We start from the raw sequence: 92,241 nt of genomic DNA on the forward strand, positions 1-92,241 counted from the left end.
TGAATATTGCGGATCGTGATAAGACTCTCTTGGTCAGTCATATACGTTCAGATGGCCTGTTTTGTAGGTTGGGATGAGGCACGAATCCCAACATCTAATCCCACATCGAATGGCACAAGGAGGTGACCATGTATTACCCACGGGCTGTGCAACCTGGTGGTTGTTATTTCATTACGGTGATCTTGATGATCGTGATAAAACTCTGTTGATCAGATATATACGTTCAGATGGCCTGTTTTGTAGGTTGGGATGAGGCACGAATCCCAACATCTAATTCCCACATCGAATGGCACAAGGAGGTGACCATGTATTACCGACGGGCTTTGCAGCCAGGTGGTTGTTATTTCTTTACGGTGAATATTGCGGATCGTGATAAGACTCTCTTGGTCAGTCATATTGGCTGCTCCGTGAAGTTGTTAGACAAGTTAAACTCCGTCATCCCTTTCAAATAGATGCGATGGTGGTGTTACCCGAACATCTGCATGCCATCTGGACTCTACCCGAAGGAGACACCAATTTTTCTAAACGCTGGGGGTTAATTAAAGCAAATTTTTCCAGGGGTTTGGCGAAGAATGAGTCGATTTCTAAGAGCCGTATGTTGAAGGGGGAGAGGGGAGTCTGGCAGCGAAGATATTGGGAGCACCTTATTCGCGATGAAGAGGATTATCGCCGGCATGTGGATTACATCCATTTTAATCCGGTTAAGCATGGTTTGGCCCAACGGTGTGCAGATTGGCCATATTCCAGCTTTCATCGTTATGTTACCCGAGGCGTATTACCGATTGATTGGGGGGAGAGGGTAATGGATTTTTCGGAGGATGGGTTTGGTGAGTAGTTTTTTTAAGAGTTGTTGGGGTTCGTGCCTCACCCCAACCTACGTTCTTTTTCTAGCAATTTACCTAATAGTCGTCCAATCAAAGGCATAAATTTGAGACTCTCCAATATTGATAAGGAAGAGTGAGAAGAGATACCTTGCAGTTAGAACTTCTGGTCAGACTATTTGCTATTACCCTTGCTATTGTCTGTTTCTGTGGTTAAATAACGGCTATTCAGGTTTATTTCAGAGTATGTCTATAATATTTCAGCCGATAGTCGGCTGATTACCTGTGTATTTTAAACAAGGTTGCAGATGCAAGCAGTAGTGAAACGGATTGTATTAGTATTGTGCATGCTGGCGGTGGTAACCGCACAGCTGTTCAATGCTGCCTCCGCTATGCAGATGAATCACAACGGTTCAGTGTCTGATCAATTAGACTTTCCCCATGCCGCTCATGGGGGTGTTAAAGCTCCAGAACTTAAACATTCCCCAGATCACCTTTCGCACTCTGTTGACCAGAGTCTGCAATACATTTCAGAATATCTTGGCTCAGATGCAAACAGCAACTGTTGTGATCAGGTGCTGACTGAGAGCATGCAGCACTGTACTGATATGGAAATGAATAGTGACGGCTGCGATAATCATGCAGGTTGTGCTCAATCCCATTGTGTTAGTTCTGTCGGTTGTGGGCTGTCTCAGTATATTTTGGATGTAGACCCTTTAACCAGTATGTCATCTATCGTTAATACCCTGCTTCTATCTCAGAGCAGCGTCTCTCTTTATCGTCCTCCCATATTCCGTTGAAAAACTAAGCCGATAATTCGGTCTTTTTTCAGCGGGAGAACAGTATAGATCTCCCAGATTTTTAGAATGTTTCAGACATCATCTTTGATGATTTTGATCCTAGTGGGTGTATCTATGTCACCAGTACTTTTATCTTCAATACTTCTCTTTAAGAGATCTACTTTCCGCTTGGTTGTTATTCTGCTGATTAACGGTGGAGTCTCTTCATTCGCGTTAGCCGCAGGGGTTATGAGTAACCCTTTAACGCTTGAAAAAGCGGTAACTCTGGCGCTACAAAATGATCCCTGGCTGTCGGGTAGCCGATATCAGCAACAAGCAACTGCAGCGATGGCGGAGTCGGCTTTCCAATTACCTGATCCTAATTTTTCTTTGAAGATGGCAAATCTGCCCACCGACACATTAGATTTTAATCAGGAAGGGATGACGCAGCTGGTTGCCGGGGTATCACAGATGTATCCCCGGGGTGATAGTCGGCGTCTTATGCGAGAGCAACTGCACTTGCAAAGCGGCCGTCAGCCATTCATGCGCCTGGAACGACAGGAGAAGCTTAGACTGACGATAACCCAGCTATGGTTAGATGCTTACCAAGCTAAGCAGAGTGTGCAGCTGATCGAGGCTGACCGGAAACTGTTTGACCAGCTGGTAGATATATCGCTGGCCAGCTATTCCTCCGGACTGAGAGGTTCAGGGCAGCAAGATCTGATTAAGGCGCAGCTGGAACAGTCGCGTATTGAAGATCGGTTAACGATGTTACGGCAAAAACAGGATGTGGCTGAGCAAAAACTGCTTGAGTGGTTGCTGCCTTCGGTTAGTGATTTTACTGAGGGTATGAATGGCTTTTCGGGTTATACCTCTGAGCTTCCAGTGCTTAGCTCCCTTTATACGGATCGTTTTCAAGGCGAGGGGTTAAGTAATAGAGAGCTTTCTAGTTATCTGGTTCGTCACCCCTCAATTCAGATTGTGGATCAGAGTATTGCCGCAGCGGGTACCGCGGTGCAGTTAGCGAAACAACAATACCAGCCGCAGTGGGGCGTGAATGCGAGTTATGGCTATCGTGGTGAAGACCCAACGGGCCGTGACCGAGCTGACCTCTTTAGTGTAGGTGTAACCCTCTCAATGCCACTGTTTTCTTCGACCGGTCAGGATAAAGAGGTTGAAGCCGCTATCTCCCGTCAGGAGAAGATACGTACTGAAAGATCTTTGATACTCAGGCAGATGATCGCTTCGTTTCACTCAGCCCGGACTCAATTAGATCGTCTCGAACAGCGCCGCGAGATTTTTGACAACAAGCTCTTGCCTCAGGTTAAGCAACAGGCAGACGCAGCTTTAAATGCGTATGAGTCGGATAACGGCAGCTTTATTGAGGTCGTGCGTGCACGTATCGCTGAACTCAACACGCGTATCGAATATTTGGGGATCAAAATCGCACGACTGAAACAGATCGCGCAGACCAATTACCTGCTGACTACGACAGAATCATCGGCGGAAAACATCACTCTTAGTCAGGAAGGAGTTACTCCATGAGCAATACCGTTAAGAATTTAGGGTTAGTTGTACTGGGTATTGCACTGGGAGCGGCCGGTCTGGGAACCGTGATGACTGGAACCGGTTATTTGGATAATGCTGCAACTGATACCGGAGTCACATCAGTAGCTGAAGCCGCTTCACCAGCGGATGACCAACCTCTCTACTGGGTTGCGCCAATGGACCCAAACTATCAACGGGATAAACCGGGTAAGTCACCCATGGGTATGGATCTTGTCCCCGTATACAAAGAGGAGAGTTCCGGTGCGGATGCCGGCCCCGGGACGATAAAAGTGTCGCCGGAGGTGGTTAATAACCTTGGGGTTAGAACCGCAGTGTCCTCGATGACCAAGATGCACTTTGAGGTGCGTACGGTTGGTTATGTTGATTATAACCAGGATGAAATCGTTCATGTGCATCCCCGTGTGGAGGGCTGGATCGAAAAAATATATGTCAAAGCTGAGGGGGAACCGGTTGAACTAGGAGAACCGCTCTATGAACTCTATTCACCAGCATTGGTAAATGCTCAGGAGGAATATCTGTTTGCGTTGGCACGGGGCAACCGCGATCTTATACGGGGTTCTGAAACTCGATTACGTGCCTTACAGGTGCCTCAGAAAGCGTTGGACAAGCTTAGAAAGACAGGTAAAGCGAGTCAGGCGATAACTTTCTATGCACCCCACAGTGGCGTGGTAGATAACTTCAATTTGCGTGATGGGATGTTTGTTAAGCCAGGAATGACGCTAATGTCGATCGGTGCGCTGGATGAGGTATGGGTTGAAGCGGAAGTGTTTGAACGACAGGCCGGCATGATCAACGCAGGATTACCGGTTTCTATCCAATTAGACTTTCTACCCGGAGAGAGTCGTGAAGGCGTTGTTGATTATGTCTATCCGGTGCTCGATCCGGTAACCCGGACGTTGAAGGTAAGGATGCGTTTTGATAATCGGGATCGAAAGTTAAAACCGAATATGTTTGCTGAAGTGGTGATTCATAAACATGAAACTGAAGCCGCTCTTACTGTGCCCCAAGAAGCTGTTATCCGGGGTGCTGGAGAAAATCGAGTCGTGCTGGCGTTGGGTGATGGTCGGTTTAAATCCATTTCAGTTAAGACCGGCCGTAGTGACGGAAAGCTGATTGAAATTTTACAAGGAGTGAATGCTGGAGAAGAGGTGGTTACTTCAGCCCAGTTCTTGTTGGATTCAGAGTCTAGTAAAACGTCTGATTTCAAACGTATGAATGTTGAGCCGCAAATGAGCGCTGACGATATGAGTATGGATGGCATGGGCATGGAAAGCTTAGATATGGAAAGTATGGACATGGATAGCATGAGTCTGGACGGAACGGATAGTGATATGAATCACGAGGAGATGGATTCTGAATCGACAAAAAAAGAAGGGACAAACCCGGAGGCGATGAATCAGAGCGGAATTGATTCGCGCTCTAATGTTTACATGGCAATGAATGCTCAGTTACAGCCAGTGTTGACGAAGGTGGTTCTATGATTGAGTCCATTATTCGATGGTCCGTTGGCAATCGATTCTTTGTCTTGTTGGCCACGGTCATTTTAGTCGGGGGCGGGCTGTTCTCCCTGAAAAACACCCCGGTGGATGCGATCCCGGACCTGTCTGATGTGCAGGTGATTATTAAAACCAGTTATCCGGGGCAGGCACCTCAGGTGGTAGAAGATCAAGTCACTTATCCACTAACCACCGCGATGTTATCGGTACCGGGTGCTGAAACAGTGCGGGGCTACTCGTTTTTTGGTGACTCCTATGTCTATGTCATCTTCAATGAAGATACGGATATGTACTGGGCTCGCAGTAGGGTACTCGAATACCTGAGTCAGGTGGCACCATCGTTACCGGCCAATGCCCGGCCCCAGTTGGGGCCTGATGCAACGGGGGTTGGTTGGGTTTATCTCTATGCTTTGATTGATAAAACCGGGCAGCATGATATTAGCCAGCTGCGTAGCTTGCAGGATTGGTTTCTCAAATATGAGTTGCAGACTGTCCCAGGAGTGTCTGAGGTGGCGCCGATTGGCGGCATGGTTAAACAGTACCAAGTACGGGTGAATCCAGAAAAATTACGGGCATTTAATATGCCGTTATCGCATATTCAGACGGCTATTCAACGGGGTAATCAGGAGGTGGGAGCCTCAGTCGTGGAAATGGCCGAAGCCGAGTATATGGTTCGGGCTACTGGCTATATTCAGGGCGAAGAGGATTTGAAAAATATTCCTTTGGGTATCAATAAGAATGGTACGCCGGTGTTGTTACAAGATGTGGCTGACATCGGAACCGGACCGCAGATGCGTCGAGGAGTAGCAGAACTTAACGGTGAAGGTGAAGTAGTTGGCGGCGTAGTTGTTATGCGTTTCGGAGAAAACGCTCAGAAAACAATTGATGGTGTAAAAGCAAAGCTTGAAACCCTGAAGCAGGGCTTACCCGAAGGGGTGGAAGTCGTGACGGTGTATGACCGTTCTGGACTGATTGATAGTGCCGTAGAAAACCTATGGCACAAGCTTCTGGAAGAGTTCATTGTCGTAGCGCTGGTCTGTGTTGTCTTTCTGTTTCACGTGCGCTCTTCTTTGGTTGCAATTATCAGCCTTCCGGTCGGTATTCTCACCGCATTTATAGTGATGAATGCACAAGGTATTAACGCGAATATTATGTCGTTGGGCGGTATAGCGATAGCGATAGGGGCGATGATCGATGGCGCAATCGTCATGATTGAAAATATGCATAAGCATATGGAGCGTACACCGTTAACCAAAGAGAATCGTTGGCAGATTGTTGCTGAATCAGCCAGTGAGGTAGGGCCTGCACTATTTTTCAGTTTGCTGATCATTACCGTTAGCTTTGTGCCGGTCTTTACCCTGGAAGCGCAGGAAGGTCGAATGTTTGCGCCTTTAGCGTTTACTAAAACCTACGCGATGGCAGCCTCTGCGGCTCTGGCCATTACGCTAGTGCCGGTGCTGATGGGCTACTTCATCCGTGGCAAGATAATGCCCGAACACAAAAACCCAATAAACCGAGTGCTGACCGCTGTTTACATGCCGACGTTGCGTAAAGTACTGGCCTTTCCAAAGCTGACGCTGTTGTTCGCGTTGTTAATATTACTGGTGGGCTTATGGCCATTAGATAAGTTGGGCAGTGAGTTTATGCCGCCCTTGGATGAAGGTGACTTGATGTATATGCCGACTACTTATCCCGGTATTTCAATTGGCCAGGCTCGTCAGTTGTTACAGCAGACTGACAAACTGATCAAAACAGTGCCTGAAGTAGAAACGGTATTCGGCAAAGTGGGGCGGGCGGATAGTGCTACTGACCCTGCACCACTGACCATGATCGAAACCTTTATACAGCTTAAACCTAAAGATCAGTGGCGTGCTGGGTTGACGACCGACGATCTGAGAAAAGAACTGGATAATCTGGTTAAAGTGCCGGGGGTGACCAATGCCTGGGTGATGCCGATCAAGACCCGTATCGATATGTTGGCCACGGGTATAAAAACGCCGGTTGGGATAAAGATTGCAGGCCCTGAACTAGAACAAATTCAGCAGATCGGTCAGCAGTTGGAAACTATTTTGAAGGATGTTCCTGGTACCGCCTCGGTGTACTCCGAGCGGGTTGCTGGTGGACGGTATATCAAAGTGGATATTCAACGTCAGAGTGCTGCGCGATATGGCCTGAACATCGCAGATATCCAGCAGGTTGTGGCGACCGCTATTGGCGGTATGAACGTGTCACAGACGATCGAAGGGCTGGAGCGTTACCCTATCAATGTCCGTTATCCACAGGACTACCGTGATTCTCCAGAGCAATTAGCTTTGCTGCCGATCGTAACCCCCATGGGGCAACGGATACCGCTAGGTGATGTGGCTAATGTTTACGTTGAGGATGGCCCACCGGGTATCAAGAGTGAAAATGCTCGTCTCAACGGCTGGACCTTTATTGATATAGAAGGCATGGATATCGGTAGTTATGTAGAGAACGCGCAGCAGGTTGTGTCCGAGCAACTTCAACTACCGCCAGGTTACTCAGTAAGCTGGGCTGGTCAGTATGAATATATGCAGCGGGCGAAAGAGAAGCTGACTTATGTTGTACCACTGACCTTAGCGATTATTGTGATTTTGCTGTTCCTTAACTTCCGCAACTTTGTCGAAGTTAGCATCATCATGGGTACGCTGCCTCTGGCGATGGTAGGCAGTGTCTGGCTGATGTATTTGCAAGGGTTTAATTTTTCAGTGGCCGTGGGTGTCGGCTTTATTGCCCTGGCCGGTGTCGCGGTGGAGATCGGTGTGATTATGTTGGTCTATCTGAATCAGGCATACCAACAAATGCTGGAGCGCTGTGAAAAGCAAGGCCTGATCCCCCGGGAGGAGACTCTGCGTCATGCGGTGTTGCACGGCGCGGGTTTACGTGTCCGGCCGGTGATGATGACCGCTGCCGCGATTATTGTAGGCTTACTGCCCATTCTGTATGGCACCGGAACCGGCTCAGAAGTGATGAGCCGAATCGCTGCACCGATGGTTGGCGGTATGGTTAGCGCGGTTATTCTGACGTTGCTGGTATTGCCGGCGGTGTATTTCCTTTGGCGTAAACGCTGTATTGCTCGGTTGGAAACTGAACAGTAATTGGCAACGAGGGCTGGGTGATGGTGATATCCGCTCGGTCTGAACTATTAAATATAAGGAGGCGGTTTATGTACAGCGCTAAAAGGATCATAAAACCCGTTATTAAACTGACTGGCGGCGGGCTTGTCTTGTTACTGGCCGGGTGTGGCATGGGGATGGATGACGCTACAGATTATGGAGCTCGTGATTTTTCAAGTAATGGTGAGAAAATTTACTTTACCGGAAGAAATCAGGCAGGCTCTGCTATCACTTACCGAGGCGGTACGATGCATGCGCAGATGCACAACACGACATGTGCGAGTTGTCACGGAGAAGATAGGCAGGGGCAACGACTGTATCCGAAGTTCTGGGTTGTTGCCCCACCATTAACCAAACATTCACTTACCGAAGAGCATGATGATGGTCATGGCGACCACGAGCGCTATGACAAAAATAGTTTAAAGTTAGCTATTAGTCAGGGCCTGGATCCTGCCGGCAGTGCATTGAATGGAGCGATGCCCCGATGGGATATTAGCGATAACGATATGGAGGATCTGATTAGTTTCTTATTAACCGATAGCCACTGATCACAAACAGTGCAGCTAATAGTGAAAGTAATTTATGTGGGCGCGTTATCGTTAGGTATAAGCGCCGTCAAAGAAAAGTTAATCATCAAACGATTTAACGAAAAGACGAATGGAGAAATTATAATGAAAGTTAATAAGATTCTGATTGCCGGTGCCTTGAGCGCGTTTGTTTTAAGTGGAGCTGTCGTTGCGGGTGAAGGTAGCCATGGTCATGGCCATGATGATGAGTCCAAGCCAGCACAAGCGATGTCACAGGAGGCGATGTCAAAAGGGTCTACGGCGCAAGAATCGATGTCCCACGGTGCTATGGGCAGTGATATGTCGCAGAATAAAATGTTTCTGGAAAAGAAAGACATTGATGGCTATACGGTTAGCTTTCATGTAATGAAAGCCGATGAAGGGATGGGACATGGTGGTTCACATAATATAATGATAAAGGTAGAAAAGCAGGGAGAGATGGTTAATAACCTGAAGATCAACTCCAAAGTGATCTATCCGGATGGTACCGAAGAAAGCAAACCGCTGATGATGATGGGTGACTGGCAGATGGCAGGCTACGACCTGAAAGACAGTGGTAAACATCAACTGATGGTGTTGTTCAAAACAGCTGATGGTAAAAAGCACTTCGGTGGCTTGCATTACGGCCAGTAAATGTTCTAAGTGAATACCTGATTAGGGGGAGGTATCCTCCTCCTATGTTGTGTAGGTTAGTACAATTAATTTTATGATTGCTACCTATAAAAGGTGTAATAAGAGCTAATGAAGTCAGGCCAGGCGTATGTTCGTTATTTTCTTATTATTGCTGCGGTAATTACTTTTATCATCTGGAGCTGGGCAGATCATTTTAGTGTGCAGCTCCAATTTGACTGGAGCGATGTTGCAGGTGTGGTTAAATTTCTCCGGAGCAATGGGGTGATAGGCCCGCTGGTAATTATCTTTGGGATGGCTGTTGCGATAGTATTTAGTCCCTTACCCAGTGCCCCTATTGCTATGGCAGCAGGTGCAACTTATGGGCACTTTGAGGGAACGCTCTATATTTTTATAGGTTCACTATTCGGAGCGTCGCTTGCTTTCGGTATCTCAAGAGTTATGGGGTTCGAGGCAGCTCGTATCTGGGTTGAAACACGATTCCCTAGCTGGAAGTTGGGTGATCATCAACGATTAATGTGGCTGATTATGTTATCTCGATTAATGCCGTTTATTTCATTTGATTTAATGAGTTATGCCGCGGGCGTTACTACTTTAAGTTATTGGCGGTTTTTGTTGGCGACTGCCATAGGCATACTTCCAGCGAGTTTTTTGTTGGCTCATTTCGGAGAAGCGTTCACAGAACAAACCTTTACTGTAAATGCAATAATTGTAGTGTTATTTATTGTTATGGCTGGAGTTTGGCGACTTAAAACTAGCACTAGCAAAAGCCGTCCACCATCGGTTTGAAAATAGATAAGGCTAACTAAGTATTTAATTTTGAGAAGATATTCCACCGTCGGCAGCGTGCTGCTGGATTTGATACCAAACCCATTACAGCGCAATAACGTATCTTAGGAGAATTAGTTTTAATGGCTGTTGATACGCGTCTTAGATGAATAGCTCCAGAAAATCAGGATAAGACCGCCTAGTATCATCGGAGTCGACAGAAATTGCCCCATGGTTATTGAGTTGGCGAAGATAAAACCGATATGGGCATCAGGTTGCCTGAATTGCTCGACAAAGAGTCGAAAGGTGCCGTAACCAGTAAGAAATAAGCCAGAGATTGCCATTGGTGGCTTAGGTTTAGATGAAAACCACCAGAGGATGGTAAATAAAAGTATTCCCTCAAGAGCGAACTGATAGAGCTGTGAGGGGTGTCTTGGTAAAGGACCTGCTTCAGGGAACACCATCGCCCAGGGCTTATCAGAAACTCGCCCCCACAGTTCTCCTCCGATAAAGTTACCAATACGACCGGCAGCTAAACCTAAAGGCACTAACGGTGCTGTGAAATCTGCAACTTCAAAGAAGCGTTTGTTTATTCGGAGACTAAAGTAATAGAGTGCAGTAATAACACCTAACAGCCCTCCGTGGAATGACATTCCTCCTTCCCAAATTTTAAGAAGCCAGAATGGATTGCTGAGAAACTGATCGAAATTATAGAACAGTACATATCCGAATCGTCCGCCTATAATCACACCGACAGCAGACCAAAATATCAGATCTGAAACTTGATCCTTGGTCCAGTTCGAGTTTGGTTTTCCTGCACGATGACAAGCTAGTAACCAAGCGGCACCAAAGCCAACGAGATACATTAATCCATACCAGTGAATTTTTAATGGGCCTATAGATACTGCTATTGGATCTATGTTTGGATAAATTAACACTCTGAGCTCTCTTTTATAGCTATATAAAAATGATGACTATTAAATTTACTCTTTCTTAAATCAGGAACAGAATAGTCAGGAACTGCCTAATGAAATCTAGTCAGTTCAAATTAGCGATATAAAAAAGCCTCTGCTTACAAAGGCTTTATCAATGTCTTTACTTAGAACCAGCCTTTTATTCCCATTACTAATTGCGTATCGTTAGTAACCTCTCCATCATCTCTTGCATATGAAGCAGTCTGTCCTAATTTCCTTTCCCAATTGATGCCGATATAAGGTGAAAACTCTCGACGAATTTCATAGCGGAGCCTCAATCCCAGCTCTATATCAGAGACTCCCGACCCTATACCGCGTTCTCTATCGTTTTTACCGAATAGGTTGATTTCTGCTTCAGGTGATAGTACTAACTTCTGGGTCAGCATAACTTCGTACTCTGTTGCTAAACGAATATTCGTTTGCCCTGACTCGCCAACAAATAGATTCACATCGGTTTCAAAAAAATAGGGTGCTAAACCTTGTATGCCGATAGCGGCCCAGTTTTGTGAAGGTTTTGGGTTAAAGTCATGCCGTATGCCTGCTTGTAAGTCCCAGTAAGGTGCGATTGCTTTACTGTACAATAGCTGTAGTTCGGCGCTTTCCGTTTCGTCGTTAACGCGCTCTCCTTTGGTTTTGAATGTGAGCTTATTAAGGTCATATCCCGCCCATCCCTGTATTTCCCAAACTAAGGGGTAGCCTGAGCTGGTGTCTCGTTTCTCTAGCTGATCAACTTGTACCATTGTCAGCAAAGGGTCATCCCCCCCTCCTGCGATAGCTGGTGTACCCATTATCATGGAGGAAAGAATAAGAATATTAATTGTTAGGTTCTTCATTTTTATCTCCAAGTTAGCTGACGTGAACTTCACGGAACATGCCGGCCATATGGTAAATTAGGTGGCAGTGGTAAGCCCATTTTCCTTTTGCGTCGGCTGTAACCCGATAGCTGATTTTAGCACCTGGTTGTACTACTACTGTGTGCTTACGGGGAATGTACTTATCGTCACCTGTTTCCAAATCACTCCACATACCGTGTAAGTGCATTGGGTGATTCATCATCGTATCGTTCACGAAATTAATACGAACTCGCTCTCCGTATTTAAACTGTAGCGGTACTGCATCACTGTATTTGACACCATTGATAGACCACATGTATCGGCTCATGTTTCCTGTTAAATGGAGGTCTATTTCTCGACTTGGCTCTCTTTCATCGGGTGTTTTATTGAGGTTTTTCAGGTCAGCATAAGTTAAAACGCGACGCCCATTATTTCTCAACCCTACACCTGGATCATCTAATCGATATTGGGGGTTGCTTGCTCGTGCATCAACATGTGGTCCGTACTCAGTCGATGCGTGCATGGTAGACGAGTCTCGATTCATCGGCATTTTGGAGAGATCCATGCCCGCCATTTTACCCATCGGCATTTTGGAGTGATCCATACCCGCCATTTTACCCATCGGCATTTTGGCGTGATCCATACCCGCCATTTTACCCATCGGCATTTTGGCGTGATCCATACCAGCCATACCAGCTATACCAGCCATACCGTCCATACTGCCCATTCCCATATCCTGATGAGTTAAAATAGGAACTGGATCCAATGTTGGAACGGCCGCACTCATGCTTAAGTCGGGAGTTAATGTACCTCTGGCATACCCTGAACGATCGATTGCCTGCGCAAATACAGAGTAGGCGGTATCACTATTGGGTTCGACGATAACATCGTAGGTTTCAGCCACGCCGATACGGAATTCGTCAACAGATACTGGCTGTACATATTGACCATCAGCTGCCACTACTGTCATTTTTAAACCAGGAATACGGACATCAAAAAACGTCATAGCCGCACCATTAATAAAACGTAAGCGAATTTTCTCACCGCGTTTGAAAAGACCTTTCCAGCCTTCAGAAGGAGTCTCACCATTCATTAAGAATGTATAAGTATATCCAGTGACATCTGAAATATCGGTTTCACTCATCCGCATTTGGTTCCACATCTCCCTTGCGTTCAATGTGTCCTTTACGCCATTACCTTTAACCTCTTTCCATAAATCAGAAGCAGTTCTTTCGTTGAAGTTATAGTAATGGCTGAGCTTTTTTAGCTTGGCATAAATATTGGTAGGGTTCTCATCACTCCAATCAGACAGCATCACGACATATTCTCTGTCGTAGGTAAATGGTTCAGGTTCAATCGGATCGATGATAATGGCACCATAGAGACCGGTTTGCTCCTGATAGCCTGAATGGCTATGGTACCAATAGGTGCCGGATTGCTTAGCATCAAATTGATAAGTAAAGTGTTCGCCTGGTTTTATACCGTCATAGCTTAACCCCGGGACGCCATCCATATTGCTTGGCAAAATGAGACCGTGCCAGTGTATTGAGCTAGTTTCACTTAGATTATTTGCAACATTTAGCGTGATCTTATCGCCTTCTTTGAAACGTAAAATCGGAGCAGGTAAGGAATTATTCACCGTGGTAGCTATTCTCGGCTTACCTGTAAAGTTAACGGCTTGTTCACCAATGGTGAGATTTAATAAGTTGCCTCTTAATACTTCTTGCTGTCGGGACAAGCTAGGTGCGGCAAATAGGCGGCCTGAACTCATGCCGAATCCTGCCATAACCCCGCCGAGGGTAAGCCCTGTAACAAATTGGCGTCGATTAATATTTATTCGTTTCATGAGTGCCTCTTATCCTTTTGTGACAGTGATTTTTAATTTCATACCCGAGTCGTAATAACCAGGAATACTGTAGGAAGCCTCTAATACGGCTGTATTTGTAAATGACCAAGTAAGCTCTTTTGTATCGCCCGTTTTTAAAGAAAGAGTTTTACCTTGCTCATGTTGCATATTTGTCATTGTATTCATCATGCTGCTAGGCCCTTCCATCATATGAGTGTCATTAGCCAAAAAAGCAGAATTACTGACAAGAACAGCTACGGCACTTAATAGAACTGCTTTTTTTATCCTATAAGTCCCATGTTATTTATATCGATAATTAATCGGCGTACGTCGATGTTAATAAATGTAAATGGCTACAAGCTGACGCGAACATTATAAATTTGTAATCTTCGACTTCTGGTGGGCAATAACTATTGCCAGAGGAGTATATGAAGATATTGGGTGGGCTGGCTTTACCGAGAAGTAAGTGAAAAGGTACTTATTTCTCGCATTCAGAAGTGTGAACGTCATTTCTTACCTGGCGGAATTTTATGACAACTCAAAGGCTCATGGACGGTATTATCTTTTACATTCTGGTCAACGAATTTATAGTAGCCTTCTTTAAAGTGCGTCCACAAATCATGAGCGACATCAGCACCATGATGTCTGATAATTTTCTCTATACTTTCTAAATTGCAACGTGATGCATCATAAGCAATATTTAAAACTTCTGAATTATCATCAAATAACACATTGTCGACGCCATAAATCGCATCAATCTCTGTCAGTATGAGGTCCTTATTAGTTTCAGTGATGTTTTCTAACCGTAAATGTCTGACGACTAAGTTGACCTCGCTGACGCCGAGTCTATGTTTAGAGTCATTCATGATTCTTCTCCTTGATTATCTGTTTCACTCATAGATGACTTCGGTATGTGAAGTAGTGGAAACCAGCTAGGTGTAATATTCATATATTTTCTATATTCATCCCCAAATTCTAATATTGCGACTTGTTCTTCACGCTTTGCTAAACGGATATATACGAAGACTAGAATAGGGAACATCATCAGAGTTACTACGGTGGGCCATTGCAGTAAAAAGCCAAGCATTATCATAATAAAAGCAATATATTGTGGATGACGGCATCGTGCGTAAAGGCCCGTTGACGCAAGTGCTTTATCTTTTTGTGCTTGATGCAACACACTCCATGCTGAAGACAGCGTAAAAAAGCCAATTATGATGAAAATATTACTCGCCATATGTAGAGGGTCCCAATGCGGATTCCCTTCAAACCCTAATAGGGTGTGTAATAGGTGCCCATTGTCATGTGCAAAGAAATCGATAGCTGGATAGTTATCGGTTAACCAACCGGAAAACAGATAAATGGTTAATGGGAAACCATACATTTCTGTAAACAAAGCCACTACGAAGGCTGAGAAGGCACCAAGACTTCGCCAATCGGTTTTGGTTTTGGGTTTAATAAAACTAAAAGCAAAAAAGATAAATATTGCTGAATTTGCAATCACTAGCCACCAAAGGCCATATGAACCTTCTTCTGACATTAAGATTTACCTTCCTTGTTGTTGATAAGTGACTGACGTTTCCCTTCTTCAATACCTTTCTGGTATATATTTTTATTCTCTTCGTGTTCTTCATGCTTACTGTGACCATGACCATGACCATGACCATGACCATGACCATGACCATGACCATGCTTGCCATGCATAAACAGGTGCATTAATGGGCAGGCTAGAAAAATTAAAAAGGGCAAAAATGTAAAAAAATGTTGCTGATGTTCTACCACTAAAAAGTACGTTACTGCGCCAATTAAACCTAGTGCAGCAAGTCCTGAAGGTGTTTTCCAAAAACTAAACATTCGATCATTCCTTTTTTAGACTTAATCACATCGCGATACATTTGCAGCGGGCAATGAGATGGACATTTACCCGCGGCTAGGGATAGGGTAATGACGGTCTCTTTATTGAGTGAAGTCACCGTGCTCATTTCTAAACCGTGTTAATGGAATCATCACTCCTAGCTTTATTGGCTCTATAGCAACACTTAAACTTGTTACGTCCTTCATGGGTATAGTTTGCACTGATTGCCAGTAAGGGTTTATCGTTGTAGGAGCCTTGAAATCTATAATAAACGTATGTCCTTTCAATGGGCTGACATGAGGATTACATTTCTGTAATTTTCATTTAAAGGTGGTTTTGTGTTTTATAATCACTAAAAATTTATAGGTGTATTATGAAAATACTGATAGTTGAAGATGAAGATAAGACAGGTGAATTTCTTCAACAGGGGCTTAATGAAGCAGGATTTAATACGGATCTTGCGTGTAATGGGGTAGACGGTCTTCATTTAGCGCTTACACAGGTTGATTCTTATGATCTTATTATTCTTGATGTCATGTTGCCCGGTCTCGATGGTTGGAAAGTACTAGAGACATTACGTCTGAGCGGCAAAGATATGCCTGTATTGTTTTTAACAGCTCGCGATCAGGTTGAAGATCGTGTGAAGGGGTTTGAATTAGGTGCCGATGACTATTTGGTAAAGCCCTTTGCGTTTTCAGAGCTTTTGGCGCGAATACGATCTTTACTAAGACGTACTCGTAGCAAGTCAGAAGCGACAGTGTTGAGTATTGCAGACTTAGAACTTGACCTATTACGCCGGCGGGTTACCAGAGCAGGTCTACGGATTGATCTGACGGCAAAAGAGTTTTCGCTGTTGGAATTATTTATGAGGCGACAAGGTGAAGTGTTATCTCGGTCTTTAATTGCGTCGCAAGTATGGGATATGAACTTTGATAGCGATACCAATGTGATAGAGGTCGCTATTAGGCGGCTTCGTAGTAAAGTAGATGAACCTTTCTCCCCAAAACTCATACACACGCTTAGAGGGATGGGATATGTCTTAGAGGATTCTGACGAGATATGAATCGGGAATTACCTTTAATTTGGCGGCTGACAGGCTTATATACATTGGTGTCTGGTCTTGTTCTGCTTGGACTTAGTGTCGTGATTGTTCTCTCTATAGAACAGCATTTTATGGGTCAGGATAAAGAGATATTACAAGGAAAAATACAGCTAGTTAGCAAACTTGCTTCTGAGGGGGAGGGGGTTAATACACTAGAAGAATTTACAGACAAGTTGACATCAGGGTTGATTGGACATAAAGATCTATTGGTTTTAGTTATGCGTGAGAACGGAGAGTCTCTATATAGCTCTAGGGGAGTAGAGTTCCCAGTTAACAATATAAGAGAAAAGTCCCACTTGATTTCCCCTCATACAATTACCTGGAATGCCGAGGGGCAATTTTATCGAGGGCTTGTAGTTACAAAAGATATAAGTACCCAGCCAGAACAGCGAATTATCATATTAACTGCGTTGAATATTAATCATCATGATATCTTTATGTCACGCTTTCAAGGTGCGTTATTGTTGTATGTTGTTATCGCTGCATTAATCAGTGGTTTTTTGGGTTGGTTGGCGGCAAAACGAGGTTTGTTGCCCCTATATCAAATGAAAAATAGTGCATCAGTAGTTACGGCAAATCAATTGAACAAGCGTATGTCTGTTGAAAGTGTACCGGTAGAAATTGCAGAATTAGCCAGTGCTCTCAATCAGATGTTAGAGAGGTTAGAAGGTGCATTTCGGCGTCTTTCTGAGTTTTCCTCAGATATAGCTCATGAGCTTAGAACCCCTGTTAGTAATCTTATGACGCAAACACAGGTAGTGCTGAGTCTCCCTAGAGATGTGCGAACTTATCAAGCTACTCTTGCTTCTAATGCCGAAGAGTATGAAAGACTATCGCGTATGATCTCTGACATGCTTTTCCTTGCCAAGGCAGACCATGGATTAACATTACCCTCAAAAGAAATTATAGAACTCGATAAAGAAGTGGCTGACCTATTCGAGTTTTATGATGCGTTAGCAGAAGATCATGAAATATCACTAAGACTAAAAGGGGAAGGTAGAATTAAAGGTGACCGCCTAATGATTCGTCGTGTTATCAATAATTTATTATCTAACGCCATGCGGCACACGTCAGCTAATAGTGCAATTGAAGTGCGGATTGAATTGAGTGATGAGTCAGTTATACTCATCGTAAATAATGTTGGTGTCCCTATACCTGAAGAACATATTCCTCACCTTTTTGAGCGTTTTTATCAGGCTGATAAGAACCGTGTGAAAGGTGACTCGGAAGGCGCTGGTTTAGGTTTGGCAATAACTCGTGCAATCGTCGTCGCTCATAACGGCGAAATATCAGTCACTTCAACGGTTGAAGGTACTAGCTTTCGTGTTGTGTTTCCAAAAACAGATTATTTGAATAGGGAAACAGGATAATTTTTCTAAAGAGGTAGTGAGATAATCCATAGAAAATCAGGAACTAATATCATTTTTTCCTCAAGGTTAAAGTACTTTACAGTTTGTGCTTGGATGGTATTAGCTCTATAGCTTCTTGGGTTATCAATCTATCAATAAAAACGCTCAGTGCATTGTAGTTGTGCCAAGCTTAATGGACTAATGATAATCTTGTATAGTTAAAAGGAGTAGTGTTTGGACCTGCTAGGAACCCATACCAGTTATGAGTTTTCTCAAGTAAATAGGCCATAGAAACTTATATGGTTTGAGCTTGTTACATCATGTCAGTATGCCACTCCAATTTGTCTGGATTGGCGTTGGGATGTTGAAATACGGTTGAATTAATTAGGGTACTGGTTCTAATTTCTAAAGGGGTAGAAGTACTACGATTAAGTTGGATACAACAGGTCACCGATTTATACCCGGTGGCCTGTTTCAACCTATCATTTTCTATTCAAGAGGTAAAAAGCGATAGCATCCAAATCCTGCTTCTGTAGATAAGCAGTGCCATCACGAACTACTTCACCCATACTGCCGCCAAAGACATCACCATCGACTTTAACGCCCGACTTTAAAGCGTAGGAAAGGTCGCTTTGAGACCATTCAGCGCTCTTTAACGCATCGGGCGTGATTGACGGGATGGAGCCTTCTCCTTCTAACATAGACTCAGTTCCGGTAAAGCTTTTATCCTTATCAAGCGCACCGAACAGGTTACGAGGAGAGTGGCATGCTGCGCAGTGTGCAGCACTTTCTACCAGATACTTGCCCCGGTTGAATTCTTCATCTTTCGTTTCATCAGGTGTGAATCGACCCTCTTTAAAAAATAGGTTTTGCCAAAGGTTTAGGCTCTCACGAACACTGAACGGGAAACTCAATTCATGGGGCGTACTGATTTGGTTAACAGGTGGTACCGTTTGGAAGGCAGCCCATAGATCTGCAATGTCCTGATCACTTAACTTGGTATAGAAATCATAGGGAAAGGCAGGGTAATAGGGCTTTCCTTCCGGAGACGTTCCGTGTCGTAATGCTGTGGCGAAGTTCTCTAAGTTCCAGTTACCAATGCCAAACTCCTTATCCGGAGTGAGGTTGGGCGCATAGAAAGTGCCAAAAGGTGTTTTAAGGGGCGGGCCTCCAGCGAGTACAGGACCTCCTAATTCAAAATTTGTATGGCAGGCAATGCAGCCAGAAGCCCTCGCAAGATAGGCCCCACGATTAACATTACCATCGTTGGCATTTATCTTTGCTCTATTAATATTTCCGAACAGAGGTAAACTAGCCCAGGCAGTTGCAGCCACTACCATCAGAGTGAACGAATAGAACGCTATTCTTTTCATGTTCTCACCTCACTTACATGTCGTTTTCTTTTTCTTTTCGATATCGAGTATGGCAAGAAGAGCAATTTTCAGTCAGCAATTTAAACACCATATTAGAAGGCATTGTGCCAAGGTGTTCTGGATCGGTCATATTTTGCTGTGTCTGCTTATTATTGCTCATCATCGATCCGGAACCCATCATGCTTTGTCCCATCATCGCCCCGGATTCCATCATATTGCCTTGAGGGGTTGCATCTTGATTATCTGCCGAGTTATATAAGCCTTGAGCAATTTTTTCTTGATCGTCTGCTAATTGCTTAAAACGGTCCCATTCCTGCCAGATTATAGGCTTTGCTTCAGAGTGACCCTTTAGACTTCCATGCGGGAATAGTTTGGTCATCGCAGCAGCAGAGTGATCTTGTATTACTAAGGCAGATTGTTTGACTGTTTCGGGATTATATTTCACGTCACCTTTGAAAATTGCTTTTAACTGTTTCACGGCATCCTTCATGTTATCCATAAGATCCATTCTTTCTTTGACTACTCCGGTGGCGCCACCATGTGCCATAACCAGCTGTGAAGAAATAGATGTTATAAATACCAAAACAATAGCAGTAATGATTTTAATCATTGTCTTTACACTCCATACAAAATACGAGCCTGAGGTGAAGCTCAGTCTCTTCATAAACGTAAAAAAATTAAGAAATAGATTAAGAGTGTCTGGGAGGGCGAGGATCTAATGCAATATGAATAGACAGTAGTCCGCTTGTGAACTGCACTGTAGCGGTTTGTTGAGGGGGGCTCATATCCGGAGAAAAAGGCTGAGGAGGTGATAAGGTATGAGTAGGGTGGCAATCTGACAGATGTTTATCCGAGTCTGAATTGGAGTCTATTTGCTCGTGCGAATGACTTAGCGTACCGGCAACATGCCCAGCTTGCTCAGCATTTAACATAAGTGCATGCGCATGCACAGGTTGAAACTGAATGAACAGCATCATTAGCAAGATAGCAGTCTGTTTTATGCGCTCAATCATATTAAAGATTTAATAAACCCACATTTAGTTTCATGATTTATTACAGTGCCACTACTATGGAATAAATTTTTATATAACGTGTATAGAGTAGACGCGTTTATTGAAGACTACCCAAAGGTATAACTTCCAGCGAAGCAAAGGTCAAGTTGAAACTTGAACTTACCCTATGTAGCTCTACAGAATTAGCTTCGCTAGGATATAGTTTCTTTATCTTGACCTTCCTGCATATGGAAGATTTATTCCGTATGAAAGTGCTCGTAGTAATGGTTTCACTGGAGTCTTCTTACTTGTTTGTTTTATGGTTATTAACGAGTTACGACTTAATTTCTATTTACTTATTGCCTATAAAAAGTTCTGAGCTATAGCTGCTGCCTGGTAGATTGGGGGTATCAATAATCACCATCTCTGCAGAATTAATGTGAGATGTATGTTGTAAATCGATACCTCCCAGCTGTCCCACCTCAAAGTTAGATGATGCTGAAGCTGCGCCAGCAGCTAAAGCAGAAGTCAGAGCAATTGTTGTGATTAGTGCTTTCATGGCGAATTCCTTAAAATGTTAAACTTAAAAGGTTTTAAAAAAATACGTTTTACTCGTTAGTTACTGCCGACAAAAAGTTCGGAACCGTAGCTGTTAGCTGGTAAGTTTGCGCTATCAACAGTTACCAGCTCTTTATTGTTATATTGGGAGCCGATTTGAATAGTAGTACCACCTCCCAGTTGACCCACCTCAAAGTTAGTTGATGCTGAAGTTGCGCCAGCAGCTAGTGCAGAAGTCAGAGCGATTGTTGTGATTAGTGCTTTCATGAGGTATTCCTTAAAATGTTTAACTAAAAAGGTTTTGAAAAAAAACGTTTTACTCGTTAGTTACTGCCGACAAAAAGTTCAGAACCGTAGCTGTTAGTTGGTAAGTTTGCGCTATCAACAGTTACCAGCTCTTTGTTGCTATAGTGAGAGCCTGTCTGAATGGTGGTACCACCACCTAGCTGACCTACCTCAAAGTTAGTTGATGCTGATGCTGATGCTGAAGCTGCGCCAGCAGTTAGTGCAGAAGTTAGAGCGATTGTGGTGATTAGCAATTTCATTGTCATTTCCTTTGTTCTATGGAATAGATTTTTTCTAGATGTAATGTTTTAGCATTTCTTAAATTTGTTTAGTTCTTGGAACCTATAATAAGGACATGCCCTTTCAGCGAGCTGACATGAAAATTACATTTCTGTAATTTTCATGTGAAGGTGGATGTGTGCCTTTATAGATATGAAAATACTAGTGAGAGAGAATGAGAATAAAACAGGGAGGGGCTAAGGAAGCAGTGTTAGATTGGTTTACTCTGATTCTATGGGGAACAAGTTAAGAACAGTGGACTTATTGATAGACCTATACTGAATTAGCTTCGCCAACATATGCTTTTAGCTTGACCTTCCTGTATATGGAAGCTTTATTCTATATGTAAGCTTCTGTAGTTGATTGATGTTGGGAGAAGCGAATGAACAGTTTTATTTTTACCAATCGCTTAAATTGATTGTGTTTTTCGAGTTTGCTTAAGTATCCTATCTACCGGTAAATTCAGTATGAAACGGATAGCCTTACATTTTGTTATGCTGCTCGCCCTGCTTTCGGGTGCTGTATCCGCTGACGCGTCACTGGCGTCAGGGAACTGTCAGATGGCGTCAGGGTTCATGACGGACGTAATCCATATTACTGAAGCTTCCAAGTGTAGTGATGACCATCAACTCTGTGAACAAATATGTGTTTCAGAAGTACGGGTTATTCAAGCGCATTTCACAACTGCGTATTGGAACGTTGAAATAGTAAGCGTTCCATTGGAAATACGCTCTGAGAGTATTCGATTAGGTTTCCCCTCCACAATTTATCATCCCCCCTGGGTTTAATTTACTCCATAGAATCAAACTTCTTTGAGGTGCTGGCTATAAGGCTGGTCATTGAATATTTGGCATTGATTTTTTCAGGTTGTAACACTGAAGTTTTGCTGGGAGATATATGATGAAATTAAGGGTTTTCCAGGCATTTGGAATTATTCTGTTGTTGCTAGTAGGCGGTTGGCTAAAAGCAGGAGAATATCAAACTTTAACGACCAGTGAGATTGATGAGAGACTTTCTCAGAAGTGGCAGGAGTATATGCAAAGCGAAGCATTTGAACTCCGTGTTGAAGAAGTGATTATTCAGTTTATTGAAAAACAGGATCAGGCTCGGATTAATCAACAACAGGCGCAAGAGGCTCGTTTGAAGAATGTGTCTGCTGTCGATTCAAAAACAGACTTCATTCGAGGTGAGTCTTCTGCAGAATTTAGTTTGATTGAGTATTCTGATTTTGAGTGTCCCTTCTGCAAGCGATTTCACGGTACTGCTATGCAGTTTATTGAGAAAAATCCCGAAGTTAATTGGGTATATAGGCACTTCCCTTTGAGTTTCCATAATCCAGGTGCACAGAAGGAAGCCGAGGCATCAGAGTGCGCGGGTGAGTTCGGAGGTAATGATGCTTTTTGGCAATACACAGATCTTATCTACCAACGTACTCGCTCCAATGGCCAAGGCTTTCCGCTCGAAAAGCTTGGGCCTTTAGCTACCGAGCTAGGGCTTGATCGAAAACAGTTTGATAATTGTCTTAATAGTGAAAGGTTTAAGCAAAAAGTGTTACTGCAGATGGCTAACGGACAGGCTGGAGGTATAACGGGGACTCCAGGGAATTTTATTCGCCATAACCCTAGCGGATCAACTATTGCTATTCATGGAGCTCAGCCGCTTTCGGCGTTGCAGCAAGCTCTGAATATTCTGAAACAGCGGTTATAACGGAAAATTTAAAACATGCTAAGACGATTATTGTGCTTACTTACATTGATTTTTCCTCTTCAGGTACTGGCTGCTGTTGGTAGCTGGCAAGAGGATGGCCCAGTAACGGTTCGTTTAATTACGCCTGTGAATAGCCTGGCTGGTAAGTCGGATGTACTACTAGGGGTGCATATTAAGTTGCAACCCGGTTGGAAGACTTACTGGCGAACGCCTGGTGCTGCAGGGGCACCCCCCTCATTGACGCTGGTTCATGCCGCATTAATGCCAGAACCTGAATGGTTTTGGCCAGCACCAAAACGCTTTAACCTGCTTGGCCTACAATCTTATGGTTATAGTGATGAAGTGATTATTCCTGTGCGATATAAACTTAATTCGTCTAGAAAGTTAATTCAATTACGGGGACAGTTACAAGTTTATGTCTGCAATGAAATTTGTTTACCGTTGCAAGTCCCTGTCAGTTTAAACCTTACAGGTGAGCAGGAGAGAGACTGGCTTAGCCAGCGTTTGATTAATGAGTTTATGGCTCAGGTGCCAACCTCCTTGGAGAAAGTGCAGAGCAGTCATCATATGCTGGCTGACGAAGCAGGCCTTTATCTTAGTTTGAGTCTGCCTAGTGTCTCAGATAATGTGGATCTGTTTATTGAAAATTACGATCTTCATGAATGGCCGGATCCCGTTATCAAAGTTCAGGATACAAAAGTCCAAGTATGGTGGAATGTCCCTGAGGGCTCCGTTGCAGGCTTTCCTGATCAGCCGCTCAAAATAACCTATGTTGATGGCATACAGGCCTATGAAGGTACCATCCAGGTTGAAAATATTACTCGGCCCGAGCAAGGGAATGCATCAGGTAGCCTCAAGTGGATCAGTATTTTATTAATGGCATTGGCTGGCGGTTTGATTCTTAATGTGATGCCCTGCGTATTACCGATTTTATCTATTAAACTGATGCACCTGTCAGAAGCGAGTATGACACCAAAGAAAGAGGCCCGAATTCAACTGTTGCTAACGGCGTTAGGAGTGCTGAGTTTTTTCTGGATTCTTGCTTTGAGCCTGAGTGGTTTAAAACTGGCAGGTTATTACGTGGGTTGGGGAATTCAATTTCAGAATCCTTTTTTCCTGATATTTATGTTGCTCATAATGTTGTTGTTCGCAGCCAATATGCTTGGTTGGTTTGAATTTACTTTGCCAGCTAGATGGCAGACTGCCATGGTTTCCGCAGGTAGTGAGTCGCACCATTCAGCTCGCATCGCATCATTTATTCAAGGGATGGGAGCTACCCTACTTGCAACACCATGTTCTGCACCATTTCTTGGAACCGCTGTTGCTTTTGCTTTGAGTCAGGGTGTATTTGAGATTTTCTGGGTCTTTTCAGCACTGGGTGTTGGCTTAGCAGCACCCTATATAGTGTTAAGTATATGGCCTGGTCTAATCGCACGGTTACCTAAACCTGGACGGTGGATGAAAGGGATACGCCGTATTTTGGCGCTGGGGTTATTGCTTGCTGCTGCTTGGTTGGTTTGGCTGTTAAGTAACCACTTGAATAATTTGATGCTGTTCAGCGTAACTTTATTAGGTGTTGTTTGGTTGATGTTGTGGGGGCCAGAGTTGACTCGCTGGAGACCTGTAACTTTGTGGCTGGCCCTAGTATTGCTAATGATGCCTTTTTTTGGATCAGAGGCTACATCTCTGAAACCTTACCCCCAGACCTCTTTTCAGCCTGAACGTATTAGTGAGATGGTGAACGAGGGTAAAGTGATTTTAGTCGATATTACCGCGGATTGGTGTATTACCTGTAAATACAATAAGGCGGCAGTGTTAGATGCAAAAAAGGGTCTGGAGTTACTTGATAAGTACGATGTGACTTTTATGCAAGGGGACTGGAGCTTGCCGAGTGAAAGCATCGAGACTTTTCTGAATAAACATGGGCGATCAGGCATACCTTTTAACGTAATTTATGGCCCTAATGCACCTGAAGGACTCCTGCTACCGGAGCTTCTGACTATTGAAGGCCTACGCATTGCTGTTAGGTCAGCTGCGGGCAATTATTTTTCTAATTAAAGGAATTATGATAATGATTAAGTACAAATCAGGATTCGGAATACTTGTTATGGGTTTGGTATTGAGCAGCCCCGTCGTATTGGCAGATCATTTTAACGGTCATGTAAATGTTAAAATTGATGCCTTATCAATACCTGCAAAGCAAGGACAGAAGGCTTTCAGCAATAGCTGTGCTAGCTGTCATGGTAATAATGGTGAAGGTACTCTTCAAGGTCCACCATTAATTCACGATATTTATAACCCGGGGCATCATTCAAATAACGCTTTTTACTCTGCTGTGCGTAAAGGTGTGAAACAGCATCACTGGCCTTATGGTGATATGCCCGCTCAAAAAGGCGTAGGTTTTTCTGATATGACAGCCATTGTGACATTTATTCGCGAAGTACAGCAGCAAAACGGCATCGTTACCCGTAAACACCAAATGTAATAGGAAATAATGATGCCTTTAAATCGTCGAGAATTTCTGAGGCTTGCTGCAACAGGCTTATGCGCTTTACCGCTGGGTATTCAGGCAAGAATTGTCTATGCAGGAGACAGAATTGAACTTGTCTTGCAGGCGGAACAGAGTAATTGGCTTGGTGATCAGTATCACCCCATTGATTTGTGGGGAATGGATCAGAAAGTACTGAGGCTGAAACAGAATCAGGCGGTAGAGATTGTTGTTAAAAACGAGCTTCCGGAAGCAACTAGTTTACATTGGCATGGCCTGCGTATAGAAAATGCCATGGATGGTGTCAGTGGCCTAACCCAACGAGCTATTAATCCTGGTGAGGAGTTCGTATATCGTTTTACGCCTCAAGATGCGGGTACATTCTGGGCGCATACCCATCATAATACTTATCAACAGCTTGCTCGGGGTCTCTATATACCAATGATTGTAGAGGAGAGCTCTCCCGTTTCTGTAGATCAGGATCATCTTTTGGTGCTAGATGATTGGCGGCTCAATAAAGGAGGGCAACTGGATCTTGAATCTTTAGGCAATATGCACGAGTGGTCGCACGGCGGTCGAATGGGAAATGTATTAACAATTAACCGTCAGTTCCAGCCCAGAATCCAGGTCAGTGCAGGAACTAGAGTACGCTTACGAATATTGAATGCGGCAAATTCCAGAGTTATGGCTGTTGAACTGCCTGAAACCAGCGCATGGATCTTAGCTAAAGATGGTCAACCCCTGAAAGTACCTGTAGTGCTACAAGGTTCACTTATTCTAGCGCCAGCGGAACGTTATGATCTCATCGTTGATATTCCTGCTGAATGGAAGGGAGAAGTACCTATCTATGAGGTAAGCACCGAACAGCGTTTTGCTGGGGCGTACTGGTACGTGTCCGCAAGTAATGCCCTGATTGGGCGCAGCCCACCGACTCGGTTGCCAAGCAATCCAATGCCTCAGCTTTCTAAGAAAAAACCATCGCAATCGATACAGCTGAAGATGGAGGGCGGAGCGATGGGAGGTTTACGCAAAGCGGTTTATCAGACTCAAAGCATGGAAGTAAGAGAGCTCATTCAACATAAACAAATTTGGGCCCTAAATGGTGTCGCGAATCTTCCTGATAAGCCTTTGCTCAGTGCCAAAACGGGAGATTTAATTGAGATTGAAATAATCAATAACACTCGGTGGCCCCATGGAATGCATTTGCACGGACATCACTTTCAAGCAGATTCAGCCCGTTACATCGAAGGATTATGGCATGACACATTATTGATGGAGCAAGGTGAGAAAACAGTGATTAGCTTTCAGGCAGAGGAACCAGGAAAGTGGTTATTACATTGCCATATGATTGAGCATCAGGCTGCTGGAATGGTTACGTGGTTTGAAGTGACAACATGATAGTGGGTAAAGGTTTAGTCGTTGAACTAAGGCAGATATCTGTGTGGATATAAAGGTTTCCTATGGCACATGCTTGGTGGAGGTAGATAGTTTTTAGCTAGTAAGCTTGGCTAAATAGTTTGTGTTTTATGTCATTTTCAATGTTTTCCATAATTGCGGGTAAAACAACAAGACTGACATAGAACAAAGTCTGTCGATAAATTTGTAAAGCCTGCCTATTGGCTAAAGATTTACTGACATCTATTTATAAGGGTGTGCTGCCGATCTTGTAAGCCCGAATTCCATGCTAAACCACAAGGTGACTATAGCAACTCATGAGAGATTTAATGCCCAAATTCAGTGTGTAACTACAGACCTGTTTCGACTGTACTAACAATAATATTGGATTCATGCTTGACCTGTGTGTTGCTCATAGGTTCTACACTGGGGTTAGTTAAGTTAATAGATACAAAGAGTGAAAAGTATGATGAAAGTTAGCGAGCTTGCCAAACAGGCCGAGGTTACGGCGGATACGGTACGTCACTATTCACGAGTCGGGCTTCTCAAGCCAGTGCGTAATCCTGACAATGGCTATCAACTCTATGATGCAACCGCTCTCAAGCACCTGCGCTTTATTCTTAAAGCGCGGTTACTGGGTTTTAGCCTGCAGGACATTGAAATAATAGTACACCACGAGCACCGTGAAACATCCCCTTGCTCAACGGTTCGAAGTTTGATGGCAAGTCACCTGCCGAAGGTTCGTGGTCAGATTGCCGAGCTGCAGCAACAATTGACACGAATGGAGCAAGCTATGCTGGCTTGGGAGGAGATGCCCGATGGGGAGCCCGACGATGATGCGATCTGCCCGCTGATTGAACATTGGAATAACCAGGAGGAACGAAATCATGGCTGAAGTAAAATGTCCCCATCTAATTACGTTGTCTCTGGAAGGGGTGAGTTGCAACGGGTGCGTTAACAAGATCCGAAAATTACTGCAGGCGTCTGATCCTGAAGCTGAGATTAGCGTTGATCTGGATAGCAAAATCGCTCAGATTAATTCGTTGTTGAGCACCGAACAGATCATATCGTGCATTGAGGAGCTGGAATACCAGGCCTATCCAGTGTTGCCAACCGTACAGCAGTTTCAAGTTGAGGGAATCAAATGCAATGGTTGCCTAAATAAGATCCGTAAAGCCCTTGGTGAACTAGATCAAGAGGTTGAAGTTGAAGCCGATTTCGAGGCTAAGACCTTAGTCGTTACCAGCCTATTGAGTTTGCCGCAACTGATCGATGAGGTCTCGGCGCTGGGTTATGGTATCGAGCCCTTTCTTCAGTCAAAAAATGCACAGTCAGTGAATGGCTTGCCAGAGACTGCCTCATCTTCGGTCAATGGTCAGGTTGAAAACAAGCTACAACCAACAGCACCGCCCATTCAGTCTGAAGCGTCAGTCAGTGCTTCTGCATCCGCTCAGAAGCTGGAAACAGGCGAGCAACAGATTCATCTATCTTTAGAGGGAATGACCTGCGCCAGTTGTGTTAAGAGTGTTGAAAATGCTCTCAATTCAGTAGCGGGTGTCGCCCGGGTGGATGTTAACTTTGGTAGTCGTAGTGCCCTGGTTGCTGGCGATGTGAGTGCGCAAGCCCTTATACAGGCTGCTGAAAGTGCAGGTTATGGAGCCAGCGAAGTGCTCGATCCTGAACAGGCCGAACAGCAGAAAGAAGCCAATGAGGCCGCCGAGTATAAGAGCAAAATCATCAATACGGTGATCGGGTTAGGTTTAGGCGTACCACTCATGATCACCAGTCTGGTGCATGACATGAGCGTCTCCTCAAGCGGGGAGCGTGCCATCTGGGGTTTGGTGGGTCTGCTGACACTGGCGGTGCTGCTGACCGCTGGCCGTCATTTCTATATAGGCGCCTGGAAATCCTTCACCCACCATAACGCCAATATGGATACGCTGATCGCCACCGGTACTGGCGCAGCCTGGCTTTACTCCATGGTGGTGGTGATCGCTCCTGAGATACTGCCGGAAACGGCTCGCGGTCTCTACTTTGAAGCGGCGGCGATGATTATTGGTCTGATTAACCTTGGTCAGGCGATGGAACTCAAAGCCCGAGGACGTACCAGCCAGGCAATCAAACGGTTATTGGACTTACGTACTAAGACTGCTCACGTCTTTAGAAACGGCGAATTCGTGCAGCTACCCATTGATCAAGTGCAGCAGGATGATCTGATACAGGTCCGTCCCGGCGAACAAATTCCAGTTGATGGGGAAGTGACAGAAGGCCGCAGTACATTGGATGAATCGATGCTGACGGGCGAGCCAATGCCAGTGAAGAAAACGGTGGGGGATGAAGTATCCGCCGGAACTCTGAATCGCAGCGGCGCATTGACCTTTAAGGCCACCCGCATAGGTAAAGCGACTGTATTGGCGCAGATTATCGAAATGGTCCGCAAGGCCCAAAATAGTAAACCGCCGATTAGCCGGTTAGCTGATCAGATTTCATCAATCTTCGTGCCGGTGGTGTTGTTGATCGCGGTCTCTACCGCACTAATTTGGTACAATTTCGGTCCCGAGCCGCAGATAGTTTATATGCTGGTGACCGCCACTACGGTACTCATCATCGCATGTCCCTGTGCGTTGGGGCTGGCAACGCCGATCTCCACTATGATCGGTGTAGGCAAGGCGGCTGAACATGGCATCTTGATTCGTAACGGCGAGGCGCTGCAAAAAGCCAGTCGCCTGACCTATGTAGTAGTGGATAAGACGGGTACCCTTACAGCCGGGCAGCCAGAGGTTACCGATGCACAGTACTACGGAAACCTCGGCGAGCAGCGCACGCTGGCGCTGGTCCATACACTGGAAAATCGTTCGGAGCATCCCCTTGGTGAAGCTCTGGTTGCCTACGCTAAGTCGGAAGCCACTGACTTGAATCTAAGCAACTTCCAAGCGCTGTCTGGTATGGGGCTGAAGGCAGTGATTGAGGGTCAGGACATTTTGATCGGTAATCCTCGCTTTATGGCGCAGGAGAGTATTGATATTGAGTCATCGAAAGACTTGGCAACAGGCTGGGAACAACAGGCACGCACCGTAGTTTATATGGCTATCGACGGGCAGTTGAGTGCGCTGTTTGGAATTGCTGATCCGCTCAAATCTGATGCACTGGCTGCCATCCAGCGATTGCAACACGACGGCGTCAAAGTACTTATGTTGACTGGTGATAACCGGGCAACAGCTGCGGCTGTGGCTCAGGCGACTGGTATTGACGATTTTAAAGCGGAATTGATGCCCGAAGATAAACTTGCTGAGATACGAAGATTACAGGCACAGGGTGAAATCGTCGGGATGGCCGGCGACGGTATCAATGATGCCCCAGCTTTGTCTCAAGCTGATGTGGGGTTTGCAATAGGGTCCGGGACAGACGTGGCGATCGAGAGTTCCGATATCACCTTGATGCGCGGATCTTTGCATGGCATCGCTGACGCTATCGAACTGAGCCGAGCCACTCTGAAAAATATCAAGCAGAATCTGTGGGGCGCGTTTGCTTATAACTCGTTGGGGATTCCGATAGCGGCTGGCTTGCTCTTTCCTGTCACTGGACTGCTGCTTAATCCGGTCATTGCCGGTATAGCGATGTCACTCTCTTCCGTGACAGTAGTCAGCAACGCCAACCGGTTGCGTTTTTTTCAATCCAGTCGTAATGAGAGTGTAGAAATGAAGAGGGAGGTGCAATCATGATCACGCTGATAGTCAACGTTTCAGGTGTGCTACTTATGGCTGCAATCGTTTGGTGGTTCTGGCTTTATCGGCCGGGCCTTGCAGCCCAGCCCGATGCCGTAGGCATTGTACAAATCACAGTAGCAAACGGGGTTTATAGCCCAGATCATATCAGCGTGCCTGTTAACCACCCAACGACATTGCGTTTTTTGCGTAAAGATTCATCTGCTTGCGCTTCCACGGTTATCTTTGAAGAGCTAGGTATAAGTGCCGAATTGCCATTAGGTGAGGCTAAGGAGGTTGTCATTACACCCGTGGCTCCTGGTCATTACAGCTTCAGTTGCCCGATGAAGATGTATCGCGGCAGTCTGGAGGTCAAGGATGAATAAAAAAATGAGCCATAGCAGGGTTTAATCAGTTTTTAATTAATTCTGGTCAAGCAGTAAAGGATTGATGCCTTAAGCTTGACCGGCTTTTTAGTTGTTTCCTGCTGATGGAACATCACTAGTATCTAGGGAACCTGCGATTAAGTCAGTTATCCATTCTGAATATGCGATTCTCTGCTTAAAACAGCAAAAAATACTCTTGTTCGTTGCTGCTTTTGCATACTTACATACCAATTCCTTGGCATGCAGGCGCACTAGCCCTATGTTCTTATCATCTGACTTACTCTGACGATATTGGCTAGCGCAAAAAGCGTTGCCAGCCTACCGTCATTCTTCCTTTATCCCCGATATCTCATTTTGGTAAATCCAAACTGGACTTTTTAATTCTGAAGGGGTGTTCGACCTTGGCTCGAATACTGGTTTTGATGGGTAACCCCCTGCTGAAGAAACTCCTGTTTTATCTTCATCTTCCACAACCGGTCTTTTCATAACACACCTATGTTTTGAGTGAATATAAAACATATAAGCAGTATTAAATGAAAATAACAAAAATGTAATCCCCATGTAAGCTCGATAAAAGGTGCGGTGTATACAATGATTCAATAAATTAAAAAAAAGTTTATTACATCAGCTTGGAACTCAGCAATGAAAGTCAAAAATATTATTATCGGCGCGGATTACCAGCCTGCCAAAAAAAAAAGCGCTCTGATTCAAAAGTTTTTTTAATATAGGAATCTACCATGAAGACTACAAGAACTAAGCAAACCTCCTTTATGCTGATCGGCCTTTTCAGCAGTTTTTACTCTCTATCCTCTATTTCTGCCCCAACAGTATATATCCCATTAGGATCAGGAAACGGAATAGCAGCAGTAGATGCTGCGACAGATAAGGTCATCGAACACTTTACTGGTGTTAAAAATCCTCATGGTTTGGTAGCAACACAGGATGGAGAGTACCTGTTGGCTGGAAGTATTAATGAGGATGCCGAGAAAACCAAGGCCGGTGAAGAAAATAACAGTAGCCTATTTCTCGTACACCCAGCTCATGGTCATGTGATGCAGACAATTCCTGTAGCGGGTTGGTCTCACCATCAGGCCATTACACCGGATGGGCGCTATGTGCTTTCAACACACCCAACACGTAACCACGTCAGTGTGGTGGATGTACAGCGTGGTTCACAGATAAAGCTTATACCAACAAACAATGGTCCCTACTATATATTGGTGACCCGTGATGGTAAAAGGGCTTACGTGAGTAATAGCGGAGCCAGCACCGTTCAGGAAATTAATACCGAAAACTGGACTGTAACTCGAACAATCAATGCAGGCCCGTCACCTGAACACATGGTGTTATCAAAAGACGAAAATGTGCTTTATGTTAACAATTCTCGCAAGGGCACCCTTTCTCTCATTCCACTAAATGCACCTGAAGACCGGCAGGAGGTCAGTATTGCAGAGAGCTTGCATGGATTAGATATCAGCGATGATGGAAAACACCTGTTTATCAGCAGCAAATCTGAAGGAAAGTTGATTGTCTTCACACCTGAGACAGGTGATAAAGTGACTGTACCGCTATCCCCTAATCCCTATCACCTGAATACAATACCAGGCACCGGCAAAGTGTATGTTTCCAGTCGCTCTGAACCTACTGTATGGGTAATAGATCAGTCTTCTTTTAAATTGATTAACAGCTTTCAGCTTCCAGCTGGTGAGGGACACCAGATGAGTATTATCAACCAGTAACCTTATAAAACGCTGGCGCAGATTAGCCATGTTCCAGCTTCCATCGTTATGTTTCCCGAGGTGTATTGCCGATTGATTGGGGCAGAGGGTAATGGGTTTTTCGGAGGATGGGTTTGGTGAGTAGAACTTTCTAGAGTTGTTGGGGTTCGTGCCTCACCCCAACCTACGTTCTAACGAGATACTAGAGAGGGTGCGTCGTGAATAGACTGAAAAGCCCGGCTGTGATGCGGGGCTTTCTTTTATCTACTTATCAATAAAGTGCAACGCTATTAATTATTGTCAGGCTCTCGTTTTTCCAGTGCCAGATAGTTTTCAATTCCTTTGATCTGGTCTTCCGGGTGATGGTTTACATACAACACCGAGGTTTCACTCCCAGCGCAGATTTTTTCAATCAGGGCCAGTACCAGCTGTCGGTTCATATCATCCAGACCCAGGCAAGGCTCATCCAGAATCAGCAGAGGAGGGTGCTTTACCATCGCTCGGGCGATCAGTAGCAGGCGCTGATCTCCATAAGATAACTTGTTGAACGGGGTATCGGCCCGATCGGACATGCCCAGCAGTGCCAGCCATTCATCGGCGATCTTCTTTTGTCGGTCGGTCGCTTTGGTGTACAGGCCGATGCTGTCGTAGAAACCGGAAATAATGACATTACGCAGGCCGGTGCCGACTTTGTATTCCCACTGCAGGGCGGTAGAAACGTAGCCGATAAATTGTTTTATCTGCCAGATGCTCTCGCCGCTACCGCGCTGAAATCCGAACACAAAAATGTCGTTAACGTAGCACTGTGGATGGTCACCGGTGATCAGCGATAGCAGGCCGGTTTTGCCGCTACCGTTGGGGCCGCTCAGCTGCCAGTGTTGGTTGCGCTCGATGGTCCAGTCAAGTGAGTCGATGATCCGGTGGCCATCGTAGGTGATGTTGATGCTGTTCAATTTTACCAGTGGCTGAGTCGGGTCAAGCTTAGGAATCGCCGTTTCCGGATCTGCTGCCGGTACCGCAAGGTCGGTAGTTTTCAGATGCAGTAGCTGATAAAGCTCGTTGTATGCTTTGGTGTCATTTCGGTCGATCCGGTGCTGCAGGCGACCATTATCCACATAGGCGATATGGGTGATAAAGTCGGGGAACTCGTCGAAGCGGTTCAACACCATCACCATAGGTACCGTCTCGACTAGCGTTGCCAGGTACGCTTGTAACATCTCCAGCGTGTGGGCATCCAGTCCGTCAAAGGGTTCGTCCAGTACCAGCAGGTCAGGCTCGCTGGCCAGCGCACGGATTAACATTACCTTGCGTGATTCGCCGGTGGACAGTTTACGAAACGCCCGGTTGACCAGTGCTTGCAGCTGAAACTTCTCAACCAGTTCATCGATCAGTTGCTGGTTGCTATCACCGGGATTTAGGATCTCATGTACCGGGGTACCTTCGGCGATAACATCCATGATATCGGCGTCATCTTTTTTCAGTTCGGCCTCGATCAGTTCCGCCTGAGCTTCAAAAGAGACCAGACCGACTTTCGCTGGTATTCCGTCGATGTTGCCGGACAGGTTTTCGCCGGCGCTGGCTAATACTGCCGCCAGTGCGGATTTACCCGAACCGTTGGCGCCGGTGACGACCCAGTGCTGGCTGTCATCCAGCTGCCAGTTGACCTCTTCTAATTGAAAGCGGTCGTCAAAGTTAACGGTCAGATTGTCGAGGCGAATGTTCATAAGTATTAAGCTCAATTGTTAGCTATCTGATGGCAGCTTGAAGTAGGAGATGTCAAAACACTGATAAAAGAATTGATGAATAAAAATATATTCGAGCGGTTATCAGTTCTTTTATAAATGCTTCTTAAAATAAGCTTAAAAAAAAGGCCAGGCGATTAAGCCCGGCCTCTTTTTAAGAAGGACGTATCAAAATCAAACGATCTTCTTCATGTCAGCCATGTGGCCACGCAGGGTAGTACCGATCGCTTCAACCGGGTGAGCGCGCAGTGCAGCGTTCACTTCGATCAGGCGAGCGTTGTCTACGCCAGTGTCTTCCAGGTCCAGACCTTTACCGATAACGTCGGTCTTGATGTCCTTCATGAAGTCAGCCAGTAGCGGCAGGCACGCATGGTTGTACAGGTAGCAACCGTATTCAGCAGTATCGGAGATAGTCGCGTTCATCTCGTACAGCTTCTTACGTGCGATAGTGTTAGCGATCAGTGGCGTTTCATGCAGAGATTCGTAGTATGCAGAATCAGCGATGATGCCAGCAGCAGTCATAGTTTCGAATGCCAGCTCAACACCCGCTTTAACCATAGCGACCATCAGGATGCCGTTATCGAAGTATTCCTGCTCGGAGATTTCAACATCGCCAGCTGGAGTCTTTTCAAAGGCTGTTTCAGCCGTTTCTGCACGCCAGCCCAGTAGGTTAACGTCATCGTTAGCCCAGTCAGCCATCATAGTGCGGGAGAAAGTACCATTGATGATGTCGTCCTGGTGCTTGTTGTACAGCGGACGCATGATCAGTTTCAGCTCTTCAGACAGATCAAATGCCTTGATCTTAGCTGGGTTAGACAGACGGTCCAGCATGTTGGTTACGCCGCCATATTTAAGCGCTTCAGTAACAGTTTCCCAACCGAACTGGATCAGCTTAGATGCGTAACCTGCGTCGATACCTTCTTCAACCATCTTGTCGAAGCACAACAGAGAACCGGTTTGCAGCATACCGCATAGGATAGTCTGCTCGCCCATCAGGTCAGATTTAACTTCAGCGATGAAAGAGGACATCAGAACGCCCGCTTTATGACCGCCGGTACCAACAGCATACGCCTTAGCCAGTGCCAGACCTTCGCCCTTAGGATCGTTGTCTTCGTGAACAGCGATCAGGGTAGGAACACCAAAACCACGCACGTATTCGTTACGTACTTCAGAACCTGGGCACTTAGGTGCAACCATGATAACGGTCAGGTCTTCACGGATCTTCATACCTTCTTCAACGATGTTGAAACCGTGAGAGTATGACAGACAAGCGCCTTGCTTCATCAACGGCATAACAGCGGTAACAACAGGGGTGTGCTGCTTATCAGGCGTCAGGTTCAGTACTACGTCAGCAGTAGGGATCAGTTCTTCATAAGTACCAACAACGAAACCGTTTTCGGTAGCACTCTTCCAGGACTGACGCTTTTCAGCAATTGCCGCTGCACGCAGGGTGTAAGAAACATCACAACCACTGTCACGCAGGTTCATACCTTGTGCCAGGCCCTGTGCGCCACAACCGATAACAACAATCTTCTTACCTTTCAGCGCTTCAACGCCGTCTGGAAACTCAGAAATGTCCATGAAGCGGCATTTAGCCAGTTGCTCAAGCTGCTCGCGCAGCGGCAGGGTGTTGAAGTAATTATTTGGCATATCTGATAGTTCCGTTTAATTGAGTTCTCGCCCTGTTGGCGGAAACTGAAAAATTCTATTTTTACCTTACCGATGTAACGCTGTCTGCAAGGCTCAAATTCAGCAGGCCAATATTATATAGAGAGCTATAAAGATAGCTATACAGATCGGGCTACTGAAATTTAATAGCAGTACTCTATAGATTTTATGTTCTTGCGTATATTGATATATATTCACTGCTGTATTGCATATTTTGCAACGCTAGGCGAAATTCCGTTTTGAATAGCTTTCTGCCGTAATTAGGCAATTTCAATGCGCGGCCTGTTATCCATTTATCAATTATCCCGCTATCATAGTTACCCTTTCCCCCTTTAATACACCTGGAATATGAGGTTAACAATGTCGGCACTGATTCTTGACGGTAAAACTCTGGCGAAACAACGTGAGCAGATGTTGAAGCAGCGTGTGGATAAGCTAGAGCTAAAGCCTGTGCTGGCAACTATTCTGGTGGGAGATGACCCTGCTTCAGCGACCTATGTGCAGATGAAAGTGAATGCCTGTGGTCGGGTGGGTATGGGGTCCCGTAGCGTAACGCTTCCAGAAACGACCAGCACCGAAGAGCTGCTAGCGACAATTTCTGAGCTGAATAACGATCCACAGGTCTGCGGTATTTTGTTACAGCACCCCGTGCCTGCGCAGATTGATGAGCGGGCTTGCTTCGATGCGATCTCAATCAAAAAAGATGTTGATGGGGTAACGACTCAGGGGTTCGGGCGCATGGCGATGGGGGAACAGGCGTTTGGTTCGGCGACGCCAGCAGGGATTATGACACTGATGGATCACTATGGTATCGAACTGGCAGGTAAGCATGCGGTGGTGGTTGGCCGTAGTCCAATCTTAGGTAAGCCGATGGCAGCGATGCTACTCAACGCTAATTGCACAGTGACCGTTTGTCACTCTCGCACTGTGGATCTGGCTGAGCAAGTTAATCGGGCAGATATAGTGGTCGGTGCTGTGGGTAAGCCCGAGCTGATTCAGGCTGACTGGATTAAAGATGATGCCGTGGTGGTGGATGCCGGATACCATCCGGGCGGTCTGGGGGATATTGAAAAAGACAGTCTGGAATCCCGGGTAGCCGCTTTAACCCCGGTACCGGGTGGCGTGGGGCCGATGACTATTAATGCCCTGATCAGCCAGACTCTGGAAGCCGCAGAATTGTTCGCGTAACGAAAGTAGCGACCGCGTCCGGTGAGCTTAACTATGCAACGCGATCTATCATTATATGGTTAGGGCTTCGATGCTTGGAGTGTGATCGGTAACCACGCAGTTCTTACCTTTCTGTTTTGCCCTGTAGAGGGCTTTATCAGCCTGCAGGATAAGATCCGCATCGGGGGTTTCGTGACTATATTCCGCAATTCCAAAGCTGGCAGATAGTAGCTGATTGTTGATACTGATTAATTTGAGTTCAGTAATCCGCTGACGGATGCGTTCAGCCAGTACCGCAGCCTCCCACATATCGGTAGCAGTTAGGATCAAGACAAATTCTTCTCCGCCATAGCGACCACAATAGTCAGCTTCTCTCATACAGGCCTTGAGAATTTCAGCGATATTAATAATCACGCCGTCACCGGCTAGGTGGCCGAAGCGGTCATTTACCTGTTTGAAATCATCTATGTCCAACATGATGACTGACAATGGCTGGATATATCGAACAGCAATATGCAGCTGCTGTTCGAGCAGCTCGATCGTGGCATTGTGTGTTAACAGACCAGTCATGCTGTCTTGAAGGTTGAGCTGCTTTAAACGGATATTATTTTCTTCCAACTCATGTGTGCGGGCCTGAACTAACTGTTCAAGTTCTAAATTTTTCTGTACTAGTGACTCGCCTTTTAGTTCACGGATTTTTACTTTTTGGGCCTGTTGAAGTATTGCTCGATCAACCAGTGCGTAGCCAAGCAGTATGACTTCGATAACCGAACCTATCTGAATTGAATACAATGTCAGAAATGATTGTGGAGCCAGGCCAAAGTAGAGTAATCCCGCAACAAAAATACCGCATAGAAAGATGATCCAGGCCATCAGAAAATAGCGAGCAGGGCGATAACCACTGCGCCAGGATGATATTGCTGAAAACAACACAACCGGGGGTAAGCTAAGCCCCGCCAGTGTTGATAACTTAACGCCCAGGGAATAATTTCCAAACAGACTCATCCCAATGCCCAGGCTATCCAGGCAGATCATGAAGATGATGATAGTGATCAGCTGAACGCTGTGTCGTTGCCAGATCTGCAGGAATCCCGCGGCAAACAGATAGCCCCCGATACCCACAAAACCAACAGATGCGGCTGTCAGGCGGCCTGAATATTCTGGTGCTTCAGGCCAGAGGTATTGGTAGCTCAGGCCGTTCAGACTTAGCTGAAAGATAATGTAAGTCAGCAGGTATAGTGCATAAGTAAGAAACAGCGTGTCTCTGAGTTTGAGATAGAAAGCGGCTGCGACCATCATCAGCAGAATCATTACCCCATAGTAACTGCCCAGCAGCAGGTTGCTGCTATCCAGGTAGTCTATAAATGCGCTGTAGCTCCAGAGGCTGAGAGATATCTGAACGCTGCCTTCGGAGTCTATGCGCAGATAGTAAGTCTGGGTTTCTCCCTGGTGCTGGGGGAGTTCAAACAGGAAGTTCCGGAATTGATATTCGCGTTCAATAAAGGGAGCGGATTCGCCGGCGCTTGTCCGAATGTAACTGCCATCGGGCTGGGGCAGGTATAGCTCAATATTATCAATACGGGGGTTTTCAAATTCTAGTAGGAGGGGAGGAGTCCCTTCTGACTGATGAAGTGTGAATTTTATCCAATACGGAGTTGAGGTAAAGCCTATATTGCTGCCTGTTTCTGAAATTGGTAAGAAAGGGACTTTTGAATCGGAAGTAATAACATCGGCGATCAGAATATTCCGATTAGCATCCGCGGCTAGCTCCAATGCGGAGGTAATTGAAAGCTTTTCATGGGGTTGGTCGTAGACAATTGTATTCGCAATAGTTGCCGGACTAATGACGATTAGCAGCAATATCATCAGCTTCAAAAAAACAAACTGTAGTGTTTTAAAAACATTGTTAACAATACACATAATCAATGCCTTACTACTGATACAAAGTTCTTATGTCCTTGAACACTGAATCTCCTATTACCGCTGACGATAATAGCAAAAGTAAAGAGTGGAGGAATTGACCGATCTCATTTAAAACTTGGTATTTCTATTAGTTTCGAGCGAATTAATAGCTAGAAAAGCTGTTTGAATTTTGTATGGTTTAAAGTGAACTGTTGTCCTATTCCCGGTTGTATCTCCTTCGTTCTGTCGTTTAATTTTCACCATGATAGCCGTTTTAAGCTTCTTTTAAGAACTTCTCATTAAGATAGAGGTTATAGGAGATCGGTCATCGAGTTGAGCGATAGAGGAGAGAGAAGATGCCGAATTTAGATTCACCCCAGGTAATAAAAGTATGGGACCCCTTTGTCAGGATATTCCACTGGTCACTGGCACTGTTTTTTACAGTTGCTTATCTGACTGAAGATGATTTCGAAACGGTGCATTTTTATATGGGCTATGCCATCAGCGCCCTGATCGGGTTTCGCCTACTTTGGGGGATAGTCGGACCAAAATACGCACGTTTTAGTAACTTCATTACCGGGCGTGACAAAGTTGTTAGCTATTTGAAGTTGCTGTTAACCGGCAAGGCTGAACATTATGTTGGCCACAATCCGGCAGGCGGCATGATGGTGGTAGCGCTGTTGTTGCTGTTGGCAATGACCTGCTTCTTTGGCATGACGTTACTTGCAATGGATGGTGGTGGGCCGTTGGCAGGTACCTTCGTTACGGTACTCAACGAAGACCTGGTCGAAGAGGTACATGAACTCTGCGCTAACGCCACCCTATTACTAGTGTTTGTGCATATTGCCGGTGTAATTGTCAGTAGCTTTCTACATCGGGAAAATCTTATTAGGGCGATGGTGACTGGCGTTAAAAAAGTCGTAACTGAAAAAGGTAAAGGAGAGGTCCATGCGGATAAATAAACGACTATTACTAACCGGCGTGTTAACCAGCTTTGTTTTGTCGGCTAATGCAGGGGTTATGACAGATACTACTGATAATAAACTGGACCAGTATCGTGGGCAGGGGGCTGAGAACTTTAGTCCTGAAGCAGGGCTGGAGCTATGGCGATCGGATAACAATGGACGCAGCTGCACCCAGTGTCACGGTGCCAACCCAACTGACGTGGGTAAACATGCGAAAACCGGGAAAGTAATCAAACCGATGGCGCCCTCGGTTAATCCTAAACGTTTAACCGACAGCAAAAAAATCGATAAGTGGTTTTTGCGAAACTGTAAGTGGACCTTGAAAAGAGAGTGTACTTCGCAGGAAAAAGGCGACTTCTTAGTTTGGCTCAGGGAGCAATAAAATGGTGAAGTTAGGCATGAAAAAAGTAGTGGGATATCTTCGCTGGGGTGTGGCAGGTGGTTTTCTGCTTGCGGCCTGGGGACTCGGTCTTACCGGGGTTAGTATTGCCTCGGGTAGTTATGGCGGGCGCTCCGATAATTCTGCCGAAGCGGTGCTTTATCGTGAGGAGTGTGGAGCCTGCCATCTGGCCTACCCCGCAAAAATGTTACCCGTCGATAGCTGGACTGAGATTATGGCCACACTGGAAGACCATTTTGAGGAGAATGCGGAAGTCTCTGATGAAACTGCTACGATGATCAGTGCTTATCTCACTGATAATGCGGGCAAATCGGGCCGTGGAATGTTAAAAAGAGTGAAGCACGATGCGCCCCTGCGTATCACTGAGCTGGCATACTTTGTTCATGAGCACGATGATGTGCCCGAGCGGCTGGTCAGTGGTAATGAAGAGGTGGGTAGTTTCAGTAACTGTAATGCGTGCCATCAGCGCGCCGAAAGCGGAGACTTTGATGAGGATTCGGTTCGTATTCCTGGCTATGGTCGTTGGGATGATTAACCTGGCTCATGCCGGGTCTGATATTAGCGATAAACAGGTGAGGGCCTGGGTGACTGAAGGCAGAATTCTGCCTTTCGAAGAGATCTACGCCCGCAATAAAGATCGTCTGTCCGGTCATCTGCTCGATCTGGAGATCGAGGAGGAGCATGGGCGTATTGTCTATGAAGCCGAGCTGCTGGATGCTAATGGAGATGTTTGGGAACTGTATATCGATGCGGTTACCGGCGAGGTAGTTAAAGAGGAACATGACGATTGAGAATCTTACTGGTCGAAGATGATCTGGATCAGGCCGAGAGCTTAAAGCGTAGCTTGCAAAAGGCGGGCTACGTTGTCGAGATGGCGCATAATGGTACCGATGGTCAGTTTCTAGGGGATGAAGAGATCTTTGATGCGATTATTTTGGATCTTGGGTTGCCTGAGATCGCAGGTCTCGATGTGTTAAAACACTGGCGGGAGAGGGGTAATACTGTCCCGGTTCTGATTTTAACGGCCAGAGATGCATGGCATGAACGGGTAGACGGGCTGAACGCGGGTGCGGATGATTATCTGGGTAAGCCCTTTCACGGGGATGAAGTGATTGCACGGCTGCAGGCAATTGTCCGACGTACAGTGGGTAAAGCTGATAATGTGCTTGAATGGAATGGCGTGCAGCTATTGCTGTCTGAACAGCAGGCGATTGACCAAAATGGCCAGCTTATCGCTTTAACGGCAATTGATTTCAGATTGTTGCGCCAGTTTATGATGTACCCCGATAAAGTCCATTCTAAAAACCAGTTGAGCGAGCAGGTTTATGAAGAGGACAGGATAAAAGACAGTAATGTCATTGAGGTCTATGTGAACCGGTTGCGTAACTACTTTGGTAAAGAGTTTATCAAAACCCAGTGGGGCAAAGGTTATCGCATCGGCCCTGTTGATAAATAGCTTTGTTAACTGACAAATTATGATGACAACATCTATCCGTAACCAGCTAAGTCGAAGTCTGATTATCGCCCTATGTGTCACGATGGGGGCTTTGTTAGTGGTGATTAACTGGGGTGTAGGGCAGATATCCCAGGAATATATTCTTTCCCGTTTGAAGCATGATGCCGAGTCAATTGTGGCCGCGTTAGAACAAGACCCTCTCAGCCAGTCCTGGCAGCTTAGCTCGCGTGGGGCAAGTAACGTTTATCAGCGAGCCTTGTCGGGGCATTACTACCTACTCTCGGGCCCCGATATCGAGATCAGAAGCCGTTCCCTGTGGGATTATCCGGTTAGTTTTGACAGGCTGACAAAGGGCCAGGAAAACAGTTTTCAGATGCCGGGGGCTAACGATCAGCATTGGTTGGTGTGGCAGCAGGCATTTAGTAAAAACGATACCTTATTTACCCTGACGATTATTGAAGATAGTGCGCCACTGGATGCCCTAAAGTGGCGCTATACCCTCTGGGCTGTTCTGGTTGTAGTCCTTGGCGCGATCGCTCTGTTCTTTATGCAGCAGTGGAGTCTGACGCGAAACTTCCGTTATCTGGATTCCGTCAGAAAGAAGATTCAAGCCTTCCGTTATTCAGAAGAAAAACCCGATCTGAGTGGTATGCCCTCTGAACTGGCGCCGCTGGCAGATGACATTGATAAGTTACTGCAGCAGCTCAAGCAACGTGTGAGCCATTCACGTAACGCTTTAGGTAATCTGGCTCATGAGATTAAGCGACCCTTACAAAGGCTGCAACAGCTGCAGGATGAATCAGAAATGGAGTTTGGGGCGGACATCAAAGGCCTGTTAAATGATATTCAGTGGTTGATTCAGCGAGAGATGAAACGGGCCCGAATTGTTGGGGTTTCTTCACCGGGCCGGCAAACGGATCTGTTAGTAGATCTGCCCCCGGTGATTAATATTCTGGGTAAGCTGTATCCGGCCGTCAGGATCGAAACTGACTTCTCTTCTGAGCATATTTTGCCCCAGGACCGGGATGATATGCTCGAATTGATCGGAAACCTTTTGGATAACGCCTGTAAATACGCGATGAGTGAAGTTAATCTCAGCACCGCGGTGGTAGATAGCCAGCTTATGATTCGTATTCGGGATGATGGTAAGGGACTGCCGCAGGAAAGTATTGAACGGTTGATGCTACGCGGGCAGCGCCTGGATGAACGGGAAGAGGGCGCAGGCCTGGGGCTGTCCATCTGTAGTGATATTGTTGAAAGTTATCGGGGCCGATTAACCCTGGAAAACCGAGAACCCCATGGCATTGAAGTGACTATTGGATTGCCGTTGCGATAATTCACCTTTGTGAGGATTTAATCCTTCAGTTTGCCTCATTTAAATCAGTGAATATCAGGAGCTTTTATCAAAAACATTATTGATCAAGCGCATATCGACCAGGCACTGACAGCGCTGGCCAAACTGGACGCTGATATTGCTCGTGCGCTACCGCAGGTTGGTACGCCACCACCCCGTCAGCGTCCTTTCGGATTTTCTGCTCTGTTGGCTATCATTATCGGCCAGCAGGTCTCAACTGAAGCGGCTGCTGCTATCCGAGGGCGGGTTGAGACGGTTGTTCTGGAAGAGAGCCGGGAAGACGGGCCAGTAGGAGAGCTAACCGCTGATCGATTGCTGAAGGTTGAAGATCAGTTACTGCGAGATGCAGGGATGTCCTGGCGAAAGATTGAGTATGCGAATGGGCTGGCTGAGGCTGTTTTGTCGGGGCAATTAGATCTGAATGCGTTGCCTGAGATGACAGATGATGAGGCTATCAATGCTTTATCATCTCTGCGCGGTTTTGGCCGTTGGAGTGCAGAGATTTATCTGATGTTTTCATTACAGCGACAAGATATATTCCCTGCCGATGATCTCGCGCTGCTGGTAGCTTTGGGGCGGCTTAAACGGCTGGAACACAAGCCGACGCCCAAGCAGGCCCGCCAGCTAATCGAACACTGGTCACCCTATCGCAGTGCGGGTTCATTATTTCTTTGGCACTACTACCGTGGTGCACCAGCCTGATTGAGTCTCTCCTCACTTTGAGCATATTGTCTTAATAAAATTAATCATATAAACCATACTGACGTTATTGGGTTTTGCTGCCACGTAAACCTCAATTATGCGTAAAGGAAGGTGGAATCTCTGCTAAAACAATAAAAAAGGATTTTGATATGCAATTCATTCGTGATCAGAAAATTGGAGTTAAGATCTTTGGTTGCGTAGTGATACTGCTATGTATGGAACTTGTAGCGGTTGTTTACGGGCTGGCTAAAATTAGTAAAGTTGGAACTCAGTTGCAGGATATATCTGATGAGGATCTACCCTTGATTGAGTTGACTACACAGTTAACTATTCATCAGTTGGAATCAGCTCTGCTGGTTGAGAAGGCCGTTGCGTATGGTGGACCAAGGCTGTCTGCTATGGCTCTTCCGAATGCCAGCCTGCCGAGTCTTCTTGAGCAGAATGATAAAAAAATTATAGAGGAGCTGATTCAGGCTAAAGCTATTATTGAAACCACGATTCAGCATGCCCCAACACCCGGCATGGAAGAGTTGGAACAGCAGCTACTGGAGCGGGTAGTCCGGCTTGAACAAGATCATTATCAATATGAAGAGGCGCGGGATGAGCTACTTAGGTCTATCGATCAGGGTAGGATTGAGTCGTTTCAGTTGCAGTTTGAGTCGTTTCAGCAGCTACAAGATAAGATAAACCTTGATCTGGAGAACTTCCTCTTTGATGTCGAACGTCTTACCGATATGGCGCTTGAGGTGGTTGTTTCAGAAGAAGTAAGTACATATCAGGAGATCCTGGGAAGTTCAGCTCTGGTGCTATTAATAGGGCTGGGGCTGGGAGTCGCTCTTACCTTAAGTGTAACCCGCCCTCTCAAGGTAGCCGTTGACGTTGCCAACCGAATGGGCGAAGGAGATTTTAGTGATCAGATCCAGGCCACGAGTAAAGACGAAGCGGGTCAGCTGTTACAAGCGATGGCACTGATGTCGGGGCGCCTTAAAACAATGCTCAACGAAGTGAATCAATCTTCTGTTCAAATTAATAAATCTGCCCAGGATCTTTCTGATATATCCAGATTGAGTCATCAGACAATCAGCAGTCAGAACAGTAATACTGAGTTAGTGGCTGTCGCTATCAAGGAGATGGTAACTGCTCATCAGGAGATGGCAGGCAATACAAATAGTGCCAGTCATGCTGCCAGACAAGCGAGTGAGGACGCCAATCAAAGTGTTGGGGTAGTTGAGGAAAATCGCAGATCGATGCAGCTTCTGGTGGATAAAGTATCAGTAGCTGCGGAAAAACTGTTAGAACTTAAGGGCGCGAGTCAGGATATTGGAGGGATCCTGGGTGTGATTCGAGGGATTGCAGATCAGACTAATTTATTGGCTCTGAACGCTGCGATTGAAGCTGCCCGCGCTGGAGAGCACGGCAGGGGATTTGCTGTTGTGGCTGATGAGGTTAGATCGCTTGCCCAGTTGACACAGAGCTCAATTGAAGAGATTCAGAAACTAATAGGTCGAGTGCAAAATAGTACCGCCGTAGCAGTATCTGCAATGGATGAAAGTCGGGAGTACGTACAAAGTAACGCGATTCATGCCGATCAGCTTAGTGTTGCGTTGGGTAATATTACCGAAGCGATTACGACAATCAGTGATCTTAATAACCTCATAGCTACAGCGAGTGATCAGCAGCTGTTTACCGCTGAAGAGGTAAACCAGAATGTAGCTCAGATTAGTGATTCTGCAGGTAGTATTCAGCAGAACTCGGATAATAGTTCTCGCTCCAGTCAACAATTGAGGCAGCTATCGCATGCTTTGCAGGTTCAGGTAGGGCAATTTAAGCTGGAGAGTTAGAGGTATCTCCTGCATGAAAGTGTTGGCTGAGTTTGCACGGTGGGGCTCCTGCATAGCCAGAGTCTATACTTATTTCTGAATCTATTGTGCTTTGCGCGGTCGACTAATGAGTGCAGTGCTTATAGTACTACTATCAGCACTAGCGTCGCGCAGCAGAATTATATCTATTTGAGGAATGTTTATGACCGATAGCCCGAAGGCTCACAGTATGAAGTTCTGGCTCTCAATGGGGGCATTTCAGGTTGTCTTTGGTTTAGCTGTTTTTGGCCTGACCCGTGAGTACTATCTTTCTGATACTCCTATGGCCAGTGCCCCAGCTAAGCCTGGTCTGAATTGGCCCACCGCCGGACAAACGCTGTCCAGTGATCTGTTAACCGGTCAGGATGTTCCTTCTCAAAAAATGGGGCAGGGTATCGCCAACACTGTGGGTGCAACCTCTGATCTAAATGTGCTGCAAGACCCGGTAGAGATCTCCCGTCGGGCGAATGAGATGTTTGCCCAGCAGGATTATGCAAGCGCGGCTCAGCTCTATGCGAAGCTACTGGAATTCGATCCTGAAAATGCCAGTACCTATAATAACTTGGGCTTGACGCTACACTATATCGGCCGCTCTGATGAAGCGCTTAAAATGTTGGAGGAGGGTTCCATCATTGATCCTTTCGATCAACGACTTTTGTTAACCCTGGGGTTCGTTAGTACCCAATTAGGTGATACAGAAAAAGCGCGTAGTGCACTTAAGTCGGCTGTGGCTCTGGGCGCAGATACGCAGGTAGGGCAATCCGCAACGAAGATGCTGGATGAGCTGCCCTGATCCTGAGTGATAAATTGGGTTTAGAAACCTGAGTCCGGGCTGGCTAGAAATATCTCTTCTTCAGCTGTGCTTGTCCGGCCGAGTATCTTGTTTCTGTGTGGATAACGTCCGAACCTTTCAATAATGACTTTGTGTTTCTGTTCAAACTCGGCTGAGGAGGGATCACTCAGTTTTGAATAAAGTCGCTCTGCCTCCGAATGAATCACCAGAGACTCACTATGCATAAGAGGGAGATAAAAAAATGGACGTTTCTCTTCGCTGAGTTCTGTATCAAAGCCTTTTTCAATAGCGGATTGTGCTAGTGCTAAGGCCAGTGTGTCATAGGCAAATGACCGGGGAGTATCCCGAAACATGTTTCTTGAGAACTGATCCAGCACAATAACTTCAGCAAGGCTTCCATATGCTGTTTTTCTCCAGTGAAATAACTCGCAGTTTGCCGCTTGATTATGTATCTCTGAGAACCGCTCAATAATCAATCGATCAAACTCGGTGTCTTTGATGAACCACTGTGAGCTATCTATTTCGTTGAACCAAAACTCAATAATTTCCTGATGCATAGTTACCCCTGAAATATACCGTCATATTCTTATCCCTAGCCTGATCGGGTCAGGTTTCAGATAGGTTTATAATAGCTTATTGGCAGTATCAGCAACTATTCATCTGAAAAACAGTCTTTGTTCAAAAAATGTACAGTTTTGGCTCGACTTTAGAGCCTTAACTCTTTACAGTTCGCGCTTCTCTAAAGACTCTGTATTGCTCTGCTTACCGATACTTTATTTACTGCTCTCTTTTAGGACTTATCCCTTTGATCTCCTCTGCGAACATCACTATGCAGTTTGGCGCTGAGCCTCTGTTTGAAAACATCTCCGCTAAATTCGGCAATGGTAACCGTTATGGTCTGATCGGTGCGAACGGCTGTGGTAAATCTACCTTCATGAAGATCCTGAGTGGAGAACTGACGCCGACTTCTGGCAACATCTCTATTACGCCGGGCGAGAAGCTGGGTATTCTTAGCCAGGATCAGTTTGCTTTTGAAGAGTACAGCGTTATTGATGCCGTTATTATGGGCGATGCTGAACTGTGGAAAGTGAAGCAGGAGCGCGATCGTATCTACTCTCTGCCTGAGATGTCGGAAGAAGATGGCATGAAGGTTGCCCATCTGGAAACCGAGTTTGCTGAGCTGGATGGATACAGTGCGGAAAGCCGTGCTGGGGATATTCTGCTGGAAGCGGGTATTGCCGAGAAATATCACTTTGGCCTGATGGGACAAGTTGCACCGGGCTGGAAACTGCGGGTGTTGCTGGCGCAGGCACTGTTTGCAAATCCTGATATTTTGCTGCTGGATGAGCCAACCAACAACCTGGATATCCACACTATCAGCTGGTTAGAAAATGTTCTGAATCAGCGTAAGTGCACCATGATCATTATCTCCCACGACCGTCACTTCCTGAACGCGGTCTGTACCCATATGGCGGATATCGATTACGGCGAGCTGCGTGTCTATCCGGGTAACTATGAATACTTTATGGAAGCGTCTTCGCTGATCCGTGACCAGCTGTTAACCGAGAATGCTAAAAAGAGCTCGGAAATGGACGAGTTACAAGCATTTGTAAACCGTTTCTCTGCCAACGCCTCTAAAGCTAAGCAGGCGAGTTCGCGCGCGAAGAAATTGGATAAAATTGAGCTGGACGAGGTAAAGACTTCTAGTCGCCAGGTGCCCTCAATTACCTATAAGCAGGACAAGCGTTTGCACCGTCAGGCGCTGATTCTGGAAGACATGGGCCATGGCTTTGATGGTGGCACACTGTTCTCTGACGGTAACCTTATACTGGAAGCGGGCGCTAAGTTGGCGGTTATCGGTGAAAACGGCGCGGGTAAAACAACTTTCATGCGTTGTTTGATGAAAGAATTAGAAGCCAACGAAGGCACGGTTAAGTGGTCTGAAAATGCCACCATCGGTTACTGCCCTCAGGATAGTTCTGCTGACTTCGATACTGATCTGACATTGTTTGAGTGGATGTCACAGTGGCGTACGCCGAAACATGATGATCTAAAAGTACGGGCGATGCTGGGACGTTTGCTGTTTACCGCCGATGACTTTAATAAGAAAGCCCGGGTCTGTTCCGGTGGTGAAAAGAACCGCCTCCTGTTCGGTAAGCTGATGATGATGGATATCAACGTGCTGATCATGGACGAGCCGACCAACCACATGGATATGGAAGCGATTGAAGCGTTGAACGCCGCGCTTGAAGGCTTTGATGGTACGCTGATCTTTGTTAGCCATGACCGTGCTTTCGTTTCCTCTCTTGCGACCTGTGTAATAGAGATTAAGGATAAGGAAGTAATTTACTTCCCAGGTACTTTTGACGAGTATTTGTCGGATCAGACTAAAGCGTCCAGAGTTGCCTGATATCTTGTCTAGATGAGCGGTTTCTGACAGATATAAAAAAGCCCCCAGGTTCTTAAACAGAAGCTGGGGGCTTTTTTTATGCTCTGGGTTTGATCAGAGCATTTTACGAACGTTATCGGTTGGAATATAAGGTACTTCCAGCTCTTCCAGTTCTTTGTATTCAAACTGAGCGTTGATTGCGGTAACCCAGTCTTTAGCGCGCGGCAGAAGTTGGCGGTCATCGGACTGCATTCGTCCCCGGGCTATCAGAATTCCCATGTCGGCACCCAGGTAACTGTAATCACCTTTGCCATAAACACGTAGATAGAAAGCGTCATTATTGTCACTGACGTTACCCCAGTCGATGCTTTGACGCACATAGTTGATGGTGCCATCGTCTTCCATACGCCAGATGCCAGTCTGTGGCGCTTTAGTGATTTGGCGCACTCTATCTTCGGTATGCTTAAGAACTAGCTGGGTCCAGGTATCAAAGTCAGCCCAGCGTTTCTGGATTTCTTCAATATCGATGTCGAAATCAACATCCATGAATTCCAGCAGGTGAAACAGCATCAGTGGAATGCCGCCATATTTAGATGTTACTAAGTTGGTTAGCGGGCTGGCGCCACTGATTCGTGGGTTGATTTCGCCCAGATAGACTTCGCCATCGTCTGTATCCACCAGGTAATCGAAGCAGAAGGTGCCGCGGTAGCCGTTTTCATATAGCTTATCGCCCATCGCTTTAACCATCGCGATGATCTTATCGCGCTGCTCACCCTGAAGTATTTCTGGGAAGATATCGTTACCACACCAGCCGCCCTGATAAGGTGTTAGCTCTGAATAGCCGGTAATGTCGGTCTGCAACGGACCAACTAAAGTGCCACAGCGGGTGGCAACTGCTTCCAGCGTACCCGGGATGTGGTTGATGTATTTCATGATCTTCAGTGTCTCGCCAACGATTTTGTCGGCGTTTTTATCCCAGTCAGCTTCACTGCTGATGAAGTAGGTGGTTTTACCTGAATCACCATAAGGGGTTTGTACTACCAGCTTATTCCCCAGTTTCTTCTCATCCGCTAACGCTTGTAGCTCTGCGTAGCTGGAGGCTTCAACATCGACGATGTTGGGTGCACTAGGAACACCGGCTTCGTTGGCCAGTTGGGTGGTTACAATTTTGGAATCCAGACGAGTTCGCAAACTGGCCGGTGGCAGGGCTATCTCCATGCCTAAGCTTTTAGCAATCTCTTCTGTTTTCTCGTCAAACATGACGGTTAAAATTTTACCTTTTCCGCCGGACTTTTCGAAAAGCTCTACCGACTCTTTGTGGCTCAACAGGTAGTTGGCCATATCTTCCATTGACTGGAATTCTCGCTCGGTATTCTGTGTCGGATTGGTTACCCGAAAGTGGCCGCCGTCGAAAGAGTCGAAGTGAGAGATATATTTAAAGCCTTGAATCCACTGTCCCAAACCGAGAATGTTATATGCAGTAGGTGAGACGAAGTAGATTGGGGTCGTATTGTTTCGAAAAAAACGATAGATGTCAGATAGGCTTCGAAGAGTATCGGGTGTGCTCATAGTAACGTCCTTTATATTATTATCGTTAGATAAGGTTGAGTCTTCTGGGTTTATCTCACTAACACTCTTCGGTGCTTGCGGGAAAATGATGCTGTGAATCCTGCATAGGATTGAGGTGAGTTTGCTTGTCAGGGTAGTCATGCGTTTTTTAATACACCTCGTTCTATGGTTGCTTGGTTATACGTATCTTGGTTATGCATAGTGAATATCAAGGGTCTGTTCGGGGAACAGGTCGAAGCTAAGGTTGAGGCTTTGATGCGGCCAGATATAACTGACCTGTCCCTCTGCAGGTAGATATACGGCGGTATACAGCGTGCCCGACGAATGCGCGTCGTGTACTCGATACAGTGGGGGGTAGAGAAATGGAGCGACAGTTTCCTGCAACGTCGTTTCCTGCTGGGCGGCAATCCTGTTGAGTGCATCCAGCCGGGTAGTCGAGTCCTCAAGAAATACAGGCTTTCCTGGTTCTATCGGCCCTTGGTGATTGGTTGAGGTGGTTGCATTGCTGACGCAGATATCTCTATCCGGCGCGATGAAAATGGTTGAGTGATTGCCGGTCTTATCAACCAGTGCAATGTTGTAATCCAGATGTACGGGGACTCGTTTAAAAACCTCGATGGCTTCTTCAACGTTGCTGCAGGTTTCCAGTACATAGCGCACCACGATGGTGATGCCAAACCCTTTGCCTTCTACCAGACGGCCGCCATAGTTAATGGAGATGCTAAGGCCTGCATCGTTTATGCCGTCGAGAGCCCCCCAGACACAATCCGCTGTGGCGATGACTTTTTTATCCAGCCATTGGCTCTGCATAATGGTGCCTTCACAGAGAAATGCAGGGAAGTCATAGTTGCGGATCAGGGCAGTTTGCTCTTTCTTATAGATCAGTTGTGAGCAGCCTGAGTAGAATGTTGGAGGACAGTACAAGCTGAGAAAACGAGCCTGTAGATCGTCGCAATCCAACAACGTTGTCAGCTCTTTATACAAAGGCATCAGCTCAGGCATGTACAGCTTCAGTGCGTTTATACACTCAAGGTAGCTAGGGCGAGCTTCCTCTCCCTCATCCAGATACCAGGCTCGGTAGGCAGGCCATGTTTTGGTAAATAGGTCTCTGAACTTCTCACCTGGAGTTAATTCGCTGATGACGTCGAACTGGAGGCTCTTCACTTAGTAACCGTCCCACGAAGTTGTGACAGACGAGCGCGGGCGCGTTTCATCTGATTGATGATGCCCTTGCCCTCATCTTCATTAAATTCATCCGGGTCGGTGTCTGCTTTGGGTTCGGCAGCAGAGTCTTTCGGTGAGTTATCCCAGCCGATTACTTTTTCTAACTGCTCGGCAATATTCAAAACTGTTGCATCTGTCCCGCGGGGGCCCTGAATCTGAATTGAGAGAGGTAAGCCCTCATCACCCAGACCCATGGGTATAGCGCAGGCAGGCATACCTGTCAGGTTGGCATCGTACATAAAGCTAGCCCAGTCTAGCCATGGATAGCTAATGCGGGTGGACCCTACATATTTAGGGTGGCGCAGGCTGTGCTTAAATGCCTCAACGCCCAGGGTAGGGGTAATGAATGTTGTACAGTTATTACGCTCAAACATTGCCTGGTAAGCCCCGTGAATCGCTTCACGATGGTCTTCAGCAGCATTAAACTCATCTTCGGTAATACTGGCACCAAAGGTCATAGAATCCAGTGTGCCTTGTTCTAGTCCGGCGAGGGGAGCATCCTTCTCTTTTTGGAAGCTCCAGGTGTCGTACATGGCCGAAGTCGCCCAGGCGATAACGGAAGAGGGCAGGTGAGGATGGTCATAAATGACTTCTGCGCCAGCCTCTTTCAGTTGAGCGATAATTCTGCGGAAGGTCATGCGTACATCATCGTCAATCGGAGCAAGACCTAGGTCTTCAGAAATAATGACTTTCTGGCCGGCTAGCGAAATTGGTTGAAGCGCATGGGCGTTCAGAGAATCCACATAAGCATGTTCATCATTATTCGCCGCGATTACCGAATACATCAAGCGGGCATCGGCCACTGTCCGAGCCATCGGTCCGTATGAAACGATGGTGCTCCATGAAGGGTTACAAGGCTCTCTTGGCACCGCTTGATAGGAAGGTTTGAAACCAACGATGCCGCAAAAAGCTGCTGGAATTCGGATTGAGCCGCCGCCATCGCCTCCCAGAGACAGGGTGCCAGCACCGGTTGCCACGGCAACGCCTGCGCCGCCGGAAGAACCACCGCAGGTGCGTTCTCTGTTCCAGGGGTTAGTGGTTGTGCCGAAGAGTTCTGATGAAGTTGTGCCTGTCAGACAGTATTCTGGACAGGTGGTTTTTGCAAAGATAACTGCCCCGGCTTCTTCCAAACGCTGTATCGCTGCGCTGGTCTCCTGAGGAATAACGTCTTTTTCAGTACGGGAACCGCTGGTCAATGGAACACCGGCGAGCCATTGTGATTCTTTGATGGTGATCGGTAAACCGCACAGAGGTCCACCCAGACCCTGGGCTAATAACTCATCGGCTTTAGCGGCCGCCTCGCGTGCACGGTCGTACAGTTTTACAGAAAAAGGATTGTAGGTTTCAGCGACATACTCTGCACGTTGGATCGTTTGCTCAAGCAGTTCGGTGGCAGTCATACGGCGAGCGCGAAGATCTTCGAGTAGTTCAATCGCAGTTTTATTACCTGAATCCATCTGACTTCCTTCATTATTTTAGGTGTGTAAGGTGCTATGAATCGACTGTCTTGAGAGCTGTTCTATGTCAATGTTGTCGCATCTAAATTGTTGTAGAACCTTACATCATGACCCATAATGTATGTCCGTATTTTTCAAAAAGCAACACTATGGTCCATGATGTTTACTAATGAGAGTTTAGAAGTCTATCTGGAAATCGCCGGAAGCGTGACACAGGCGGAGCTCCCAATCTGCCGTGAACAGGGGCGTCTGGGCGATTATGCTGTGGCTTATCGTATCTTCAGAAACAAGCAGGGCGGGGGGTTTGGCGACCCTGATAAACATCCTTATTCCTGGGCTGCTTTGGTCTATGTGGATGGATTACCGTTACGATTAGACAGTGCGAGGGGCGATTGCCGTGAGTGGTCAACGCTGGATCGTATCGGTCAGTGGATGGTGGATAACGGCTTCAGATACTGGTGGACTCGCAATGATCTTGAGTATGTCGAGCATCCTTTACCGGCGAATGCTTTTGAACCAGTCCCTACGGTTGATGCGGTGATTGAGACTGCAGTGGAAAGCGGCTTGCCTGCTGAGACTGAGTTACCGGCGGATAGCGGATCAGATCCATTGGCAGTTTAAGATATATTTAGTTGCCTGATGGAGTGCTGCTGCACTCCATCAGATAGCCTCTACAGCTTTTTCTCTAATAACTTTCAGCGCGTACAGGCTCATCCTGTCGTTGGGGTAAAAGCTGGTCTGACAGTTGAGTCGAGAGTTGGGCTGACAGTTGGACAACAGGAAACACCCGGTCATATCCCAGATTGAATAGTAGCGTGTAGAGCATCACCGCGAACACCATAACCAAATCTAGCATGAGCGCTTGTAAAAGCGTCACATCAAGCCACCAGATAATCAATGGCAGCGAGGTGGCCGTCAGCGTCAACTCGAATCCGATCGCATGAAGTATCCGTCCTGCTAATTTACGTTCCGTCGGAATGTTTCCCCGTTTAACGTCATAACGGTCAAATACATAGTTGAAAATCGGATTGATCAGCATCGCTTTCAGACTAAGCACCACCGCTAGCATTCCCACATCAACAATATCCCGATTCAGCATCAGCGACATCATCGGAGCCAATAACGTGAGTAGTAGCGCCTCAAACATAACAGCGTGGCGCAGGCGGTCCAGCGGTGTGCGGGTGATAATTGGCTGATTCATGATGGATCCTTGCGGTGGATAGATAAATGACTGATTCATAGGTGAGGCTATTCTAAGCTTTAAATAGATAGATAAAAGTTAGATACTATCTATTAATTAGATAGGTTGGGGCTGCATTTATGGCTGTTATGGATCAATTAGAAGCTTTTGTTATAGCGGCGGAGACAGGGTCGTTTTCTGCGGCTGCCCGCAGGCTGGGTAAAGCCCAGTCGGCTGTGAGTACGGCGATTAGTAACCTGGAGCTGGATAGCAACGTTACCTTGTTTGATCGGAGCAGCCGTAACCCGGTATTAACTGAAAGTGGTCGGGCGTTGCTAGAATACGCGCGAACGGTATTGCACAGTCAGCATGAGTTTCGGGTACACGCGCAGGCGTTAGGTCAGAGCGATGAAGTTGAATTATGTCTGGCGGTTGAGCAGAGTATTTCCAACCGGCAGCTACTGGATATTCTTCACCGGTTTGAGCAGCGTTTCTCTCATATTCAGCTTGAGCTGCTCGACCCAGGTGGCAGTGATGTTGCCGAGTTGATTCGCACTAACCGGGCTGATATAGGTTTGATGCTTGAACGGGAAACCTATCCCCAGGGGTTTGGCTTCAGGGGCATTGGTTATTCAGAGTCGGTGGCTGTTTGTCGGCACGACCACCCGATTGTTGCTATGCAGCCGGTCAGTCATTCGAATCTACGTGCATATCGTCAGCTAGTTTTACGCAGTCTGGATCTGAGTGATCGAAGTCATGAGCGGTTGATGTTGAGTCCGAGTGTCTGGTTTTCTGAAAGTCCGTACCTGATTCTGGATCTGCTTTGCAGCGGCCTGGGCTGGGCATCTCTGCACCGTAATGTCGTCGAAGAAAAGCTAGCCAGCGGCGAACTGCATATTCTGCAGCGCGATTATCAAAAGGTGGCCTCGTTACAAGGAATTGATGTCGTATGGACTGAGAATCGCTCTCTGGGTACGGCCGGTAGCTGGTTGTTAGAAGAGCTATCGCAGTTGGATCTGACAGCGTAGGAAGAGTGTTAACTGACTTCGTACTCTTTCTGTTTTAGGTTAATTTCAATGACGGCGCCTTCGCGTAATAGTTGGGTCATTTTGTCAACGGGCAGCGGGTGGCTGTACATAAACCCCTGGAATTCATCGCATCCGTTATTGCGTAGAAAACTGGCTTGTTCCTGAGTCTCAATTCCTTCGGCAATAACGCTCATTCCCAGTCGTTTTCCGATGGACAGAATCGTGAGGGTTATCTCAGTAGAGCCGTCACTGGTGCCTATCTCCTGAGTAAAGGATTTATCAATTTTCAGCCGATCAAGAGGGAAGTGACGTAGGTTACTTAACGAAGAATAACCGGTACCAAAGTCATCGATGGCTAAGATTATTCCCTGCTGTTTGATCTGTTTCATCATTTTAATGGCCGTCTCCATATCCCACATCAGAGAGCCCTCAGTTATTTCAAGTTCAAGGTCTTCCGGTTTGATGCCTACCTGTTGAACAATCTTTTCAACAATGTTGCCCAGTTCCGGATCAATAAATTGCAGTGGAGATACGTTAACGGCCAGGCGTAACGAGGGTAGGCCTTCATCTTGCCATGCTTTGAGTTGCTTGCAGGCATTGCTCAGAACCCACTCCCCAATCGGGCGTATTAAACCGACATGCTCTGCCACAGGGATAAACTCTTCGGGGGAAACAGCGCCCAGTTGTGGGTTATTCCAACGTAATAGCGCTTCAGTACCAATAATTCGGCCGCTATCCGCCATTATTTGTGGTTGGTAGTAGATCTCAAATTCGTCTCGTTCAAGCGCGTGTATCAGTGCTTGTTCAAGTTGTGAACGAATTCTCAGTTGCTGACCAATATCGGCGGAGTAAATGCAGAGGTGCTCGCTATCATCGATACGGGATTTAAACATCGCTGTATACGCGTTGCGTAATAGCTGGTTATCTTCGCTTTCTTCGCCAGACCAGACACTCACCCCTATCTGGGGGGACAGTAATAGAGATTCACCGTTTATCTCTAACGGTTGTTGTAGCTGTTTGAGCAGGGCCGCCGCGATGTTCTGAATGCTTTGATGATCTTTTGTTTGACTTAACAGCACCGCAAAATCATCACCATTCAGGTGAGCGATAAAATCATTTTTGGACACTTCAGACCTTAGGCTCTCACCAATAGCTTTCAATAGTTGGTCGCCTATCGGTCTTCCCAGGGTTGTACTGGCTGACCCCGGCCATTCAAAATGGATAATCATCAGGCCGATAACCGGAGCGGGACTTTTACCCAGTGTCAGCTGGTTTAGTCTGTCTTCCAGCATGCCACTGTTGGGCATACCTGTTGCCCGATGGTGCTGTGCCTGATGCTGCAGCTGCTTGAGAAGTTTATTACGGAGTCTGGTATCTACATTCAGTTGCCATATGGTCCAGATTGGCCAGATAGCGGCGATGGTGATCAGTGTTGAAACCGGTGTCAGCCACCGCTGATACTGGCTGAGCAGGATAAAAGTGAAAACCAGTGCGACGCCTATCATCGCGGCTGAAGACAACAGGCTAAAACGCAGAGGCAGCAGAAGAATCGCAACACCGCTTAACAATATCAGCGCTGAACTGAGTAAAAAGTGCTGCAGACTGGTTAGTGGATAGATCGCTTTACCTTGTATCAGGGCGTTTAGAATCTGAGCATTGACCTCAACACCGGGCATCCGCTCATGGGCTTTGGCTGCAGGTGTTGCCAAAACATCACCCAGCCCTGTTGCTGTTGCCCCAACCAATACATATTTATTGCGAATTAACTGACTCGGTACTGCTCCATTAATCAGGTCTGCCCAGGAGATGATTGTTGGTTTTTGATCTCTAGCCGCGAAGGGGATCAACATACTTTGTTGTCTTACCCAGCTTTCTGATTGGCTGATCTCTGATCGATTACTTGTTTGAAAAGCTGTTGGTATGCTGAGAGTTGGGGCTTTTCCTGCGGCTTGAAGCATTGCCAGCGTCAGAGCCGGCCAATGGGCATCATTGACCCCGCCATAAAGAAATACCCGGCGACAAAGACCGTCTTTATCGAGTTCAGTATCGACATGTCCAATACCTGCAGCGTTGATTGCAAGTTCTGGCAGGGGGAGTAGCTCGGTTATCATCCCGTTCTGTTGAATGCCAGGTGCTGCAGCTAAAACAACTCGGTTACTTTTTTGAAGCGCACGGGCGAACGCCTGATCGGCCCCGGGGTCATCTCTCTGTGGTTCGGTAAAGAGAATATCAATGCCTATCACCGCAGCATCCATTTCGGTGAGTTGATCTACTAACCGGGCATGTTCCCGACGTGACCAGGGCCAGCGACCAAGCTGCTCTATGCTGTTGTTATCCACAGCAATAATCACAACCTCGTCGCTCATCTTGCCGGCATGAAACGGGTACATCAGATCGTAAGTCATGAGGTCCAGCCGTTCAAAGACCCGGCTGTTATTCAGACCTGTGTTTATCAGCATCAGGAGTAATACCAGTAGGCTGGCATACAGCTGAGGACGGTGTGATTCAATAAACAACTTCATATGTTTACAGCAAAATAAGCATAAGGAAAGAACCCCAGATGGCCAGAGGCGTGTAATCGATCACGGGCACTACTTTCTGGGTTGTTCCCCAGGGGCCGATATAACCATCGGTGTCGATAGTGCGTACCCTGAGGTAACGTGCCGTGTTTTTAACCGGCAGAAAACTCATTTCTGGCTCTGTCAGTATCGAATCGTTTTGCAGATCTTCAAAGCCTTTGTCGTAGGCCAGTTGAGCCTGGTAAGTCTGCCCGGCACCTCCAGATGGCCAGCTAGCGACCAGCATTCCATCTTCAGAAGAGCTCATTTGTGCATCAACTTTAGCGGGAATCGGTTTGATCTCCCATTCACGAATAAGGCCTATAGGTCCGAATTCATTATCTGCCGTGATACTAGTCAGACGCCAGAAATAGGAGCCCGGAACAGGTAGCGCTGAGCTGTCGTATCGGTTACCTCGAATATTGTCATCATCCACAATCAGGTTGCTGAATGCGGCGTCAGTGGCTATCTCCAGATGATAACGAACGGCGTCTTCTGACGCGGTCCATTGCAGCTCGGGTGACTGTCCCCGAAAGAGTTTTTTGTCTGCGGGTGATAGCTGAACCGGTGGTTGTGGCCTGGCATCCAGACTGAATGCGAGAACGTTGCTTTGCCCTTCTAGTCCAAGTTGATCGATCCCGCGGACACGAACAAAGTAATTTCCATCGGGTATGTCGGGCAAAGGAGCACGGGAATACTGGCTGACCTGTTGCCACAGCAGGGTATTAAAACTGGCGTCTTCTGATACTTCTATCCGGTATCCGCGTGCGTCTTCGTTGGTATTCCAATTGATGGTCCAGTTGATACTGCGGATGGCCCCGTCTGGTTTTTTAAACTGTGGCGGTGGTAGTAATTTTTTGGGCGGGATAGGTGCTGTGCCAGCAGCAACCTGGGTACCGTAGCCTGCTTTAATGAGTCTTTTCTTGTCGGCACCGCGAACAACTACCTTGCCGTGAAGTACTTCGATATTAGATAGCTTGCCTTCATCGGCCACGGTTGCCCGGTATTCTGTCCCCCGAACAGCGCTAATGGCGGAAGGGGTTTCTATTTCAAATCGAGAGCCCGGCCCTGATGCGGGTGTGACGCGGGTATCCATTCGACCTTTCAGCAGGTGTAATCTGGAATCAACCATGCCGGTTGTGCCGTGGGCGCTGAGGTGATCAAAACGAATTAGGCTATTGCTGTAGAGTGTCAGTACCGTGTCATCGGCAAAGCGGATGGCCAGTGTGGTATCTGCGCCGGAGCGAACACGATCACCCAACTGGATCTGACTACCCTCTTTAAGCGGTTGAACACTGTTATCAGCGGCTCGAAGGAGTTCTCCCTTGCCTCGTATTTCGGATATCTCCGCCGGTACCGGATTACTGCGTATCCACTTTAAAGGTACACGCAAACGTGTGCCGGGCTGCATCTGCCGTGGATTTTCAATATTGTTGAGTTTCTGGAGCTGCTTAAATCGGGTGGCCCGATCCAAGTGCTGTTCGCTCAGATTCCAAAGATTGTCGCCAGCGACAGTGGTGTATACCCACTCTTGTGCCTGGGCTGAGGGTGCAACGATAGAAGTAGAAACAAAAATAGCTGAATAAAAAGAGACGCAAAGGGCTAATCGACTGACAGTCATCTTGCTGAGTTCCTTTCGTGACGGCTAGTCCTTGCGTTCGAAACCGACTCATCAGCTTTATGCCTTCAAAGCTTATGTTGGGTTTTGTAAGTAACGCAGACCAACTTAATTCAATGAATTATCAGAGCCTGTGAACCGCAGCTAACAATACAATAAATTACAAAAGGTTAACTTCATTCAGGCTATCTATACTTTAGATCAGTTAGCCGGGATAGGGTAGCCTATTTTTGTGACAGTCCCTTAAAGTGATGATGAACTTATCCCCGCTGACTTGAGCCCGGTTTTCTATGCCCAACTGCTCATAGTCCAGCTTTTTTAAAACCCAGTTGGGTGGAGATAGATAAAGCTGCTTCAATTAGCTCGTTTACCCACTCCAGATTTCTCCGTTCGATTGGTGCTGAAATTGATAAACCCGCCACCGGTAGTTGTGTTTGATCATAGATGAGCACACCGATACAGCCGACGCCGATCTCAGCTTCTTCATTATCCAGGGCATAGCCCCGTGATGCAGACTGCAGGCACTCTTCTGTCAGTGTTGGCAGGGATGAGAAAGTGTTTTGAGTATAGGAGGGCAGGTTGGTTCGTTCGGCATAGCGAATGATCTCATGCTCACCGCTGATGCCTAGCATCAGTTTCCCCACCCCGGTGACATGCAGCGGCGCCCGGCTACCGACCAGCTGATGAACATGCATCATACGGTTGGGGATAGCTCGTTCAAAATAGATTACGACATCGCCTTCACGGATAGTCAGGTTGATACTCTCGCCTAGCTTATCTCGTAACTGTTCCATATAAGGTAGGGCAACGGCCCGCAGATCGACGTCAGTATGGCGCTTGTTGGTGAGTTGCAGTAGCCGGTTGCCCAGCCAGTATTCACCGTTGCTGTTTCGATCGACAAAGCGATTATCGATCAGCGAGTGGAGTATCCGGTGGGCGGTAGAGGGGTGGAGTCCGGTTTCGGCGCTGAGCACTTTCAGGGTCACCGGTTGTGAATATCGGGATATGGCATCCAGAATCTGGGCCGCACGGTCGATCACCTGAATGCGGCTAGCGGGTTTGGTGTCTGACATTGAGCGGAATCCTGAGCGTTAATATGCAACTTTAGTTTTCCGTATTGTAGTAAATATCTGTCTTATTTCATATTGTGAAAGAAAGCCGAAGGTAAGCTCGCGCGTTAATTCGGCTAAACAGTTACTAATAGCGCTATCAGTTCATGGGGGCTATCGATGATGAAATCACTGTTAGCGTCACTGAGTTCTGCAAGCTCACCGTAGCCCTAGGTGACGGCAACTGAATGTATGCCGCAGGCCTTAGCTGCTGAGATGTCATTGGTGCGGTCGCCAATCATCCAGTGTTTATCCCCTGGGGATTGGCTATGCTGCAGCAGGCTGTGAAGATGGAGGGACTTATCACTTCTGGAGCCATCCAATTCGCTGCCATGAATACTCTGGAACAAAGGCGCTAGCGCTGCATGATCCAACAACCATTGGGCCTGGGGTTGGGGTTTTATCGTCAGTACTCGCAACGGTATAGCGCTATTGGCAAGCTGATGCAGTAATTTTTCAATGCCGGGATAGATCTGATAGTTATAGATCCCCTGTTGTAGATAGTGTTCTCTGAAGAGTGATACCGCCTGCTCAATCAGCGCTGCATTATCGCTTTCAAGCAGGCGAGAAAAACTGTCTCGAATCGGCGGGCCAAAACAACTTTGCAGACTCGTTGGCGAGGCTACGGGGTAACCCAGCTGGGTGAGCGCGGCCAGAATCGATTCAGCGATGCCCGCCTGGGTATTGAGCAGGGTGCCATCCAGATCAAAAAACAGACTGTTCATATGCGCTGACTCACTCGATTAAAGCGCCTTTGGCTATCCACTCACCTAACAGATCACGTTCCTGCTGACTCATCTGGGTGATATTGCCCAATGGCATCGCCTGAGTGGCAATCGACTGGGCCTGGATAAGGGGGGCCAATGCCTGAATTTGTTCCGGTGTATCCATCATAACGCCCAGTGGGGCGACACTGAAACCGGTATAGGTGGGTGTGGCTGAGTGGCAGACAGTGCAGCGTTGGCTGATCACCTGCTGGACCTGAGTAAAACTAATCTGCGTATCGGATTGCACCGCTTTTTGCGGCGCCACAACAAATGCCAGCGTAATCATCCCCAACGCGGCCACCGGTATTGCCCAGGCAAGTTTCTGTGTCTCATGGCGGGTATTGAAATAGTGACGCACCAGTATGCTGAGAAAGGACAGTACCGCCAGAATCGCCCAGTTATAGGCATGGCCATAGGTACTGGGGAAATGGTTACTGATCATGATGAACAGTACGGGCAGGGTGAAGTAGTTGTTATGCCGTGAACGCAACAGCCCTTTAGCGGGCAGGGCGGGGTCGGGTTCTCGACCGGCTTCAATTGCGCCCACCAGTGCTCTTTGTGCTGGCATAATGACGCGGAATACGTTGCCGACCATGATTGTACCGATAATCGCGCCAACGTGGATAAAGGCGCCTCTGCCACTGTAAATTAGCGAGAATCCCCAGGCTGCCAGTACCAGTAGAGCAAATAGAATGAGACCCAGCAGAACCGGTGTTTTGCCCAGCGGTGAGTCGCAGAGGGTGGTATAAACAACCCAGCCTGCAATCAGGCTGCCGATGCTGATGGCGATAGCTGTGGCAACACTCATATCAGAGCCGGGGGCGATCAGATAGAGCTGCGCATTGAGGTAATACACCACCGCCAGTAGGGTGATGCCTGAAAGGAAAGAGGCATAGGCTTCCCATTTAAACCAGTGCAGCGTTTCCGGCATCTGAGGAGGGGCAAGTTTGTACTTCTCTAAGTGGTAGATACCACCGCCATGAATCGCCCAGAGATCACCGGAGAGGCCTTCCCGAGGGTTACTTCGCTCCAGATGGTTTTCTAGCCAGACAAAGTAAAACGAAGCACCGATCCAGGCGATACCGGTGATCATATGTACCCAGCGCACCGCCAGATTTAGCCATTCCGTGATATAGGGGTCCATCATCTATTCCTCAAAACCTGACTTGCAAAGAAGTCTTAAACATCAATTCTCAGTCTGCTACAGATCACTTTATCAGCTCTGGGTGGCTTGCAGAACAATCTGGGTGTCGTCTGTAAAATAGTGTTCATCGCAGTTATTGCCTTCGCCTTCCCGGTCGACGATCAGAAAGTCATCATCCGCTACGCAACTCAGTACCGGGTGGTGCCAAACGCCGGAGTGGTAATTGATACCCTGGCGGCCATTAGTAATAAAGGCTCGAATGGTGCCTGTGTCCGGCTGGTCGCCGGGTTTTGCAACCAGAATCAGAAACGGATTTTGTTTCAAGGGGATAAACGCCTGACTGCCCAACGGGTGGCGTTCCAGTAGTTTTACCTGCAGCGGGTAATCAAGTTTTTGGGCCCTGAATATGCTGATAATGCCTCGGTCGCCGGGCTTGTCTAACATCACTTCAGAGAGGCGGTGATAGCGCCGGGTGGACCCCTCATTGATCATAAAGAAATCACGGTCTTCGGTTTCAATAACATCACCGTAGGGCGCGAAAGCTTCTTGGGTGAGGGGTTCTGGTCTGAGTGTCAGCATGACATCGTTATCCTTTGGCCGCTATGTTACCGAACAATCGCAGACGGCTGACACCGCCATCCGGGAAGATGTTCAGACGGATATGGGTAATAGGCCCTAGTGTGTTGATCTCTTCTGCGAAGCTGTGTTCCTGATGCATCTCTAGTTTTTGCGAGGGCAATAGCTCTTTCCAGAACAGACTCTGGGTTTCGATCTGATCATCGGTACCGCCTTTGACAAAAGCCGCCTGAATCGAGCAGCTGTCCGGGTAGTTACCTTTGAAGTGCAGGGTGTCGACCACAATACGATTTATCTCACCGGGATGCCCCAGTGCGACAATCACCCAATCGTTACCGGGTGTGCGACGGCGGGCCGTTTCCCAACCATCACCCATGTTGATACCCCGGCCAGGGTTTAAGATGTTGCTCATCGTGCCGTAATGCTCATTGCTGCATGACAGGGCACGTCCTCCACTCAGGGCTGCCGCCAGATCAATCTCCTGATCGGTACTGATGGCAGACCAGTCGAGGTGGGGAATGCCATGTACTTTCAGTCGGGCCACGCCACCATCGGGGTAAATATTCAGACGGATATGGGTCCAGGGCTGATCACTGTTGATAGGGTGAAGGTGCTGACTGTCGCCGTTGAGAGAAACCGCCCCTAGCAGCTCAGTCCAGTCGGTGTTTTCTGCAGGTTCACCTTGCGGGCAGAAGCAGGCTTCCAGTGACGCAGAAGGGGGGAAGTTACCGGTGAAAAAGGCCGTATCAATATTGACCCCTTTTATAATTCCGGCAACGCCAAGACGAACAACCGCATGGTCGTAGCCTTCAACGCGCTTACGGCGAGATTCCCAGCCGTCCATCCATTTACCGTTGTCGTCGAATACACCTTCTTTCCATACCGGGGCTTCCGGTTGCAGCATACGGTCTGCCGCGGCAAACCAGTCATCGGTGACGAAGATTACTTTACTGCCCAGACGCGCATCGGCCAGATTGATATGTTTTGTAAATGTCGTGTTGCTCATTATTCTATTATCTACCTGTAAGTCAGTGCTCATCGGTGCTTTTCTTCAGTACTTTGTGTCAGTACTTTGTGTCAGTGCTTTGCAATAGGCTTTACATTATCTCAAGCCGGAACCGGGCTATTTTGTTGATCTCCGCCAGCGCCCGTTGAAATTCTTGTTCCGGGCTGTGGTGGATGCGCTCTTCGAAAGCGGCCAGTATCTGATGCCGATCACTGCCTTTAACCGCCATAATGAACGGGAAACCAAATTGGGTGGTGTAAGCATCATTAAGCATAGTAAAGCGGGTGAATTCTTCAGCGTTGCATTCATTGATGCCGGCACTGGCCTGTTCTGATGTAGAGGCTTCGGTCAGCTCACCCGCCACGGCCGCTTTACCTGCCAGATCCGGATGGGCGTTAATCAGATCCAGCTGTGATTGTGTATCAGACTCGAGCAAGATTTTGGCCATACGCGCGTGCAACGTTAAAATATCGTTGTCGCCGGTTGCGATGCCCCGGTCAAAGATCTGTTCCGCTATCCAGGCCGAGTGTTCATAAATATCAGCAAAAGTGCTGATGAACTGTTCCCGGCTCATCTGGCTTGGGGTGCAGCTTTGAAAGGTGGTTGTGCTCATTAAACGACCTCCCCGGGGTAGGGGTGGTGCTTATGCCAGTGCCGGGCAATATCGATGCGGCGACTGAACCAAACCTTCTCATGACTGCGGGCGTAACTAAGGAAGCGCTCTAATGCGGCAATACGTCCCGGACGCCCAGCAAGGCGGCAGTGAAGGCCTACCGATATCATTTTTGGTGCATCCTCACCCTCGGCGTAAAGGGTATCGAAGCTGTCTTTCATGTATTGAAAAAACTGTTCACCGCTGTTGAATCCCTGGGCCGTGGCAAAGCGCATGTCGTTAACATCCAGAGTGTAAGGGATAACCAGATGCCCCTTGCCTTGATTGTCCAGCCAGTAGGGCAGATCGTCATCGTAGCTGTCTGAATCGTACATAAAGCCACCTTCCTCCATCACCAGCTTGCGCGTGTTGGGGCTGGTGCGCCCGGTGTACCAGCCTAGGGGTCTTTCTCCGGTCACCTGTTTAATGATGTCGATAGCACGCTGTAGGTGTTCCCGCTCCTCGGCTTCGTCCATATATTGATAGTCGATCCAGCGAAGTCCGTGACTACAGATTTCATGGCCAGCATCCACCATCGCCCTGGCGACTTCAGGGTGACGTTCAATGGCCATCGCGACGGCAAAAATTGTGAGAGGGATATCGTGCTTATTAAACAGCTTTAGCAGACGCCATACACCGGCCCGGCTGCCATATTCATAACAGGATTCCATGCTCATATGGCGTACGTTGGGTAAAGGCTGCGCACCGGGAAGCTCGGAGAGAAAGGCTTCAGATTCATTATCGCCGTGGAGTATGCAGCGTTCGCCACCCTCTTCATAATTGAGTACAAAAGAGATAGCGATACGCGCCTGGTCTGGCCAGTGGGGGTGAGGTGGATTACTGCCGTAGCCAATCAGGTCGCGTGGATAGTCTTTAATCACGGCCAACTCCTATTAATATAGGTAGAGATTACGTTGCTCTGGTATATCGAAACAGACTCGTTCGATTGTATACAATTAATTGTAGCGGATACAAGAATTAACTTGTCTGAGCGGTCAGGATATAGGCGTCTATTAAGGGCGGGGAGGTGTTGTGCCTCTTATGTGACGGATGATTGTTTAGCTTAGAGCGGTTTGGTAAGAGTTAAATGTATACAATTTGTATCCGCTCTGTTGTTTTGCTTTGTTGCGTTGTTCTATAGTGTATATCAATGGCTTACCGGAACGCTGGTGGTTTTCACAGACAAAAGAAAGAGGATTAAAGCGCTATGGGGTATCTGACCACACATGTACTGGACTCGGCCCATGGTTGCCCGGGCAGCGGTATACCGGTTGCACTCTATCGCATCAGTGCCGATGGCAGCCGGGAGCTGCTCACTCAAACCGTCACCAATGATGACGGCCGCTGCGACCAGCCGGTACTGGAAGGCGAGGGTTTCAGCATCGGTGTGTACGAGCTAATTTTCAGCGTTGCCAGTTACTACCGTCAAAAAGGGATAGCACTGCCAGAGCCCGCTTTTCTAAATGATGTGGTGCTGCGGTTTGGTATCGCCAATGAGGAAGAACACTATCATGTGCCTTTGTTGATCTCGCCGTATAGCTATTCTTCTTATCGGGGGAGTTAACTTCAGTAGCTAGACGTCGCTTCGCGACTTGCTAGACGCGGCTGCGCCGCTTGCTAGTTGTTAGAAAAAGCGCTTTTAAGAGCGGTAGCTTACCGATTTCTGTGGGAGCCCTTTTTAGGGGCGATCCTGATTAATACATATCTAAACCGCCAAATCCTGCGGTATCAAATGGCATTGTTTATCCAATGCTTACCTATCCCCACCAGGTGCATTCTCTTCTCTGTGGTGAAAATTCTCGAGTAATCAAAGGGGTCAGAGTCATTGATTTTTCCTTAACCAAAGAGTGCTTCGCTCAGCAGAAGTAGTCACGATCTACACCAAAGGCCGATCACTGATCGGCCTTTTTTCATCACGTAACTTCAATGACTAACTTTGCCTCTCAGCTTTACGCCTTTGCACACAGGAACTATAACTATTATCACATCAAAACAATTCTCAGGAGGAAGTTATGAACAGTGAAATCGTTCGTTTGATGGACGACCTGTGTGATACCGGCAAAGCCCACGAAGCCAGCTGTGACCTTAGCAGCTCTTCGGTACAAACCGTAGCAGCACCGGTTCCTACCGAGTTATACAATGAGCTACAAACACTGGCGACAATCTATAAGCGAGATACGAACTGTATTGCCGGGGATCTTCTGACAATCGTTCTTAAAGAGGCTCTCAGTGGGTTACCAGAAGCAGAACGCAAGAACCTTAGCGAAGTACGCAAACAGAGCGAACTGCAGGATGCAATGCGTCATATGGAAGAACAGCGCTTCGATGCAGGAGGCACTTGATCGAGGAAGCAAAGCTGCACGACAAATAAAGCCAGCATAAATGAATGGGGTCAGAGTAGAATTATTATAAATCCACACTGACCCTATTGATTCACTATTTATTCTTACCCCTTAATAACAAACTGAGCGGATCGTCGCTACGCTCCTCCCTCTAAGCAAAGCGTTATAGGTTCGAATGTAACTTTTGGGAGCATTATGATGGACATAAATCATCGAGTTGGTATCAAAGCTTCGCCTGAAAAAATCTATGAAGCATTAACAACAAATGATGGGTTAGCTCAATGGTGGACTAACGATATCTCTGGGGCAGGTGACGTAGGCTCAATTATCGAATTTCGTTTTAACGGTGGAGGCCCAGACTTTGCAGTAGTAGAGCTTGTTGCAAATAAAGCGGTGCGTTGGAAACATTCAGGCAATATGCCCGAGCCTTGGATGGGTACTGAAATTTTATTTCAACTACAGGTTGAAAATGAGCAAACATTTGTCCGTTTTACCCATTCTGATTGGAAAGAACCTACTGATTTTATGGCGCATTGCAGCACTAAATGGGCGGTATTCTTAATTAGCCTCAAGGATGCTGTTGAAACTAATCAAGGCAGACCGTTTCCAAATGATATGCAAATAGACCACTCATGACCTGTAAGCACATAGCCAGCGAATAATTGGACCCAAATTATTGCCTGTTCATAATCTCTGATTCAGACGGGGCAGCAGGCAAAGCTCTTTTAATAAGGTAACCCCTCCGCACTCTCTGTGTCCTCTGTGGTCAAAAAGCATTCCATCCATAAAATATAAACCACAGAGGACACAGAGAAAGAATGATTTCTGCTTTGTATCTTGTTGGGATTCGTGCCTCATCCCAACCTACGATAATGCATTTTCTAGCAAGCGACGGAGGGCCTAGGGGTAGGTCTTGCATTGTGCAGTCATGGAATCAAAGGGGCGGAGTAATTGATGCTGAGCCCGTTAATTTGTGTCAGCATAGCTTGGATAAGGGCGAGGTGGATTTATGTATTCAGATGTAAATAAGTCAGTCCCGTTTTAGTTTATAAGTAGGTAGGAATACGTGGCTCGAATAAAAATTATTCAAATTCAGTGTTCAACTTTAGAGTCGATTGGGAATATTACGAATGATGCCCGCGCAATCGTAAGCAAGGTATGCCTAGGTGTTGACGATATGAAATTGCTGGGAAATAAGGCGTTAGTTTTACGTGCTGAAATTTATCCAGACAGGCTCTTAACTCTCTACGAAAATTTAGCTTCAATCGGCGTTAAATTGAACCAGAAAGACCTACCTGATATAGAGCTGTTGAGTAAAGAAACTGAATACCCTCTATCTATTCAGATAGTCAGTTTTTCTGATGATACAGATCGCTCAGCTAGCATTCCAAAGGTGCCCGGCTAAATTATCTGAATCAAAGGGAACAGAGTAATTGATGCTGACTTCGTCAATTTATGTCAGCATAGCTTAGCGTTAAGCCCTGAAGCCTGGTAGAGAAGTATTCGTGTGAAAGAATGTAATCAATGCGGTAAATGTTGCGTCAATTATAGTGACGGCGGGTTATCTGTGACGGCAGACGAAGTTGAGTATTGGGAGATATTCAGGCCCCATATATCGAACTTTGTCAGTGAAGGTAAAATCTGGATAGACCCAGATACCGGCAAGCAACTCAAACGTTGCCCGTGGTTGAAACAACTACCCGGTGAAGAAAAGTATATCTGCGATATTTATTTCGACCGTCCCGACGATTGCAAACATTACCCTGTGACCATCGAGCAGATGATAAAGGATGAGTGCGAAATGTTGGAACCGCGGGATTTAGCCGACCCGGCACAAGGGCAGAGCGATCTGGATCTGCTGATGATTGATTGCCGTCCCTCGGTCAAATAACAGAAGTGATGCCTGGCTAATCATAAGGGGAGCCAGAGGGACCAGAAGAATTGGTTTCATCCCCTCGGTGTTCTCCGTGTCCTCTGTGGTAGACCGCTCTTAAAACCCCTAATAGCAAAGAGCACCACCGAGGACACAAAGTTCACAGAGAAAAGCTAAAGCCTCCTAGTAGAACTTAGGTAAAAAGGGCCGGTGATTTTATTCAGGTGTGAAAATAAACCAGCCCCGTTTTTAATTTACTGCGTTTTTTCCATAGCCAAAATTTGTTTATATACCTTTTCAGCTTCCAGGGTTAATAGAGAATAGCTTTCAATATCGCCACTTCTCTGTGCCTGCATAGCTTGCTCTAGTTTTGACTTATAAAGTTGGTTCAGTTTTTTTTCAGGATTTGCTTTGAATATTGAAAACATGAATTTTCTCAGTGGTTTTAATTAACTATCTATACGGTTAGCTTTTAAGATTAGATTTCCTTATTTGATTTTTTTGGTTTATCCCGCTGTTGGTAAGGTCGAAGCGTCTTCAGGGAGTCGATACTCTTTGCCATCTCTCGGTGCTCTTCGTGCCCCCTGTGGTAAACAGTTCTTAAGGCTTCTCACAGTAAAGATTAACCACCGAGAACATTGAGTTCACAGAGAAATGACTTGCTCGGTGTATACTGAAAAAACTGATTTAGATTTTAGGTTGCATGAGTACAGGTTAATTGCATAGCAAGTGTCTACTCTTAGTGAGTAGGCCGAGCTTCCATAATTAAGCACCCGATAGCCAGAGAGAACGACTTATGAAATTACTTCACCAAAGCAATCTATATTGCTGGACTCAGTTTGACGAAGATAGGGATATAGATTTTCATAGTTACCTTTGGGTGAGGGATGAGGGTAATGTGATTTTTGACCCGCTACCCTTAACGGCCCATGATGAACATCATCTGAAATCACTGGGTAGTGTCAGTCATATCATTATTTCCAATTCTGACCATATCAGGAGTGCCAAGGTATTAGCTCAACAAACCGGTGCTGACATATGGGGGCCTGCTGGCGAGAAGTCGAGTTTCCCTATTAACTGTACACAGTGGTTAAGTGAAGGTAACAACGTTATTGATGGGCTCGATGTTTATGCTTTGAACGGCTCTAAAACCGAGGGTGAGCTGGCCTTTATTGTTGAAGGAAAGACGCTCATCACCGGCGATCTTATCAGAGCGCATTCCGGTGGTAAGCTTTGTATGATTCCGGACGCTAAACTGCAGGATGTAGAACAAGCTAAAGCCTCGGTGAAAAGGGTTGCATCAATTAAGGGTATTGACGCTATTCTGACCGGTGACGGTTGGCCTGTCTTTAGAAATGGTGAGCAAGCTTTATTAGAGCTGATTGCCTCTATTTAACGAGTTACATAACTAGCGACTAAGCAGGGACAAAATACAGTTGGCTTTTGTTCCTCTTTCCTTTATTTTTTTGTTCGTATAGTTCTGTCATTCATTTAGCCCGTTAATGAAGTGTTGGGAGGTTCTCACGTTTTGCGACGTCTAGTTCTATTGATGGCTGCGTTACCTATCCTGATTAGTACGTTCCTATGGCTGAACTACTATATGCCCATCAAGGTGCAGCAATTTTATCATCTAAGCTATTTCGGCTTTGCCCTCATCCCCGCGGTTTTACTTTCAGTCCTGTTGCTGGTTACGCTTTCCAGGCCTAGATGGCTAAAGGTCATCAGTTGGATTCTTGCTATACCGGGGTTACTTTTATGGGTTCTATCCGTCATGGTTGTATCCAGTGATTTCAAGATCCACTAGGTTCTCCCTATTAATAGGTAAAGGATATAGTCCCGTCTCTTTGGTGTTCTCCGTGTCCTCTGTGGTAAATCCGTTTTAGGGCTTGTAAGAATATAGATCATCAAGGGCAGAGAGTTTACAGATTAACAGTCATACCACCGCCGGCTATTAAGCCGCTGATCTGAATGGCAAAGTATACGTATAACCAACACATTACTGTTACTTGCCAGGGTCTCCAGAGCCACTATGAAAATTTCACTTATTATTATCGCTACGTTACTGCTGAATGGATGCTTAGGCATGCCTAAGTCGGTGACGCCGGTTGATCAGTTTGAATTAGATCGGTACTTAGGCAAGTGGTATGAAATTGCGCGACTGGATCACTCGTTTGAACGAGGCTTGTCGCAGGTGACGGCTGAATACAGTTTGCGGGAAGGTGGCGGTGTTACCCTGGTAAACCGGGGATTCTCTGAAGCAAACAGTAAGTGGCAGGAAGCTGAAGGCAGGGCGTATTTTGTTAGCGACAGCGATGAAGGCTATCTGAAGGTTTCTTTCTTCGGTCCGTTTTATGGTTCATACGTCGTGTTTGATTTAGATAAACAGGGATATCAATACTCATTTGTATCAGGCCCAGATTCATCCTATCTATGGTTGCTGTCACGAACGCCCCAGGTAAAACCGGAAGTGATGCAACGGTTTGTGAGAATGTCTCAGGAACGGGGCTTCAATACTGATGAACTGATCTGGGTTGAACAGTAATGATAAAGTTAAATGTTTTTCGATTCCTTTCCATGACCTCTGTGGTAAATCGTTCTTCACGCTTTTAACGGCAAAGATGAACCACCGAGAACACAGAGTTCACAGAGAAAGACAAAGGCCCTTAATCATTTCCCTCGGTGTTCTCCGTGCCCTCTGTGGTAAATCGCTTTTAAGGTTTGTAAGAACATCGATTAACCGCGAAGGGCACAGAGCTTAATTACAGAACTTAAGCAAAAACGAAGTATTTGCGCACGGTCTCCACTACTTCCCAGGTGCCTTTCATGCCAGGCTCGATAACGAATACATCGCCGCCTTTCAGATGCACAGGCTCTTCGCCTTCAGGCGTGATGATGCAGTAGCCCTCAAGAAAGTGACAGAACTCCCACTTATCGTAATCGACTTCGAATTTTCCCGGTGTACAGATCCAGGTCCCCATTATCTTGCTTCCATCTTCAGAAAGGTAAGCGTTGAGGTTCACGGTGTGCGGGTCACCGCCGATGCGTGTCCACTTGGTAGCGTCAACGACTGGAGTGGGGCAGGTTTCGCGCATTACTGTGATGAAATCGGACATGTCAGCTCCAAAAGCTTTGATTATAAGATCTGCCATTGTAGTGCCGTCTGATATCTGTGGTTGTCCGACTCCGACGTGGTTTATGCCAAAACGCGCCGGAAGAGAAAATACAGGCTTATGCATACCTTCCTTGGCCTCTGTTTAATGTTTACAGCAGTAAACAATATTTTCAATGGTTCCCCTCGATGGCATACCTATAAAGAATTCGATCGCTTGAATTTCCCCTGTATTTACGGTCTATAAGCTGTTTGTGTCTTTAAAAACAAGTGTTTATAGGTTTTACGTGGAAGTATCACTTTGGAGGTATAGGGCGTTTTTGGGAGTTTTCCAGTTCCCCGGCCGTTGATCTGTGTCAACAGATTAAAACCCGTTATCACGTAGTTTGAGCTCTACATTAACCCGCAGGTGATCTGCAACCCCGCAGTATCACTCGCAGCCAGACCGTTGGAATCCGGAATCGCAGTACATTTAATGTCTGCTTTTCAGGGGAAATATTCAGAGAGATTCATCATCCGGTGAATCTTGTCCTGACCAAGAGGTTTCAGGAGATAATGACATGAGCCATTTGCTTGATAGACTAAGATATTTAAAGAAAAAGCCGGAAAGCTTTGCTGACGGTCACGGCCAAACCACCACGGAAAGTCGTGATTGGGAAGACGGCTACCGCCAACGCTGGCAGCACGACAAGATTGTACGGTCTACCCACGGGGTTAACTGTACCGGTTCCTGCAGCTGGAAAATTTATGTTAAAAACGGCCTGATTACCTGGGAAACCCAGCAGACCGATTACCCACGTACCCGACCTGACCTACCTAACCACGAACCTCGTGGTTGTCCTCGTGGTGCCAGCTATTCGTGGTATATCTACAGCGCTAACCGTCTGAAATATCCGACTATTCGTAAGCGTCTGCTACAACTTTGGCGTGCAGCCCGTAAAACCCATCCAGATCCAGTGGATGCCTGGGAATCAATCGTCGAGAATCCAGATAAGGCCAATTCATACAAGTCAATCCGTGGTCTGGGTGGCTTTGTTCGTTCCAGCTGGGATGAAGTGAATGAAATCATTGCCGCTTCCAACACTTACACTATTAAACAGTACGGTCCGGACCGGGTTGTTGGCTTCTCGCCAATTCCTGCTATGTCCATGGTCTCTTATGCAGCCGGATCTCGTTATCTGTCATTGATCGGTGGTTCTTGTCTGAGTTTCTATGACTGGTACTGCGATCTACCGCCAGCGTCTCCAATGACCTGGGGCGAGCAGACCGACGTGCCGGAATCGGCAGACTGGTATAACTCAAACTACATTATCGCCTGGGGTTCTAACGTGCCGCAGACGCGTACTCCGGACGCTCACTTCTTTACTGAAGTACGTTATAAGGGTACTAAGACAGTCGCAGTAACGCCGGACTATTCCGAAGTTGCTAAGCTTTGTGATCAGTGGATGAACCCTAAGCAGGGTACCGATGCTGCTCTGGCTATGGCGATGGGACATGTGATCTTAAAAGAGTTCCATGTTGATAACCCAAGCGAGTATTTCCAAGACTACGCCCGCAAATACAGCGATATGCCATTCCTGGTACAGCTGGAGAAGCGTGAAGATGGTAGTTTTGCTGCAGGTCGCTTTATCCGTGCCGCTGACTTTGATGCGTCCCTTGGCCAGGAAAACAATCCTGAATGGAAGACAGTAGCCTTTGATGCCGACAGCAATAGCTTTGTGGTTCCAAATGGCTCTATCGGTTTCCGTTGGGGTGAGAAAGGTAAGTGGAATATTGAAGAGAAAGAGGGCGGTGAAGATAAAGAGACTAAACTGGCTCTGAGTCTTATCGAAAACAATGATGAGATCGTCTCTGTTGGCTTCCCGTACTTCGGCGGAGTAGAACACGAGCACTTCCCTAACAATACCTTTACTGATGTTATTCACCATAACCTGCCGGCTAAGAAGATTAAGCTAGCCGATGGCGGTGAGTCTCTTGTTGTTACGGTTGGTGACTTAATGCTGGCAAACTACGGTGTTAACCGCGGTTTGGGCGGCGATTTTGTTGCTGAAAGCTTCGATGACAATGCGCCGTATACTCCTGCTTGGCAGGAACAGATTACCGGTGTTGACCGCAAGGTAGTCATTCAGATTGCTCGTGAATTTGCTGACACTGCGAATAAGACCAAAGGTCGTTCCATGATTATCGTGGGTGCCGGTATGAACCACTGGTATCACATGGACATGAACTACCGTGGCCTGATCAACCTGCTCGTAATGTGTGGTTGTGTCGGTCAGTCTGGTGGTGGTTGGGCACACTATGTAGGGCAAGAGAAACTGCGTCCTCAGTGTGGTTGGTTACCGCTGGCGTTCGGTCTTGATTGGCAGCGTCCGCCACGTCAGATGAACGGTACTAGCTTCTTCTACAACCACTCTAGTCAGTGGCGTTACGAGAAGCTGGAAGTGGATGAAATTCTGTCTCCAATGGCAGATAAGTCCAAGTACACCGGTAGTCTTATTGACCTGAACGTACGTTCCGAAAGAATGGGTTGGTTGCCATCTACACCGCAGCTGAATCAAAACCCGCTGGGTATTACAAAGGCAGCAGAAGCCGCCGGCGTATCGCCACAGGAATATACTGTTGATCAGTTGAAGTCTGGTGGAATTCAATTCTCCGCAGAAGATCCTGATAACCCAGTAAACTTCCCACGTAACATGTTTATCTGGCGCTCGAACCTACTGGGCTCATCCGGTAAGGGTCACGAGTACATGCTCAAGTATCTGCTGGGTACCAAGCATTCGGTGCTGGGTGAAGACCTGGGCGCAGAAGGCGGACCTAAGCCAGAAGAAGTTAAATGGCACGATAAGGGCGCAGAGGGCAAGATTGATTTGCTGGTGACACTGGACTTCCGTATGTCCACCACCTGTCTGTACTCCGACATAGTCCTGCCGACCGCTACCTGGTACGAAAAAGACGACCTGAATACTTCGGATATGCATCCGTTTATTCATCCGCTGTCTGCAGCGACCGATCCTGCTTGGGAAGCCCGCTCTGATTGGGATATCTACAAGGAGATCGCGAAGAAATTCTCTGAGGTTTGTGTTGGTCATCTGGGCGTGGAACAAGATCTGGTCAGCGTGCCGTTACTGCATGACTCACCGGGAGAACTTTCTCAGCCGTACGATGTTAAAGATTGGAAAAAAGGCGAGTGTGAACCAGTTCCGGGCAAAACTATGCCGAACCTGGTGGTGGTTGAACGTGACTATCCGAACACTTATGCCCGTTTCTCATCTGTCGGACCATTGCTCGAAAGTATGGGTAACGGCGGCAAGGGAATTAACTGGGATACTAAAGACGAAGTTGAGTTGTTGAAAAACCTCAACTGGACGCATACCGAAGAGGGCGTTAGTAAAGATCGCGCCAAAATAGAAACTGCGATTGATGCAGCGGAAATGATCCTCAGTCTGGCACCGGAAACCAATGGTCAGGTGGCAGTGAAAGCCTGGGCTGCGTTGAGTGAATTTACCGGTCTGGATCATACCCATCTGGCAACACCGAAAGAAGATGAGAAAATTCGCTTCCGTGATGTACAGGCGCAACCTCGTAAGATCATCTCCTCACCGACCTGGTCAGGTCTGGAAGACGAGCATGTTTCCTACAACGCGGGTTACACCAACGTTCACGAGCTGATTCCTTGGCGCACCCTGACGGGTCGACAACAGTACTATCAGGATCACCAGTGGATGCGTGACTTTGGCGAAAGCCTGCTGGTTTATCGTCCGCCGATCAATACCAAGACCGTCAAGCCGATGATGAACAAGTTGACTAACGGCAACCCTGAGATCGCACTGAACTGGATCACTCCGCATCAGAAATGGGGAATTCACTCTACCTATAGTGACAACCTGCTCATGCTTACGTTGTCTCGAGGCGGTCCGATTATCTGGATGTCCGAAGTGGATGCAGAGAAGGTTGGCATCGAAGATAACGACTGGGTTGAAATCTTCAACACCAACGGTGCAGTTGCAGCCCGTGCGGTAGTGTCACAGCGGGTTAACGAAGGTATGACAATGATGTACCACGCTCAGGAACGTATCGTGAATATTCCTGGCTCGGAAACCTCGGGTACTCGTGGTGGTATTCATAACTCGGTTACTCGTGCTTGTCCTAAGCCTACCCATATGATTGGTGGCTATGCACAGCAGTCTTACGGGTTCAACTACTACGGTACTGTGGGTTCCAACCGTGATGAGTTCGTCGTCGTACGTAAGATGAAGAACATCGACTGGCTGGATGGCGAGAATAACGATTATGTTCAGGAGGCGGTCAAATGAAAATCCGTTCTCAAGTAGGCATGGTGCTTAACCTCGACAAGTGTATTGGTTGTCACACTTGTTCGATTACCTGTAAGAACGTTTGGACCTCTCGCGAAGGTATGGAATACGCTTGGTTCAACAACGTTGAAAGTAAGCCTGGTATCGGTTACCCGAAAGAGTGGGAGAACCAGGATAAGTGGAACGGCGGTTGGGTTCGTAAAACCGACGGTAGTATTGAACCGCGTATCGGTGGTAAGTGGCGGGTATTGGCAAATATTTTTGCCAACCCAGATCTGCCAGAGATCGACGATTACTACGAGCCGTTCGACTTCGATTATCAGCATCTTCACAATTCACCGGAAGGTAAGCATCAGCCGGTAGCACGTCCACGTTCGCTGATCACCGGCGACCGGATGAAGAAGATTGAGTGGGGTCCGAACTGGGAGGAGATTCTCGGTACTGAATTTAAGAAGCGTTCTGTAGATAAGAACTTCGATAACATTCAGAAAGAGATCTACGGCGAGTTCGAGAACACGTTCATGATGTACCTGCCGAGACTGTGCGAGCACTGTCTTAATCCGGCCTGTGCTGCCGCTTGTCCATCAGGCGCTATCTATAAGCGTGAAGAGGACGGTATCGTTCTGATCGATCAGGACAAGTGTCGTGGCTGGCGCATGTGTGTCAGTGGTTGTCCTTACAAGAAAATTTACTACAACTGGAAATCCGGTAAGTCCGAGAAGTGTATCTTCTGTTACCCACGGATCGAGTCCGGTATGCCAACCGTTTGTTCTGAAACTTGTGTTGGCCGTATCCGTTACCTAGGTGTGTTGCTGTATGACGCAGACCGCATTCAGGAAGTAGCCGCTTCCGGTAGTGAGCAAGATCTGTACGAGAAGCAACTGGAGATCTTCCTGGATCCATTTGATCCAGCGGTGATTGAACAGGCGCGCCGAGATGGTGTGACTGACAACGTGCTTAAGGCTGCGCAGAACTCACCAGTGTACAAGCTGGCGATGGACTGGAAACTGGCTCTGCCACTGCACCCTGAGTACCGTACGCTACCGATGGTTTGGTACGTGCCACCACTGAGTCCTATTCAGTCTGCTGCTGATGCCGGCAGTATCGGTATGAACGGAGCGATTCCGGACGTCGACAGTCTGCGTATCCCAGTGAAATATCTGGCTAACCTACTCACCGCTGGCGATGAAAAACCAGTTAAAAATGCTCTGAAACGTTTGCTGGCCATGCGTGCCTATAAGCGTGACGAACAGGTAGAAGGCAAGATCAATCTGGAAGTTCTGGAAGACGCTGGTCTGACGGAGCATCAGGCGAAAGAGATGTACCGCTACTTGGCGATCGCCAACTATGAGGACCGTTTCGTTATACCAACCAGCCATCGCGAGTTGGCTAAAGAAGCGTTCCCTGAGCGTAACGGTTGTGGCTTTACCTTTGGTAACGGCTGTGCCGGTGGCGAGACTGAGTTCAACCTGTTTGGCGCGAAGAAGCAGAACGTCACTATGGTTGAGAAGGTCAGCGGCGTACAGCAAGTGGATCCTCAGTTGCTACGAGACGAGGAGGTTTAAGATGAAAAGTCTGAAAGTCATCTCGGCTCTACTGAGCTATCCGGAAGCTGAACTATTTGAGGCACGTCAGGCACTGATTGATGAAGTGCGCTCTGATACTCGTTTGCCTGAAGCACAACGGGATCTGTTGATTGAGTTTATCGAGCAGCTCTGCAGTGAGGATCTGATGGATGCTCAGGAGAACTATGTATCGCTGTTTGACCGGGGTCGTTCGTTGTCACTGCTGTTGTTTGAACATGTTCACGGCGAAAGCCGTGACCGTGGCCAGGCGATGGTGGATCTGATGGCGATTTACGAAGAGCAGGGGTTTGCAATCGGTGTACGTGAGCTACCCGATTACATACCACTGTACCTGGAGTATTTATCGCTGCGGCCAAACTCAGAAGCTCAGCAATGGCTGGTAGACGTAAGCCATATTCTGGTCTTGCTGGAAACCCGCCTATATCAACGCGAGTGTAACTACGCAGTGCTATTTGAAGCCTTGCTAAGCCTCACCGGTTTACCGGTTGAGCGTGATGAGTTGCGCAAAAAAGTGGCTTCGGAAGTGCGTGATGACACGCCCGAAGCGATGGATGAAGTTTGGGAAGAGGAGATGGTGCGGTTTACCGAAAACAGCGCCCAGGACTGCGGCGATAATGCTGTTTCCCAGCGTCGCCGCGAGTTGGACCAGGTACAGCCGCTGAATATTCAGCCGGCGTCACCGTCTGCTCCTTCTGAATCAGCCGGTTCATTCTGAGCCTTGGAGAAGAACAATGTCTTATTTGAATGATTTGTTTTTTGGTGTTTATCCCTATATTGCTGGTGCTGTATTTATCATCGCCAGTTGGATCCGGTACGACCGTGAGCAGTTTACCTGGCGGGCAGGTTCCAGCCAGATGCTTAGCTCAAAGGGATTCCGCCGAGCCAGTAACCTGTTTCATGTTGGCGTACTGGCGATCTTTTTCGGTCACTTGGTTGGCTTACTGACGCCGCATGCTCTGTATGCACCGTTTATGTCTGCCGGAACCAAGCAGTTGATAGCGATCATCGTTGGTGGCACCGCAGGTTTGGCCTGTTGGGTTGGCGCGTTTATGCTGCTGAAACGTCGCCTGGGTGATGCAAGAGTACGGGCAACCAGTACTAAAGCGGATATCTTTATTCTAGTGCTTCTATTCGTGCAAGTGAGTCTTGGTCTGTTGACTATTCCGTTTGCGCTGGGACATCTGGATGGCGGTGTGATGCTATTACTTGCCGACTGGGCTCAGGGGTTAGTGACCTTCCAGGCTGATGCCGCTTCGCATCTGCTGACTGTTGGCCTAGTGTACAAGCTGCACATCTTCGTTGGTCTGACTATGTTTGTGGTGTTCCCCTTCACCCGCATGGTTCATATCTGGAGTGTACCGGTGAAATACATTGCCCGTAACTATCAGGTAGTACGTCAGCGTTAAGCTAACGGCGGGGGGCTTTGGCCCCCCGGTTTTGCCTTAATGATCTAATTCAAGAATATATGAGGTACCCGGCATGGAGATGATCGATCATGCAATGGTTAGCGGTGAAGCGCCTGAGTTTACACCGGTGATGGTGAATGGCACGTTGCTTGAAGAGCAACGTATCGTAGAAGAAACTCAGTATTATCCGGCTGAATCATTAGAAATGTCACGTGCCCAGGCCGCCCAGGCATTGGTGGTACGTGAGCTGTTGTTACAGCGTGCGCAAGTGCTGGAGCTAGCAGTTGAAGCACAATCCGATGAAACCGAAGAAGAAGCACTGATTCGCCTGTTGATTGCGCGTGAAGTAGAGCTGCCGCAAGCAACCGAAGAGATTTGCCTTCATTACTTCGAAGCGAACCAGAACAAATTTTGTACTCAGCCACTATTGGCTGTTTCCCATATCCTGCTGCCAGCTGGCCCGGACGATATTGAGGGTCGAATTGAGCAACAGGCGCAAGCTGAGAAACTGATAGAGGCACTGAAGCAAGATCCTGAGTTATTTGCTCAACTTGCGAAGCAGCATTCTGTATGCCCTTCGAAAGAGCTTGGTGGTCAATTAGGCCAGATCGATAAGGGACAGACCGTGGCCGAGTTTGAGCGTCAGATTTTCAGTCTTCCTGAAGGTTTGGCTCAACATCCGCTGGAAAGCCGTTATGGTTTTCATGTTACCCGTATTGATAAGCGTGTTGAAGGTGAACAGCTACCTTTTGAGGCGGTTGAAGATCGTATTCGAGCTTATCTTATCGAACGTAATTACCGTCGTGCCGTCAATCAGTATATTCAGGTACTGGTATCTGATGCTGAGGTTGAGGGTATTGAGCTGCAGGCAGCAGATTCTCAACTGGTGCAGTAAGGCAAGCGGAGAAACAGGCGATGTTATCTGATCTGTTAGACAATAATCGTAGCTGGTCGGAGCGGATCGAACGGGAGCAGCCAGGATTTTTCAAGCAACTGGCTGCCCAGCAAAACCCTGAATATCTCTGGATCGGTTGCTCCGACAGCCGAGTGCCCGCCAACCAGATAGTCGGCATGTTACCCGGTGAACTGTTTGTGCATCGTAATATTGCCAATCTGGTGCTACACACCGATCTGAATTGTCTCTCCGTTATCCACTTTGCCGTTCATGTCTTGGGGGTTAAACATATCATTGTATGTGGCCACTATGGCTGTGGTGGTGTGCGTGCTGCCCTGAGTAATCAGGACTTCGGACTGATTGATAACTGGTTGCGACATATTAAAGACATTGGTTACCACTATCGCGAAGACCTGTTGGCAGAAACGGATGAAGAAGGTCGTGTTAATCGTCTGTGCGAACTGAATGTACGCCAGCAGGTAAAAAATATCTGCCACTCCGGCATCGTGCAACAGGCCTGGAAACAGGGTCAGTCACTGTCGGTACACGGTTGGATCTACAGCATTGAAGACGGTCTGATTAAAGACCTCGAAGTAGACATCGATAGTGATGGAGACATGCCTGGCATTTATGCCATGCAGAAATAGAGTAGCCAGGTTAGAGCTTTCCCAAAGAAGCCAATTGATTAGCATTACGTAGTTATAGGTCGATGTCTGGTAGCCAGACATGATAGACGAACCTGTTGCAGAGGATCTCAGCGATGATACAAACGCCACAAGGCCTGGTTGACGGTCTGGGAAGAAAAATTGATTACGTTCGGTTATCGGTAACCGACCGCTGTGATTTCCGTTGTGTCTATTGTATGGCTGAAGATATGGAGTTCCTGCCCAGAGCTCAGATCCTATCTTTTGAGGAGATCGTTTCGTTAGGACGCTCGCTGGTTAATTTGGGTATCCGCCGCATTCGCCTCACCGGCGGTGAACCTCTGGTTCGCGGTGGAATAGTTAATTTGATTCGCGCCTTAGCCTCTCTGCCAGGACTCGACGAAGTAACACTGACCACTAACGGCTCGCAACTGACCAAGCTGGCGCAGCCGCTAAAAGATGCGGGCCTGAAACGTATCAATATTAGTCTCGATAGCCTAAATGCGGAGCGGTTTTTACGCATGACACGGCGGGACATGCTAGCCCGGGTATTGGCCGGTGTTGATGCTGCGATTGCCGCCGGATTTGAGCGTATCAAACTCAATGCCGTGGTGATGCGTGGCTACAATGATGATGAAATTTTTGATCTGCTGGAATATGCCCAAACACGGGATATTGATATCAGCTTTATTGAAGAGATGCCGCTGGGAGAGATTCGCAGCCATGATCGTAAACAGGCTCATTTTTCCAGTGATGAAGTAAAGCAGTATATTGAACAACGCTATCAACTGCTGCCCAGTACTGAGACGACCGGTGGCCCTTCCCGATATTACCGTATCCCCGGCCAGACTGGCCGAATCGGTTTTATCTCCCCCTATAGCCATAACTTCTGCAGCAGCTGTAATCGTTTGCGTGTGACTGCCGAGGGGCGCTTGTTGCTGTGTTTAGGGCAGGAAAACTCATTAGATTTAAGATCGATTTTACGTGGTTATCCGGGTGAGCCCGAACGGCTTGAAAATCAAATACGTGATGCCGTAAGCCGTAAGCCTGCCGGCCATGAGTTTGCCGATCAGGATGCTCCTCAGGTGTTGCGTTTCATGAATATGACAGGCGGGTAACATGATCACTCTGCCAAGTGGGACTAATGTTTCTTACCATTCTCTTGAGACGGTGCGTCAGAATGTACTGCTGTCAGCTCTGACGGATGGTCAATTCTATAATTTGATGAAAAAGGCCAAATTCATAGAGCTTAGCGATGGCGATCATCTGTTTATGCAGGGGGATGAGGCAAAACGATTTTTTATTATTTTGCAGGGGAATATTAAGTTTTTCCGTCTAACCTCGGGTGGTAAAGAGACGGTGATCAATGTGTTTGGTGAACAAGACCCCGTTGGCGAAGCCGCGATGTTCATGGCAGAGAAGCATTATCCGGCCAGCGCTACGGCGGTTAAACCTGCTGCTGTGTTGTCTATCTGTTGCCAGGATTACCTGCAATTACTCCATCATTCTTTTGAAAGTTGCATGGGTATTTTAGGCTCAATGGCGAGTCGACTGCAGCGGAGCATAGGTGATATTGAAGTTCTTACACAGCAGAGCGCCGTCCATCGAGTTGCCCATTTTATTCTGAGCCTTATCGATGAGAGAGCATCCGATTCTGTTGAAGTGAGATTGCCGGCGACTAAACAGTTGATTGCAGCAAGGTTGGCGATGCAGCCAGAAACACTATCCCGGGTTATGCGTGAGCTTCAAGATAAAGATTTGTTGGGTGTTCAGGGCCGTAACTTAACCATACTCAGCGTGGCCCGTTTAAAAAAACTGATTCGATGAAACCACGTGATCTACCAGCCGGGCTTAAAAAAATAGCCGGTGTTGGGCGATCAGAATGACCGGTTAAACGACCGGTTTTATCAGCAAGGTTATAAAAAATTATAGTGGCCGTAGTGAGGCTGACCGCGTGGTATTGCACGGGGAGCAACTAACTAGCAGTCTGCACTTGTAATTGATTTAAGGAATATTGCCATGGGGCATGCGAAAAAAGATGTGCAGTTTCAGCCTTTGAATATAGCTGTACTGACCGTTTCAGATACCCGGACTCTGGAAACAGATGGCTCGGGTGATACTCTGCAACAGTGTCTGCTCGACAGCGGACACCGTCTATCAGACCGGCAGATCCGGCCTGACGATATATACGAACTGCGCGCCGTGGTGTCTGACTGGATCGCACGGGAAAATGTGCAGGTTGTATTGGTGACCGGCGGTACCGGTTTTACCGTTCGTGATAATACCCCGGAAGCATTACTGCCTTTGTTTGATAAGGTGATTGAGGGCTATGGAGAGCTTTTCCGTCAGATCTCTTTTACTGAAATTGGTACCTCGACGATTCAATCCCGGGCCGTAGCGGGGGTTGCTAATCGTACCGTGATTTTTGCTATGCCAGGTTCCCCGGGTGCTTGTCGTACCGCTTGGGAAAAAGTGATTTGTGAGCAGCTTGATGTTCGTCACCGCCCCTGTAACTTTGTCGAAATGGTGCTGCCGGATGTTAGCAGCGCCTGTGGGTCAAGATCATGAGTGCATGTGGTTGTGACAGTGGTAGTGACAAGCTGATGCCCTTTGCCGAGGCGCTGAAAACATTACTGGCGTCGGCGCAGTGTATTGAAGAAACTGAAATTCTTCTGCTGGATCAGGCTAACGGCCGGGTTCTGGCAGAACCTGTGATATCGAAGATCTCGGTGCCGCCAGCTGCCAACAGCGCAATGGATGGTTATGCGGTGAACATTGAGTCTCTATCAGAGGGTCTTTGTCTACCGGTAAGTCAGCGTATCCCTGCCGGACAGCAAGGTGAAGTGTTACAACCGGGGACTGCAGCACGAATTTTTACCGGCTCTGAAATACCGCCCGGTGCTAATGCCGTGGTTATGCAGGAACGTTGTATCAGGCAGGGGGATAAAGTTACTTTTGAGGGTGTTCCTGAAGCCGGTGCAAATATTCGCCCGGCAGGACAGGATGTATTGCCCGGAACCTGCGTAGCAGAAAAGGGTGCCAGGTTGGATAGCCGCCATCAGGGGGTAATCGCTTCGGTTGGCGTTAACCGTTTGAAGGTATACCGGCGTCTACGGGTAGAGATTATCACCACCGGTGATGAATTAGTGATGCCGGGCGAGACCTGTGCTGCGGGCCAGATTTACAATTCCAATTATTTTATCCTTAGGGGAATGCTCGAGACGCTGGGATGCGAGGTGATATTCACCGGTATCATCGGTGACACTCTGGCTGGAACCCGCGATGCCCTTAGTTTAGCTGCCGAACGTGCTGATTTGGTTCTCAGTAGTGGTGGGGTGTCCGTCGGTGAAGAAGATTATGTAAAAGCTGCGGTTGAGAGTCTTGGTGAGCTGGACTTATGGCGTTTGGCGATCAAACCAGGAAAACCACTGGCCTACGGCCGAATCGGTCAGGTTCCTTTTATGGGGTTGCCAGGTAACCCTGCGGCGGTGCTGGTAACTTTTCTGATGATTGCGCGTCCTTATCTGCTCAGCATGCAGGGTTGTAAAGCGGTAGAGCCGCCTTGTTTCACTGTTAAAAGTGGTTTCAAGCGTGATAAGGCGATACCCCGGGATGAGTTTCTGCGGGCGAGTTTGGAATGGTCAGAGGGGCAGCTTTATGCGGCACCTATCCATAGCCAAAGTTCGGGTGTTTTGAGTTCGTCGGTAATGGCGCAGGGCTTTCTGCGGATACCGGCTCAGCAGAAAGTCTGCGAAAACGATTTGCTGCCTTTCTATCCCTTTGACGGACTGTTGAACTGATATGTCTGATACTGGATTTACCCGGCTGGCGGGCGTTGTATTGGCAGGTGGGCAGGGCAGTCGTATGGGCGGGCAAGACAAAGGGTTAGTGCCTTTTCGTCAAGCGCCAATGATTAGCTGGACGTTAGAGCAAGTCAGGCCTGTGGTTGATCATCTGATGATTAGTTGTAACCGTAATATGCACCTCTATTCCCGCTTTGGAGAAACCCTGGTGAGTGATCATGAGGTGGGGTATTGCGGTCCGCTGGCTGGTATTCAGGCTGCTTTGGCCGAGCTGGATGCCGGTTTCAGCCATCTATTGGTACTCCCCTGTGATACCCCTCTGCTAAGTTTGCAGGTGATAGATCAGTTAGTGGCTAGCGCCCGGCAGTACCCTGATCATATTGTTTTCCTGAAAACGGGAGATCGTGAACACTATCTGCATGCCGTCATTCCGGTCTGCTACCAGATCGCGTTGAAGCAGTGGTTGGCCTCTGGTCAGGGTGCTGTGGGACGCTGGTACCGGCAGTTTCCGCATTATGTCCTGGATGCCAGCAGGGATGGTGATTGTCTGCTGAATATGAATACACCCGAACTACTGGCTGTGGGGGCCTGAGGGGCCCATAGTCACCTGATAGTTGAGAATGGCGGTCACAAGTCGTGGTTAAGCTAACGCTTCGTGTACCTCCTTGGCGGGCTGCTGATGCTGACGTCAGGTAAGGTAGCATTATGGAGGCTATGACTAAACCTCCAGTTTTTTGTCTTGTCTGTGTTGGTGATTTTGATCAACTTCCCCGTTTTCCCCGTTTTCCCCGTTTTCCCCGTTTTCCCCGTTTTCCGCCCGGATCACGGGACGTAAGAATCAAGCTGTAAAAAATCGTCAGTCGCTACAACTGCTCTTGGAGTCATTGTTTTCGGTGTTTGATTGGTGGGGGTAAGCCCCCCATGAGTTAGGGGGGGGGTAACGTCTCTGTCAGGGTTTCACAGGACAATATTGGGTATGCCTTGTTCTACTTCAACCAAAAAGCGATCAGCGTAAACAGGGCAGTCATAAACCACACCAGCGACATCAGTTGCCAGAACAGCAGAGCGTTGGGGGTTTTCTGTTCTTTCTCTCGAGGAACCAGAAAGTCAGGGCTGGGTTGTGTTAGATCCTGCATCATCTGGTCGATACTGTCGTAGCGTTGAGTCGGGTTTATCATCATGGATTTCTCTAGCGCACGATCAAACCAGATAGGAATAATCGGATTGTAACGATCAGCTGGAATATAGTTGAGTTTTTCAAGCTGTTGGGGAGTTTCACAACTTTCCAGTGCGTTGCCGAAAGGCAGCTTATGGGTGAACATTTCGTAGGTAATGGCGGCCAGGGAAAACATGTCGCCCTTGATGCCAGTGTTCTGGCCCAGTCGAAATACGGGGTCGGAGTAATTCATAGTGCCAAGAATCCGGTCTCTTTCTAAGGGCACAAATATCTCATTTATACCCGCGACAAAGACGGACCCAAAATCAACAATTACCGCGCTGTTGTCGGGGCGCACCACGATATTACTTGGCTTTAGGTCCTGATGCAGGGTTTCACGCTGATGAAAAGATTTCAGCCCTTCGGCCATCTGTTTGACCAGTTGAATAACCAGCGCTGGTTTTGGTGATGGGTTTTGGGTCATCCAGGTGTCGAGGGCGACTCCCTCAATAAATTCCATCAGGTAATAGAGAAAGGTTTTTGCCCGGTTGGGGATATGAACCGGAACGACATGGGGGCTTTGAATACGGCTGCCTACCCATTCTTCCATGATGAAACGTTCGATATAGGCAGTATCGTCCTCGTAATTGCGAGACGGCGTTTTCATTACCCAGATTTGGTCAGTTTCCAGATCACGTACCCGGTATAGCTGACTGCGATTACTGGCATAAAGTTCTTTTTCAATCAGGTAGCCGTCAATCTTCATACCCTGCTCCAGGTCAGGAGGGAAGGGCAGTATCGTCAGGCGATCGTTCATCTGATTGATAGATTCATCATTTAGTTGGTCCACCCGTACTAACTGACAGCTGAGATTGTCAGTACTACCTGCCTCGTAAGCGGCCTCCAATAACTCTTCACAGTTCTGCTGAATATCTTCAGAGGCGAGCGACATCTGTTTCAACATAGCGGGCGTCAGACTATCGTGCACACCATCGGTGGACAGTAGAAAAAGATCTCCCTGTTGGATCTCCATCGATAGGTAATCGATTTCCAGATGGGTATCCATACCCATGGCTCGGGCCAGACAACTGTCTTTACGGTTGAGTTGGGTGGTATGGTCTGTGGTTAGTAATTCAAGTTCGTTGTTGCGAATAAGGTAGATTCGGCTATCGCCGATGTGGAATAGATGAGCTGTTTTTGATTTGATGACCAGTACCGAAAGCGTACAAATGTGGCCTCGAGACGTGGACAGATATTCATGACTGCGGGTATAGAGCAGGCGATTGATCGCCGTTAATACCTTTTGGGCCGATTTACTAACGGTCCATATATCCGGAGTGTCAAAATAGTCGCTGAGAAATTCCTGAACACAATAACGTGCGGCTTCGCCTCCAGCTTCGGCTGTACTAACGCCATCAGCAATAACGGCAGCAGCACCTTTGGTGGCCAGTAGATTTCCCTCAGGGTGGAAAAAACCGAGACAGTCTTCGTTTTGCTCCTTACGTCCCTGGTCGCTGCGCTGGCCAGCCGACAGTTTTATAACACTGTCTTGCAGGTAGTTAGTTTGCGACTCAAGATCATTCATCGATTAGTCCCTTCTCTTCACAAGGTAAAGGGTGGTGGTGTCGTTAGTAACACCCCACCCCAGAGTTATCCCTCGACTTGTGGATTATTCAACATTGATCAGCTGTACAGTACCATCCGGTAGTACTTCGGCTATCTGACCACTGGGCTCGTCCATAAACTGTACCATGAAGAATATTATGGCTGCGGAGGCGCCGATCACCATAAAGAATGTGGAATAATCAACGAAGCTAAGTACGGTGAGGTAACACACCGCTCCGACGTTGCCATAGGCTCCGGCCATGCCCGCAATCTGACCGGTCATGCGACGCTGAATCAGCGGTACTACCGCGAAGACAGCCCCTTCGCCGGCTTGAACAAAAAAGGAACAGCACATAGTTGCAATGACTGCCAATGGAATCCACCAGCTACCATCAATTTGGCTGAGAACGAAATAACCCACCATCAGGCCCAGAATCAGCACGCTCAATGTCTTACGACGCCCAATAGTATCACTCAGGTGGCCACCGGTAGGCCGCGCGACTAAGTTCATAAAGGCAAAGCCAGAGGCAAGCAGGCCTGCTTTGACCGGGTCCAGACCTTCAAAGGTTTCCAGGAAAAACAAGGGAAGCATAGATACTACGGCTAGCTCAGAACCAAAGGTAACAAAATACGCAACATTCAGTACCGCAACCTGTTTGAACTTGTAGCGTTGGATTTCAGGTACGCCGTGTTTCAGGTTTTCTTCATTTACATGGTAGATAGCCCGCAGTTGCACCAGAAAAAGAACACCCAGTACGACATAGATAGCGTAGGTAGAGAATTGATCCAGTAGACCTATGTTGCTGGGTGATAGTTTCCAGGCAAGCACCGCGAGTGCGGCATACATCGGTATGTTCATCAGGATGTAGAAGACAAAGTCTTTCTTACTAGTAACTTCCAGACCACCGTGTTTTTTTGGTTTGAAATAGGTGGAACCCTTCGGTGTATTACGCGCAACTTTGTAGAATATAAAGCCGTAAATTATCGCGATCATACCGATGGATACCAGGGCATAACGCCAGCCGTTTTCACCACCGTACATCAGAGCGATAGTCGGTAGCGTCATGGCGCCGGCAGCGGAACCAAAGTTACCCCAGCCACCGTAGACACCTTCGGCAACACCGACCTGTTTTGCCGGGAACCATTCACCGACCATGCGAATGCCGATAACAAAGCCTGCGCCGATAAAGCCGCTGAGAAAGCGCATAATGGCTAGTTGTTCATACGTCTGTGCCAGTGCAAAGCCGATACAGATGAAACCACCTATGACCAGCAGCATGCTGTAGACGATTCTGGGCCCATATTTATCTACCAGCGTGCCGACCACAATACGTGCGGGAATGGTGAGTGCTACGTTGAGTATCATCAACGCCTTGACCTCTGCACTGCTAAGGCCGAATACCTCTTTGATGTGGGCGAGCATTGGGGCATGGCTGAACCAGACCACAAAGGTCAGGAAGAAGGCAAACCAGGTGATGTGTAATGTTTTAATTTTTGGATCGGAAAAATTAAGTAAGCTAAATCTGCTAGTGGACATTTGACTGCTCCGGAGGTGTTAACCTCTGCCCTAAAGATGTAAGGATATAAAAATTTAGGTTACAAAATAGGCCTTTCCAGGATAAAAACTGTTGATTCATATCAACGATAGGGAGTCTCTAGTATGTCTGTTTAGGGCGCTATACTCCCTTGGTGGTAGTGCGTGTTATTTGATATAACTATCTGATATATAATGAAAATATATATTAAAGAGTGGTGTATTTGATCTGTATTTGTTGAAATGACTCTTAGGAGGTATCTATTGCTAAATCGGTAGGTATCGGGGGTTTTAATCGATATGGAAAGTATTTGAGCCTTTCAGAATCGGCTGTATCTTTCCATGATAGAAGTCAAACTCTGAACGTGCAAAGGAGGTAAGGCTATATCACTTCAGAGCGATTTGCTTTTATTGGCGGCTGGGTTAGCCTGAATTACGTTGTCGTGCCGGTATATATCAACGATACCGTCCAAAGCCTGGTTATGGGCTTGATAGAGGTCGGGTGTTAGTGGCATGCAATAGTTTCAGGCTCAAATTGACAGAAATCTTCGCCCCTCGTTACTTTGGTTTCGAGGGGCTTTTTTGTATACCAATGTGAGCTACTTCGTCAAAGGTTGATTCAGTAGTGAGTGATTAAGCCCCAATTGTATGTCTGCAGGCATAAGGCCTATAGAGGCACGGTCGTTTGTGATGGTGGTTATCCCCTCGCTTAGCCAAGCCCTTCCTGAACGGCTAAGACTGCAACTTCTACACGAGAACGCAGATGAAGCTTTTTAAAGAGATGTTTTACATGAACCTTCACGGTGCCTTCGGTGATGTTCAGTTTGCGGGCAATTAATTTGTTGGGCAGGCCGCCGGCGATTAGTTTAATGATTTGCTTTTCTCTTGGGGAGAGGCTGTTGATATCCGGCCCTGTTCGCTTACGATTGCTTTGCAGTGCCTGGGCTAGCACGGTAGATAGACGTTCACTGATAACCATCTTGCCATTAGCGGCTTGGTTCAGGTTGGTCAGTAACTCTTCAGGTTCCATATCTTTGAGAAGGTATCCGTCAGCACCGGCTTTCAGCGCTGCAATGACGTCTTCTTCGTTATCAGAAACGGTAAATACCACAACCCGGGAGGTGATGCCGGCATCTCGTAATAGTTTAAGGGTTTCGATACCGTTGATTCTGGGCATGTTCAGGTCTAGCAGAATCAGGTCGGGCTCTAATTCTATCGCCTTCTCAACACCTTCTTCTGCATCGCTGGCCTCACCGGTGACTAAAAGTTCGGAGTCCAGTTCTATCAGTTGTTTTACCCCTTTGCGCAATAGGGGGTGGTCATCAATCAGAAGAATTGATGCGGGTCCGGATTTATTATTATCTTCTGTATTCATTACTGTCTCTTAAGTCTGTTTAGCCGAAAAAGTGAGGATCACCCGGGTGCCGCTTGATTCTCTATTTTCCACTTTAAGTTCACCATTGAGGGTGGAGCTTCGGTCCTGCATGATTACCAGGCCGTAATGGCCGGAAGTATCTTTATTTATAGGTAGACCGACGCCGTTATCTTCTACGCAGACTTCCATTTGGTTGCCGTTTTGGGTTACGCGTACAGAAGCCTCTGTCGCCTGACTGTGTTTTATCACGTTTGCCAGAGCCTCCCGCACTAATTGTAATACATGAATTTCTTGGTTGGCGGTCAAACTCTGCGGTAACAAATTGTATTTTAGTTTGATCTCAGAATTCAATCGGTCTGAAAATTCTTTAACGGTGGATTCCAGTGCTGGTCTAAGTCCCGGCTGATCTAAAGTCAGGCGGAATGTGGTTAGTAGTTCCCGCAATTGATAGTAAGCACTGTTGAGTCCTTCTTTTAGCTCATTAACAACATCATCGATCTGTTGTTCACTCTGATGCTTTTTTCGCAAAATTTGCAGTCGACCAACCTGCATCTTCAGATAGGATAGCGATTGCGCCAGAGAGTCGTGCAACTCGCGGGCGATAACGGCTCGCTCCTCCATCAGGGACATATGCTGCTCCTGCGAGGCTTTCAGTTCCAGTGATAATACCGTTCCCAGGTTATCAACTAAAGTTTCTATCAGGGTCTTCTGATCTTCTGTGAGCGGCGAAGCGAGTGGGTAAGCGATGGTGAGCTCGCCGAAATAAGCCTCTCGGGTTTGGATCGGGAAGTTGGCTGATTTATACGGAAGGTTTTTCAGTGAGGGTACGATACAGTCGCTACAGCTTGTCTGCATGCAGTCGACAGGTCGTTTCTCTTGTTGAGTGGTTAGTAGCCGGTAACTGCTGGGTTGGCTGGGGTCGCATAAAGTAACACTTACGGGGCCGATCGGCAGTGTTTCTTCCAGTTCTTTCATGACTGGCATCAGGCGGCGGCATATATCTTCATCACGGTTGAAACGCCGGGTTGCTTTATACAGCAGTTGGAGTCTCTGGTTAGTATCACGCAGCTCAGTTGTTTTTTGCTGTACCCGATTTTCCAGGTCAGCATAAATTTTGGACAGCTCTCCGGCCATGTGATTGAAGGTTGTGCCCAGTAGACCCAGTTCGTCATCACTCTGATAATAAACCCGAGCGGTGAGTTTACCTTCACTGGCTTCTTTGGATGCACGTAATAATTGTCCAAGGGGTTCAACCACATTGCACTTAATATCATATAAGGCGATGAAGATGATGATTACGGTCATTAACAAGCTGATGCCCTGCACCAGACTGAGTAGTTTGATTTTAGACTCTGTACTATGTTCCAGTAATCTAACCATGTGGTCGATACGTGTTACAAAATCTTTTAGCATCTCCAGATTTTTGGCGCCATCAAGTGGACTTTTTTGTAACTCCATTTTTAAGCGTGGAGATAAAACACTTTGCCACTCTGACATCAGTGATTGATAAACCTGATAGAGTTTGTGGTCCTTGCCCTCGGGGATGACATCTGTCAGCACTGTATCATTGATGCGAATATCAAACTCGTCAATGGAATCTAACACCCTGGCTAAGGCTTTATCCGATGGGATACTCTCGTACTGTTGGGTTTCGGCAACGATTCGATAAGACATCATCCGCAGAGAGCCTGCCAAATTTATACCC

85 protein-coding genes are annotated in these 92,241 nt (G+C 47.2%); 50 read left to right on the forward strand and 35 right to left on the reverse strand.

What is annotated here, in order from left to right; genetic code table 11:
* The first annotated feature begins 457 nt into the window (after positions 1 to 457).
* The 8 genes from QZZ54_RS09765 (at position 458) to QZZ54_RS09800 (ending at position 9,787) form a co-directional block, all read left to right on the forward strand.
* Complete coding sequence (locus tag QZZ54_RS09765; RefSeq protein ID WP_366645383.1) at positions 458 to 835, forward strand: hypothetical protein; 378 nt, start codon at positions 458 to 460, stop codon at positions 833 to 835.
* Positions 836 to 1,129: 294 nt separating this feature from the next.
* A complete protein-coding gene (locus QZZ54_RS09770) occupies positions 1,130 to 1,621 on the forward strand; it encodes a hypothetical protein (RefSeq protein ID WP_290702243.1) in 492 nt (163 codons plus the stop codon).
* 114 nt (positions 1,622 to 1,735) lie between these two features.
* Positions 1,736 to 3,145: a TolC family protein gene (locus QZZ54_RS09775; RefSeq protein WP_290702245.1), complete on the forward strand. Its 1,410-nt coding sequence runs from the start codon at positions 1,736 to 1,738 to the stop codon at positions 3,143 to 3,145.
* Positions 3,142 to 4,650, forward strand: coding sequence for an efflux RND transporter periplasmic adaptor subunit (locus tag QZZ54_RS09780; protein WP_290702247.1), 1,509 nt, complete (start codon positions 3,142 to 3,144; stop codon positions 4,648 to 4,650). Before QZZ54_RS09775 ends, QZZ54_RS09780 begins: the two co-directional genes overlap by 4 nt.
* Positions 4,647 to 7,784 (forward strand): efflux RND transporter permease subunit, encoded by a 3,138-nt coding sequence (locus tag QZZ54_RS09785; protein WP_290702249.1) that lies wholly within the window; start codon positions 4,647 to 4,649, stop codon positions 7,782 to 7,784. The genes QZZ54_RS09780 and QZZ54_RS09785 overlap by 4 nt, the downstream gene beginning before the upstream one ends.
* 68 nt (positions 7,785 to 7,852) lie before the next feature.
* Positions 7,853 to 8,350, forward strand: coding sequence for a cytochrome c (locus tag QZZ54_RS09790; RefSeq protein ID WP_290702251.1), 498 nt, complete (start codon positions 7,853 to 7,855; stop codon positions 8,348 to 8,350).
* Between the two features lie 123 nt (positions 8,351 to 8,473).
* Positions 8,474 to 9,001, forward strand: coding sequence for a hypothetical protein (locus tag QZZ54_RS09795; RefSeq protein WP_290702253.1), 528 nt, complete (start codon positions 8,474 to 8,476; stop codon positions 8,999 to 9,001).
* A gap of 108 nt (positions 9,002 to 9,109) precedes the next feature.
* Entirely contained in the window at positions 9,110 to 9,787 is a 678-nt protein-coding gene (locus QZZ54_RS09800) for a TVP38/TMEM64 family protein (protein ID WP_290702256.1), read from the forward strand.
* 119 nt (positions 9,788 to 9,906) lie between these two features.
* Here QZZ54_RS09800 and lgt read toward each other — a convergent pair whose 3' ends face one another.
* From lgt to QZZ54_RS09835, 7 genes are all read right to left on the reverse strand, one after another.
* Positions 9,907 to 10,704 carry a prolipoprotein diacylglyceryl transferase gene (lgt, locus tag QZZ54_RS09805; RefSeq protein WP_290702258.1) on the reverse strand — a complete coding sequence of 266 codons (798 nt, stop codon included), beginning with the start codon at positions 10,702 to 10,704 and terminating at the stop codon, positions 9,907 to 9,909.
* Positions 10,705 to 10,865: 161 nt separating this feature from the next.
* Positions 10,866 to 11,573: a copper resistance protein B gene (locus tag QZZ54_RS09810; RefSeq protein ID WP_290702259.1), complete on the reverse strand. Its 708-nt coding sequence runs from the start codon at positions 11,571 to 11,573 to the stop codon at positions 10,866 to 10,868.
* Positions 11,574 to 11,586: 13 nt separating this feature from the next.
* A complete protein-coding gene (locus QZZ54_RS09815) occupies positions 11,587 to 13,419 on the reverse strand; it encodes a copper resistance system multicopper oxidase (RefSeq protein WP_290702261.1) in 1,833 nt (610 codons plus the stop codon).
* 9 nt (positions 13,420 to 13,428) lie between these two features.
* Complete coding sequence (locus QZZ54_RS09820; RefSeq protein WP_290702263.1) at positions 13,429 to 13,608, reverse strand: hypothetical protein; 180 nt, start codon at positions 13,606 to 13,608, stop codon at positions 13,429 to 13,431.
* 317 nt (positions 13,609 to 13,925) lie between these two features.
* Positions 13,926 to 14,285 carry a cation transporter gene (locus QZZ54_RS09825; RefSeq protein WP_290702265.1) on the reverse strand — a complete coding sequence of 120 codons (360 nt, stop codon included), beginning with the start codon at positions 14,283 to 14,285 and terminating at the stop codon, positions 13,926 to 13,928.
* Positions 14,282 to 14,959, reverse strand: a complete 678-nt coding sequence (locus tag QZZ54_RS09830; RefSeq protein WP_290702267.1) for an isoprenylcysteine carboxylmethyltransferase family protein — start codon at positions 14,957 to 14,959, stop codon at positions 14,282 to 14,284. Before QZZ54_RS09830 ends, QZZ54_RS09825 begins: the two co-directional genes overlap by 4 nt.
* Positions 14,959 to 15,273 carry a DUF2933 domain-containing protein gene (locus QZZ54_RS09835; protein ID WP_290702269.1) on the reverse strand — a complete coding sequence of 105 codons (315 nt, stop codon included), beginning with the start codon at positions 15,271 to 15,273 and terminating at the stop codon, positions 14,959 to 14,961. Before QZZ54_RS09835 ends, QZZ54_RS09830 begins: the two co-directional genes overlap by 1 nt.
* 374 nt (positions 15,274 to 15,647) lie before the next feature.
* Between QZZ54_RS09835 and QZZ54_RS09840 the strand changes: the two genes are divergently transcribed.
* Positions 15,648 to 16,337, forward strand: coding sequence for a heavy metal response regulator transcription factor (locus tag QZZ54_RS09840; protein WP_290702270.1), 690 nt, complete (start codon positions 15,648 to 15,650; stop codon positions 16,335 to 16,337).
* Entirely contained in the window at positions 16,334 to 17,746 is a 1,413-nt protein-coding gene (locus QZZ54_RS09845) for a heavy metal sensor histidine kinase (RefSeq protein WP_290702272.1), read from the forward strand. The genes QZZ54_RS09840 and QZZ54_RS09845 overlap by 4 nt, the downstream gene beginning before the upstream one ends.
* 461 nt (positions 17,747 to 18,207) lie before the next feature.
* On the opposite strand, the gene QZZ54_RS09850 is transcribed toward QZZ54_RS09845, so the two are convergent.
* From QZZ54_RS09850 to QZZ54_RS09870, 5 genes are all read right to left on the reverse strand, one after another.
* Positions 18,208 to 19,098, reverse strand: a complete 891-nt coding sequence (locus QZZ54_RS09850) for a cytochrome c (protein ID WP_290702274.1) — start codon at positions 19,096 to 19,098, stop codon at positions 18,208 to 18,210.
* A 13-nt stretch (positions 19,099 to 19,111) separates the two neighbouring features.
* Positions 19,112 to 19,708: a cytochrome c gene (locus QZZ54_RS09855; protein ID WP_290702276.1), complete on the reverse strand. Its 597-nt coding sequence runs from the start codon at positions 19,706 to 19,708 to the stop codon at positions 19,112 to 19,114.
* Between the two features lie 734 nt (positions 19,709 to 20,442).
* The gene (locus QZZ54_RS09860; protein ID WP_290702278.1) at positions 20,443 to 20,649 is read right to left on the reverse strand and encodes a hypothetical protein; all 207 of its coding nucleotides are present in this window, start codon (positions 20,647 to 20,649) and stop codon (positions 20,443 to 20,445) included.
* A gap of 56 nt (positions 20,650 to 20,705) precedes the next feature.
* Positions 20,706 to 20,915, reverse strand: coding sequence for a hypothetical protein (locus tag QZZ54_RS09865; protein ID WP_290702279.1), 210 nt, complete (start codon positions 20,913 to 20,915; stop codon positions 20,706 to 20,708).
* Positions 20,916 to 20,971: 56 nt separating this feature from the next.
* The gene (locus QZZ54_RS09870; protein ID WP_290702280.1) at positions 20,972 to 21,193 is read right to left on the reverse strand and encodes a hypothetical protein; all 222 of its coding nucleotides are present in this window, start codon (positions 21,191 to 21,193) and stop codon (positions 20,972 to 20,974) included.
* 486 nt (positions 21,194 to 21,679) lie between these two features.
* On the opposite strand from QZZ54_RS09870, the gene QZZ54_RS09875 reads away from it, so the two are divergent.
* The 9 genes from QZZ54_RS09875 to QZZ54_RS09915 all read left to right on the forward strand — a co-directional run bounded on the left by QZZ54_RS09875 (position 21,680) and on the right by QZZ54_RS09915 (position 32,631).
* Positions 21,680 to 22,000 (forward strand): hypothetical protein, encoded by a 321-nt coding sequence (locus QZZ54_RS09875; protein WP_290702281.1) that lies wholly within the window; start codon positions 21,680 to 21,682, stop codon positions 21,998 to 22,000.
* Between the two features lie 109 nt (positions 22,001 to 22,109).
* On the forward strand, positions 22,110 to 22,919 hold the full coding sequence (locus tag QZZ54_RS09880) for a thioredoxin domain-containing protein (RefSeq protein ID WP_290702283.1): 810 nt from the start codon (positions 22,110 to 22,112) through the stop codon (positions 22,917 to 22,919).
* Between the two features lie 15 nt (positions 22,920 to 22,934).
* On the forward strand, positions 22,935 to 24,977 hold the full coding sequence (locus tag QZZ54_RS09885) for a protein-disulfide reductase DsbD domain-containing protein (RefSeq protein ID WP_290702285.1): 2,043 nt from the start codon (positions 22,935 to 22,937) through the stop codon (positions 24,975 to 24,977).
* 13 nt (positions 24,978 to 24,990) lie between these two features.
* On the forward strand, positions 24,991 to 25,404 hold the full coding sequence (locus tag QZZ54_RS09890; RefSeq protein ID WP_290702287.1) for a cytochrome c: 414 nt from the start codon (positions 24,991 to 24,993) through the stop codon (positions 25,402 to 25,404).
* A 9-nt stretch (positions 25,405 to 25,413) separates the two neighbouring features.
* On the forward strand, positions 25,414 to 26,805 hold the full coding sequence (locus tag QZZ54_RS09895) for a multicopper oxidase family protein (protein WP_290702289.1): 1,392 nt from the start codon (positions 25,414 to 25,416) through the stop codon (positions 26,803 to 26,805).
* 463 nt (positions 26,806 to 27,268) lie between these two features.
* Positions 27,269 to 27,697: a MerR family transcriptional regulator gene (locus tag QZZ54_RS09900; protein WP_366645390.1), complete on the forward strand. Its 429-nt coding sequence runs from the start codon at positions 27,269 to 27,271 to the stop codon at positions 27,695 to 27,697.
* Positions 27,690 to 30,524: a heavy metal translocating P-type ATPase gene (locus tag QZZ54_RS09905; RefSeq protein WP_290702291.1), complete on the forward strand. Its 2,835-nt coding sequence runs from the start codon at positions 27,690 to 27,692 to the stop codon at positions 30,522 to 30,524. The genes QZZ54_RS09900 and QZZ54_RS09905 overlap by 8 nt, the downstream gene beginning before the upstream one ends.
* A gap of 35 nt (positions 30,525 to 30,559) precedes the next feature.
* A complete protein-coding gene (locus QZZ54_RS09910) occupies positions 30,560 to 30,892 on the forward strand; it encodes a cupredoxin domain-containing protein (RefSeq protein WP_290702293.1) in 333 nt (110 codons plus the stop codon).
* Positions 30,893 to 31,629: 737 nt separating this feature from the next.
* Entirely contained in the window at positions 31,630 to 32,631 is a 1,002-nt protein-coding gene (locus QZZ54_RS09915; protein ID WP_290702295.1) for a YncE family protein, read from the forward strand.
* A 269-nt stretch (positions 32,632 to 32,900) separates the two neighbouring features.
* On the opposite strand, the gene modF is transcribed toward QZZ54_RS09915, so the two are convergent.
* Together modF and ilvC are read right to left on the reverse strand one after the other, a co-directional pair.
* Complete coding sequence (gene modF, locus QZZ54_RS09920; RefSeq protein ID WP_290702297.1) at positions 32,901 to 34,334, reverse strand: molybdate ABC transporter ATP-binding protein ModF; 1,434 nt, start codon at positions 34,332 to 34,334, stop codon at positions 32,901 to 32,903.
* A gap of 192 nt (positions 34,335 to 34,526) precedes the next feature.
* On the reverse strand, positions 34,527 to 36,002 hold the full coding sequence (gene ilvC, locus QZZ54_RS09925; RefSeq protein ID WP_290702299.1) for a ketol-acid reductoisomerase: 1,476 nt from the start codon (positions 36,000 to 36,002) through the stop codon (positions 34,527 to 34,529).
* Between the two features lie 378 nt (positions 36,003 to 36,380).
* Between ilvC and QZZ54_RS09930 the strand changes: the two genes are divergently transcribed.
* Positions 36,381 to 37,208, forward strand: a complete 828-nt coding sequence (locus tag QZZ54_RS09930; protein WP_290702301.1) for a tetrahydrofolate dehydrogenase/cyclohydrolase catalytic domain-containing protein — start codon at positions 36,381 to 36,383, stop codon at positions 37,206 to 37,208.
* A 51-nt stretch (positions 37,209 to 37,259) separates the two neighbouring features.
* Here the strand turns inward: QZZ54_RS09930 and QZZ54_RS09935 are convergent, their stop codons facing one another.
* Entirely contained in the window at positions 37,260 to 39,107 is a 1,848-nt protein-coding gene (locus tag QZZ54_RS09935; protein WP_290702303.1) for a diguanylate cyclase, read from the reverse strand.
* Positions 39,108 to 39,445: 338 nt separating this feature from the next.
* Here QZZ54_RS09935 and QZZ54_RS09940 point away from each other — a divergent pair, with 338 nt between their 5' ends.
* The 9 genes from QZZ54_RS09940 to QZZ54_RS09980 all read left to right on the forward strand — a co-directional run bounded on the left by QZZ54_RS09940 (position 39,446) and on the right by QZZ54_RS09980 (position 46,618).
* Positions 39,446 to 40,051: a cytochrome b/b6 domain-containing protein gene (locus tag QZZ54_RS09940; protein ID WP_290702304.1), complete on the forward strand. Its 606-nt coding sequence runs from the start codon at positions 39,446 to 39,448 to the stop codon at positions 40,049 to 40,051.
* Positions 40,038 to 40,436 (forward strand): DUF1924 domain-containing protein, encoded by a 399-nt coding sequence (locus QZZ54_RS09945; protein ID WP_290702305.1) that lies wholly within the window; start codon positions 40,038 to 40,040, stop codon positions 40,434 to 40,436. Before QZZ54_RS09940 ends, QZZ54_RS09945 begins: the two co-directional genes overlap by 14 nt.
* 1 nt (position 40,437) lies before the next feature.
* On the forward strand, positions 40,438 to 40,989 hold the full coding sequence (locus QZZ54_RS09950) for a diheme cytochrome c (protein ID WP_290702306.1): 552 nt from the start codon (positions 40,438 to 40,440) through the stop codon (positions 40,987 to 40,989).
* Entirely contained in the window at positions 40,943 to 41,245 is a 303-nt protein-coding gene (locus QZZ54_RS09955) for a PepSY domain-containing protein (RefSeq protein ID WP_290702308.1), read from the forward strand. Before QZZ54_RS09950 ends, QZZ54_RS09955 begins: the two co-directional genes overlap by 47 nt.
* A complete protein-coding gene (locus QZZ54_RS09960; protein WP_290702310.1) occupies positions 41,242 to 41,910 on the forward strand; it encodes a response regulator transcription factor in 669 nt (222 codons plus the stop codon). The genes QZZ54_RS09955 and QZZ54_RS09960 overlap by 4 nt, the downstream gene beginning before the upstream one ends.
* Before the next feature lie 19 nt (positions 41,911 to 41,929).
* Positions 41,930 to 43,246, forward strand: coding sequence for a sensor histidine kinase (locus tag QZZ54_RS09965; RefSeq protein WP_290702312.1), 1,317 nt, complete (start codon positions 41,930 to 41,932; stop codon positions 43,244 to 43,246).
* 66 nt (positions 43,247 to 43,312) lie between these two features.
* Positions 43,313 to 43,966, forward strand: coding sequence for a DNA-3-methyladenine glycosylase 2 family protein (locus QZZ54_RS09970; RefSeq protein ID WP_290702389.1), 654 nt, complete (start codon positions 43,313 to 43,315; stop codon positions 43,964 to 43,966).
* Positions 43,967 to 44,115: 149 nt separating this feature from the next.
* Positions 44,116 to 45,807: a methyl-accepting chemotaxis protein gene (locus QZZ54_RS09975; protein WP_290702314.1), complete on the forward strand. Its 1,692-nt coding sequence runs from the start codon at positions 44,116 to 44,118 to the stop codon at positions 45,805 to 45,807.
* Between the two features lie 181 nt (positions 45,808 to 45,988).
* On the forward strand, positions 45,989 to 46,618 hold the full coding sequence (locus QZZ54_RS09980; RefSeq protein WP_290702315.1) for a tetratricopeptide repeat protein: 630 nt from the start codon (positions 45,989 to 45,991) through the stop codon (positions 46,616 to 46,618).
* Positions 46,619 to 46,638: 20 nt separating this feature from the next.
* On the opposite strand, the gene QZZ54_RS09985 is transcribed toward QZZ54_RS09980, so the two are convergent.
* Entirely contained in the window at positions 46,639 to 47,175 is a 537-nt protein-coding gene (locus QZZ54_RS09985; RefSeq protein ID WP_290702316.1) for a DUF924 family protein, read from the reverse strand.
* 248 nt (positions 47,176 to 47,423) lie between these two features.
* Between QZZ54_RS09985 and QZZ54_RS09990 the strand changes: the two genes are divergently transcribed.
* Positions 47,424 to 49,028 carry an ABC-F family ATPase gene (locus QZZ54_RS09990; protein WP_290702317.1) on the forward strand — a complete coding sequence of 535 codons (1,605 nt, stop codon included), beginning with the start codon at positions 47,424 to 47,426 and terminating at the stop codon, positions 49,026 to 49,028.
* A 93-nt stretch (positions 49,029 to 49,121) separates the two neighbouring features.
* Here QZZ54_RS09990 and QZZ54_RS09995 read toward each other — a convergent pair whose 3' ends face one another.
* From QZZ54_RS09995 to QZZ54_RS10005, 3 genes are all read right to left on the reverse strand, one after another.
* Complete coding sequence (locus tag QZZ54_RS09995; protein ID WP_290702318.1) at positions 49,122 to 50,576, reverse strand: biotin carboxylase; 1,455 nt, start codon at positions 50,574 to 50,576, stop codon at positions 49,122 to 49,124.
* Between the two features lie 192 nt (positions 50,577 to 50,768).
* Entirely contained in the window at positions 50,769 to 51,740 is a 972-nt protein-coding gene (locus QZZ54_RS10000; RefSeq protein ID WP_290702319.1) for a C45 family peptidase, read from the reverse strand.
* A complete protein-coding gene (locus QZZ54_RS10005) occupies positions 51,737 to 53,257 on the reverse strand; it encodes an amidase (RefSeq protein WP_290702320.1) in 1,521 nt (506 codons plus the stop codon). Before QZZ54_RS10005 ends, QZZ54_RS10000 begins: the two co-directional genes overlap by 4 nt.
* 156 nt (positions 53,258 to 53,413) lie before the next feature.
* On the opposite strand from QZZ54_RS10005, the gene QZZ54_RS10010 reads away from it, so the two are divergent.
* Entirely contained in the window at positions 53,414 to 53,878 is a 465-nt protein-coding gene (locus tag QZZ54_RS10010; RefSeq protein WP_290702321.1) for a hypothetical protein, read from the forward strand.
* Positions 53,879 to 53,942: 64 nt separating this feature from the next.
* Here QZZ54_RS10010 and QZZ54_RS10015 read toward each other — a convergent pair whose 3' ends face one another.
* Entirely contained in the window at positions 53,943 to 54,458 is a 516-nt protein-coding gene (locus QZZ54_RS10015; protein ID WP_290702323.1) for a PACE efflux transporter, read from the reverse strand.
* Between the two features lie 119 nt (positions 54,459 to 54,577).
* Between QZZ54_RS10015 and QZZ54_RS10020 the strand changes: the two genes are divergently transcribed.
* Complete coding sequence (locus tag QZZ54_RS10020; protein ID WP_290702325.1) at positions 54,578 to 55,465, forward strand: LysR family transcriptional regulator; 888 nt, start codon at positions 54,578 to 54,580, stop codon at positions 55,463 to 55,465.
* An 8-nt stretch (positions 55,466 to 55,473) separates the two neighbouring features.
* Here the strand turns inward: QZZ54_RS10020 and QZZ54_RS10025 are convergent, their stop codons facing one another.
* The 9 genes from QZZ54_RS10025 to puuE form a co-directional block, all read right to left on the reverse strand.
* Positions 55,474 to 57,987, reverse strand: a complete 2,514-nt coding sequence (locus QZZ54_RS10025; protein ID WP_290702327.1) for an EAL domain-containing protein — start codon at positions 57,985 to 57,987, stop codon at positions 55,474 to 55,476.
* Positions 57,988 to 57,991: 4 nt separating this feature from the next.
* Positions 57,992 to 59,644, reverse strand: coding sequence for a FecR domain-containing protein (locus QZZ54_RS10030; protein WP_290702329.1), 1,653 nt, complete (start codon positions 59,642 to 59,644; stop codon positions 57,992 to 57,994).
* Positions 59,645 to 59,943: 299 nt separating this feature from the next.
* Complete coding sequence (locus tag QZZ54_RS10035; RefSeq protein WP_290702331.1) at positions 59,944 to 60,714, reverse strand: IclR family transcriptional regulator; 771 nt, start codon at positions 60,712 to 60,714, stop codon at positions 59,944 to 59,946.
* A gap of 206 nt (positions 60,715 to 60,920) precedes the next feature.
* Positions 60,921 to 61,475 (reverse strand): HAD hydrolase-like protein, encoded by a 555-nt coding sequence (locus tag QZZ54_RS10040; RefSeq protein ID WP_290702333.1) that lies wholly within the window; start codon positions 61,473 to 61,475, stop codon positions 60,921 to 60,923.
* Positions 61,476 to 61,485: 10 nt separating this feature from the next.
* The gene (locus QZZ54_RS10045; protein ID WP_290702335.1) at positions 61,486 to 62,661 is read right to left on the reverse strand and encodes a urate hydroxylase PuuD; all 1,176 of its coding nucleotides are present in this window, start codon (positions 62,659 to 62,661) and stop codon (positions 61,486 to 61,488) included.
* 72 nt (positions 62,662 to 62,733) lie between these two features.
* Positions 62,734 to 63,240 carry an ureidoglycolate lyase gene (locus QZZ54_RS10050; RefSeq protein ID WP_290702337.1) on the reverse strand — a complete coding sequence of 169 codons (507 nt, stop codon included), beginning with the start codon at positions 63,238 to 63,240 and terminating at the stop codon, positions 62,734 to 62,736.
* A 7-nt stretch (positions 63,241 to 63,247) separates the two neighbouring features.
* Positions 63,248 to 64,243: an allantoicase gene (gene alc, locus QZZ54_RS10055; RefSeq protein WP_366645408.1), complete on the reverse strand. Its 996-nt coding sequence runs from the start codon at positions 64,241 to 64,243 to the stop codon at positions 63,248 to 63,250.
* Between the two features lie 91 nt (positions 64,244 to 64,334).
* Positions 64,335 to 64,856, reverse strand: coding sequence for a 2-oxo-4-hydroxy-4-carboxy-5-ureidoimidazoline decarboxylase (uraD, locus tag QZZ54_RS10060; RefSeq protein WP_290702341.1), 522 nt, complete (start codon positions 64,854 to 64,856; stop codon positions 64,335 to 64,337).
* Positions 64,856 to 65,776 (reverse strand): allantoinase PuuE, encoded by a 921-nt coding sequence (puuE, locus tag QZZ54_RS10065; RefSeq protein WP_290702343.1) that lies wholly within the window; start codon positions 65,774 to 65,776, stop codon positions 64,856 to 64,858. Before puuE ends, uraD begins: the two co-directional genes overlap by 1 nt.
* A 326-nt stretch (positions 65,777 to 66,102) precedes the next feature.
* On the opposite strand from puuE, the gene uraH reads away from it, so the two are divergent.
* The 5 genes from uraH to QZZ54_RS10090 all read left to right on the forward strand — a co-directional run bounded on the left by uraH (position 66,103) and on the right by QZZ54_RS10090 (position 69,128).
* A complete protein-coding gene (gene uraH / locus QZZ54_RS10070; RefSeq protein WP_290702345.1) occupies positions 66,103 to 66,459 on the forward strand; it encodes a hydroxyisourate hydrolase in 357 nt (118 codons plus the stop codon).
* 448 nt (positions 66,460 to 66,907) lie between these two features.
* Complete coding sequence (locus tag QZZ54_RS10075) at positions 66,908 to 67,237, forward strand: hypothetical protein (RefSeq protein WP_290702346.1); 330 nt, start codon at positions 66,908 to 66,910, stop codon at positions 67,235 to 67,237.
* Positions 67,238 to 67,432: 195 nt separating this feature from the next.
* Positions 67,433 to 67,873 carry an SRPBCC domain-containing protein gene (locus QZZ54_RS10080; RefSeq protein ID WP_290702347.1) on the forward strand — a complete coding sequence of 147 codons (441 nt, stop codon included), beginning with the start codon at positions 67,433 to 67,435 and terminating at the stop codon, positions 67,871 to 67,873.
* A 430-nt stretch (positions 67,874 to 68,303) separates the two neighbouring features.
* A complete protein-coding gene (locus QZZ54_RS10085) occupies positions 68,304 to 68,642 on the forward strand; it encodes a hypothetical protein (protein ID WP_290702348.1) in 339 nt (112 codons plus the stop codon).
* 102 nt (positions 68,643 to 68,744) lie between these two features.
* On the forward strand, positions 68,745 to 69,128 hold the full coding sequence (locus QZZ54_RS10090; RefSeq protein ID WP_290702350.1) for a YkgJ family cysteine cluster protein: 384 nt from the start codon (positions 68,745 to 68,747) through the stop codon (positions 69,126 to 69,128).
* Positions 69,129 to 69,364: 236 nt separating this feature from the next.
* On the opposite strand, the gene QZZ54_RS10095 is transcribed toward QZZ54_RS10090, so the two are convergent.
* On the reverse strand, positions 69,365 to 69,538 hold the full coding sequence (locus QZZ54_RS10095; RefSeq protein WP_290702352.1) for a DUF6435 family protein: 174 nt from the start codon (positions 69,536 to 69,538) through the stop codon (positions 69,365 to 69,367).
* Positions 69,539 to 69,906: 368 nt separating this feature from the next.
* Between QZZ54_RS10095 and QZZ54_RS10100 the strand changes: the two genes are divergently transcribed.
* On the forward strand, positions 69,907 to 70,506 hold the full coding sequence (locus QZZ54_RS10100; RefSeq protein ID WP_290702354.1) for an MBL fold metallo-hydrolase: 600 nt from the start codon (positions 69,907 to 69,909) through the stop codon (positions 70,504 to 70,506).
* Between the two features lie 633 nt (positions 70,507 to 71,139).
* Positions 71,140 to 71,652 carry a lipocalin family protein gene (locus QZZ54_RS10105; RefSeq protein ID WP_290702356.1) on the forward strand — a complete coding sequence of 171 codons (513 nt, stop codon included), beginning with the start codon at positions 71,140 to 71,142 and terminating at the stop codon, positions 71,650 to 71,652.
* Between the two features lie 226 nt (positions 71,653 to 71,878).
* Here QZZ54_RS10105 and QZZ54_RS10110 read toward each other — a convergent pair whose 3' ends face one another.
* Positions 71,879 to 72,223 carry a cupin domain-containing protein gene (locus tag QZZ54_RS10110; RefSeq protein WP_290702358.1) on the reverse strand — a complete coding sequence of 115 codons (345 nt, stop codon included), beginning with the start codon at positions 72,221 to 72,223 and terminating at the stop codon, positions 71,879 to 71,881.
* Between the two features lie 556 nt (positions 72,224 to 72,779).
* Between QZZ54_RS10110 and QZZ54_RS10115 the strand changes: the two genes are divergently transcribed.
* From QZZ54_RS10115 to mobA, 11 genes are all read left to right on the forward strand, one after another.
* Complete coding sequence (locus QZZ54_RS10115) at positions 72,780 to 76,532, forward strand: nitrate reductase subunit alpha (protein WP_290702360.1); 3,753 nt, start codon at positions 72,780 to 72,782, stop codon at positions 76,530 to 76,532.
* Entirely contained in the window at positions 76,529 to 78,097 is a 1,569-nt protein-coding gene (narH, locus tag QZZ54_RS10120) for a nitrate reductase subunit beta (protein WP_290702362.1), read from the forward strand. Before QZZ54_RS10115 ends, narH begins: the two co-directional genes overlap by 4 nt.
* 1 nt (position 78,098) lies before the next feature.
* A complete protein-coding gene (gene narJ / locus QZZ54_RS10125; protein WP_290702364.1) occupies positions 78,099 to 78,833 on the forward strand; it encodes a nitrate reductase molybdenum cofactor assembly chaperone in 735 nt (244 codons plus the stop codon).
* A gap of 16 nt (positions 78,834 to 78,849) precedes the next feature.
* The gene (gene narI / locus QZZ54_RS10130) at positions 78,850 to 79,524 is read left to right on the forward strand and encodes a respiratory nitrate reductase subunit gamma (protein WP_290702366.1); all 675 of its coding nucleotides are present in this window, start codon (positions 78,850 to 78,852) and stop codon (positions 79,522 to 79,524) included.
* 73 nt (positions 79,525 to 79,597) lie between these two features.
* Complete coding sequence (locus QZZ54_RS10135; RefSeq protein ID WP_290702368.1) at positions 79,598 to 80,419, forward strand: peptidylprolyl isomerase; 822 nt, start codon at positions 79,598 to 79,600, stop codon at positions 80,417 to 80,419.
* Between the two features lie 20 nt (positions 80,420 to 80,439).
* Positions 80,440 to 81,066 carry a carbonate dehydratase gene (gene can / locus QZZ54_RS10140; RefSeq protein WP_290702370.1) on the forward strand — a complete coding sequence of 209 codons (627 nt, stop codon included), beginning with the start codon at positions 80,440 to 80,442 and terminating at the stop codon, positions 81,064 to 81,066.
* Between the two features lie 113 nt (positions 81,067 to 81,179).
* Positions 81,180 to 82,181 (forward strand): GTP 3',8-cyclase MoaA, encoded by a 1,002-nt coding sequence (moaA, locus tag QZZ54_RS10145; RefSeq protein WP_290702372.1) that lies wholly within the window; start codon positions 81,180 to 81,182, stop codon positions 82,179 to 82,181.
* 1 nt (position 82,182) lies between these two features.
* Positions 82,183 to 82,890, forward strand: coding sequence for a Crp/Fnr family transcriptional regulator (locus tag QZZ54_RS10150; protein WP_290702374.1), 708 nt, complete (start codon positions 82,183 to 82,185; stop codon positions 82,888 to 82,890).
* A gap of 192 nt (positions 82,891 to 83,082) precedes the next feature.
* Complete coding sequence (gene moaB, locus QZZ54_RS10155) at positions 83,083 to 83,631, forward strand: molybdenum cofactor biosynthesis protein B (RefSeq protein ID WP_290702376.1); 549 nt, start codon at positions 83,083 to 83,085, stop codon at positions 83,629 to 83,631.
* A complete protein-coding gene (glp, locus tag QZZ54_RS10160; protein WP_290702378.1) occupies positions 83,628 to 84,863 on the forward strand; it encodes a gephyrin-like molybdotransferase Glp in 1,236 nt (411 codons plus the stop codon). Before moaB ends, glp begins: the two co-directional genes overlap by 4 nt.
* A gap of 1 nt (position 84,864) precedes the next feature.
* Positions 84,865 to 85,458, forward strand: a complete 594-nt coding sequence (mobA, locus tag QZZ54_RS10165; RefSeq protein ID WP_290702381.1) for a molybdenum cofactor guanylyltransferase MobA — start codon at positions 84,865 to 84,867, stop codon at positions 85,456 to 85,458.
* A 394-nt stretch (positions 85,459 to 85,852) separates the two neighbouring features.
* On the opposite strand, the gene QZZ54_RS10170 is transcribed toward mobA, so the two are convergent.
* The 4 genes from QZZ54_RS10170 to QZZ54_RS10185 form a co-directional block, all read right to left on the reverse strand.
* A complete protein-coding gene (locus QZZ54_RS10170) occupies positions 85,853 to 87,607 on the reverse strand; it encodes a bifunctional protein-serine/threonine kinase/phosphatase (RefSeq protein ID WP_290702383.1) in 1,755 nt (584 codons plus the stop codon).
* Between the two features lie 84 nt (positions 87,608 to 87,691).
* The gene (locus tag QZZ54_RS10175) at positions 87,692 to 89,164 is read right to left on the reverse strand and encodes a NarK family nitrate/nitrite MFS transporter (RefSeq protein WP_290702385.1); all 1,473 of its coding nucleotides are present in this window, start codon (positions 89,162 to 89,164) and stop codon (positions 87,692 to 87,694) included.
* A 706-nt stretch (positions 89,165 to 89,870) separates the two neighbouring features.
* The gene (gene narL, locus QZZ54_RS10180; RefSeq protein WP_290702386.1) at positions 89,871 to 90,536 is read right to left on the reverse strand and encodes a two-component system response regulator NarL; all 666 of its coding nucleotides are present in this window, start codon (positions 90,534 to 90,536) and stop codon (positions 89,871 to 89,873) included.
* A gap of 9 nt (positions 90,537 to 90,545) precedes the next feature.
* Positions 90,546 to 92,241, reverse strand: a 1,696-nt coding sequence (locus tag QZZ54_RS10185; RefSeq protein ID WP_290702387.1) for a histidine kinase, incomplete at its 5' end; no start/stop codon positions are given.

It is taken from the genome of Amphritea sp. (assembly GCF_016744155.1).
GTDB lineage: Bacteria > Pseudomonadota > Gammaproteobacteria > Pseudomonadales > Balneatricaceae > Amphritea.

Bases quoted from the DNA above. Each gene is read 5' to 3' on its own strand.
- modF (WP_290702297.1), bottom strand. From the start codon at position 34,334: ATGAACATTCGCCTCGACAATCTGACCGTTAACTTTGACGACCGCTTT.
- QZZ54_RS10010 (WP_290702321.1), top strand. From the start codon at position 53,414: ATGATGTTTACTAATGAGAGTTTAGAAGTCTATCTGGAAATCGCCGGA.
- QZZ54_RS09810 (WP_290702259.1), bottom strand. From the start codon at position 11,573: ATGAAGAACCTAACAATTAATATTCTTATTCTTTCCTCCATGATAATG.
- QZZ54_RS10020 (WP_290702325.1), top strand. From the start codon at position 54,578: ATGGCTGTTATGGATCAATTAGAAGCTTTTGTTATAGCGGCGGAGACA.
- QZZ54_RS09975 (WP_290702314.1), top strand. From the start codon at position 44,116: ATGCAATTCATTCGTGATCAGAAAATTGGAGTTAAGATCTTTGGTTGC.
- QZZ54_RS09870 (WP_290702280.1), bottom strand. From the start codon at position 21,193: ATGAAATTGCTAATCACCACAATCGCTCTAACTTCTGCACTAACTGCT.
- QZZ54_RS09850 (WP_290702274.1), bottom strand. From the start codon at position 19,098: ATGAAAAGAATAGCGTTCTATTCGTTCACTCTGATGGTAGTGGCTGCA.
- QZZ54_RS09790 (WP_290702251.1), top strand. From the start codon at position 7,853: ATGTACAGCGCTAAAAGGATCATAAAACCCGTTATTAAACTGACTGGC.
- QZZ54_RS09830 (WP_290702267.1), bottom strand. From the start codon at position 14,959: ATGTCAGAAGAAGGTTCATATGGCCTTTGGTGGCTAGTGATTGCAAAT.
- QZZ54_RS09940 (WP_290702304.1), top strand. From the start codon at position 39,446: ATGCCGAATTTAGATTCACCCCAGGTAATAAAAGTATGGGACCCCTTT.
- QZZ54_RS10175 (WP_290702385.1), bottom strand. From the start codon at position 89,164: ATGTCCACTAGCAGATTTAGCTTACTTAATTTTTCCGATCCAAAAATT.
- can (WP_290702370.1), top strand. From the start codon at position 80,440: ATGTTATCTGATCTGTTAGACAATAATCGTAGCTGGTCGGAGCGGATC.
- QZZ54_RS09845 (WP_290702272.1), top strand. From the start codon at position 16,334: ATGAATCGGGAATTACCTTTAATTTGGCGGCTGACAGGCTTATATACA.
- QZZ54_RS09930 (WP_290702301.1), top strand. From the start codon at position 36,381: ATGTCGGCACTGATTCTTGACGGTAAAACTCTGGCGAAACAACGTGAG.
- moaB (WP_290702376.1), top strand. From the start codon at position 83,083: ATGGGGCATGCGAAAAAAGATGTGCAGTTTCAGCCTTTGAATATAGCT.
- uraH (WP_290702345.1), top strand. From the start codon at position 66,103: ATGGGGTATCTGACCACACATGTACTGGACTCGGCCCATGGTTGCCCG.
- QZZ54_RS09980 (WP_290702315.1), top strand. From the start codon at position 45,989: ATGACCGATAGCCCGAAGGCTCACAGTATGAAGTTCTGGCTCTCAATG.
- alc (WP_366645408.1), bottom strand. From the start codon at position 64,243: ATGAGCAACACGACATTTACAAAACATATCAATCTGGCCGATGCGCGT.
- QZZ54_RS09770 (WP_290702243.1), top strand. From the start codon at position 1,130: ATGCAAGCAGTAGTGAAACGGATTGTATTAGTATTGTGCATGCTGGCG.
- QZZ54_RS09835 (WP_290702269.1), bottom strand. From the start codon at position 15,273: ATGTTTAGTTTTTGGAAAACACCTTCAGGACTTGCTGCACTAGGTTTA.
- QZZ54_RS10080 (WP_290702347.1), top strand. From the start codon at position 67,433: ATGATGGACATAAATCATCGAGTTGGTATCAAAGCTTCGCCTGAAAAA.
- QZZ54_RS09995 (WP_290702318.1), bottom strand. From the start codon at position 50,576: ATGAGCACACCCGATACTCTTCGAAGCCTATCTGACATCTATCGTTTT.
- ilvC (WP_290702299.1), bottom strand. From the start codon at position 36,002: ATGCCAAATAATTACTTCAACACCCTGCCGCTGCGCGAGCAGCTTGAG.
- QZZ54_RS09910 (WP_290702293.1), top strand. From the start codon at position 30,560: ATGGCTGCAATCGTTTGGTGGTTCTGGCTTTATCGGCCGGGCCTTGCA.
- uraD (WP_290702341.1), bottom strand. From the start codon at position 64,856: ATGAGCACAACCACCTTTCAAAGCTGCACCCCAAGCCAGATGAGCCGG.
- QZZ54_RS09895 (WP_290702289.1), top strand. From the start codon at position 25,414: ATGATGCCTTTAAATCGTCGAGAATTTCTGAGGCTTGCTGCAACAGGC.
- mobA (WP_290702381.1), top strand. From the start codon at position 84,865: ATGTCTGATACTGGATTTACCCGGCTGGCGGGCGTTGTATTGGCAGGT.
- moaA (WP_290702372.1), top strand. From the start codon at position 81,180: ATGATACAAACGCCACAAGGCCTGGTTGACGGTCTGGGAAGAAAAATT.
- QZZ54_RS10100 (WP_290702354.1), top strand. From the start codon at position 69,907: ATGAAATTACTTCACCAAAGCAATCTATATTGCTGGACTCAGTTTGAC.
- QZZ54_RS10095 (WP_290702352.1), bottom strand. From the start codon at position 69,538: ATGTTTTCAATATTCAAAGCAAATCCTGAAAAAAAACTGAACCAACTT.
- QZZ54_RS10015 (WP_290702323.1), bottom strand. From the start codon at position 54,458: ATGAATCAGCCAATTATCACCCGCACACCGCTGGACCGCCTGCGCCAC.
- QZZ54_RS09905 (WP_290702291.1), top strand. From the start codon at position 27,690: ATGGCTGAAGTAAAATGTCCCCATCTAATTACGTTGTCTCTGGAAGGG.
- QZZ54_RS10150 (WP_290702374.1), top strand. From the start codon at position 82,183: ATGATCACTCTGCCAAGTGGGACTAATGTTTCTTACCATTCTCTTGAG.
- QZZ54_RS10170 (WP_290702383.1), bottom strand. From the start codon at position 87,607: ATGAATGATCTTGAGTCGCAAACTAACTACCTGCAAGACAGTGTTATA.
- QZZ54_RS09950 (WP_290702306.1), top strand. From the start codon at position 40,438: ATGGTGAAGTTAGGCATGAAAAAAGTAGTGGGATATCTTCGCTGGGGT.
- QZZ54_RS10105 (WP_290702356.1), top strand. From the start codon at position 71,140: ATGAAAATTTCACTTATTATTATCGCTACGTTACTGCTGAATGGATGC.
- QZZ54_RS10035 (WP_290702331.1), bottom strand. From the start codon at position 60,714: ATGTCAGACACCAAACCCGCTAGCCGCATTCAGGTGATCGACCGTGCG.
- QZZ54_RS09795 (WP_290702253.1), top strand. From the start codon at position 8,474: ATGAAAGTTAATAAGATTCTGATTGCCGGTGCCTTGAGCGCGTTTGTT.
- QZZ54_RS10115 (WP_290702360.1), top strand. From the start codon at position 72,780: ATGAGCCATTTGCTTGATAGACTAAGATATTTAAAGAAAAAGCCGGAA.
- QZZ54_RS09965 (WP_290702312.1), top strand. From the start codon at position 41,930: ATGATGACAACATCTATCCGTAACCAGCTAAGTCGAAGTCTGATTATC.
- narL (WP_290702386.1), bottom strand. From the start codon at position 90,536: ATGAATACAGAAGATAATAATAAATCCGGACCCGCATCAATTCTTCTG.
- QZZ54_RS09860 (WP_290702278.1), bottom strand. From the start codon at position 20,649: ATGAAAGCACTAATCACAACAATTGCTCTGACTTCTGCTTTAGCTGCT.
- QZZ54_RS09865 (WP_290702279.1), bottom strand. From the start codon at position 20,915: ATGAAAGCACTAATCACAACAATCGCTCTGACTTCTGCACTAGCTGCT.
- QZZ54_RS10005 (WP_290702320.1), bottom strand. From the start codon at position 53,257: ATGGATTCAGGTAATAAAACTGCGATTGAACTACTCGAAGATCTTCGC.
- QZZ54_RS10030 (WP_290702329.1), bottom strand. From the start codon at position 59,644: ATGACTGTCAGTCGATTAGCCCTTTGCGTCTCTTTTTATTCAGCTATT.
- QZZ54_RS10075 (WP_290702346.1), top strand. From the start codon at position 66,908: ATGAACAGTGAAATCGTTCGTTTGATGGACGACCTGTGTGATACCGGC.
- QZZ54_RS09855 (WP_290702276.1), bottom strand. From the start codon at position 19,708: ATGATTAAAATCATTACTGCTATTGTTTTGGTATTTATAACATCTATT.
- QZZ54_RS09825 (WP_290702265.1), bottom strand. From the start codon at position 14,285: ATGAATGACTCTAAACATAGACTCGGCGTCAGCGAGGTCAACTTAGTC.
- QZZ54_RS09765 (WP_366645383.1), top strand. From the start codon at position 458: ATGGTGGTGTTACCCGAACATCTGCATGCCATCTGGACTCTACCCGAA.
- QZZ54_RS09785 (WP_290702249.1), top strand. From the start codon at position 4,647: ATGATTGAGTCCATTATTCGATGGTCCGTTGGCAATCGATTCTTTGTC.
- QZZ54_RS10050 (WP_290702337.1), bottom strand. From the start codon at position 63,240: ATGCTGACACTCAGACCAGAACCCCTCACCCAAGAAGCTTTCGCGCCC.
- QZZ54_RS09985 (WP_290702316.1), bottom strand. From the start codon at position 47,175: ATGCATCAGGAAATTATTGAGTTTTGGTTCAACGAAATAGATAGCTCA.
- QZZ54_RS09840 (WP_290702270.1), top strand. From the start codon at position 15,648: ATGAAAATACTGATAGTTGAAGATGAAGATAAGACAGGTGAATTTCTT.
- narI (WP_290702366.1), top strand. From the start codon at position 78,850: ATGTCTTATTTGAATGATTTGTTTTTTGGTGTTTATCCCTATATTGCT.
- QZZ54_RS09935 (WP_290702303.1), bottom strand. From the start codon at position 39,107: ATGTGTATTGTTAACAATGTTTTTAAAACACTACAGTTTGTTTTTTTG.
- QZZ54_RS09815 (WP_290702261.1), bottom strand. From the start codon at position 13,419: ATGAAACGAATAAATATTAATCGACGCCAATTTGTTACAGGGCTTACC.
- QZZ54_RS09955 (WP_290702308.1), top strand. From the start codon at position 40,943: ATGAGGATTCGGTTCGTATTCCTGGCTATGGTCGTTGGGATGATTAAC.
- QZZ54_RS09780 (WP_290702247.1), top strand. From the start codon at position 3,142: ATGAGCAATACCGTTAAGAATTTAGGGTTAGTTGTACTGGGTATTGCA.
- QZZ54_RS09890 (WP_290702287.1), top strand. From the start codon at position 24,991: ATGATTAAGTACAAATCAGGATTCGGAATACTTGTTATGGGTTTGGTA.
- QZZ54_RS10045 (WP_290702335.1), bottom strand. From the start codon at position 62,661: ATGGACCCCTATATCACGGAATGGCTAAATCTGGCGGTGCGCTGGGTA.
- QZZ54_RS10110 (WP_290702358.1), bottom strand. From the start codon at position 72,223: ATGTCCGATTTCATCACAGTAATGCGCGAAACCTGCCCCACTCCAGTC.
- QZZ54_RS09775 (WP_290702245.1), top strand. From the start codon at position 1,736: ATGTCACCAGTACTTTTATCTTCAATACTTCTCTTTAAGAGATCTACT.
- QZZ54_RS09945 (WP_290702305.1), top strand. From the start codon at position 40,038: ATGCGGATAAATAAACGACTATTACTAACCGGCGTGTTAACCAGCTTT.
- QZZ54_RS10135 (WP_290702368.1), top strand. From the start codon at position 79,598: ATGGAGATGATCGATCATGCAATGGTTAGCGGTGAAGCGCCTGAGTTT.
- narH (WP_290702362.1), top strand. From the start codon at position 76,529: ATGAAAATCCGTTCTCAAGTAGGCATGGTGCTTAACCTCGACAAGTGT.
- QZZ54_RS09880 (WP_290702283.1), top strand. From the start codon at position 22,110: ATGATGAAATTAAGGGTTTTCCAGGCATTTGGAATTATTCTGTTGTTG.
- glp (WP_290702378.1), top strand. From the start codon at position 83,628: ATGAGTGCATGTGGTTGTGACAGTGGTAGTGACAAGCTGATGCCCTTT.
- QZZ54_RS10025 (WP_290702327.1), bottom strand. From the start codon at position 57,987: ATGAAGTTGTTTATTGAATCACACCGTCCTCAGCTGTATGCCAGCCTA.
- QZZ54_RS09885 (WP_290702285.1), top strand. From the start codon at position 22,935: ATGCTAAGACGATTATTGTGCTTACTTACATTGATTTTTCCTCTTCAG.
- narJ (WP_290702364.1), top strand. From the start codon at position 78,099: ATGAAAAGTCTGAAAGTCATCTCGGCTCTACTGAGCTATCCGGAAGCT.
- QZZ54_RS09800 (WP_290702256.1), top strand. From the start codon at position 9,110: ATGAAGTCAGGCCAGGCGTATGTTCGTTATTTTCTTATTATTGCTGCG.
- QZZ54_RS09900 (WP_366645390.1), top strand. From the start codon at position 27,269: ATGATGAAAGTTAGCGAGCTTGCCAAACAGGCCGAGGTTACGGCGGAT.
- QZZ54_RS09915 (WP_290702295.1), top strand. From the start codon at position 31,630: ATGAAGACTACAAGAACTAAGCAAACCTCCTTTATGCTGATCGGCCTT.
- QZZ54_RS09820 (WP_290702263.1), bottom strand. From the start codon at position 13,608: ATGATGAATACAATGACAAATATGCAACATGAGCAAGGTAAAACTCTT.
- QZZ54_RS10040 (WP_290702333.1), bottom strand. From the start codon at position 61,475: ATGAACAGTCTGTTTTTTGATCTGGATGGCACCCTGCTCAATACCCAG.
- QZZ54_RS09875 (WP_290702281.1), top strand. From the start codon at position 21,680: ATGAAACGGATAGCCTTACATTTTGTTATGCTGCTCGCCCTGCTTTCG.